Raw genomic sequence first — 112,402 nt, forward strand, 5'->3', positions numbered from 1 at the left:
TCCAGCGTTCCATCGGTCGAGCCCGAATCGAGGACGATGTGCTCGATGCGTGGATAGTCCTGCTGCTCGACACTTCTCAGGGTCTCCTCGATGAATGCGCCCGTGTTGTACGAAGGCGTGACGATCGAGACGAGCGGCACGTCCGGAAGAGGATTCACGGGGCGACTCCTGTTGAACCACGGGAGAGTTGAACCTGTCGGGCAACGCATGCCCCCTGTGGTCGCACGAAGTCTATGGAAACGCAGGGGCGTGCTGTATCGCTTCGATGTCCCTGGCCGACCGGGACAAAGGTCACTGTTTGCGGATCGCAGATGCGAGTCCAATGCAATCGACCTGATGCCGGGCTTTCACCCGCATCGCGGTGCACCGGAGCGAAGGAGCAAGGTTTGCGCCAGGGAATTGCGATCAACGAACGATTCCTGCCCCGGAAAACGACGGGTCTGCAATTGCTTTCCAACGTGGCCGCCCACCACACGGAACGGACACAAGCGTTGCGCGCCGCCCTGATGACCGGAATCACGCCATGACGATCCAGCATTTCTTTCTCGCCATTCGGTACCGCTTCCGCCAGGCGCTCGGGGTCTGGGCCGCGACCCTGTTGGTTGTCGTCCTGCTCGGGGCCGTCCTGATGCCTCAGCGTTACAAGGCGTCGGCCGAAATCCTGATCGAGGAGGAGAGCCGTGACCAGATCGCCGGCGTCGCGCTGCCAGGCGCGGGGTCGCCGAGCCGGCTGACCACCGAGGCAGACGTCCTTCGCAGTGAACGCGTGGTCCTGCGGGCGCTGCAGGCGCTGCGGCCGCAGGACGTGCAGGCACTGCGGGATCGCTGGCAGCACGCAACGGGTGGGAGGGGCGACTTCAACGACTGGGTCGTGACTTACCTGCAGAAGACAACGGACGTGCGCCCCACGCGCGACTCCAGGGTGCTGTACGTGGGCCACTCCGCCTCGAATCCGCAGTTCGCGGCAGCTTTCGTGAACGCCCTGGTGAATGCCTACATCGCGACGGCGGTCGACCTGCGCATCGAGCCGGCGCGGCAGTACAACTCCTTCTTCGAGGACCGCGCCAAGCTGCTGCGCGATCGGCTGCACGAGGCGCAGAGACGGTCGTCTGAGTTCCACCGAACCAACGGCATCACCACCACAGACGAGAAGCTTGACGTCGAGGACGCTCGCCTGGCCGAGCTCAACACGCAAGTGGTTGCCTTGCAAGCGAGGGCCGGCGAGGCACAGCGCAAGCGCAGCGAGGCGTCTGCGCACCCTGGTGGCATGGAAGACGTTCTCAGGGATCCGATGGTCGCGTCCCTGTCGAGCGCGCTCGCGCTCCAGCAGACCAAGCAGCAGGAACTCTCGGAACGGCTGGGAAGCCGGCATCCCCAGTTGATCGAGGCCCAGGCCGCCACGGCGGACCTGACCGCGCGGCTGAACGCTGCCAAGCAACGTGCCGCCGCCGCGTTCGAGGGTGGCAGCAAGGTGCTCACCAGCCAGTTGGCCGAGCGCACCAAGGCGCTGGAGGTCCAGCGCCAGGAGGTACTGAGGCGCAAGGCCCTGCGGGACGAAGCGCGCCTGCTGCAGAACGAGGTGGACGTCGCGCAGCGGGCGTTCGATGCCGTGATCGACCGGCTGAACAAGACGACGCTCGAGAAGAGCGCCCCGCAGGTCAACGTCTCCGTGCTCAAGTCCGCCGCCATTGCCTCGACCCCGGCGTCCGGCTCTCTCGAGGCGAGGTTGTCGATCGGCGCGGTCGCCGGGCTGCTGCTGGCCCTGCTGGCGGTGGTCGTGGCCGAGATCCGCGATCGCAGGCTGCGCAACGCCGACGACGTGCTGGTCACGCTCAAGCAGCCCCTGCTCACCGTCCTGCACCCGCGGCGGCCGCCTAGCGCGCGTTCTCCGGCCGCGCGCCGGCTGCTCGCGCATGCACGGCCGTCCCTGACCACCGAGTAGACCCATGCCGCAAACCACCCCCGTCCCTCTCAACTCGCACGTGGCCAGGCGCGACGAGCAAGTCGTCACGTTCAGGCGCGATCGGATGATCGGCCAGATCCTCTCCCGGTCCAGGGGACTTGCGCCTTCCGACATCGAAGGGATCCTCAAGCGGCAGGGCCGGCATGGCGGCAGGTTCGGCGAAGTGGCCATCGCCATGGGACTGGTCTCCGAAGAGGACGTCCTCGAAGCGCTGGCCGAGCAGTTCGACTACCCCTACGTGCGCAGCTTCGGCGACAGCGCCCTCGACGCCGAGCTCGTCTGCGCCTGCGACCCCCTGGGGGAGGAAGCGCAGTCCTTTCGTGAGCTTCGGACCGAACTGCTGACGGGCGTCCTCGACGACCCCGTCCGGCGCGCCATCGCGGTGGTGAGCCCGGAGCGGGGGGACGGTCGCAGCTACGTGGCGTCCAACCTTGCCGTTGCCTTCGCCCAGCTGGGGGCACGAACCCTGCTGGTTGACGCAGACCTGCGGACGCCGCGCCAGCACACGCTGTTCGGGATCGGCGATTCGCTGGGCCTGAGCCACCTCCTGTGCGGGCGTGCGGGGCCCGAAGCCATCCAGCAGCCCTCACCGGTGTCCGGCCTGTCCGTCATCGGCGCCGGCACCATTCCGCCCAATCCCTCGGAACTGCTGCACCGCGGCACCTTCGCCGCGCTGATGCAGGACTGGCTGGCCGAGTTCGACCACGTCGTGGTCGATACGCCTGCGGCCAACCACGGCACCGAAGCGCGGATTCTCGCGGCCACCGCGCGTGCGGCGCTGGTCGTCGGGCGACGGAACACCGCGCGCATGGACTCCTTGCAGCGTCTCGTCACTTCGATCGAGAGGGGCCCCACGGCGCTGGCGGGCGTCGTGATGAACGATCACTGAGGCTCGAACGGCATGGGCGATCCACTGGGCACCAGCGCAGCGCGGCCGGGTGGCGCATCCGCAGGGCCGCTGCATGCCATGCGACACGTCGATCATCGCGGCGTGCTCGAGACCGGATCGCGCGAACTGCCTTGGTGGACACGCCCTTGTACCGCCAACCTCCTGTTCGTGTTCCCGATGCTGCTCGTCGTCTTCTGGGCAGGGGACAGCGACCTCAGCGGGCTGACGGTGCGGTCGGACAGTTTCCTGACGGTGTCGTTCATGGCCCTGTGCCTCGGGCTGGTCCTGATGTCCGCGCTGGGCGCCTGGCTCGGCGAAAACATCCACCCGCGCGCCGTCCTGCAGGTCCCCGACGAACAGCTCGTGCGCGTGGCGCATGGCCTGGGCCTGGTCGTGCTGGCCATGTACCTGTTCTGGTATCGGTCGGTGATCTTCAATCCGCCGGTGTTGCTGGGCGTCCTGACGGGCGCGGTCATGCCTGATCGCAACGAGATTGGCACGGTGACTGGCGTCACCTCCCTTGTCAACCTGCAGCCACTTTTCTTCTCACTGGCGGGTTACCTGCTCTTCGTGCGCAAGACGAGAGGCAAGGCCTTGAAGGCGCTCACCGTCCTGCTCCTGGTTTTCACCTTGTTTCGCGCGTACATCTGGGCCGAGCGCCTGGCCGTTGCGGAAGCGCTCGTCACCCTGGCACTTGCCCTGCTGCTGGCCATGCCGGTGCCCAGGCCGGACCAGCACGTGCGCCGGCTGGTCGTCCGGCTGGGGCCGTATGCGGCGCTGCCGGGCCTCTTCCTGTTCTTCGCGCTGGCAGAGTTCTTCCGAAGCTGGTCCTACTACCAGGACCGCCTCTCGTTCTGGGAATTTGCCCTAGGCCGCTTCGTGAGCTACTACTACACCTCGCTCAACAACGGAGCCGGTCTTCTGGCGACGTTGGACTGGCCGACCGGAAAGTTCGAGAACGTGCTGAGCTGGCTGCACACGTTTCCCATGGGCATCGGCCCCCTCTTTCCGAAACGGTGGACCTGACCGAGGCCACGAACGAGATCTTCCTGCAGCGCTATGCAGATCCCGAATTCAATACTTCCACGAGCTTCGCAGGGGTCGTGATGGACCTTGGCGTACCTGGAGCGATCCTGTACTTCTTCGCTTCCATGTTCTGCGCCGGCATCCTGTACTCCCGTTATGTCAGGCGCGACCTGGTCGGACTGATGCTGTACCCGTCCGTCCTGGTCGCGCTGTTCGAAAGCTTCCGCTATTGCTACTGGGGCACGTCGCGGGCGGTCGTCTGGTTCCTGGGGGCCGTGCTGGTGCTGGCCGTGCTCTGGGGGTGCGGCGTGATCGGCGCGGGACGGCCGATCCCGAGAGTGGCCCGCTCTCGATGAGCCCCTTGCCAATTGGACCTTGTGCGCCGTGCGCTGTTGGCGAGCGGCGCTGGCTTGCTGCCTCGGCCATTCCGGCCCGGGCAATGAATCTGCCCCCGCGGAGGCTGGCGTAGTCCACTCGAATCGACGAGGTCGCGTCTGCGATGCGCGAAGGACAACTCGGCGGCTCTCGGACGTGCCCCTGCCCGAGCCAGCGCAATCGCGTCACAGGAGCCGCCCGATCCCTGGATGCTGCGCGACACGGCCGTGACAGTCCTCCCTTATTCCGGCGGACCTGTCGGCGCCACCATGCGTTGAGCAGCAGGGCGGCGCGGGCGGCGGTACTCGCACCGCGCGTGCTGCGACCTTGCGCGGCGAAGTCCTGTTCAGGTGTGTGTCCACTTGTGCGCCCGCGCGGGGCCTGCGCCCCCCAGACTCAGCCATTCGCTGGTTCTTTTGGGGGAGGGGCCCCCAGCGAAGCTGAGCTACTTGGACACAAAATCCGGCAGTCGCTTACAGGCTGCCCGGGTCCGCTCGTTACTGTCGAGGTTCCCTACCTCAACAGTGACGAGAAATGCAGTACACATCTCATTCGACTCCCCGCATCCACGCGCGCCATGGCCTTCTCCTTTCCGCACTCGCAGCAGCCGTCCTGGCCGGCTGTGGTGGAGGTGGGGGCGGCGACAGCAGCGCCGCGGCTGCAACTCCCGACGCAGCCACGACGACTGCAGCGGCGGACGGGGCCGTCGACAGCTCGTTGGCGTGGGGGGGTCGCTCGCGCTGGGGCCGCTCTTCAGCTCCCGCACCTGCTCCTGCACCTGCACCTGCACCTGCACCGGCTACGGCGCCTGCTCCTGCTCCCGCTGCGGGCCCGGCCCCGATCCCGGCTCCTGCTCCCGCTGCGGCAACGGCCAGTGCTCCCGCACCTGCTCCCGCGGGCATCAGCCTGACGAATTACGGTGGTGTCTGCGATGGCCGCACGGACAACAACGCAGCCATTGCGCGCGGCATCGCGGACACGCACGCCAAGGGCGTGGCGCTGCTGATCCCGGCGGGCCAGTGCAACTTCAGCCAGGTCATCCAGCTCGACAGTGCCAAGATCGCCGGCAGTGGCGCCACCTCGGTGCTGTACGCGACCAACTACCTGCAGTCCGCGATCATCATGTCCGGCGACGGCCCGAGCGTCACCAACGTGAAGCTCACCGGCAACACCCCGCCGAGCCGCCAGAATCCGTGGGAGAGCACGAAGATCACCGCCCTGGGTGCTACTAACTTCCTCATCGACAGCGTGACGATCGACAACGCCGCGGCCGCATCGATCGCGGCATCCAGGGCCGCGCACGGTCGCATCACCAACAACAAGATCAGCAATTCGCTGGCCGATTCGATCCACATGACCGATGGCTCGAGCTACATCACGGTGGAGGGCAACACGATCGACGGCAGCGGCGACGACGGGATCGCGGTGGTGAGTTACGCCGAGAACCCGTCACCGGTGAACAACATCACGGCGCGCAACAACGTCATCCGCAACAACAAGGATGGTCGTGGCATGAGCATCGTCGGCGGGCGAACCGTTCTCTACGAGAACAACTACGTCGAGGGCAACCCGCAGTGGGCCTGCATGTACGTGGCGCAGGAAAGCTCGTACAACACGTACAACGTCATCGGCGCAACCGTTCAACGCAACACGTTCAAGAACTGCGGCGGCCTGAATACCGGCCACGCTGCGGTGATGATCTTTAGCGATGGCGGCTCGACCAACGACAACATCCAGCTGATCTCCAACGACATCGTGCAGGACAACCGCACGGGCGTCTACTACTTCGGTCCGCAGACGCGCGTGGTGCTGAACAACAACCGCTACACCGGCTCGGGCCAAGCCTACGCAGACGGCGGCGGCTCGCAGGTCACCGTGACACCCTACAGCGGCGGGGCGGTGGGCTACGTGGCGCCCTGAGGCCCAGTCAGAGAAACAAGCCAACGGGCCGGACCTCGCTCCGGCCGGCCGAGTGGCCGCGAGGGGTCCGCGCGAGAGCTTGCACCCCCCTCGTGAGTGCAACCGGCGGGACCGCCGGCTCCTCACAATTTTGCGCGGTACGGCGGGTTCCTACTGCCGAGGACAAAGCTGTGATGTGCACCGGCGAGGCCGGTTCATCGACGGTCACGCTCGCTGCGCATACATCCAAGCTTGCATCCCCATCTCTCCCAGAGGTACCGACCCAGTCTCCTCAAGGAAGACCTTGCGCCAAGTCTTCATCCTCTGGCCGTCGCGCGCCCGCCAAACTGGCCTGACTCATCGCAATCGATCCTTTGCATTGCTCAACGCGCGGCAGTAGCAGCAAGATCGATCGACCCTTTCGGGTCCTCCCCTGAGCTTGTTGGTGTCGGCTAGTCATGCGGCCAATGACGAGCGCTGATCCATGTCAAGCAACGCCACGGCGTGACAAAGAAGGGCCGATCCTCCCAGCACCTGCAGGAAAGAACTCCCTTGCCGCCCGCGCAACGCAGCCTTGCAATACGCCTACGACTAAGCAGGACACCCACGCCGGATTGAGTGCAGATTCCCAAGCTACCGGCTCAGCCTTCGTGCGGCGCTGGCCGCACAGTGCTTCTCGGCTCCCTGCGCTAGCGAGGTCTTATGCAAAGGTTGCTTTCTCTCGAAATGCTGCGGGGCATAGCCGCGCTATTGGTCGTCATGTTTCATGCACAAAGCATCTTCGGCACGCGGACCGAAACTGTCCCATTTTTTGGTGCATTTGCGAACGGCGACAAAGGCGTCGACCTGTTCTTTGTATTGAGCGGATTCATCATCACTCACACGCACGCCCACGATATCGGTCGACCCGATCGGCTGGGCAACTACGCCTTCAACCGAATTAGTCGCATTTACCCGGCCGTCTGGATCATGACGATCTTGGCAGGCATCGTTTATTCACTGGGATTCGGAGGCGCTGACAAGACTGAGAAGATTGCTGCTTGGAACATTGCGGCCAGTGCGCTGCTCTTGCCGCAGCACGGAGACGCGCTGGTCAACGTTACATGGACCCTGAAATACGAGCTTTGCTTTTATGTGGTGTTCTCGATGCTCGTCCTGAACCGGAGCTTGGGCTTAGCCTTGCTGTTTCTATGGCAAGGCTCGGTGCTGGCGGTCTCTTTGCTCGGTCTCGAGACGAACACTCTGGCGACCTATTACCTCCAACCGATCTGCTTGGAGTTCTGCATCGGAATCGGCTGCGCCACGCTCGTCCTGCGTCGGGACGCGATACCCGCCTTGGCCTCGCAGACTTTGCAAAGACTAATGTTCGTCGTTGGAACGCTGGGTTTCCTTGGCGGCGCCCTGCTGCAGACCTACGGTCCTGAGAGCGCCAAGAGCCTGCCCAGAGTCGCAGTCTACGGTTGCAGCGCAGGGTTGATCATCTTGTCCCTCGTGCTCGCGGAATTGGACGGCCGGCTGCGCGTCGGGAAGCCACTCATTTATCTGGGCGGCGCCTCGTATGCTATTTACCTGGCCCATTACTCCGTCATGAGTCTGCTCGGCTCTGCTCTCGAGAAGGTCCAGATGCAGTTGACTGGGGCCCTCATCATCGTAGTGGTTCTGGCCGCCGTCGCAGCCTCGATTGCGTTCCACGAACTGGTCGATCGGCCGATTCAACGAATGCTGCGCCGGGCATGGCGCGAGCGTTTTGCCCGCGCCCAATCGCGGGTCGCCACAAGCAGCTGAGGGCGGGCCTCGGCACGCGCAGACTCAGCGTCACGCCTTGCCGCTGGCGCGACGAGACATCAGCGGCTCGATTCACAGAGCATCCCATCAATACCTCGGAGTCCGTCTCATGCTTTCTATCCTCGCCGCGGCAGTGCTCTTCGCTTGTAGCGCCGGTAGCAACAGAGCCGCTGCCGTTGCCGGCACATCAGCACCGACGAATGCGATCGCATCAGAAGTCGCCACGCCCAAGCCGCCCATCAGTCTGAAGTCCTCTGCTCCAGCTCTGAGTCTCATTGTGGCTGCGGCTTCTGTTCGTGCTCCTGGCCCGGCTCCTTCGCATGCAGGTATCAGCCTGACGAATTACGGCGGTGTCTGCGATGGCCGCACGGACAACAACGCAGCCATTGCGCGCGGCATCGCAGACACGCACGCCAAGGGCGTGGCGTTGCTGATCCCAGCGGGCCAGTGCAACTTCAGCCAGGTCATCCACCTGGACGCTGGCAAGATCACCGGCAGCGGCCCCACCTCGGTGCTGTACGCGACGAACTACCTACAGTCCGCGATCATCATGTCCGGCGACGGCCCGAGCGTCACAAACCTGAAGCTCACCGGCAAGACCCCGCCGAGCCGCCAGAATCCGTGGGAGAGCACAAAGATCACCGCCTTGGGTGCCACTAATTTCGTCATCGACAGCGTGACGATCGACAACGCCGCGGCCGCAGCAATCGCGACGGGGCCGAACTCCTCGAAGGGCCGGATCACCAACAACAAGATCAGCAATTCTCTGGCCGATTCGATCCACATGACCGATGGCTCGAGCTACATCACCGTGGAGGGCAACACGATCGAGAACAGCGGTGACGACGGCATCGCCGTGGTGAGCTACGCCGAGAACCCGTCACCGGTGAACAACATCACGGCGCGCAACAACGTCATCCGCAACAACAAGGATGGTCGTGGCATGAGCGTCGTGGGCGGGCGAACCGTTCTGTACGAGAACAACTACATCGAAGGCAACCCGCAATGGGCCTGCATGTACATCGCGCAGGAAAGTTCGTACGACACCAAGAACGTCGTCGGCGTTACTGTCCAGCGCAACACGTTCAAGGATTGCGGCAGCCTGAACAGCCACGCGGCGGTGATGATCTTCAGCAACGGCCAAGCCACCAATGACAACATCAAGTTGATTTCCAACGACATCGTCCAGGACAGCCGCAACGGCATTCGCTACTTCGGCCCTCAGACTCGCGTGCTGCTCCAGAACAATCGCTACAGCGGCTCGGGAACACCCTATGTCGGTGATCCCAGCTCCAACGTGACGATCATCAAGTACACCATCGGGCCGGTAGGCTACGTGGCGCCTTGAGGTCCGGCCCAGACTGAAAGTGCAAACCGACTGGACCCCCTCCGGCCGGCCGAATGCCCTGCCCCGCAGACAACCGGACGCTTGCATCCGAATCATGAGTGCAGCCGGTTGGACACGTCGGCTGCACTCATTTCTTTTGGTCACCCCATGAAGCCATGACAAATCTGCGATGTGCGCCGGCTAGGTGATCACCTAACATTGGCAGACCGGATTTGGTCACTGAGCGCTTCACGACCTGTACTGCCCCGAGTCCTCTTATGCAGTACTCCTCGCACCAGAAGTCCTCATTTCCGAACAGGGTCGCGCTTTCCGCGCTCATGTCCACCGTCCTGGTCGCTTGTGGCGGCGGTGGTGGTAGCGCAGTAGCCCCCGTCGGGGCTCCCCTTTCCGCAGCCGCGCCCGCACCTGCTGGGGGCCCAGCGGTCGCAGACGTCAGCCTGACCACCTACGGGGGCGTCTGCGACGGCCGCACGGACAACAACGCAGCCATCGCGCGCGGCATTGCGGACACACAGGCCAAAGGCGTGGCGCTGCTGATCCCGGCGGGCCAGTGCAACTTCAGCCAGGTCATCCATCTGGACAGCGGCAAGATTTCCGGCAGCGGACCCGACTCGGTGCTCTACGCGACGGACTGGCAGCAAGCCTCGATCTTCATGTCCGGTGACGGCCCGAGCGTGACCAAGGTGAAGCTGACGGGTGCGGCATCGCCAGGTCGCCAGGAGAATTGGGAGAACACGAAGATCACAACCATGGGTGCCACCAACTTCGTCATCGACAGCGTGACGATCGAAGGCGCCCCCGCGGCATCGATCGCGACGGCGCGGAACACCTCGCACGGCCGTATCACCAATAACACGATCCGCAACTCCCTGGCTGACTCGATCCACATGACCGAGGGCGCGAGCTACATCACCGTCGAAGGCAACACGATCGAGAACAGTGGCGACGACGCCATCGCCGTGGTGAGCTACAGTGAGAACCCGACGGCGGTGAACAACATCACGGCTCGTAATAACGTCATCCGCAACAACAAGGATGGTCGTGGCATGAGCATCGTAGGCGGGAGAACTGTTCTGTACGAGAACAACTACATCGAAGGCAACCCGAAATGGGCTTGCATGTACTTCGCGCAGGAAAGCTCGTTCGCTACCTGGAACGTCATCGGCGTCACTGCCCAGCGCAACACGCTCAAGAACTGCGGGGGCCTGGAAACCGGTCAGGGCGCGGTGATGGTCTTCAGCGACGGTCTTGCCAATGACGACATCCAGCTGGTCTCGAACGACATCATCCAGGACAGCCGCAACGGCATTCGCTACTTCGGCCCGCAGACCCGCGTGCTGCTCCAGAACAACCGCTACAGCGGCTCGGGGGCAGCCTATGACGGCGCCCCTAGCCTCGACGTGACGATCGTCCCGTACACCAGCGGGCCGGTGGGTTACGTGGCGCCCTGAGGCCGGTTCCGACTGGAGCGCGCCCGCCCCTCATCGGCTCATGGAGCCAGCTTCCACCCGACCGCCTGCGGCAGGTCGGGATGGCTCACCCAGAGGTGCCCGTCGTGGACGAAGAGCTGCGTGAGCCATGGCCTATTCACGTCCACGGTGCCGAACGGCACGACGTGCTGGCCTTGCACCTCGACTTGCAGGACGCCGCGGCGCAGCTCGTTTGAGCCATGCAGCAGGGCGAGCACTCCCTGGGGCGCGTCCATCCTGAGGCCAACGACAGCGCCATCGCGAGCCGACTCGAGCATGGGTGCCACGATCTGCGTTGACGGGTGGTCCATCGCGTCCGCAGTGCGCCAAGGCTCGCCGTCGATGCGCAGCGTGCCCCGATAACAGGCGCGCCCCGTGCACAGGTGCAGCGCGTCGACGGGGGCGGCCTCCGGCGCAGACCTCGCCATCTGTACGTATTCAAACCGGCCATTCTGGGTGACGCACAGCTGCCAGAACGTACCGTCGGGCGAGCGGTAGGGCCAGCCCATCTCAAAGACGGGCTCGAGCCGCTCCGGCCAAGCGATCCAGTCGCACAGCCTGCTGCCGTGCGCGTCAAGCCGCAGCACGAGCTGTCCTTCGGCACAAGGCCAGTTCACGTGCAAGTCATCGAAGACCGGCGCTTCGAAGCCGTGTTGCGGCACCGGAGCGCGCGTCGGGAGCGCGGTGTGCCCGCTTGCCCCGTGTTGTTTGCCCACCAGCTGGACCGAGTCACCCATTCCTTGAACGGCCCCCCAGATGGCGCCTCGCCAAGCGACGGGGCCGCCGATCGCCGCACCTTCTCCGACGTGCTCGATGGCGTAACACAGCCCGATCGCATTCGGCGTGATCAGAGCAAGACCGGTGGCCGACGGGCAATAGGCGATCGCCTGGCCGTGCGCATGGACAAGTTCCATGCGCCAGCCCCGCGGGTTTCGCAGTCGCTGCCCCCAGTTCCCAGACGTCCGGCGTTCAAGTGCTGTCCAGCTGTTCGATTCCGGCAAGAGCACGTGGAGGTCGCCGCGCTCTGGCTCGACTGCGACCAGGGTCGGACACGCCAGGCCGAAGCCGTCGACGACGAACCGGTACTGCCCCTGCGGCAGCGCTGGCAAGCTGCGGTCAGGCCGGGCGTCTGCCGCTCGCTCGTTCGCGCGATCCAACGCCAGGGCGCGGGGCGTCAGCCTCAAGCCGCCGACGATCTGGCTCAGGCGGGGCAGCAACGAGGGTGCGCCGAACGGCGGCACCCATGAGAAGTCCAGCGTGGGGATGGTCACGCGGAGCGGCGCGCCGGTCTGCGGCGAGTAGCTGATCTCCGGAGGGAACCACTCACCGCTGGCCGGCTCGCGGCTCGCCCCGATCAGGCGGGCGAGGTCCTGCGCAGAAAGCCTGGGGCTGACCTCCGTTCCGTCTGCTGTAGTAGCCATGCGCCAGCTTTCGGACGCCGGGTGACGCAGCCACGTTCCGGAGCGCAGTTGCCATTGCTCGACCTGTCCTTCCACCAGTTGCCTCCTCGGGGTCGGCCGCGATCTCTCGCCCCCAAGTCGAGGCGGGCAAGTCTCAAGGGCGATTTGACTTGTCGCAGGCGAATTTCGAATGGGACAAACGTCCTGTCCTTGTCCCTAGACGCAGGCATCGTGATGCGCCGACATAGTCTTGGACAACGGACGGCCTGGTGTCGCAGAACTGGCTTGCGAATGAACTGCTAGCGGCTAGCAGTGCCGCCCACAGAACACTCAGTTTGGGTGCGGGTTGGGACCACCAGCAGCCGACTGCACGGCCTCAGATCGCCACCAGCGCCCGGATCCCCCTGGCCTCCATCTCGCTGCCCTTCGCGCGCGCGACGATCTCGCCGCGCTGCATCACGCACACGGTGTCGGCGAGATCGCGGGCGAATTCGTAGTACTGCTCCACCAGCAGCACGGCCATGTCGCCCCGGTCGGCCAGCATGCGGATCACGCGGCCGATGTCATTGATGATGCTGGGCTGGATGCCCTCCGTGGGTTCGTCCAGCACCAGCACCTTGGGCGACGCGGCGAGGGCCCGCGCGATCGCCAGCTGCTGCTGCTGGCCACCGGAGAGGTCGCCGCCGCGCCGGTGCAGCATCTGCCTGAGCACCGGGAACAGCTCGAACAGCTCGCGCGGGATCGCGGTGCCGCCCGGTTTCGAAGCCAGCCCCATGCGCAGGTTCTCCTCCACCGTGAGCCGCGCGAAGATCTCGCGGCCCTGCGGCACGAAGCCGATGCCGGCCCGCGCACGCTGGTAAGGCGTCCACTGGTGGACGGGTCGGCCCTCCAGCTCGATCGCGCCCGACTTGATCGGCACCAGCCCCATGATGGACTTCAGCAGCGTGGTCTTGCCCACGCCGTTGCGCCCCAGGATCACGGTGACCTGCCCGCGCACGGCCTCGAGGCTGACGTCCCGCAGGATGTGCGAGCCGCCGTAGTACTGGTGGACGTTCTTGATGGTCAGCATGGTGGAGTGGGAGCGGACTTCCAAACGCAGAAGACGCAGAAGTTGCGCAGAAGACGCAGAAGGAGAGAAGCAAGGAACATGGATTCCTTCTTCTTGAAGAGATTGTTTCTGCGACTTCTGCGCACTTCTGCGTCTTCTGCGTTTGGAAGTTCAAGGTTCAACGACCGAGGTACACCTCGATGACACGTTCGTCGTTCTGCACCTGCGCCAGCGATCCCTCGGCCAGCACGCTGCCTTCGTGCAGCACGGTCACCTTCTCGGAGATCGACTGGATGAAGGCCATGTCGTGCTCCACCACGACCAGCGAATGGTTGCCCTTCAGGGACAGGAACAGTTCGGCCGTGCGTTCGGTCTCCGCGTCGGTCATGCCGGCCACCGGTTCGTCCAGCAGCAGCAGCCTCGGGTCCTGCATCAGCAGCATGCCGATCTCCAGCCACTGCTTCTGGCCATGGCTCAGCGTGCCGGCCAGGCGGTCGACGGCGGCTTCGAGCTGGATCGTGCGCAGCACGTGCGCCAGGCGGTCGGCCTGTTCGCCGTCCAGGCGGAACCGCATCGACGCGCGAACGCCCTTGTCGGCCTTGAGCGCCAGCTCCAGGTTCTCGAACACCGTGAGCTGCTCGAAGACCGTGGGCTTCTGGAACTTGCGGCCGATGCCCAGCTCCGCGATCTCCGCCTCCTTGTAGCGCAGGAGATCGATCGTGCTGCCGAAAAAGACGGTGCCGCTGTCCGGGCGCGTCTTGCCGGTGATGATGTCCATCATCGTGGTCTTGCCCGCGCCGTTGGGGCCGATGATGCAGCGCAGTTCGCCGGGCGCGATGTCCAGCGACAGCCCATTGATCGCGCGGAAGCCGTCGAAGCTCACGCACACGTCGTCGAGGTACAGGATGCGGCCGTGGCTCACGTCCACCTCGCCTTCCGCCACCGGGCGCGCGAACCCCGCGGCGCGCCCGCCGGATGCGGTCTGTGCTGCGGGTGCAGCGTGGGCGGCGGCGCGGCGCGCGCCCTCGTCCAACAGGTCCGGTGTCATCGCTTCCTCCAGGCCTTGCGCGCCAGGCCGGCCACGCCCTCGGGCAGGAACAGCGTGACGCCGATGAACAGCGCGCCGAGCACGTAGAGCCAGAACTCCGGCGCGACCACCGTGAGCCAGCTCTTGGCGCCATTGACCAGGAACGCGCCGGCGATCGGTCCCACCAGCGTGCCCCGGCCGCCGACCGCCGCCCAGACGGCGATCTCGATCGAGTTGGCAGGGCTCATCTCGCCGGGGTTGATGATGCCCACCTGCGGCACGTACAGCGCGCCGGCCACGCCGCACATCACCGCCGAGAGCGTCCACACCGCGAGCTTGTAGCGCACGGGGTTGTAGCCGCAGAACATGGTGCGCGACTCGGCGTCGCGGATCGCCAGCAGCACGCGGCCGAACTTGGAGCGCACCAGCCAGCGGGCGCCCAGAAAGCAGCCGACCAGCACCAGCCCGGTGACCACGAACAGGGCCATGCGCATCTGCGCCGTCTGCAGCGGAATGCCCAGAAGGCGCTTGAAGTCGGTGAAGCCGTTGTTGCCGCCGAAGCCGGTCTCGTTGCGGAAGAGCAGCAGCATCGCCGCGTAGGTCAGCGCCTGCGTGATGATCGAGAAGTACACGCCCTTGATGCGCGAGCGGAAGGCGAAGAAGCCGAACACGAACGCCACCAGCGCGGGCAATGCCACCACCAGCAGGCAGGTGGCGACGAAGCTGTCGGAGAGCGCCCAGTGCCAGGGCAGCTGCTTCCAGTCGAGGAACACCATGAAGTCGGGCAGGTCGCTGTGGTAGCTGCCGTCGCGGCCGATCTGCCGCATCAGGTACATGCCCATCACGTAGCCGCCCAGCGCGAAGAACAAGCCATGGCCGAGCGAGAGGATGCCGGTGCAGCCCCAGATCAGGTCCATTGCCAGCGCGCAGATGGCGTAGCACATGATCCGGGCGAGCAGGGCGACGGCGTACTCGCCGAGGTGGAACGCGCTGTCGGCGGGCACCAGGAGGTTCAGTGCGGGGACCACGGCGCAGACGAGCACCAGGGCCACGAGCACGGCGGTCCAGCCGGCGAAGGAGAACAGCGGCCTGGGCGCCGGCAGCAAGGTCGGGGTGCGTGTGATCGCCTCGGGTGCGCGGTCCATCTCAGGCCTCCGCACTGCGGCCACGCACCGCGAACAGCCCCTGCGGCCGCTTCTGGATGAACACCACGATCAGCACCAGCACGGCGATCTTCGCCAGCACCGCGCCGGCCCAGCCCTCGATGAACTTGTTCAGGATGCCCAGCCCGAGCGCCGCATACACGGTGCCCGCCAGCTGGCCCACGCCGCCCAGCACCACCACCATGAAGGCATCCACGATGTACGCCTGCCCGAGGTCGGGCCCCACGTTGCCGACCTGGCTGAGTGCGCAACCTGCCAGGCCCGCGATGCCGGAGCCGAGCGCGAACGCGTACGTGTCCACGCGCGCCGTGTTCACGCCCATGCACGAGGCGATGGAACGGTTCTGCGTGACGCCACGCACGAACAACCCGAGGCGCGTGCGCGCGACCAGGAAGCCCATGGCCAGCAGCACGGCGATCGCGAAGCCGACGATCACAAGGCGGTTCAGCGGCAGCTGCAGGTTCGGCATCACGGCGATGCCGCCGCTCATCCAGCTGGGGTTCTCGACCGCGACGTTCTGCGCGCCGAACAGCGTTCGCACCAGCTGCATCAGCACCAGGCTGATGCCCCAGGTCGCCAGCAGCGTCTCGAGCGGGCGGCCATACAGGAAACGGATCACGCCACGTTCGAGCACCGCGCCGACCAGGGCTGCCGCGAGGAAGGACGCCGGCACGGCCGCGACGAGGTACCAGTCGAAGAACCCCGGCGCCCAGTGGCGGAACAGCCCCTGCACGACGTACGTCGCATAGGCGCCCACCATCATCAGCTCGCCGTGCGCCATGTTGATCACGCCCATCAGGCCGTAGGTGATAGCCAGGCCGAGCGACACGAGCAGCAGGATCGAACCCAGGCTGATGCCGGTGAACACCTGGCCGAGGCGATCGGCCCATGCAAGCGAGGCTTGCACCTGCCGCAGCGAGGCTTGCAGTGCGGCCTTCACCGCGGGATCGCTTTCCTGCCGGACGCGGCTGGCCAGCAGGGTCTGCGTCGCAGGCGTTCGGCTGCTCGCGAGCAGGCGCGCGGCCTCGAGCCGTCGAGCCGTGTCGCTGCTGCCCAGCAGGGCTGCTGCGCGGACGAGCGCGAGTTGCTCCTTGATGCCTGCGTCCTTCTCGGCGACCAGCGCCTTTTCGATCAGCGGCAGCCGCGATTCATCCGGCTCCTGCTGCAGTGCGCGCACCGCAGCGGCGCGCTGTCGCACGTCCTCCGAGAACAGCTGCAGTGCCGCCAGCGCACCGTCGATCTCGCCGCGCATGCGGTTGTTGTTGACGACGTCCTCGGCGTCGGCAGGCAGTTGCACGCCAGCGCCAGTGACCGGGTCGGTGGCCTTGTCGTCGCGCACCACGAAGACCTTGTCGCCGGCCGTCTTCACCGCGTCGTCGGCCAGCGCCTGCAGGAAGGCGGCAGTCCGCGCATCGGCCCTGGGCATGGCCTGGTTGATCGCGGCGATGCGCGCATCGCTCTCGCCGATGGCCATGCCGCGCGCCTCGGCGTCGGTGAGGGCGTGGGCCTGGGTGGACCAGGCGAATGCGAGAAGCAGGAGGAGTCGTTGCATGCAGGAGCCTGTGGGATGCGCGGCACGCCGCGCATCGCAGAGGGTCCGGTAAGGACGCCTTGGGCTGGCTGTCATTGCGGGCTCGACCCGCAATCCAGGCGGCACCAGTCCAGGCAACCGTCGCTGGATGCGGGCCGGGCCCGGCATGACACCGTCACAACTTCGACTTGCCGTCCGGCTCGTCCTTCTTCTTGTCGTTCCCTTCGATGTACGGCGACCACGGCCTGGCCTTCACCGGGCCCGGCGTCTTCCACACCACGTTGAACTGGCCATCCGCCTTCACTTCGCCAATGAACACCGACTTGTGCAGGTGGTGGTTCTTCTCGTCCATCTTCGACACGATGCCCGACGGCGCCTGGAAGGTCTGGCCGCCCATCGCGGCGATCACCTTGTCGACGTCGGTCGACCTGGCCTTCTCCACCGCCTGCTTCCACATGTTGATGCCGATGTAGGTGGCCTCCATCGGGTCGTTGGTCAGCGGCTTGTCCTTGTGGCCGGCGATGTTCTTGGCCTTGGCGTACGCGCTCCACTTCCTGATGAACTCGATGTTGGCCGGGCTCTTGATCGACATGAAGTAGTTCCACGCGGCCAGGTGGCCCACCAGCGGCTTGGTGTCGACGCCGCGCAGTTCCTCCTCGCCCACCGAGAAGGCCACCACCGGCACGTCCTTGGCCTTGAGGCCGGCGTTGCCCAGCTCCTTGTAGAACGGCACGTTGGAATCGCCGTTGATGGTGGAGATCACCGCGGTCTTGCCGCCCGCCGAGAACTTGCGGATGTCGGCGACGATGGTCTGGTAGTCGCTGTGGCCGAACGGCGTGTACTTCTCGTCGATGTCGCTGTCCTTCACGCCCTTGGACTTCAGGAACGCGCGCAGGATCTTGTTGGTGGTGCGCGGGTACACGTAGTCGGTGCCCAGCAGCACGAAGCGCTTGGCGCCGCCGCCTTCCTTGCTCATGAGGTATTCGACGGCGGGAATCGCCTGCTGGTTGGGCGCTGCGCCTGTATAGAACACGTTGCGCGACAGCTCCTCGCCCTCGTACTGCACGGGATAGAACAGCAGGCCGTTCATTTCCTCCACGACGGGCAGCACCGACTTGCGGCTCACGCTGGTCCAGCAGCCGAAGATCACGGCCACCTTGTCCTGGCCGAGCAGCTGCTTCGTCTTCTCGGCGAACAGCGGCCAGTTCGATGCAGGGTCGACCACCACCGGCTCGAGCTTCTTGCCCAGCACGCCGCCCTTGGCGTTGATCTCGTCGATCGCCATCAGCACGGTGTCCTTGAGCACCGTCTCGGAGATCGCCATCGTGCCGGACAGGCTGTGCAGCACGCCGACCTTGATGGTGTCGCTGCCCTGCGCATGCGACACGCCCGTGAGGCCCAGGCCCAGGGCGATGGAGGCGGTGAGGAGTTTGAGATTCCCTCGACGATTCATGTTGGCAGCTCCGTGTGAGTAGGTGGTTGACCGACAGCAGTCGGGAACCTCCTACGCAAGCGGTGTGCCAGCATCGAATGCGTGCATCGCGCGCGTGGCGCGGGCTCGCAGTGCACCAGCAGATGGCGGGGCACCGGTGCGGGCCACGCACGCGCACCAACACGGGGTTGGCGCGCGTGCCCGCCGGATCGATGCGGTGCGAACGTCCCGAGGCTGCCGCCGCGCCTACTGCGCGCGGTTGCCGCTGGACAGGTACAGCGGCCCGGCTTCCCTGGTGAGATAGAAGCCCGCTGCCACGGCCAGCCGGTCGGCGTCGGATGACATGGCGATGGCGCGCCAGTCCGTCGTGCCCGCCGGCATCGTCAGCGGCTGGAACGTTGCACCAGCGTCGATCGATCGCACCACCTGCCCCGGCGTGGTGAGGGTGGTGTTGTTGGGATTGGGATTGGAGATCGTCGCGGCGATCGTGGCGCCGTCATCGGACATCGCGATCGCCGTGTAGTCGCCCCTGCGGTCCAGCCCCTTGGTCCAGGTCGTGCCGCCGTCGCGCGAGACGTAGATGCCGGTGCCGCCGGTCCCGGTGGTCTCGATCGAGTTTGCGGCGACAGCGATGGTCTTGCCGTCCGCGGACGTCTTGACCCGGTACCAGTTCTCGGATGTCGCCACGGCCGGAGTGCCCACCACCACCGGCACCAGCGTGAACGTGGCGCCGGCATCGGCGGAGCGGAACACGTCGCCGCCCTGCGAGACAGCGACGATCACCTGTCCGTCGGCCGAGCTGTCGACGGCGCGCATGACCTTGGGCTGCGTCGTGGCCGGCAAGGTCGCCCTGGTCCACGTCGTGCCGCCATCGTTGCTCAGCACCAGGTACCCGTCGCCGACAGCGGGACCCGGTTGCGTGTCGGAGGAGTCCCGAACCGTCGCGGCGAGCCGCATGCCATCGCGCGACATGGTGACCGATTCGAACTTGAAACCACCCGTCCGCTCGACCTGCGCAGCGGTGACTTGCTTCCACGTCGCGCCGCGGTCCGTCGACAGGTACATGCCACCCTGGAACTGCACGGCCACGATGCGGCTGCCGTCCGCCGACAGGTCGCTCGAAATCCAGACACCCGCGGGCAAGTCCGCCGGGGTCGTCCAGGTCTTGCCGGCGTCCGTGGACAGGCGAAGCCGCCCCGGCTGCGTGCCCTCGGCCGTCTCGCCCGCCACGAGCACGTCGCCCGTCGCATTGGACGAGAGCCAGTGCCACACCTGGGACCCGACGCTTGCCACCGCGGTCCAGACAGGCGCGTTGGTGGGTGCCGCAGGCCCGGATGCCGAAGGTGCGGGAGCGGGTGTCGCAGGCCCGGATGCCGAAGGTGCCGGTGTGGGTGCCGCAGGACCGGACGTCGACGGTGCGGGTGCGGGTGCCACAGGCCCGGATGCTGACGGTGCTGGTCCGGGCGCCACAGGCCCGGATGCCGAAGGTGCGGGAGCGGGCGCGGCCGGTCCTGATGCCGACGGTGCGTCGCTGGGCGCGGTCGCGACCGGCGTGGGCGCGGGCGTGTCGCCGCCTCCTCCGCCGCCGCAGGCCGCCAGCGCCAGCGCGCTGAACTGAACGAGAACCGAGAGCCGTCGAACGCGGGTGATCGCACGCATGGGTTGTCTCCAGTGATCGGGTCTGCGGGTTCTACGACTCGCACTCCGGCCCAGCAGTGACAAACCTTGAAGAGTTGTTTGCGTCGGTGAGTTCGTGGCGAACGGCCCACGGCCGCGCAGGCCTGCCTCAGCGTTGGCTGGCGATCCACGCGTCGATGCGCGCCTCCAGCATCTGCAGCGGCATCACGCCCTCGCCGAGCACCTGCGTGTGGAAGGCGCGGATGTCGAAGCGCGATCCCAGTGCCGCGCGGGCGCGCTCGCGCAACTCGAGGATCTTCAACTCGCCGACCTTGTACGACAGCGCCTGGCCCGGCCAGGCCATGTAGCGCTCGATCGCACGGCGCGCCGAATCCTCGTCGCGGCCTTCCTGCTCGCGCACGTACGCGATCGCCTTCTCGCGCGGCCAGCCCTTGTCATGCAGGCCCGTGTCCACCACCAGCCGCACGGCGCGGTGAAGTTCCATCAACAGCCGGCCGAGGTATTGCGCGGGATCGTCGTACAGGCCCATGTCGCTGCCCAGGCCTTCTGCATAGAGCGCCCAGCCTTCGCCATGCGCGTCGTACCAGCCGGTGCGGCGGAAGCGCGGCAGCGGCAGTTCCTGCTGCAGCGCGATGTGGTAGTGGTGGCCGGGCTGCCCCTCGTGCAGGAACAGCGCGGTCATGCGCATGGCGTTGTACTGCGCCGGGTCGGTCACCACCGTGTAGAACACGCCGGGCCGCGAGCCGTCGGGCGCCGGCGGCACGTAGTGGTCGGACGCCGTGTCGCGCCGGATCGGTTCCACCGCGCGGATGTCGAGGCCCGCCTTCGGCGCGCGCTCGAACAGCAGCGGCAGTTTCGCCTTCACCCGCTCGTTGATCTTGCGGTACGCCTCGATCACCTCGGCCTCGCTGCGGAACGGGTTCTGCTCGGGCGCTTTGTCCATGCGCACCAGGAAGGCATCGAGCGGACCGTCGTCGCCCAGGCGCTTCTGCACGCGCACCATCTCGCCGCGGATGCGGTCCACCTCGCGCAGGCCCAGCGCGTGGATCGCTGCGGGCTCCATCGACGTCGTGGTACTCGATCGCACCTGCAGGCGATACCAGCCATCGCCGCCGGGCAACGCGCCGAAGCCGGAGCTGGTGCGCGCGGCGGGCAGGTAGCGCTCGCGCATGTAAACGTGCAACCGGTGCACGGCGGGCGCGACGTTGCGCGTGACGACGGCGCGGTAGGCAGCACCCAGGCGCGCGCGATCCGCCGACGGCACCGTGTCCGGGAACCTGCGAATGCCGGCGAGGTACGGGCTCTGCTCGACGTCGGCGGTGTCCACCATCTGCAGCTGCGGCAGCGTGCGTTCCACGAGCACGCGCGGCAGCGTGATGCCCTTCGCGATGCCTTCGTCCATGTTGCGCATCGCCTGCTCGATCCATCCCGGCAGGCCTTCCAGCCGCCGCAGGAAATGGTCGTAGTTAGCCGTGGTCTTCATCGGCTGCGCGCCGGTGCCGCCGGCCCACTGCGCGAACTTCACCGGCAGGCTGTCGGCATGGCCGACTGGCATCAGGTGCCAGGGCACCGCCATGGTGTCGAGCCGGTCCTGCGCTTCGTACGCCAGGAGGTCCCACGTGGTGCGATCGGCCGGGGACAGCGACGTCGCATCGATTCGCCGCAGCTGCGCGAGGATGCTGCGATAGAAGCGCTCCTGCCGCCGGCGGTGCGCCGGCGCGATGTCGATCTCGAACGCGGCCTCGTAGGCCGGATCGCCGGCGGCCTCGGTGGCATCGACCGGGAACAGCGCCCACTTGCCGCGGTAGTAGGTCTCCGCCAATGCAGCGAGCGCGGCCGATCCGGCCTTCGCGCTGGAAGCCGGTGCGTTGGCCCACGCCGGAATCACGGAAGCGAGCACGGTGGTGGCTGCGAGGCGATGCACGCCGCGGCGGGTGAGCGCGAGTGGGTTCATGGCGCGCGATGCTACCGGCAGAGCGGACAAAGCAAACCGAAAGTTCCGCGCACTCAGGCTGCAGTCAGCGGGGCGTGACTGTTCGCAACCCGGCGTCCCGGGAGAAACCCGCGCAGAGGTGCAGTGTTTGCGGACCCACTCCTACGATGGTCGTGCCCGGCTTGGGCGAAGCAACAAGGAGAGGTCGATGAAACACCATCTGGGTCTGCTCGCAATCACGGCTGCGGCCGCACTGCTCTATGCATGCGGAGGCGGTGGCGGGACTCCCGTCAGCGCGAGGGCCACCGGCGCGCAGCTGCTTGCCACCACCCCGGTCCAGGGCGTGGGCGCCGGCACCAACTTCGGCTTCGACATCGGCCTCGTGTCAGGCAACCGCTACTACGTGACGGACCGCAACAACGCCGCCGTCGACGTCTTCGACACGGGCAACAGCCGGCAGGTCGCGCAGATCAAGGGCACCGGCGCGCTGGCCTTCGCGGGCACGGCGAAGACGGCCACCGGCGCCACGGACAACTCGCGGTCCGGTCCCAACGGCATCGACCTCGTGGGCAACCTGCTGTACGTCGGCGATGTCGACTCGGTGAAGGTCGTCGACCCTGCCGCGCAGCAGGTGGTCAAGTCGATCTCCATCCCGGCCGGCGGCCACCGCAACGACGAGTCGTGCGTGGACAGCGCGCACCACCTGTACATGATTGCCGCGCCGGAGGCCGACGTGCCCTTCGTCACGCTGATCGACACCAACACGCAGACCGTGGTGGCGCAGGTGGCCTTCACCGACAGCAGCGGCGCCCCTTCCGCCGGGCTCGAAGCGTGCGCGTACGACCCGACGACGGACGCCTTCTACATCAACAACGACGGCACCACCGCCAACCCGCACGGCGAACTCGACGTGCTGCCGGGCCCCGCCATCCGCGCCATCGCGGCCGGCGGCTCGGTGAACTACACCACGCTGGCCGGCTTGCGCACCTACAACGAAGGCAACTGCGATCCCACCGGCCTGGCGCTTGGCCCCGGCACCGACATCGCGGTCGGATGCCGCGAGGGAACGACGGGCGCGCCGCTGCTGGTGCAGATCATGGACAGGACCAACGGCGCCCTCCTGGCCAGCCTCAACGCCGGCGGCGGCGACCAGATGCAGTACGACCAGGGCAACAACCGCTACTACGTGGCCGCGAGCCGCTGGACGGCGTCGGGCACGGCCGCCGCGGGCGGCAACTGCAGCGCCGCCTCTCCGTGCACGCCCGTGCTGGCGGTGATCGACGCGGCGCAGCGCACGCTGGTCGCCCAGGTCCGCACCGGGAACAACGCGCACTCGATCGCCGTCGATCCGGCCACCGGCAAGGCGTTCCTGCCGGTCTCGTCGGCGACGTCGCCGGCCGGATGCAGCACCTGCGCCACCGAAGAGCCTGCGGAGCTGATGACGTTCGCGACGCGGTAGCGGGCAACCCAGCCGGTCCTCCGGCTGGGTTCATCTGGCCGCGACACCTCCCAATGGATGCTGACAGAGGGGCAGGCAACCGCAACAATTTGCCTCCCCTTCTTCACTTCGCAGGAGTCGAACATGCCACGCACGTCCAGAACCTTCCTGGCCATCGGCGCAGCGGCCGCGGTGTCGCTGGTCCAGGCCCAGACGCTGGGCGGCGGTGGCGGTCCGGCCGGCGACCCCGGCCAGGTGGAGCGATGCGACGCGCCCAAGGGCACGCTCGCCGTCGTCGAGCCGCAGGGCCAGGTGCTGCACGCGTTGCAGTCGGTGGGACTGGGTTCGCCCACCAGCATGATCCGCCTCATCATCCAGCAGTCCAACTGCTTCCAGGTCGTGGAGCGTGGCACGGGCATGCGCACCCTGATGCAGGAAAGGCAGCTGGCGGCCGGCGGCGAGCTGCAGTCGGGGCAGAACCTCGGCAAGGGACAGATGGTGGCCGCGGACTTCGTGGTGACGCCCTCGGTGGTGTTCTCCAACCAGAACGCCGGCGGCGCCGGCGGCGCACTCGGCGGCCTGCTGGGTGGCCGCGCGGCCGCCATCGGCGCGATCGCCGGCGGCCTCAAGTTCAAGGAAGCGCAGACGTCGATGCTGGTGGCCGACACCCGCTCGGGCATGCAGGTGGCGGCGGCCGAAGGCAGCGCGCAGAAGACCGACTTCAACCTCGGTGGCGCGCTGTTCGGCGGCGGCGCGGCCGGTGCGCTGGGCGGCTACACGAACACCGTGGAAGGCAAGATCGTCGCCGCCTCGTTCCTGGACAACTGGAACAAGATCGTCCTCTCGATCCGCAACAACCCGTCGCTGATCCAGGCCAGGGGCAGCGCGGCATCGCAGGCCAACGCAGCCGGCAGCGTGAAGTCCGGCTTCGCCGGCAACGCCGGTGACGTCTACGTCCCGAAGATCGCGGGCGTGAAGGTGTTTCGCGGCGTCAACGAAGACGGCCAGCTGGCGGTGCTGGGGCGCAGCGACGAGGTGGTCTTCGAAGGCGAGGAACAGAACGGCTTCATGAAGGTCGCCACGCCGAACGGCAGCGGCTGGGTGAAGGCCATCATGATGCGCAAGCGCTGACGCCGCGGCGCAACGCGAGGCTCGCCGACGTCGCGGGTGTCGCGGCACGGGCCCTCCACGCCGCAGTGCGCGACGGCGAATCCCCGACAATGCGCGGGTGAAGTTTCGCCCCCGAGCCCCGGATTTCAAGGGACTGAAGCACCTGGACCTGGGGCTGGTGCCGCTGGCGGTGCTGCTGCTCGGGGTCCTGCTCACCGCAGGCGCCATCTGGGGCTGGATGTCGGCCCTCGATGCGCAGGAGCGCGGCCGGTTCACGCGCGAGGCGGAAACGCTGCAATCGCTGATCGACCGGCACATGACGCAGGTGGCGAACAGCCTCGGCGACATCGCGGCCATGCACGCGGTGACCGGCCGGCTCGACGCCAGTGACCTGCGCCTGTACTGGGCCCGGCGGGGGCTGGGCGGCGACGATTCGGGCCTGCGCGGATTCGGGGTCATCGAGCATCTGCGCCGCGACCAGGTCGCGGCCTTCGAGGCCAGCCAGCGCCGGGCCGGCGTTCCGGCCTTCGCGGTTCGCGCCAGGGCGAACGATGCCCCCGACCTGTTCGTGGTGCGCAGCCTCGAGCCTTCCGCGCAGAACAACGGCGCCCTCGGCTTCGACGTCGGCTCGATCCCTGCCGCGCGTGCGGCGCTGGAGCATGCCGTCGACACCGGCGAGGCCACCTTCACCGAGCCCCTCACCCTGCTGCAGGACGAGCGCAAGGGGCTGGGCATGGTGCTGTACCTGCCGATCTACCGGGGCTCCCCGCGCACGGCGCAGGACAGGCGCAATGCGCTGGAACTGGTCGTCTTCGCGCCCATCGTCGCGCGCGAGATGCTGGGAAGCGCGGTGAACCAGCTGGGCGTCGACCTGAACGTCTGGCTCTATGACGAAACCGATGGCGGACGGCAGCTGGTCCACTCCCAGCTGCTCGGCGGCGCCTGGACCTACCTGAGTTCGCGGCCGATCGTGGCCGGCGGGCGCGCCTACATCGTGGACGTCGCGGCCGGCCCGCGCCTGCGGCCCGTGGTGGACAGCCTCGTCCCCTGGGCCATGGCGATCCTCGGCCTGGGCCTCACGCTGGCGCTGGCGCTGCTGACGCGGCTGGTCGATCGCGGACGGACCAAGGCCCTGGTGCAGGTCGACTCGCGCGAGCAGTTCCTGCGCACCATCACCGACCACATGCCGGCGCGCATCTCCTACTGGGACCGGGAGGGGCGATGCCTGTTCGCCAACCTGCGGTTCCGGGAGGTGTTCGGGATCCACGACCTGGAGCTGTCGTCCATCCAGGCCGCGCTGGCCGGCCGGCTGGACGAATCCAGCCAGCATGAACAGCTGGTGCTCCAGGGCATGCCGCAGCAGTTCGAGCAGGACCTGGTCGAGGCCAGCGGTCGCCGCTCGACCTGGCAGGTCCACTACATCCCCGACTTCGCCGGTGACGTGGTGCAGGGCTACTTCGCCCTCGCCACCGAAGTCACCGAGCTCAAGAAGGCGCGCGACCTCGCACTGCGGGCGAGCAATGCCAAGACGCAGTTCCTGGCCACCATGAGCCACGAGATCCGCACCCCGATGACCGGCGTGCTGGGCATGGTGGACCTGCTGGAGCAGGAGGACCTGCCGCCGCACGTGCGCAAGTTCGTCGACTCGATCCGCGTGTCGGGACGGCACCTCCTGCACATCATCAACGACATCCTCGACTTCTCGCGCCTGCAGTCGGGCCGGCTGCAGCTGGAGGAGGTGACGTTCTCGATGCCCGACGTGATCGAGCAGGTGCGCTCGATCGTGGCCCCGCTCGCCTCCGAGCGGCAGCTGGCGTTCTCCTGCGACATCGACCCCGCGGTCCCGCAGCACCTGCGCGGCGATCCCACGCGGCTGCGGCAGGTGCTGCTGAACATCGTCGGCAACGCGGTCAAGTTCACCGAGCGCGGCTCCGTCTCCACCTCCGTCGCCGCCGTCGCTGCGCCCGACGCGCAGGGTTCGGCGCGCCTGCGATTCCAGGTGCAGGACACCGGCATCGGCATCGCGCCGGAGTACCTGCGCCACGTGTTCGAGGCCTTCGACCAGGCCGACAACTCCATCGCGCGCCGCTATGGCGGCTCGGGCCTGGGGCTGGCCATCAGCCAGCAGCTCGTGCGCGCCATGGAGGGAGAGATCACGGTCGAGAGCCAGCCCGGACAGGGCAGCAGGTTCTGGTTCGAGATCCCGTTCCAGGTGGCGCAGGCGCCGGAAACCAGCAAGGCCTCGGCCGCCGATGCAGCCCTGCCCCCGGCCCGCTGGCCCTGCTGGTGGTCGAGGACGTGGAAGTGAACCGCGAGATCCTGGGCATCGCGCTTCGCCGTGCGGGCCATTCGGTGGAGTTCGCGCACAACGGCCAGGAGGCGATCGAGCGTGTGCGAGGCCGGCGTTTCGACGTGGTGCTGATGGACGTGCAGATGCCGGTGATGGATGGCGTGCAGGCCACGCGGCGCATCCGCAGCCTTGGCGGCGAGTTCGCGAGCCTGCCCATCCTCGGACTGACCGCGAGCGTGATGGCGCACGAGCGCGAAAGCTATCTGGCCGCGGGCATGGATGCCTGCCTGCGCAAGCCGATCGTGTGGGATGAACTCTGGTCCGCGCTGGGCCGGTTCGCCGGGGCGCGCCCGTCACCGCCATCGGCGGGCACGGCCAACACGGATGCCACCGAGCCGGTGCTCGTCGACGGCGTTGCGATCGACAAGCTGCGCAAGCTGGCGGGGTCGCCGGCCCTGGCCCGGATGCTGGCGTCCACGCTGGAGACCGCGCAGCAGTGTTGCGAGGGCCTGCAGCGGCAGGACGAGCCCGCCGATGTCGTGGCCCAGGCCCACAGGCTCAAGGGAACGGCCGGCACGTTCGGCCTCGATCGGCTGTCCGCGCTGGCGCGGCGGATCGAGGCGCTGGCCGCCGCGCACGAGGACTTCGGCCCGTCGGTGGAGGCCCTGCGGCGCACGTTGCAGGACACCCGCCTGGAGTTGCAGCGGCTGGCGCTGATCGCGGCCGAACCAGCGGGGTGAGTGGCCGCGGGAGCGGCCACTGTCCGCTGGCTCAGCGGATCTCGATCGGTCCCGACGAGGAACGGACCTTCCATGTATCAGAGCCGACGTATTCCAGGTCGACGAACGAACCCTGCCCGCCCACGAGGGAGCCGACGCCGTAGGTGGTCCGGTTGCCCAGCGACGTGTACAGCTGGCCCGTGGTCATCGTGAACGTGCCTGCGGCAACGGCCATGAAGTTCGCATCGGAGGACATGGCCACCGCGCGCCAGTTGGTGTCCGTGCCGGGCATGGTCGCGGGCGAGAAGGTCGCGCCGCCGTCACGCGACAACTGCACGCTGCCGTTTCCGCTCGTGCCGTTGGTCATGGTGGCAGCGATGGTGCGGCCATCGCCCGAGACCGAGACGGCGGTGTAGTCACCCGTGGGCGTCGGCGCCCTCGACCAGGTCAGCCCCTGGTCGTGCGAGACGTACAGGCCCGAGTTGAAGCGGCCCGCGACAGCGATGGTGTTGCCATCCGCCGAGAAGCCCACGCGGTACCAGCCCTCGGCGACGACGCTGCCCGCGATGGTCACGGGACGCGGCACCCAGGTGTGGGCCGCGTCGGTCGAGACGAAGACGCCCCCATCCTCGCTGACCGCGACGGTGGTGGCGCCGCCGCCCGCGTTGGCCATCGCACGCCACGGCCGCACCAGCGGAACGCTGGAGCCGACCAGGGTAGCCTGTTGCCATGGCACGTTCGCGGCGATCGTGCCCACCGTGTAGTAGATGGGACCGTTGAGCACCGCGGCCGCTCCGCCGCCGCCCAGGTTCGCGACCACGGCCTCCCATTCGCGGTTGCTGAAGTCGATCGCCGGGTCCTTGGACGAGACCGCCTGCCAGCTCGCGCCGCCGTAGCTGACATACAGACCGCCGCCATAGGCCGCCGCCAGCATCGTCTGGTTCGTGTACCCGATGGAATCGCCGCAGCAGGGCGAGTTGGCCACGGCGACCGAAACCCAGTTCAGGCCGCCCGGGGCATTGCCCGTCACCCAGGTCTGACCGCCGTCGCTCGACACCCGAAGCTGGCCGGGATTGTCCGCAGCCAGCACGATGCGACCGAGGTTGTCGGTCGCGACTGCGTGCCACATGGCCGGTGCCAGGCGCGGCGACCAGTTCACGCCAGCCGGAGCATTGCCGGCCAGCTGCGTGGTGTCGATCACGTAAGGGGCCAACGATCCCGATGCGGGCGCCCCGGCGTACCTGGTGCCGGTGAGGATCCTCCACGGCGTGGTGCCCGTTCCCCTCACGCTGACGCGATCCCCGTTGGCCGGCAACACGTTGTGCGCTCCCGGCGCGATGCTGTAGTCCTGGCTCAGCCGCAACGTGATCTGCGCGCCGCCGCTGCTGCGGACCTCGTAGTCGGTGTTCATCGCCGCCACCGTGTCGGCGGACAGCTCCACCGCGTTGCTGGCGGGCACAGGCGTGGCGGCCGGAGCCGCACTGCCGCCGGACGAAGGCGCAGGCGCGGGCGATGCACCAGGTGCGGGGGCCGGCACCGGCGAGGCAACTGGCCCGGCCGAAGGCGACGCTGCCGACCCGCTCCCGGGCGCCGGCGCCACCGGCCCGGAGGCGGCCGGCCCCGGCGCGGCGGTCGCCGGCGTCGGAGACGGTGTTGGCGCCGGTGACGGCGAGCCGGCGGCTGATGGTTGCGTCGACGGTGCTGCTGCGACCGTCTCGCCGCCACCACCACCGCCACACGCGCTCAACCACAGCGATGTGAACGCGACAAGTGCAAGCCGCTTCCTGGCCGCACTGCTGATTGTTGTTTGCATGAACCTGGTCTCCACCCCGGCGAACCACTCGCTGGGTCAGCCATGCTGTCGGTGGCATGCCAGCCTTTCCCGTCGGACTTCGACCTACGCGCCGTAGGACGAATGTGCTGTTGCGAATGGATGCCTCGCCGAAGCGTTGAGGTGCACACTTTCGAAGTCGCGGTGCAGGCGAAAAGGCTAGTCCTTCGGTGCACGACAGGCTCTCGGAACGTGACGCGCCCCGCGTCGCACGACACCAACGCGAGGGGATCGCTGCGGGTGGCTAAGCTGCCGGGTTGCTGATGACCAGTTCACCCCTCCTGAACATCCTCCACCGCGACGCCGACCTCGTGGCGATCGACAAGCCCCCGGGCCTGCTGGTGCATCCGACTGGCCTCGATGCGCACGCAGGGCAAAGCGCGCTGGAGCTGCTGCGCGACCAGCTGGGTGAACGCCTCCATCCCCTGCACCGCCTCGACAAGGGCACCAGCGGCGTGCTGCTGTTCGCGCGCACGCCGCAGGCTGCGCGACACTGGGGCCTGGCGTTCGAGGCGGCCGAAGTCCGCAAGCGCTATGTCGCGCTCGTGCGCGGCTGGCCGCAGCAGGAAGGCGAGATCGACTATGCCCTCGCCCGTGATCCCGAGCTGCCCTCGGCCGGCCAGCCACGCGTGCAGGCGGTGACGCGCTACCGCCGCCTCGCCTGCTTCGAGTGGCCCTTCAGCGTCGACGGGCGCCATCCCGCCAGTCGCTATGCGCTGATGGAGGTCGTGCCGCTCACCGGCCGGCGTCACCAGATCCGCCGGCACTTCAAGCACATCGCGCATCCGCTGGTGGGCGACACCACGCATGGCAAGGGCGCGCACAACCGCGCGGTGGCGCACTGGCTCGGCGTGCAGCGGTTGTGGCTGCATGCGTCCGCGATCGAGTTGCCAGGCGGGCTGCGCGTCGAAGCGGCGTGCGGGCCGGAGTGGAGCGGGCCGCGCTGGGCGGCCTGCTAAGCTGCCCGGTTCGACAGCCTTCACACAAGACATGACTGAGCCTGCGCCCGAGGGGGCACGACAAGCACTGGCCACCGGATCGTCCACCCTGCTGGTGGTCACCGTGGCATTCGCCGCCTGGTGGACCTTCGCCACCGATGCCGACGCCGGCCTCGTGGTGAGCCTCGCCGGCCTCGCCGTCCTGGCACTGGCCGCCGTGCCCGTGCTGGCCGCCCATGCCTCCGGATCGCTGCGTCTGGCGCGGCTCGCGTACATCGCGGGCGCGGTGCTCGCGCTCGGCGCGATCGTCGCCGGCTTCTCGCAGGCCTTCGAGGCCGATGCGCCGGAAGGCTCGAACGCCGAAGTCTCCGTGCGGCTCGATGCGCACGCCATCGTCGGCAAGGCCGCCCTGGTCCCGCATCGCGCCTGACCTGCGCGATGGACGATCCCAACCAGATCGAGGTGCCGCCGTCCTTCGTGGCGCTGTTCACCACGCCCGGCGGACACCGCCTGACCGAGCCGATGTCGCACGTGCGCGTGCGCTACGAGCTGTGCGAGGACATGGCGCAGATGCTCACCGAGCAGGCCGGCACGCTGCTGTTCAAGACCGGCGGCAGCGAACGTGACGTGCTGTCGGCGCTTCGCGTGGCGCTGTCCGGCCCCGAATCCGCACTCCAGGAGGACGAGCTGTCCTGGGTGCTGACGCGGCTGGCCGAGCTGCTCGGGTGGGAGCCGCCGGAGGCTCCTGCTCATCCCCTCCCCCGCTGAACCCACAGCCGCACGCCGACGGCCAGCATCGTCGCGACGAACGAGCAGCGCTGCCGCAGCGACTCCTCGCGGGCCATCGCCCAGTCCGTGTGCGACACGGCACTGAAGGCGAGCACCACCACGGCGGAGATCACCGCGCCCCAGCCGGCCGGCACGAGGCGGATGGCACCGGCCCGCTCCGGCAGGCGGACCGGCCCGATGGGAGCGGGCGACATGGCATTCATTCCGCGTGGGCCAGCTCGGTGCGGCGGGGCATCGGCGCATGCATGCGCGCCAGGTAGCTCGAGCCGCTGTCTTCGCCGGAGAAGGCGGCGGCCGAGTCGCGCGAGGCCATGTAGTCGGCCTTGACGCCGGACCGGCTCAGGCTGCTGCGAAAGTGCGCCACGGGGTTGTATTGGTCGGCCCACGGATTGACGCCGGCCTGGCGGAACTGGCGCAGTTCCTCCTGCACTTGCGCGCGCGAGGCGACCGAGACGAAGGGCTCGGGGTCGACGGTGATTTCGCCGGCACAGGCATATCCCGCGGCAGCGAGCACGGCCATGGTGATGGGAGCGAGGTAGGTGCGGTTCATGACGATCTCCAGTAGTGGTTGACTGCCGCCGCGCGCATCACGCGACGACGGAGTCCATGCTGGAGATCCCACGCTGTTTCCGATGTGCGCCAGCGCACCGGATCCGCGAGGTCGCAGCGCGCGGTGCTAGTGCGCCACCTGCCGGCTGGCCATGTGCTTCAGGCGGTCCAGGTCGCGCACCACCAGGGCGCCATCCTGGCGGGCGAGCACGCCGGCCTTCGCCAATGCCGACAGCTCGCGCGTGACCTGCTCGCGGTAGCTGCTCACCAGGTGTGCGAGGTCCGCATGCTTCGGCGCAGGCGCGATGCGCACCTCGTTGCCCGCCCCTCCGGCGCCCTGCGCCAGGCGAACGAGTTCGAGGCACACACGCTGCTGCACGCTCAACGTGCTCAGGTCGACGACGCGGTCGATCAGGCCGCGGGCCAGCTCCGTCAGTTGCAGCAGCACGCGCTCGTTCACCGTCCACTCCTGCTGCAGCAAGGTGCGGAAGTTCGCAGGCGACAGCGACGCCAGCAGGCCCGGGCGCAGCGCGATGACATCTGCGGAGCGCGGGCGACCATCGATCGCGGCCATCTCCCCGAACGACGTCCCTGCCTGCAGTTCGCGGAAGCTGGTCTCGCGTCCGCCCGGCGAGTAGCTCGTGACGCGCACGGCGCCCGCGACGATCATGTGCAGGTCGCGATCGCCCTGCTCGCGCGCGATCAGCGTCTGCCCCGCCTCGAAGCGGCGCCATGCGCACTGGCGCGAGATGTCGTCCAGGCGTTGCGGCGACAGGCCGCGCAGCAGCAGCACGCTTCGCAGCCCCAGGCTGGATGGTTGCGTCGGCTTGGGCATGGTGGTCCTCTCAGGGCGTCGCCACCGTCCGCACCATGGCTGAGGCAGGCGCGCGTGGCGTTCGCGCAAGTGCCGTTGTACTCCGCTGCCGATCGCAGGGATGGTCCGTCAGTGGCCCGCTGAGCTGCGATCTCGTCGATTCGCCGCACCCGCCAATCATTTCGTCGGAGTTCGCGCGTCCGGGATTGACACGCCCGCGCCACGCGCCAAGGATGCGTCCCACGGTCGACAAGCTCTCGTCCCATGGCTCCCCGCGCAACCAACACCGCGGAAGGCACGCCGATGTACCTCACGGTGCTCGCGCAGCCGGGCGGTCTGGCAGCAGCCCTCACCGATCTCGGGTCGATGGCGAGGATGGAGACGATCCCAACGGCTGAGACAGGACTCGCCGGCTTGCAGCGCGAGTGCGAAGGCCGCATCGCCGACGCCGCACTCGGACGTTCCGACGACGACACCGGCCGCCCCATCCGCGAGCTCGGCAGCCGCCTGCTGGGCCAGCTGCTGCCAGCGGGGATCGCGGCCTTGCTGCGAACTGCGGCACCCGCTCCGCTCACGCTGCAGCTCGATGCGTCGCTTGCATGGGCACCATGGGAACTGCTCTGGGACGGCGAGCAGTTCCTGGGCGAGCGATTCCCCCTCACGCGCCGCATCCTTGCCGCCGACACGGGCCTGCGTGCGGCCCGCCACGCCCCCGGCCGGGGCGCGCTGAAAGTGCTGGTGATCGCCGGCGGCAAGTCGGCGCCGCCGGCGGTGTCGCGCCTGAACGCGGGACTTCGCAGCATGGCGGGCCTGGCGGTCAGCATGGTGTCGGCGGGCGACCTGCCCCGCTCCGAACTGCTGCGCCTGATGGCCGCGAGCGACGTGGCGCATTACGTCGGCCGCGTGGACGGCAGGCCCGGCCCCGGCGCTTCGGCGCTCTGGTGGTGGGAGGGCGAGCCGCTGGACATCGGCGCCATCGCCTCGCTCGAATCGCCGCCGCGCCTGCTGCTGTCGCAGGACGAATCGCTGGCCGACGGCGCGCAGGGCGCTGCGAATCGCGCCGTCGCGATCAGCGCCTGCCGTTGCGGCCTGAACATCCTCGCGTGCGAGTCCAGCGGGCATCCGCAGGCCCACGAGTTCATGCTGCCGCTGTATGCGGCACTGGTGCGCGGCGCCACGCTGGCCGGGGCCGTGCGGTCGGCGCGCGTGGCGTTCCGGCGCGAGGCCGGCATCGCCGCGCTGGCTGCACTGCGCCCCGAGCTGTCCGGCGACGGGTCAATCGTGATCAGCGAATCCCGCACGCCGGTCGACGACAGCCTGCGGCAGCTGACGATCCTGTCGATCGACCTGGTCGGCTCGACACGCCTGATCGCCGAGCTGGGCGCCGAGGCCTACAGCGAGGTGCTGGCGCAGTACCACCGGCAATGCGCGGAGATCGTGCGCGCGCACGGCGGCACGCCCGACGATTTCCAGGGCGACGACGGTGCAATGTGCTACTTCGGCACGCCGGTGGCCCGCGAGGACGCGGCGGCGCAGGCGCTGCAGGCCAGCCTCGAGGTGGTCGACGCGGTGCGCGGGCTGGGGCTGCACGTGCGCATCGGCGTGTGCACCGGGCAGGTGGTGGTCCGCGACGGGCAGCCGGTCGGCGCCGCCATCCACCTGGCCGCGCGGCTGCAGGCGATGGCCGAGGCAGGCACGGTGCTCGTGGGCGACACGACACGGCGCATCGTCAAGGACCGCTTCCGGTTCGAGCCGCTCCCACAGGCGCTGCGGCTGAAGGGATTCGACACCGAGCAGGTGTGCCACTGGCTGGTCGGGCCCGCGCTGCCCGCTTCGGCGGCAGGCCAGGCGGCCTCCGAACTGCCGGCGCTGACGCCCTTCGTGAATCGCAACGACGAGCTGCACAAGCTGCAGGCGCACTGGGACGCAGCGCGGGCTGGGTCGCTGCGCATCGTGCGGATCCTCGGCGAGGCGGGCATCGGCAAGTCACGCCTGGTGCGCGAGTTCAGGCGCATCCTGGTGGACGCCGGCCATGCGGTGTTCGAATGCCGCTGCTCGCCCGAGCACGTGAACAGCGCCTTCCATCCGCTGATCCGGACGCTGCGCAGCGAACTGCGTTTGCGGCCCGACGAGCCCGCCGAAGGAGTGCTCGCGCGGTTGCGCGCCATGGTGTCGCGCGCCGGGCCCATCGACGAGGGCGCGATGGCCCTGCTGGCCGACCTGCTCTCGCTGCCCATGCCGGCGACGCATCCCATCCTCGACCAGGGGCCTCAGCGCCGTCGCCAGCTGACGGTGGACCTGCTCGTGCACCTGGCGCAGCTGCGCCTGCGGCAGCGGCCCGGCTGCCTGTTCATCGAGGACACGCACTGGCTCGATCCGTCGACGGCGGAGTTCCTGGACCGGCTGGCCACTGCGACGCGCGCCGAGGCGCTCCTCATCCTCGCGACGGTCCGCTCGGACGGCGAGAACCGCTGGCATCCCCGCTTCGCCGTGTACGAGACCGAACTGCAGGGCCTGTCCCCGGCGCTGGCGCGCGCGATGGTGACGGGAACCTGCGGCGACCGGCGCTTGCCGCCGGAACTGGTGCAGCTGATCGCGGCACGCACCGACGGCATCCCGCTCTTCATCGAGGAGACCGCACGCATGGCGATCGACCTGGGGGCGGACCAGGCGATGCCCAGTCCAGCCCCGATGCCGGTGCCCGCAACGGTGCTGGACCTGCTGGCCGCGCGGCTCGATCGCCTCGGCACCGCCAAGCAGGTCGCGCAGGTGGGCGGAACGATCGGCCGCGAGTTCCCGCTCGCGCTGCTGCGCGCGGTGGTGCAGCACGCGCGCTCGCCCGACATCGCCGAGGCGCTCGATGCGCAGCTGGCCGAGCTCGTGCGCGCGGGCATGCTGGTGGCCAGGGACGACGGCGATGGCGATGGCGAGCGCTACATGTTCCGGCATGCGCTGATGCGCGATGCGGCCTACGGCTCGCTGCTGGATCGCGACCGGCTGCGCCTGCACCAGGTCATCGCCAGCGTCATCGCCGAACGCTTCCCGGACCTGGCGCAGCGGCAGCCCGAGCTGCTGGCCTTCCATTACACCGAGGCCGGCATGGACGCCGAGGCCTTGCGCTTCTGGGAAGCGGCCGCGCGCAAGGCGGCCTCGCGCTCGGCCAACGCGGAAGCGATCGGCCATGCCAACCATGCGCTGGCCGTGCTGGCGCGCAACCCGGCCGGCATCGAGCGCGACCGCGCCGAACTGCGGCTGCAGCTGCTGCTGGCCGCGCGGCTGATCGCCACCCGCGGCTATGGCGCCGAACGCGTCGAGCGCGCCTACGCCCGGGCCATGGAGCTGGCGCGGGTGCTCGGCGACCAGACCGCGGCGATGCGCGTCCTGCTGGGGCTAGAGGGCTACCACTTCATGCGCGCCGATTTCGACAAGGCGCGCGCCTGCGCGCTGGAGGCAGGCGCGCGCGCCGACAGCGCCACCGCCGCCATCCAGCGCGTGCAGACGCTCTGGGCGCTGGCCAACATCCGCATGCACCAGGGCGACATGGCGCAGGCCGTCAAGGACATGGACGCGTGCCGGGCCGAGTCCACGCGCCTGGCGCACCGGCCCGAAGCGGTGCAGGACCCGGGCGTGATGTGCCTGTGCTACTCGGCCTGGTCGCTGTGGCAGCTGGGCATGCCCGACGAGGCGCGCGATCGCGTCGTCGCCGTGGTCGCGCACGCCGAGCGCATCAGGCACCAGTTCAGCATCGGCGAGGCCTACGGCTTCCACGCCGCGGTGCTGCACTTCCGCGGCGAGAACCGCGAGGCGCTGGCCTCGGCCGAGCGCGCGGTGCGCGTGTGCGAGGACCACGGCTTTGCCGTGTGGCTGGCGCATGCGCGCGTGATGCGCGGCCGCATCGCCGCCGACCTGGGCGACGTGGCCGCGGGCGGGGAGGAGATGCGGCAGGGCTTCGAGGCCTGGGCCGACTCCGGCGCGGTCGTGACCACGCCTTTCTATCTCACGATGCGCGCCGAGGGCCACGCGCTGGGCGGCCGGCCCGAGGACGGGCTCGCGCTGCTGGAACAGGCGCTGGCCATCGTGGACCGTACCGGCGAGCGCTACTACGAGGCCGAGATCCGTCGCCTGACCGGCGTGCTCACCCTGCAGAGCGCGCGGCGCGCCGGGCTGGATCGCAGCGCCGAGGCCCAGGGCTGGATGCAGCAGGCGCTCGATTGCGCACGCGCGCGCAGCCTCGGCTCGCTGGCGCTGCGCGCGGCGATGGACCTGGCCGGCCTCTGGCAGTCGCAGGGCCGCACGCAGGACGCGCAGGCGGTGCTGGCACCGGCTTGCGACGCGATCGTGGGCGGCGCGGGCACGCGCGACGTGGTGCAGGCACGGGCGCGCCTCGCCGCGCTGCGCGGGCCGGTGGGGGTGGTCTGAACGGCCGCGGGCCACAGGGAAGGACGACGATGGGACTCACCAGGCTCGACCGGATCCAGGGGGAAACGCGTCCGCTCGTGCAGAACCGGCTGCTGTTCGAGACCCTGCGCAACGACCACAAGCGGACCGTGCTGTACCGCGCGTTGGCGGACCGGGGGTTCCCGCCGCTGAGGTTCAAGAGCGTGATGCGCACCGACGGCAATGGGCCGTGGCCGAGCCAGGACGTCTTCCTGCTGTCCGCGCGCACGCATGTCGAAACGGCGCTGCAGGCCGGCAGCGTGGCGCCTTACGCGGCCCTCGACAGCGGCGGCCGTTTCCTGCTCGGGCAGGACGAGTTCGGGCAGCAACCCGCCTGCCCGCATGCGAAGCAGAGAGCGATCGCCCTCGACGCACTCAAGGTGGACCAGGCCACCATCGAGCGCTGCGTCGAAGCCGCGCTGCATCGCGCGATGGTGCTGCCGCAGAAGGGCCACACCTTCGACCTGGTCACCGACGTCGCGCGGCAGGCGGCGCTGCGGATGGTCGCGGTGGTCTTCGGCATGCCCGCGAAGTCGCACGTGCTGCTGGAACTGGCCATGCATGCGACCTACGTGCGGCTCACCTTCCAGATCATCGGCCGCCACTTCGCGCCCGACGACGGGCAGGCGCCGCCGGACTCCGAAGGTGCCAGGGACATCAAGGCGAGGCTGGAGGAGGAGGTGGACCGCGCCGTCCGCCTCGAGGACCCGCAGGAGTGGTGGGACGTGGACGTGATCGACCGCGCTGCGGCAGTGGGCCCGCGCCTGGCCAGGGTTCCCGGCGCCACCGACGAGGACACCCGCACCATGGTGCTGGGACTGATGGCGGGCACCGTGGGCAATGTCACCTCCGCGATCGCCAACACCATCGACCATTTCTTCCACGCCACGGACGAGAACGACGCGCCGCTCATCGACCGTGCGATGGACGCCGCCCGGCACGGCCACGTCGACACGCTGCGCCGCATGACGGCCGACGCGATGCGCGCGCGGCCGCCGGCGCCCTTCCTGGCGCGCACGGCCGTGGCCGAAATGCGGCTGTCCGGTGCGGCTGGCGGCGCGGAGACCGTCGTTCCCCGCGGTTCGCACCTGCTGCTGGCGATGGGTGCGGACACGCCGTCCGACCCGGCCTTCCTCTTCGGCGGCGCCGTGGGCGACCCGATGTTTCCGCACGCCTGCGTCGGCCGCCACCTCGCGCTGCCCCTGGTCCACGAGACCGTGCGCCAGGTGCTGCGCTTGCCGGGGCTGGCGCGCGACATCGACCCGGCGACCCGTCGGCCCAGGCCGCTGGCCAAGCGCTGGGGTGCGATCTGCGAGCACTTTCCGCTGCGCTACCAGCGCGACCGCCGCCTGAACCAGCAGCCGCTGTGCGTGGTGCTTCCGATCAAGGAACCGGTGGCCGAGAACGCGCAGAAGCTCGAGCTGCTGACGCGCGCCGGCGCGCCGGTCGTCGAGCAGGCGCTGATGGACGCGCAGAACGTGCACTTCGCCTGGTTCGGCCTGGTCGAGAACAGGACCCACCTGGCCATGTACACGGTCTACGACGGCGACTTCGATGCCTACGTGGAGCACTTCGCCCTGCGCGTGCCGTTGTTCGACGAGCAGTTCAAGTACCTCGAGGGCGCGCCGCGGACGCCGATCCGGCTGCACCCGAAGGAGTTCGTGGACATGATCCGCAAGTACAACCGCGCTCCCCTGGGCGGCTACTTCTACAGCGCCTATCCGCAGGTCGGCGTGGCCACGATCCTGCACGAAGGCCTGGAGCGGCAATGACCCGGCCACTGGACGACCTGGAGCTGGACACGCAGGTGCAGGGCCTCGCCCTGACGGGCTACAAGGCGATGCGCATGCGCACGGTGCTTCTCGCCGTCGCCGACGCGACCGTGCGCGCGAGTTCCTCGCCAGCCTGCTGCGTGAAGACCTGCTGTCCTTCGGCCGCGGCAGGCAGCCGGCGAGGCATGACTGCACGATCGACATCGGGTTCACCTTCGCCGGACTGCGTGCGCTCGGTGCACCCGCGCGCTGGCTCTCGGTGCTGCGGGACAGGTCGCCGGCATTCGCCGACGGTGCCTGGGTCCGTGCCGCGCGCTACCTGGGCGACGCCGGCGAGAGCGCGGCCGAGCGCTGGGACGCGGCATTCCATCCCGACCGCGCCCAGGTCTGGATCGCCCTCCACGGGCCCGATGCAGCAGCGCTCGACGCCGCGGTGACCACGCTGCGAGGGCTTCGGGGAGCGCAAGGGCTCTCCGGCTGGGACCAGCGCGACGGCCTGCCGGACGGGCAGCAGCTGCTCGACGCGAACGACGCCGCGGTCAGGCGCGTGCACTTCGGGTTCCGCGACAACCTCACCAAGCCGAGCATCCTCGATCGCCACCGCCGGCTGGTGGAACATGGCCACGACGGCGGCACGTTCATGCCGCGGCCGGGGGAGTTGCTGCTCGGCCATGCGAACAACGACGGCGCGGACCTGTGGACCAGCGAGGCCACGCCGGACGATGTCGCCGACCTCCTGCGCAACGGCAGCTTCGGCGTCCTGCGCAAGATCGAGCAGCACGTCGACCGCTTCCACAAGTACCTGGATGCAGAGGCCGCGCGCCTGCAAGCCCAGGGGCACACCTTCGCGACCCGGGAGTGGCTGAAGGCCAAGATGTGCGGCCGCTGGGCCAATGGCGCGCCGGTGCTGCCCGGCGAAACCCGGGAGCCGGTCTCCCCGAGCGCGCAGCGCATCGCGCATGTGGACTTCGAACACGATGCCGATGGCCAGGGCTGCCCGTTCGGGGCGCACATCCGCCGCGCCAATCCGCGCACCGACCCGCTCAGGCCGCCACGCAACGGCACCCTGTTCCGGCGCGGCATTCCGTATGGCGCGCCGGGTGATGGCGAGGTCGGCCTGTTCGGCCTGTTCTTCTGCGCCCGCATCGAGGACCAGTTCGAGCACCTGGTGTCGGAGTGGCTGGAGAAGAACCCGATGGGGCCGCCCAATCGCGGGCGCGCCAAGGATCCGCTCTCGGGCCAGCATGACGATCCTGACGCGCAGTTCCACATTCCGCTGCCCCACGGCAAGAGGATCACGCTGGACGGGATGCGGCCCTTCGTGCGCACGCGGGGAACGCTGTATGCGCTGTTCCCCAGCCGGACGGCCCTCGAGGCCATCGCGATCGTGAGGCAGCAAGCGGCAGCGCCACCGCTCCAGCAGAAGGCCGCTGCAAGGTCGCCTGGCGCGCAGCCGCGCGCCGACGTCGCACCCGACGCGCTCGACGCGCCGGTCGACCGCTTCTGCGACGTCGTCATGGAAGGCGGCATCACCAGCGGGATCATCTACGCGTCGGCGATCTCGGAACTGGCGGGCCGCTATCGCTTCGCGCGCATCGGCGGCAGCTCGATCGGCGCCTTCGCCGCCGCATTGGCCGCGGCTGCGGAATACCGGCGGCGGCAGGGCTCGGGCGACGGCTTCGCGCGCCTGGCCAGGTTGCCGGGCAAGCTGGCGCAAGTGGTCGACGGGCGCACCCTGCTCGAGCGCCTGTTCGTGCCGCAGCAGCGCACGCGCCGGCTGTTCCACATCTTCCTCGCGACGCTGGAACACCGCAGCGTGCTGGCGGCGGTCCTGTCGGGATTGGCCGCCGCGCTGTGGCAGTACCGCTGGCCGGTGGCAGTCACCACGCTGGCACTGGCCGCCATCGTCCTTGCGGGACCGGTGCAGACGGCGTCGCTGTGCTGGGGTGCGCAGGCCGACGCGAGTTGCGTGTGGCCACTGGTGTCCTGGACCACGGCCTTGCTGCTGACCGTGGGCGTCGGCGTCGTCGCCGCGCTGGTCGCCGGCATCGGCTGGGACTCGCGGGCACTGGTGGCCAATGGGTTCGGCCTGTGCCGGGGCTGCGACCCGAAGGCAGCGCCCGATGCGATCGACCTCGCGGGGTTCCTGCATGAGGCGATCCAGGAACTGGCCGGGCGCGATGTCGCCGGCAAGCCGCTGACCTTCAGGGACCTGTGGGATGCGCCGGGATCGGCGGCCCAGGCGCTCGGCATCACGCCGCGAGGCACGGCGCCGTCGCGGTCGATCAACCTCGAGGTGTATTCCAGCAACCTCGCCCACAACCGGCCCTACCGCTTCCCGCTGGACGAGGCAGAGGACATGGGCCGCCTGTTCTTCCGCACCGAGGAACTCGAGGACTACTTCCCGAAGGGGCTGGTGCAGTACCTGGCGACGGTCTCGTCGCCGTACGCGAGGCGCAGCGAAGACGATCCGCACGCCGACAAGGTCGGCCCGGGCTACCTGGAGTTGCCGGTCGCGGAGCTGCCGATCGTGGTGGCGGCACGGCTGGCGATGAGTTTTCCCTTGCTGATCTCGGCCGTTCCGCTGCACGCGGTGAACTACCGCACCCAGGCCATGACCCGGTGCTGGATGTCCGACGGCGGCCTGTGCTCGAACTTCCCGATCCACCTGTTCGACAGCTTCCTGCCCATGTGGCCGACGTTCGGCATCTCGCTCGGTTCGCGCGCGAACACCGACGAGATCGCGGTGGAGCTTCCCAGGTACCACACCGGCGGCCGCGCCGACACGTGGGACCTCGCGACCGGCGCCGGGCACCGGACGCCGTTCAGCTTCGTGAGCAGCGTGTGGCGCACGACCTGGCGCTGGAACGACAGCACGATGATGCGCATGCCGGGCGTGCGCGACCGCGTCGTGCGGCTGTACCTGCTGAAGGAAGAGGGCGGCGTCAACATCCGCATGCCGCCCAGACGGATCGAGCGGCTCGGATGCCGGTACGGCACTCCCGCGGCGAGGGCGTTCATCGCGAAGTTCCAGGCCCCGGATAGCCCCGGGTGGCACGAGCACCGGTGGGTGCGGCTCAACTGCCTGCTGATCTCGATGCGCGACCGCATCTGCAACTTCGGCAACGCGGTCGAACTGGATCGCCACACGATCCCGCTGAAGGACCAGCTCCAGGCCGCGCTCTCGGCGGCGCCGCTCACCAGGCCACAGCACCGATGCAAGCCGTGGCCGTCCGAAGACGCGCTGAGCACAGCGGCAGTCGACGAACTCCGCGCGCTCGTCGACGCCTTGTGCCAGCTCGAGAAAGCCTTCCTGGGCGCCGGCACGACCGAACCCTATCGCGCCATCCCGCGATCCAGCCTCCGCATGCGGCACCCCACGTGAGGTCGGGTAGAAAGGCGGCATGACCGATCCGCAGCACGCCCGCCACTGGCTCACCGTCGAATCGCTGGAGGCGCGAGCCTTTGAGCCCTTCGGCGACGTCATCGAAGCCGGCAACCACGCGCGGCGCCGCGCCATCAACGAAGGCTTCGCCGAGCGCTTCGACGCGCTCGCGCGCCTGGACACGGGCCGGCAGGGCGGCCATCCGGTGCTGAGCATCTTCCGCGCGCGCCCGCGCGCACTGCCCTTCCAGCTGCGGCTGGTCGAACGGCACCGGCTCGGAAGCCAGGCGTTCATGCCGCTGCTGGCGCAGCGCTTCCTGGTGGTCGTCGCGCCCGCGGGACCGCGCCGTCCGCAGCGCAACTGCGCTGCTTCATGGCCGGTCCGGGGCAAGGCGTGAACTACGCCGCCGGCACCTGGCACCACCCGCTGATTGCGCTCGATGCGGGCGGCGATTTCCTCGTCCTCGATCGGGGCGGTCCCGAGGCCGCCGACGACTGCGAGGAGCACTCGCTGCTGGATGCAGGGGTGTGGGTGCGCGGCTGACGCCCGACCTTTCCGGAACGCGCAGCGCACCGGCAGTCGCCAGTGCCCGCTGAGCTTGCCGCGGAGCGGAACGCGGGTGTACAAGCCAGATGCCGGCCTCGTGCACCGAGGCTTGACCCCGTGTCGATCGGGCGGTCGTGCGGGCATGCAAACGCGCGCTGTGCAACGCGCGCGAGGGAGGTCACATGGACACTCTCCTGGGTTTGCGGCAATGGAAGTGGCACGCGACGGACTGGATCGCGGCGGCGGTGTCCGGCTTCGCGGCGGGCGCGGTGCTGATGGTGCTGGACCTCGTGTGGTCCGCCTTCTTCAACCCCGCCGGGCCCTGGCGCATCTCGCACATGATCGCGCCGATCTTCCTCGGTGGGGGCGGCGCGTCGCAGGGCTATCCCTTCAGCGTCATGGTGGTCGGCATCGCGCTGGCCACGCACTACGCCGTGGGCATCCTGTTCGGGCTGGCGGTGGCGTGGATCATGTCGCACCTGGAGCTCGATGGCCTGCCAGCCACCGCGATGGCGACGGGCGCGGCGCTGGGCGTGCTGCTGTACCTGCTCAACTTCCACGTGCTCACGCGGCTGTTCTTCCCGTGGCTGGCCGACCTGCGCGGCGTCGCCACGCTGGCCGCGCACGTGGTGTTCGGCGCGGTGGCGGCCTTGCTGTACGAGAGGCTCAAGAGAATTCCTCCCGACGCGGGTTGAGCCATGGCCATTGCCATCGCCCTCATCCTGCTCGCGCTGGGCTCGGTGCTGTTCCACTTCCTGAGCCCGTGGTACTTCACGCCGATCGCGTCCAACTGGAGCGCGATCGACACCACGATCGGCATCACCTTCTGGGTGACCGGCGTCGTGTTCGTCGCCGTCGCGGGCTTCACGGCCTGGGCGGTGATCCGCTACCGCCATCGCAGCGACGCGCGCGCCGCCTACGAACCGGAGAACAAGAAGCTCGAGTGGCGGCTGCTGCTCATCACCGCGCTCGGCGTGGCCGCGATGCTGGCGCCCGGTCTCGTGGTGTGGGCGAAGTTCGTGCAGGTGCCGCAGGGCGCCGACGTCATCGAGGTCGTGGCGCAGCAGTGGAGCTGGAGCTACCGGCTGCCGGGGCGGGACGGCAAGCTGGGCACGGTCAATGCACGATTCGTGAGCGACACCAACCCCTTCGGCCTGAACCCGGACGACCCGAATGGGCGCGACGACGTGCTGGTGGCCAGCCCGGAACTGCACCTTCCGCTGGGACGGCCCGTCAAGCTGCTGCTGCGGTCCAAGGACGTGCTGCACGACTTCGCGGTGGCGCAGCTGCGGGTGAAGATGGACATGGTGCCGGGCCTGGTGTCGTACGTGTGGTTCACGCCGACGCGCACCGGCTCGTTCGACATCCTGTGCCAGGAACTGTGCGGCACCGCGCACTTCGCCATGCGCGGCAAGGTCGTCGTCGAGGATGCCGGCACCTTCCAGGCGTGGGAGAGCCGGCAGCCCACGTTCGCGCAGGCGCAGGCGCGGCCCGCCGCCGACGTCGCGGTCGGCAAGACGCTGTATGCGACGTGCGCGGCCTGCCACGGCGCGCAGGCCGAAGGCAACATCGCGACCAACGCGCCGCGGCTGAACGGGCAGGCCGCCTGGTACCTCGAGCGGCAACTGCGGCAGTTCAAGGCCGGCGTGCGCGGCGCCCACGAGAAGGACCAGTACGGAAAGCTGATGGCGCCGATGGCCGCGACGCTGGTCGACGATGCCGCGATCGCCGACGTCGCCGCCTACATCGCGGCGCTGCCGGCGGCGCCACGGCCCGCGGCCACCGTGCACGGCGATGCCGAGCGCGGGCGCAGCCACTTCGCCACCTGCGCCGCCTGCCACGGCGCCGACGCACGCGGCAACTTCGCGACCAACGCACCGCGGCTGCAGGGCGCCAGCGACTGGTACCTGGCGCGGCAGCTGCGCAACTTCAGGGACGGCGTGCGCGGTGCGCACCCGCAGGACGAGTACGGCGGGCAGATGGCGCTGATGGCCGGGATGCTCGTCGACGACGCCGAGATCGGCGACATGGTCGCCTACCTGAACACGCGTTGAGCCGCAGGAGCCGCGATGACCACCTACGTTGCGCACGACGAATCGGAGTTCGCACCGCCTGCCGAGACCGGCGAGCCGGAGCTCTACCACCCCAAGACCTTCATCGGCAAGTACGTCTGGAGCCAGGATGCCAAGGTGATCGCCGTGCAGTACGCGGTGACGGCCATCGGCATCGGGCTGGTGGCGCTGGTGCTCTCGTGGCTGATGCGGCTGCAGCTCGGGTTCCCCAACCGGTTCGCGTTCATCGCGCCGGCCAACTACCTGCAGTTCGTGAGCATGCACGGGATGATCATGGTGGTGTACCTGCTCACCGCCCTCTTCCTGGGCGGCTTCGGCAACTACCTGATCCCGCTGATGGTCGGCGCGCGCGACATGGTGTTCCCGTACGTCAACATGCTCAGCTACTGGGTGTACCTGCTGGCGGTGCTGCTGCTGGCGGCCAGCTTCTTCGTGCCGGGCGGGCCCACCGGGGCGGGCTGGACGCTCTATCCGCCGCAGGCGATCCTCGACGGCACGCCGGGGTCGCAGGGCGGCATCGTGCTGATGCTGCTGTCGCTCGTCGTGTTCATCATCGGCTTCACCATGGGGGGCCTGAACTACGTGGTGACGGTGCTGCAGGCGCGCACGCGCGGCATGACGATGATGCGGCTGCCGCTGACGGTGTGGGGCATCTTCATGGCCACGGTGCTCGCGCTGCTGGCGTTCCCGGCGCTGTTCGTCAGCGCCGTCATGATGCTGCTGGACATGCTGCTGGGCACCAGCTTCTTCATGCCGGCCCTGGTGGATCGCGGCCGGCAGCTGCAGTACTCGGGCGGCAACCCGCTGCTGTTCCAGCACCTGTTCTGGTTCTTCGGCCACCCCGAGGTCTACATCGTGGCGCTGCCGGCGTTCGGCATCGTGTCGGACCTGATCAGCACGCACGCGCGCAAGAACATCTTCGGCTACCGGATGATGGTGTGGGCCATCCTGATCATCGGCGGCCTGAGCTTCGTCGTGTGGGCGCACCACATGTACGTGAGCGGGATGAACCCGTACTTCGGCTTCTTCTTCGCCACCACCACGCTGCTGATCGCGATCCCGACGGCGATCAAGGTCTACAACTGGGTGCTCACCCTCTGGCGCGGCAACATCCACCTGACGCTGCCGATGCTGTTCGCCATCGCGTTCATCTTCACGTTCGTGAACGGCGGCCTCACGGGCCTGTTCCTGGGCAACGTGGTGGTGGACCTGCCGCTGTCGGACACGATGTTCGTGGTGGCGCATTTCCACATGGTCATGGGCATCGCGCCGATCCTGGTGATCTTCGGTGCCATCTACCACTGGTACCCCAAGGTCACCGGCCGCATGCTGGACGAGACGCTGGGCAAGATCCACTTCTGGGTGACCTTCATCGGCACCTACGCGATCTTCTACCCGATGCACTACCTCGGGTTCATGGGCGTGCCGCGGCGCTACTACGCCATCGCGGGCACCAACTTCATCCCGCACTCGGCGCAGGAGCTGAACGCCGCGATCTCCATCGCGGCCTTCATCGTCGGCGCCGCGCAGCTCGTGTTCCTCTACAACCTGGCAACCAGCTGGTTCCGCGGCCGGCCTGCAGGCAGCAATCCCTGGCACGCCACCACGCTCGAATGGCAGACCGCGGACACGCCGCCGAAGCACGGCAACTTCGGCAAGACGCTGCCGGCGGTCTATCGCTGGGCCTATGACTACGGCGTGCCCGGCCTGAAGACCGACTACATCCCGCAGAACGTGCCGCCGTCCGAAGTGGCGGCCGAAGCCTGGGCCAGGAACCCGGCGCAGGGAGCTGCGGCATGACCATCGGCCTGGTGTTCCTCTCGCTGCTGATGGGCGCCATCGTCTGGTGGCTGTTCCGGCAGACGATCCACGTGCAGCCCTGGCAGGCGCAGGCCGCGGCGCCGGGCCTGCCGGGCGTGGCCGCGACCTCCTGGCCGCCGGCCAGGATGGCGCTGTGGGTGTTCCTCGCGGTGGCGAGTTCGCTGTTCGTCCTCTTCATCAGCGCCTATGCGATGCGCCTGAGCCTGGCCGACTGGAGCCCGCTGCCGCGCCCGCAGCTTTTGATGGTGAACACCGGCGTGCTGGTCCTCGCGAGCCTGGCGATGGAGTGGACCGCGCATGCGACGCGCCGTCCCGATCGCCAGGCGGTGCAGCGCGGCCTGTGGGCCAGCGGCGCCCTGACGGCTGCCTTCGTCGTCGGCCAGCTGGTCGTGTGGCGCCAGTTCCATGCTAGCGGATTCGTCGTCGCGTCGAGCGCCGCCAGCGCGTTCTTCTACCTGCTGACCGGCGTGCATGGCGTGCACGTGCTCGGCGGGCTGGTGGCGTGGGGACGCGCGTTCCACAGGGTGCGCACCGGCGCGGATGCCGCGAAGGTGCGGCTCGTCGTCGACCTGTGCGCCACCTACTGGCACTTCCTGCTGGCCGTCTGGGTGGTGCTGTACGCGCTGCTGGTGTCCGACAGCCTGGGCCTGGCCATCTGCTCGGCCTCCAACGCGCCCTGAGAGGAGCCGCCCCATGACGCCCCCCGACGCCGCCATCGCGGTCCCCACCACCGCGGAACCGCCGACCCGCGCCACCGGCTGGCAGAGCATCGTCGCCGACCTGTCCTCGGACCAGCGCGTCTTCAAGGACGTGCCATGGGGCAAGCCGATGATGTGGATCTTCCTGCTGAGCGACACCTTCATCTTCGGCAGCTTCCTGATCTCGTACATGACGGTTCGCGCGTCGACCACCGCGCCGTGGCCGAATCCCAGCGAGGTGTTCGGGCTCACGCTGTTCGGGCAGAGCGTGCCCCTGCTGCTGATCGCGATCATGACCTTCGTCCTGATCAGCAGCAGCGGCACGATGGCGCTGGCGGTGAACTACGCGTACCGGCGCGATCGCAAGACGACGTTCTGGCTGCTGCTGGTCACCGCGCTGCTCGGCGCCACCTTCGTCGGCATGCAGGCGCTGGAGTGGACCAAGCTGATCCTCGAAGGCGTGCGGCCCTGGGGCAACCCGTGGGGCGCGGCGCAGTTCGGCTCGGCGTTCTTCATGATCACCGGCTTCCACGGCACGCACGTGACCATCGGCGTGATCTTCCTGGCCATCGTCGCGACCAAGGTGCGCCGCGGCGATCTCGAACGCCAGCGCCCCGGCTTCCTCACCGGCCGCAGGGGCAACTACGAGATCGTCGAGACCCTGGGCCTGTACTGGCACTTCGTGGACCTGGTCTGGGTCTTCATCTTCGCGTTCTTCTATCTCTGGTAGGAGCGGTACATGGACCACGTGCAAGAGACGCATGGCGGCGCGGCCAACGAGCCCGCGGGCGCGCATGGCCAGCAGCATCCGCTGGGCATCTACTTCAAGATCTGGGGCCTGCTGTTCGTGCTGAGCACGGCGTCGTACCTGGTGGACTACTTCCACCTGCAGGGAACGCTGCGCTGGACGCTGATCGTGGCCTTCATGCTGCTGAAGGCCGGGCTGATCGTCTCGGTGTTCATGCACATGGTGTGGGAGCGGCTCGCGCTGCTGTACGCCATCCTCGTCCCGCCGCTGCTGCTGCTGGTGCTGCTGGGCATCGGCGCGCTCGAGGCCGACTACACCTTCCTCACGCGCGGGACCTTCTTTTCCACCGGGAGTTGACCATGCTCAGACGCATCTACTGGATGTTGCCCGACTGCGAGAGCGCGCGGGCCACGATGGACGACCTGCTGCTGGCGCGCATCCCGTACCGGCGGATCCATTTCGTCGGCCGCGAGGACTGCGACATGCGCGGGCTGCACGCCGCCAGCGTCCTGCAGACCTCGGACGTGATCCGGTCGGCGGAGATGGGCATGGTGCTGGGGGCGTCGGTGGGGGGCATCGCGGGCGCCATCGTCGCCTTCACGTACCCGGTGTTCGGCCCGGGCCCGGAATGGGGCTGGATCGCGGTGCTGGCCCTGGCGGGCGTGCTGTTCGGGGTGTGGGTGTCCACGATGATCGGCGTGTCGACGCCGAGCAAGCGGCTGCAACGCTTCGCGGCCCAGATCGAGGCGGGCAAGGTCCTGCTGATCGTCGACGTGCACATGTGGCACGTCGAGGCCGTCGAGGCGCGCCTGCAGGCCCGGCATCCGGAGGCGCACCTGGAAGGCGTGGAGCCGGACGTCCCCGCGTTCCCCTGAGGGACGTGCAGCGGCCTAGGCCTTTCCCATTCGCAGGACGCCGACGGGACGCAATTCGGCCAGCGCCGCCATCACGATCGCGGCGTGCTCGCGGCGGGCGAGGTGCAGCTCCTGCGCGTGGTTGTCGAGGTCGTAGCGGGCGTCCCGCAGTTCACGCAAGGCGAGCACCACCCGGCGATGCGCCGCGGCGAGCTGCTTCACCGGCGCTCGCCCGCCCGGCACGACCCGCCGGTACTCGTCGTGGAAATCGCCCAGCGCCGGGCAGCTGGCCACCTTGCGGCTGCCGGCCAGCACCGAGATCGCCATCAGCTCCATCGCGGCCGAATAGCCCGCCAGCCAGTCCAGCAGTTCCTCGCGGTTGAACGTCGCATTCATGGGGTGAATGCTGGGCCGCTTCCCGGCCGCGCCGCGTCAGACAACCGGCTGAGTTGTGTGCGGCGGCGGACGACTCGGACGGATGGCAGCGCCGAGCTCAGCCTTTCGCGTCGGCCACGCACTTCTTCACGAAGCTGGTCTTTGCCGCGCCGGCCAGCTTCTTGTCGGCGGCCTGCGTCTCGCACGCGGTGGCCGCCGCGGCGCCCTTGGTGTCGGCGTCGCACTTCTTCATGAAGCTGGTTTTCGCGGCGCCGGCCAGCTTCTTGGTCGTCGCCTGGTCTTCGCAGCTGGGTGCCGCGGCCTTGGCGTCGGCCTCGCACTTCTTCGTGAACGACGCCTTGGCCGCGCCGGACAGCTTCTTCGCCTGCGCCTGCGCATCGCAGGATTCCGCGGCCTGCGCCACGCCCACCAGCATCACCGACGACACGAACGCCACGATCAGGTTTCTCATCAGAGGTCTCCTTGGAACAAACGTTGGTACCTTACTCGTCCTTCAGCTTGAACTGCCCAGCCAGCTGCGTCTGCACGGTGGCGGGCACCGGCTCGTAGTGGCTGAAGGCCATGGTGCAGCTGCCCTGCCCGCCCGTCAGCGCCTTCAGCCGCGAGGGATAGGCCACCACCTCGGACAACGGCGCGCGCGCGAGCACGGTGATCGAGCCATTGGCGCCCGACTCGGTGCCGCTGACCTGCGCGCGGCGCGAGGCCAGGTCGCCGGTGATGTCGCCCAGCGCCTGCGACGGCGCATCGATTTCCATCTGCACGATCGGCTCCAGCACCCAGGGCCGCGCCGCCTGCACCGCGGCCACCAGCGCCTTGCGGCCGGCCGTGACGAAGGCGATCTCCTTGCTGTCGACGGTGTGGTGCTTGCCGTCGTACACGGTCACCTTGATGTCGACCACGGGATAGCCCGCCAGCACGCCCTGCTCCATCGCCTGGCGCACGCCCTTCTCCACCGCGGGCATGAAGTTGTTGGGGATGGCGCCGCCGCGCACCTCGTCCACGAACTGGAAACCCGCGCCGCGCGGCAGCGGCTCGATGCGCAGGAACACCTCGCCGAACTGGCCCGCGCCGCCCGTCTGCTTCTTGTGCCGGTGGTGGCCCTCGGCCGGCGCGGTGACGGTCTCGCGGTACGCGATGCGCGGCGGCCGCGTCTCGACCTGGCAGCCGTGCACCTCGGTCAGGCGATCCAGCAGCGTGCGCAGGTGGAGCTCGCCCAGCCCGTACACCACCGTTTCGTTGGTGCCCGCCGCGTGTTCGAGCCGCAGGCACGGGTCCTCGCTTACCAGCTTCAGCAGGATCTCGTGCAGGCGCTGCTCGTCGGCGCGCCGCTTCGGCTCGATCGCCAGCGCATGCACCGGCACCGGGAAGGGCGGCGACTCCATGTGGATGCTGGCGTCCTCGGCCGCGTCGTGCAGCACCACGCCGAACTGCAGGTCCTCGACCTTCGCGATGCCGCACAGGTCGCCCGGCACCGCCTCGGGCACCTCGGTGAGCTTGTTGCCCTGCAGCCGGTACAGGTGGCTCACCTTGAACGGCCGGCGGCCATCGCCCACGAACAGCTGGCTGTCGCGCGCGATGGTGCCCTGGTGCACGCGCAGCAGGCCCAGCTTGCCGACGTAGGGGTCCTGCATGACCTTGAACACGTGGGCGAGCACGTGCTTGCCGGCATCGACTTGCGCGTGCAGCACGCGCGCGTTGTCGCCCACGCCGTCGATGAAGCGCGGCGGATTGCTCTCGGTGGGATCGGGCAGCAGCCGCTCGATGGCATCGAGCAGTTCGGTGACGCCGGCGCCGCTGCGGGCGGAGACGAAGCACACCGGGATGAGATGCCCTTCACGCAGCGCCTGCTCCAGCGGTGCATGCAGTTCCCCCGGATCGATGTCGCCGTCCTCGAGGTAGCGATCGACGAACGCCGGGTCGACTTCCACCACCTGCTCCACCAGCGCGCGGTGCGCCTGCTCCACCGACGAGAACGCCGGTGCCGTGCCACTGCCCTCGCGCTGCCAGAAGCAGTCCAGCACCTTCTCGCCATCGGGCGACGGCAGGTTCAGCGGCAGGCATTCCTTGCCGAACACCGAGCGGATCTGCTCCAGCAGCGCCTCCAGGCGCGCGCCCTGCGTGTCGATGCGGTTGACGACGATCAGCGGGTCGCGGCCGCGGCTGCGTGCCCACTCCATCATGCGCACGGCCATCGGCTCGATGCCGGTGGCCGCGTGCAGGACGATCGCGACGGAGTCAACCGCATCGAGCGCCGGCAGCGACTGGCCGAGGAAGTCGGGCGCCCCGGGCGTGTCGATCAGGTGCAGCGTCAGGCCGCGGTGCTGCACGTGCAGCAAGCTGCTGTTGAGGGATCGGAGCGCGCGTTTCTCCAGAGGATCCCAGTCGGAGACGGTGGTGCCCCTCTCCACGCTGCCCGGCGCACCGATGGCGCCGGCCTTCCACAGGAGGGCCTCGACGAGGCTGGTCTTGCCGGCGCCGCTGGGGCCGACGAACGCGACGGTGCGGCGCGCGGCAATGTCACGATGAGCAGCCACGGGTCCCTCCTTTCGGGTGGAGGAACCATCCTACGGAGAACGGGCCCGCGACGGAAGCACGCGGACCCGCAGTCGAAACTCAGCGCTTGAACTTCCCGTCGCTGCCGACGATGGAGAGGTCGGCGAAGTCCAGCCCGCTGTGGTCGGTGGGGCTGTAGCTGACCGTCAGGCCGCCGATGTCGTAGTGGTCCATCTTCTCGAGCGCGCCGATGAGCTTCGCCCGGGTGGGATTCGGCGAAGCGCGGCGCAGCCCTTCGACCAGCACCTTGGCCGACGCGTAGCCCTCGACCATGGCCGGCGACAGCTCGACGTTCTGCTGCTTCGCCAGGTCCATCGCCTCCTTCACGAAGGCATAGCTGATGGAGCGCTCGTACGGGAACACCTGGGTGACGATGACGCCGCGGCTCTGCTCGCCCAGCGCCTTGACGAAGCCCTCGGAGGCGTTGTTCGACAGCGTGACCACCTGCGCCGTCGAGCCGGCGGCGCGCAGGGCCTTGATGCCATCGGTGACCGCGGTGCCGGAGCCGATCCACACGACGGCTTGCGCGTCGGCGGCCATGACAGGCGATACGACCTTGGCGTAGTCGGGTTTGATCCGGTCGAACGCGGCAACGGCCGCCGGCTTCAGCTTCGCCCGGGTGAGGCCCTTGGTGGCGCCGTCCAGGCCGTCGCGGCCGAACGAGTCATCGGCGTGCACGACGGCGATGCGCGTCATGCCCAGCGTGCTGAGGTGCTCGATGGCCTTCTCGGCCTCGCGCTGGTAGGACGAGCGGACGTTGAAGATCTGGCGCTTGACCGGATTGCGCAGCACCATCGCGCCGGTCGAAGGCCCGATCAGCGCCACGTCGCTCTTCTCCAGCAACGGCATCATGGCCTCGGTATGGGGCGTGCCGCGGTTCATGAACAGGGCGATCACGCCCTTGTCCTCGATCAGGGTGCGCGTGTTCGCCACGGTGCGCTTGACGTCGAACCCGTCGTCCAGGGTCAGGATGGTGAGCTTCTCGCCCTTGATGCCGCCATGCGCGTTCACCGAGTCGATGTACAGCTGGGCGCCCAGCATGGATTCCTTGACGGTGGCGGCCACCGCGCCGGTGACGCCGACGGTCTGGCCGACGAGGATGTCGGCGCGCGCGCCGGTGACCACTGCGAGTGCCACGGCGGCACCCAGCATGGCTTTCAATTTCATGACAACGCTCCACGGGCGTACAGCGACCCGCAGCTCATCATCATCGGGCACGGCGCGCCGCTGCGCATGTGGGAAACCACATGCGCGCGAGGCGGCTTCTGCCCTAAGGCACGGTGCCGTAGATCGCGTTGGCGCGCCCGCTGCAGGTGATGGCGCCACTCGCATCCGGGGCCACGCTGGCCCGCAGCCGCTGCCGGGCCTCTTCGCGCTGCGCAGGCGTCATGCCGGCGATGCGGGCGCGCGCCGAGGCACTGAGGATGCTGGTGGACCACAGGTGCTCGAAGTCGTCGAAGCGGCGCTGCACGGTGATCTCGCGCGTGGCGATGTCGCGCAGGCCGGCGGCGGACCACAGCGATTGCAAGGCCTCCATGCGTGATGCCTCGACGCTAGGCGGCAGGGGCGCGGGCATGCCCATGTCCTTGAGCACGCGGCCCAGCGGCGCGAGCGGAAAGCCGCCGCCCAGCATGTCCCAGGCATAGGTGCACACCAGGCCGCCGGAGCGCACCACGCGGCGCATCTCCGCGATGGCGCCGGCAGGATCCGGCACGAAGAAGATCACCAGCGCCATCGCGGCGACGTCGAACGAGGCATCGGGGAACGGCAGCGCCATCGCATCGCCGACCTGGAATCGCGCGACGCGGCCTGCGGGACGCGCACGTGCGAAGTCGATCTGGGCGGCCGAGGGATCGATGCCGTCGACGGCCGCCGGCGCGCAGCGATCGACCACCAGTTCGGTGAAAGCGCCGTTGCCGCAGCCCACGTCGAGCCAGCGCTGCGCAGGCGGCGGCGCCAGCCAGTCGAGGAACACCTGGCCGGCCAGGCGGCTCCAGAGGCCCATCATCTGCTCGTAGCCGGCGCCGTCCTCGAACACGATCTGCTCTGCCATGCGCACTCCCTTCCAGCTGGGTTCCGGTGGTCCCGCATCTTAGGAGCCGCCACGGCCCCAACCATTCACGGTTCATTCAGGGACCCGGGCGCACAGTGTGTCCATCGAAGGAGAAACCACCATGCAACGCCCGATGCCCACCCGATTCGCCGTCACCGCCCTGGTGCTGGCCGCCGCCGCCCTGACCGCGGCCGGCCCGGCATCGGCTGGCGCCATCAACGAGAGCATGCGCGCGGTCACGGAAGCTGGCCACCCGCACCCGGCTGCGCGTCCGGCGCCGGCACCTGCGCCCGCCGCCCAACCTGCGCATGAGATGCACCGCCAGGCGCCTGCCCCCACCGTCGCGCCCGTGCGCGAAGTGCGTCGCGTGGCGGCGCCCGCGATGGTGCCGCCGCACGAGTTCCATCATGAGCGTGACGGCGGCCGGGGCTATGGCCGTGACCATGATCGTGACGACGGCCGGGGCTATGGACGTGACCATGAGCGCGGCTACGGGCGGGGCTACGGCGCGCCGCGCGTGGTGGTGACGCAAGTGCCGGTGTACGTGCAGGCGCCGCCCCAACCGCAGTACGTGCAGGCCGGCTGGAACACCTGCGGCGCGCCGCAGTGGGACCCGAACGTGCGCTACATGCCGGGCCAGGTGGTGGTGCGCCAGGGCAACCTGTACATCGCGACGGACGAGTCCGCCGCGGTGTGGAACGTGAACAGCCCGCCGGAATGGACGCCGAACTACTGGGTGCAGGCGGTGTGTTCGCAGTGAGGTGAGGCTGGACAGGCGAAGCGTTCCCCGGGTTTGTCATTCCCGCGAAGGCGGGAATCCAAGGCTTCCGCCTCTGCCCCAGGGATGAAAGCCTTGGGTCCCCGCCTTCGCGGGGACGACACATTGGGTCGCCTACTGCACGCGGAGCACCCGCGAGGTCACCGGCGGCTGCAGCGCCCCCTGCGCCGCGATGTAGCTCTCCAGCGCGTCCAGGTCCAGCCCGCCCCCGGTCGGTGACGTGCCTTCCGTGAACACCGTGTACCCATCGCCCGCCGCCGCCAGGAAACTGTTCATCGCCACCCGGTAGCTGCGCGCCGGATCGACGGGAACGCCATCCAGCCTCATCGCGACCACGCGCGAGCCCTTCGGACCTCGCGCGTCGTACGTGTAGCTGAAGTTCGCCGACGGCTGCAACACGCGCGGCGCCGATTGCACCGTGACGAGGTTCTGTTCGAGCACGGCCTTGATCTGCGCGCCCGTCATCGTCTTCACGACCAGCGTGTTGCCGAACGGCTGGGCCGCGTACAGCTGGCCATAGGTGACCGGCCCGCCACCAGCGGGCACGAGCAGGTCCGCACGCACGCCGCCCGGATTGGTGAACGCGAGTTGCGCCCCACCCTTCTGCGGTGCCTGCATCGCCGCCAGCTGCGCGTCGGCCACCAGGTCGCCCAGCGCCATCTCGCCAGACGGCGCGGCGGCACGCGTGATGGACGCGGCCAGCCGGCCCACCACGCGCTCTGCCAGCGGTGCCGCAGCAGCCACATAACGCTCGACGATCGCCGCGACATCGGGCGCCTTGTCAAAGCGCGGGTACTGCGGCGTGACCTCGATGCGCTGGCCGGCCGCGCCGACGAAACCCTCGCCCTGCACGATCACGTTGTCCGCCGTCTTCGCCACGACGCGGCGCGTGCGCGGATCGAACGTGAGGGCGATGCTGGTGAGCAGGGTGCCGTACTGGCCGGCGCTGGTGAGCAAGAACGGCCGCTTCGGGTCGATGCGGCCGTGGTCGCAGATGTAGGCGCGGTGCGTGTGGCCCGACACCACGACGTCGATGGCCGGGTCGAGCTTCGCCAGGATCGGGACGATGTCGCCGGTCAGGCCGGGGCATGACTTGTCGTCGTAGCCGCCCGTGGTGGCGCCGCCCTGGTGGATCAGCACCACGATCACGTCGGCACCTTGCGCCTTCAACGTCGGCACCAGCGCATTGGCGGTCGACGCCTCGTCGGCGAACGTCAGGCCGGCGACGCCGCTGGGACTCACCAGCACCGGCGTCTCGCGCAGCGTCATGCCGATGAAGCCGACGCGCACGGGGCCGGCCGGCGTGCGGAACTCCTTGACGCCGGTGGCGGGCAGCAGCGTGCCGCCGTCCGCGCGCAGCACGTTGGCCGCGAGGTACTGGAAGCGCGCGCCGGGGAACGGCTTGTCGAGCGCGCAAGGTTCGCGCTGCGTGTAGCGCTCGCAGCCGCCGTTCTGGAGGCGCAGCAACTCCGCAGCGCCGCGGTCGAACTCGTGGTTGCCCACGGCGTTGAAGTCCAGCCCAATGGCGTTGGCCACGGCGACCGTGGGTTCGTCGAGGAACAGCGACGACGGCATCGGGCTGGCGCTGACCAGGTCGCCAGCTGCGACGACAGCGGTGTAGGGATTGCGGGAGCGCAGGTCGCGCACGGCGGAGGCGAGATAGGCGGCACCGCCTGCGGGAACCCTCACCGTGGTGGCGCCCGCTGCGGACGCATTGATCGCGAGGCGCGGCGGCTCGAGGTTGCCATGGAAGTCGTTGAAGGCGAGCAGTTGCAGGTGCACGGGCGCCGCGCTGTCGGCGGGGCCGGTGCGCGGCAGTTGCGAGCAGCCGGCCAGCAGCGCGCCGCCGAGCAGCAGCGCCGAGACCCGCGCTCGCCACTCGGGACTCATGCCGGCTCCAGCAGCCCCTTGTGCGCGAGCAGCGGCTCCAGCTTCGGTCCGCGGCCACGGAACGCCTCGTACGCGCGCGAGGGTTCCATCGTGTTGCCCGAGGCATAGATGCAGCGCTTGAGCCGCTCGGCCACGTCGGGCGCGAACGGGTCGCCGGCTTCGCGGAAGGCATCGAACGCGTCGCAGTCCAGCACCTCGGCCCACAGGTACACGTAGTAGCCCGCCGCATAGCCGCCGGCGAACAGGTGCTGGAAATGCGGCAGCCGGTGGTTCAGGCCCACGGCGGCCGGCAGCTCGCGCTCGCGCAGCACGCGCGCTTCGAATGCAGTCCAGTCCGTGACCTTGGCCGGCTCGGGATGCGCATGCACTTCCATGTCGACGATGGCGCTGGCGCAATAGCGCACCGTTTCGTAGGCCTGCCCGAAGGTCTGCGCGGCCTGGATGCGCTGGATCAGGGCATCGGGAATCGGTTCGCCCGTCGTCACGTGCCGTGCATGCCGGCGCAGCACCTCGGGCTCGGCCATCCAGTGCTCGAACAGCTGCGAGGGCAGTTCGACGAAATCGCGCAGCACGCTGGTGCCCGAAAGCTCCTCGTAGGTCACGTTCGACAGCAGGCCATGCAGCCCGTGGCCGAACTCGTGGAACAGCGTGCGCACGTCGTCGAAGGACAGCAGCGTGGGATCGCCCTTGGCGAAGTTGTTGTTGTTGATGATCAGCGGCTTGACGTCGCCGCCATTGCGGTTCTGCCAGTGGAAGCCGCTCATCCAGGCACCGCTGCGCTTGGAGGGACGAGCGAAGTTGTCGTGCAGGAACAGGCCGATCGGCTTGCCGCCCGCATCGACCACTTCATAGGCCTGCACGTCGGGGTGGTACAGCTCCAGGTCGGTGCGCGGCTGGAAACGCACGCCGAACAGGCGCTGCGCGCAATCGAACGCCGCGCGCACCATCGCGTCGAGCGGGAAGTAGGGCTTGACCTCGGCATCGTCGAGCGCGAACTGGCGCTGGCGCACCTGCTCGGCCCAGAAGCGCCAGTCCCAGGGCTCCAGCGCGCCGGTGTCGCCCGCGGCGCGGCGCACTTCGTCGAGCGCGGCGCGTTCGCGCGACAGGGCGCGCAGCGCGCGGTCATACACGTCGTCGAGCAACCGGTGCACGGCCACGGGCTCGCGCGCCATGCGATCGACGAGCGCGAAATCGGCGAAGGTCTTGTAGCCGAGCAACTGCGCCTGCTCGTGGCGCAGCTGCACGATCTGGCCGATCAGGGGACGGTTGTCGTGCGCGCCGTCATGCTCGCCGCGCGAGGTCCAGGCGCGCCACGCCGTCTCGCGCAGGTCGCGCCGCTGCGAGAAGGTGAGGAACGGCACGATGGACGAGCGCGAGAGCGTGATCGCATGGCCATCGGGCTGGCCGCGTTCGGCGGCCGCACGGCGCGCCGCGTCGACGACGAACTCGGGGAGGCCGGCCAGGTCGGCATCGCCTTGCAGCGGCAGGCTCCAGGTCGACTCGTCGTGCAGCACGTTCTGCCCGAAGGCGGTGCTCAGTTCCGCCAGGCGCTGCGCGATCTCGCCGAAGCGCTTCTGCGCCTCGCCCCGCAGCAGCGCACCGGATCGCACGAAGCCCAGGTGCAGGCGCTCGAGCAGGCGCGATTGCTCGCCGGTCAGTCCGAGCTCCGCGCGCTGCTGCATCAGCGCGTCGAGGCGACGGAACAGGCCCTCGTGCATCGCGACCGCATTGGCATGCGCGGCCAGCGGCACGGCCATGCGGCGCTGCACGGCCCGCAGTTCTTCCGAGCTCTCGGACGAACACAGGTTGTGGAACATCGCGCTGATGCGATTGAGCAGCCGGCCGCTGCGGTCGAACGCGGCCACCGTGTTGTCGAAGGTCGGCGGCTGCCGCTCGTTGCCGATGGCATCGACTTCGGCACGGTGGGCACGCATCGCCACCTCGAATGCGGGCTCGAAATGCTCGGGGCGCGTGGTGGCGAACGGCGGCAGCTGGAAGGGCGCGTCCCAGGGTTGCAGCAGGGGATTGGTGGTGTCGGTGGTGGCGGTCATGGCGCGCGGAGGGTGGCCGCGGTGGCGGCGAAGCCGGACATTCTAGGGAGCGTCACGGCTAAGATCGCCGCATGACCTTGCACCGCTCCTTCACCACCGCGCGCCTTCGCACGTGGCTGCTCGCCCTCGCCTGCTGCAGCCTCGCTGCCATCGCCCAGGCGCAGGCGCTGCCGGCGAAATTCGATCCGACGCGCGATGCCGCCGCGGACGTGCGCACGGCCGTCGACCAGGCGCGCGCGCAGGGCAAGCAGGTGCTGGTGGACGTGGGCGGCGAGTGGTGCATCTGGTGCCACATCCTCGACAAGTTCATCGGCACCCACGCGCCGGTCAAGCGCCTGGTCGACCAGAACTACGTGGTGGTCAAGGTGAACTTCTCGCCGCAGAACCGCAACGAGGCGGTGCTGTCGCAGTGGCCCAAGGTCAAGGGCTACCCGCACCTGTTCGTGCTCGATGCCGACGGCAAGCTGGTGCACTCGCAGGACACGAGCGAGCTCGAGTCCGGAAAGGACTACGACGAGGCGAGGGTGATCGCCTTCCTCGAGAAGCACCGGCGCGCGAAATAGGGGCAGCAGGCGCGATCACGCGCCGGCGTTCGATCCCGGGTCGAGCGTTCTCAGGCGATCGCGCCCATGGCGTAACGGCGGCAGTGGTCCAGGTAGGCGCGTTCGTGCTGCCCCACCAGCTCCACCACGCTGGTCCACAGCCACGAGGGCATGTCCAGCGACTTGGAGCGGTTGCGCCTGAGTTCGGCGCCCCAGCCCTTGCGCTGCGCGGCGTCGAGTTGGCGCGCATGCGCCTTGCCCACCACCTGCGCCAGGTAGCGCGCCACGCGCTCCGCCTCGTCGGCCGAGAGGCTCTCGATCTCCAGCTTCAGGTCCTGCGGCAGCAATTCGCGCAGCACCACGGAGCGGTCCATGAGTCGCGCCGCCAGCATGCGTTCACCGAGGAACGGTGACATCGCCGTCGCGCCCGTCACCACGCGCTCCGCGTTGTCGCGCGGCATGGGCCGATCCTCCTGCCGCGGTGCCAGCGCCTTGCTGGCCTCCTTGATGTCGATCAGGCACAGGTCGCGCCCCAGGCTCGCCTCGCCCGCGACGTCCAGCAGCACGGCATAGCGCAGGCGCCCGAGCGAGCTGCAGCCCTTCACCCAGTACGCGGCGTCGATCACCTGCACGCGCGCGTCGTCGTCGCGGTGGTGCAGCGACGTGGCGAGGTTGCGCACCGCATCGGTGTGCAGGAGCGCGTCGACCTCCTTGCGCTCGCGGTCGGAGAGCGGCCAGAAGCGCTTGCCCAGCGGCAGCTTCACGGTGTCGCCCCGCACGCGCTCCTTGGCCAGGTGGCGCCACGAGCGTCGGCGTGCATCGCGCAGGGCGTCCATTACGGCCTGCGGGCGCTCCAGCGCTTCGGCGTCGGTGGGGGTGAACACGTCGGCATACGCACTGACCATCTGCTCCAGCATGCGCGCGGTGGTCACGCCCGAGAGGTCCGAGCCGCGCGAAGCCATCGCGAGGGAGAGCGCCAGGCGGATCAGGTCGTGGGCCGGATTGCCGACCACGGTCTGGTCGAAGTCGCGCAGCAGGATGTCGATCCTGCCGCCGGCGTCGGCGACCGGGCCGATGTTGCTCACGTGCGCGTCGCCGCAGATCCAGATCGGCGGACCTTCGGGCAGGCTGCGCGGGGCGAGCGATTCCAGCCACTCGTAGAACCGCAGCGTGCTGCCGCGCACGTAGGCATGGGCCGATCCGGCCATCTTGGTGTTGCGGATCGCCAGCAGGTGCGACTGCCTGGCATCGGGCGGAGGAAGCTTGCGGTGTCGGTGCGGCATCAGGCGGAATGATCGCCACGCCTGCGCGGCTGTGCCGTGCCTTGGCTCCAACGGGCCATTGCGGGAGGCCATGCCGTGTCATGCCGGGATCCAGCCGCAACGGGCAGCGGCCAGTTTTCACGTCCCGGCCTGGATCACGGGTCGAGCCTGCAATGACAGTTGCCCCGCAGCGCTACAGTGCGGACACCATGCGCAGCAATCCCGCAACCGCCGTCCTCGCCTCCCTCTTGCTGGCTTCCGCCCTCGCGGCCTGCGGCGGCGGCAGCAGCAGCGGCGGCGGGGGCGCGGTCTACCTGGGCAACAACGGCGGCGTCGCGTTCTCGATCAACGGGTTTCTCGATGGCCGCCCGATCGGCGACCTGGGCACCGACGAAACCACGGTGGTGACGATCCAGCTCGGGCAGTCCGTCGACCTCGAGGCCAGCAGCGCCGCGACCTGGCGCTTCTCGGTCAATGGCGGCCCGGTCCTGGAGGCCGGCAACACGGCCACCGCGGACGGCACGTCGGTGACGGTGTTGCCGGTCAGCCCTTCGCGCGTCCGCGTGACGACTGCGCCGTCGGGCGCGGCGACCATGCCGGTCACCCTGACGTTGACCGCCATCTCGACGATCGACAGCCGCGAGATCCTGACCGTGAACATGCTGGTGCGCTGAGCGCACCGCCGCTCAGTGCGCGGCCTGCAGCCGCGCGCCCTCGACGCCGCGCGGGATGGCCGCCAGCAGCTGCCGCGTGTAGGGGTGCTGCGGGTTGGCGTAGATCGCTTCCGCGCTGCCCCGTTCGACCACCTCGCCGCGGTTCATCACCAGGATGTCGTCGGCCATGTACTTCACCACTGCCAGGTCGTGGCTGATGAAGACATAGGTGAGCCCGAACTCCTGCTGCAGGTCCAGCAGCAGGTTGAGCACGGTGGCCTGCACGCTGACGTCGAGTGCGCTGACGCTCTCGTCGCAGACGATGATCTCCGGCCGCATGGTGAGGCAGCGCGCAATGGCGATGCGCTGGCGCTGGCCACCCGAGAACTCGTGCGGGTACTTGCCGAAGGCGGCAGCGGGCAGGCCCACCTTCTCGAGCCAGCCGAGTGCAAGCCGGGCGCGCTCGTCGTCGTTGGCGCCGATGCCGTGGATGCGCATCGGCTCCATCAGGATCTGGCCGATGGTGAAGCGCGGGTTGAGGCTGGCGTAGGGGTTCTGGAAGATGATCTGGATGCGCCGGCGGTACGGGCGCATGTCGCCGGCCGCGAGCGCGGCCAGGTCCTGGCCTTCGAACAGGATGCGGCCACCGCTGGCATCGGTCAGGCGCGTGAGCATCATGCCGATGGTGGTCTTGCCCGAGCCCGACTCGCCCACCACGCCCAGCGTGCGGCCGCGGTGCAGCTCGAAATCGGCGCCGCGCACCGCGTCGATCACCTTGTGGCGGAACAGCCCGTCCTTCAGGCGGTAGGCCTTGCGCAGCCCCTCGACCTTGACCAGCGGCTCGCCAACCGGCGGCGAGGACACGCGCTGCTGCGTGGCGATGGGCCGGTTGTGCACGATGTCGTCGATCACCGGCAGGCGCAGCGGCCGCGTGGTGAGCGGCGGGCGGCAGGCCAGCAGCGCACGCGTGTACGCATCCTGCGGCGCGGTGAAGATGCGCTGCGCTTCACCGGCCTCGCGCACTGTGCCATGCCGCATCACCACGACCTGCTTCGCGATCTCGCCCACCAGCGCGAGGTCATGGCTGATGAACAGCATGCCCATGTGGTGGCGGTCCTGCAGTCGCGCGAGCAGATCGACGATCTGGCGCTGCACGGTGACGTCCAGCGCCGTCGTGGGCTCGTCGGCGATCAGCAGCTTGGGCTCGCAGGCGATCGCGATGGCGATCATCACGCGCTGCTGCTGCCCGCCCGAGAGTTCGTGCGGATAGGCGTCCAGGCGCGCACGCGGCTCGGGGATGCCGACTTCGTTCAACAGCTCCAGCGCGCGCTCGCGGGCCTGCCGCGCGGACAGCGGCAGGTGCATGCGGATCGCCTCGGCGATCTGGTCGCCCACCGTCATCACCGGGTTCAGCGAGCTCATGGGCTCCTGGAACACCACCGAGATGTCCTTGCCGCGCAGCCGCCGCATGTCCTCGGCGCCAGCCTGCAGCAGGTCGCGGCCCTCGAACAGGATGCGGCTGCTGTCGCCGATCACCGCGTTGTCCGGCAGCAGGCGGACGATGCTCATGGCGCTGACGCTCTTGCCGGAACCGGACTCGCCGACGAGGGCGACGGTGGTGTTGGTGGGGATGTCGAACGAGACGCCGCGCACGGCCTCGTGCGTCTGGCCGTCGACGCGGAAGCCGACCTTCAGGCCAGAGACCTGGATCAGGGGAGTGGAGCTCATCGCAGTTTCGGGTCCATGGCATCGCGGAGGGCATCGGTCAGCAGCGCGAACGCCGTGACGAACACCGCCATCACCGTGGTGGCCGCGGCCAGCTGCCACCACTTGCCGAGCACCAGCTCGGTCTGCGCCTCATTCAGCATCGTGCCCCAGCTCACCATGTCGATCGGCACGCCCATGCCCAGGAACGAGAGGATCACTTCGGCCTTGATGAAGGCCACGACGTTCAGGCTCAGCTGCACCAGCACCACGTGGCTGATGTTGGGAAGGATGTGGCCGAACATGCGGGCCGCATGGCCGGCGCCGATGGCTTCCGCCGCGCGCACGTACTCGCGCGAACGGTGCTTGATGTACTCGGCACGCACGAGGCGGTAGATGCCGGTCCAGCCGACGACGCCCAGGATGATGATCACCGGGGCGATGCCGCCCTCCAGCGCCCGGGCCACCGGGCCTGACTTGAATACCGCCGCGATGGCGAAGATCAGCAGGATGTACGGCACCGAGGTGAAGACGTTGTAGACCCACTCGAGCAAGTCGTCGAGCTTGCCGCCGAAGTAGCCGGCCAGGGCGCCGAGGACGGTGCCGATGACGGTGGCCAGCGCCGCCGCGAGCAGGCCCACGAGGATCGACACCTGCGAGCCCTTGATCGCCTTGGCCAGCACGTCGCGGCCGATGCGGTCGCCGCCGAACGGCAGCGTCGCCTGGCGCTCCTCGACCACGGTCTTGATCTCGGCGGCGCGGCGCTTCCACTCGGCGTAGTACGGCGCGAGCGGATCGACGTCGGAGATGTCGACGTTGGGCGCATGCGGCTTCTTCACCTCGGCCTGCTGCTGCGGGTCGGCGCCCATCAGCGTGGGCGGCGCGAACGGCAGGCCGACCTCCTTCTGCCAGCCACTGGCGACCACGCCGGTGAGCGACAGCAGCACGACGACAAAGAACACGGCGACGACGACCAGCGCGCCCATGCCGACGCGGTCGCGGCGCAGGCGCTTCCACGCTTCGAACCACACGCTCGGCGAGCGCGGCAGGTCGGCCTCGTGCATGGGCGTGCTCACCGCCGGCGACAGCGGCACGGCCAGGGATTCGGGTGCAGCGCTCACTTGAACACCACCCGGGGGTCGACGAGCTTGTACATCAGGTCCGTGACGAGGTTGATCACCATCGTGAGCACTGCGAGATAGATGGTCACCGCCTGGATGACGGGGTAGTCGCTGCGGTTGACCGCGACGTAGACCTCGCGACCGAGGCCGGGGATCGAGAAGAACACCTCGATCAGGAACGAGCCGATGAACACGCCCGGCAACTGGGTGGCGATGTTGGTGAGGATCGGGATCAGGGCGTTGCGCAGCACGTGCCTGAACAGGATGGTCTTCTCGGGGACGCCCTTGGCGCGTGCGGTGCGCACGTAGTCGTGCCCCATCTCGTCGAGGAAGAAGCTGCGGTACAGGCGCGTGTTGGGCGCCAGGCTCACCAGCACCGCCAGCAGCACCGGCAGCGGCGCGTACTGCACCAGGTTCTGCAGCGTGCTGTTGGTCCAGCCCTGCACCGGAAACCAGCCGAGGCGGAAGGCGAACAGGTACTGGCCCACGATCACGTAGACCAGGAAGCTGATGGACAGGGCGACGGTGGAAATCACCATCACCGCGCGATCGGTGAGGCTGCCGCGCACGTAGGCCACGGCCATGCCGCACACGATGGCCAGCACCACCTCCAGCACCAGGATCGGCAGCATCACCGTGAGCGTGGCGGGAAGCCGCGTCGAGAAGATGTGCGACACGCTTTCCTTGGTGGCCCAGCTCTGGCCCCAGTCGAACGTGAGCACCTGCCGCGTGAAGATCCAGAGCTGTTCCCAGACCGGCTTGTTCAGGCCCAGCTGGTTGCGGATCGACTCGATCTGCTTCGCCGACGCCTGCAGGCCGCCCATGATCTCCGCCGGGTCACCGCCGAAGAACTTGAACAGGAAGAAGATCAGCAGGATGACGCCCGCGAAGGTGGGGATCATCTGCAGCACGCGCCGGAATATGAAGGAAGCCATGGACTCGCGCGACGGCGCAGGGATGGCGCGCCGGGTTGGTGGAAACCTAGGGGAACCGCTCGTGGCGGCACTGATGGGCGCGCATTATGCTTGCGGGTTACCCCCGAGCGTATAGGTAATTCCAGCATGAACCTCCGGAACTGGGCATGGGCCACCAGCCTGTGCCTGGCCCTCTGCGGCGCCGACCTGGTGCACGCACAGCAACCGCCTCGTGAAAAAGTCCTGCGTTATGCGTTCGAAGCCGCGGAGACCGGCCTCGATCCCGCGCAACTGTCGGACCTCTACTCGCGCGTCATCACCTCCAACATGTTCGATGCCCTGTACGGGTACGACTATCTCGCGCGGCCGGCCAAGATCGTGCCGGTGCTTGCAGCCGCGATGCCGGAGATCTCGCCCGACTTCCGGACCTACACCATCCGCATGCGCAAGGGCATCCTGTTCGCACCCGATCCGGTGTTCCAGGGCAAGCCGCGCGAGGTGACGGCGTATGACGTCGTCTACACCTTCAAGCGGATCATGGATCCCAAGACCCGCAGCCAGATGGTGAGCGGGCTCGAGGAGGAAGGCATCGTCGGCCTGGACGCACTGCGCGAGAAGGCCGAAGCCGGCGGCAAGTTCGACTACGACACGGAGATCGAAGGCCTGCGTGCTCCCGACCGGTACACGGTGCAGTTCAAGCTGAAGGAACCGCGCCCGCGCTTCCTGTACACGATCGCCGACCCTGGCGTCCTGGGCACCGTCGCGCGCGAGGTCGTGGAAGCGTATGGCGAGTCGATCATGGAACACCCGGTGGGCACCGGCCCGTTCATGATCAGCGAGTGGAAGCGCTCGTCGAAGCTGACGTTCGTGCGCAACCCGAACTACCGCGAGGAATACTGGGATGCCGAGCCTCCTGCGGACGATGCACGCGCGCAGGAGATCTACCGGCAGATGAAGGGCAAGCGCATCCCGCTGGTCGACAAGGTGGTGATCTCCATCATCGAGGAACCGCAGCCACGTTGGCTCTCGTTCCTGAACAACGAGCAGGACTTCAACGAGAAGCTGAAGCAGAACTTCATCAACCAGGCCGTCCCCAACCACAAGCTGGCCCCCAGCCTGGCCAAGCGCGGCATCCAGATGGAGCAGGTGCCGCTGCCCGACTTCACGCTGCTGTGGTTCAACATGGAAGACCCGGTGGTCGGCGGGTACACCCCCGAGAAGGTGGCGCTGCGGCGTGCGTTCGGCCTGGCCATGAACAGCGAACAGGAAGTGCGGCTGCCGCGCCGCGGCCAAGCCGTGGTGGCGCAGAGTCTCGCTGTGCCGGGCACGCAGTACTACGACCCGGAGTTCCGGTCAGAACTTGGCACCTATGACCTGCCGCGCGCGAAGGCGCTGCTGGACATGTTCGGCTACGTCGACAAGGACGGCGACGGCTGGCGCGACCTGCCGGACGGGTCGCCGCTCGTGCTGACGCTGGACACGCTGGGCCAGGCCGACTACCGCGAGCTCGACGAAGTGCTGAAGAAGAACATCGATGCGCTCGGCGTTCGCCTGCGCTTCCGCATCGGCCAGTGGCCCGAGCAGTTGAAGGCAGCCAGGGCCGGCAAGCTGCAGATGTGGGGCCTTGGCAGCTCGGCCAGTTCGCCTGACAGCGGCAGCGCGCTGCAAATGGCCTACAGCAAGCAGGCCGGCGAGCAGAACCTGTCGCGGTTCAAGAACAAGCAGTTCGATGCGCTCTACGAGAAGCAGTCGCTGATGCCCGACGGCCCCGAGCGCGCCGCCGTCATTCGCGACGCCACTCGCATCATCGCCGCCTACATGCCCCTGAAGGTGCGCGTGCACCGCATTGGCACCGACCTCTGGCAACCCTGGCTGCTGGGCTACAAGCGACACCCGTTCGCCCGCGAGTTCTGGCGCTACGTCGACATCGACACCAGCAAGCTTCCCCAGTGATGGCCACGAGCCGTCTGTTTTCCCCGGAGAGTTCCATGACCCGTTTCCCCCGCGGCCAGTTGGCCGCCCTCGCGCTCGCACTGTCCGCCGCATTCCCGACGTTCGCGGCGGTGATCCCGCCCGGCGTGCAGCTGCACCCGACGCAGACGCTGATCCGCAACAACGGCTCCGAGCCCGAGTCGCTCGACCCGGCGCTCGCCGAGACCGTCGGCTCCAACAACATCACGCGCGACCTGTTCGAGGCCCTCACTGCGAATGACGCCGACGGCAAGATCGTCCCGGGCCTCGCCGAAAGCTGGCGGCAGACCAATGCCACCACCTGGGTGTTCAAGATGCGGCAGAACGCCAAGTGGTCCAACGGCGATCCGGTGACGGCGCAGGACGTGGTCTATGGCATCCGGCGCTTCCTCGACCCGAAGACAGCGTCCAAGTACGCGGCCACCTACGGCGTGTTCCTGCAGAACGGCAAGGAAGTCGCCGCCGGCAAGAAGCCGCCGGCCGACGTCGGCGTCAAGGCGGTGGACAAGTACACCGTCGAAATCAAGACCGCGTTCCCGGTCGCCTTCCTGCCGCAGCTGCTGTCCAACAACAACCTCGGCCCGGTGCACCAGGCTTCGGTCGAGAAGTTCGGCAAGGACTGGACCAAGCCGGGCAACATGGTGAGCAACGGCGCGTTCACGCTCAAGGAATGGGTCGTGAACCGCAGCGTGGTGCTGGAGAAGAACCCGCACTACTGGGACGCGAAGAACGTGCAGCTGACGCGCGTGACCTACCTGGGCGTGGAGGACGGCAACGCCGACGTCAAGCTGTTCGACGCCGGCCAGAACGAGATGGTCTACCAGCTGCCGCCCGGCACCTACGAGGACGCGAAGCGCAAGTACCCCAAGGACGTGAAGAACGCGCCGATGCTGGGCCTGCGCTACTACGACTTCCAGACCCAGAACCCCGCGTTCAAGGACGTGCGCGTGCGCAAGGCGCTGTCCATGGTGCTGGACCGCGACATCCTGGCCCAGAAGATCACCGCCGACGGCCAGGCGCCTGCGTACGGGCTGATCGTCAAGGGCATGGAAGGCGCCGACATGACCGACTACGAGTGGGCGAAGTGGCCCATGGCGCAGAAGGTGGCGGAGGCCAAGAAACTGCTGGAGCAGGCCGGCGTGAAGCCCGGCACGAAATTCGTGTTCTCGTACAACACCAGCGAGTACCACAAGAAGATGGCCATCTTCGCTCAGTCCGAGTGGAAGACCAAGCTGGGCATCAACCTCGAGCTGGAAGCGATGGAGTTCAAGGTGCTGGTGAAGAAGCGCCACGACGGCACCTTCGAGCTGGCGCGCGACGGCTTCATCGCCGACTACAACGACGCCACCAACTTCCTGGCCCTGGTGCGCTGCGACTCGGACCAGAACAACAACTTCAACTGCAACCGCAAGGCCGAAGACCTGATCGTGCAGGCCGAACAGAGCGACGACGGCAGCAAGCGCAAGCAGCTCCTGACGCAGGCCTCGAAGATGATCATGGACGACTATCCGATCATTCCGCTGGTGCAGTACTCGCTGCCCCGGCTGGTAAAATCGTACGTCGGCGGGTACTCGCTGCAGAACGCGCAGGATCGCTTCCGCAGCAAGGACCTGTACATCATCAAGCACTGAGCGCGCACGACGCGCTCGCCACGACGCCTCGCCGGTGACCCCGTCGAGGCGTCCTTGCAAGAGAGCCTGCCGCCATGTGGTCGTATACCCTGCGTCGCCTGCTGGTGACCATTCCCACGCTGCTGGCCGTCATCACGGTCTGCTACATCCTGGTCCATGCGGCGCCGGGCGGCCCGTTCGACGACGAGCGCAAGGTGTCCGAGGCGGTGCTGGCCAACCTGCAGGCCAAGTACCACCTCGACCAGCCGGCCTGGAAGCAGTATCTCTACTACCTGAACAACCTCGCGCACGGTGACCTGGGCGCCTCGTTCCGCTATGCCGACTGGTCGGTCAACGACCTGGTCGCGGCGGCCCTGCCCGTCTCGCTGACCATCGGCGGGCTGTCGATGCTGATCTCGCTGGTGCTCGGCATCGCGGCCGGCATCGCCGCGGCGCTGCGGCAGAACAGCCTCGTCGACTACGGCGTGATGCTGGTGGCCAACATCGGCAGCGTGGTCCCATCGTTCGTCATCGGCCCGGTGCTGGTGCTGGTGTTCGCCCTCTGGCTGCGATGGCTGCCGGCCGGGGGCTGGGACGGCTTCCAGTTCGCCTTCATGGCGCTGCCGATCGCGTTGCTCACCTTCATCAACGTGTCGACCATCGGGCGCGTGATGCGGGGCAGCCTGATCGAGGTGATGCACAGCAACTTCATCCGCACGGCCCGCGCCAAGGGGCTGCCCACGCGGGTCGTCGTGCTGCGGCATGCGCTCAAGCCCGCGCTGCTGCCGGTCGTGTCGGTGGTCGGTCCGCTGGCGATCTCCTCGATCACGGCGGCGCTGGTCACCGAGACCGTGTTCTCGCTGCCCGGCATCGGCCGCCTGATCGTCAACGGCGCGGCCAACCGTGACTACACCCTGGTGCTCGGCCTCGTCGTGCTGATCACCGTGATCGCGGTCACGCTCAACCTGCTGGTCGACCTGGCGTACGCCGCGCTCGACCCGAAGATCCGGTACTGACCATGGGCTTCAGCAGCAATCGCGAAGCCGTGGTCGGCGTCCTCGCCGCCACACCCGCACCCGCGCCCGGGCGCAGCCCCTGGAGCGACGCGCGCCGGCGCTTCATGCGCAACCGCGCGGCCGTCGTCTCGCTGGTCATCCTGGTGGTCATCTCGCTGGCGTGCCTGCTTGGGCCGCTGGTGCTGCCGCACGGGTTCGACACCACCGACTGGGATGCGATGAAGCTGCCGCCGACGTGGCAGAACATGCACTGGTGGGGCACCGACGAATCGGGCCGCGACCTGCTGGTGCGCTGCCTGATCGGCGGCCGTATCTCGCTGATGGTGGGCGTGCTGGCCACGCTGGCTTCGGTGGCCATCGGCATCGCCTGGGGCGCCACCGCCGGCTTCGTCGGCGGCCGCACCGACACGCTGCTGATGCGCATCGTGGACATGATGTACGCCATCCCCTACCTGCTGATCGCCATCCTGCTGGTGACGCTGCTCGGGCGCGAGTTCTACCTGGTGGTGCTGGCCATCACCGCGTTCTCGTGGATGGACATGGCGCGCGTGGTGCGCGGCCAGGCGCTGTCGCTGCGCACGCGCGAATTCGTCGAGGCCGCGCGGGCCATCGGCGTGCCAACCTGGCGCATCATCGCGTCGCACATCGTGCCGAACCTGCTGGGCATCGTGGTCATCTACACCACGGTGACCGTGCCCTCGGTGATCCTCACCGAGTCGGTGCTGTCGTTCCTGGGCCTGGGCATCCAGGAGCCCATGACCAGCTGGGGCGTGCTGATCCACGACGGCACCAACATCATGGAGACGGCGCCCTGGATGCTGCTGTTCCCGGCCGTGCTGCTGTCGGCCACCCTCTATTGCTTCAACTTCATCGGCGACGGCCTGCGTGACGCGCTCGATCCCAAGGAGCGCTGATCCCGTGGCCGCCACGAACGCTTCCACTCCCCTGCTCGACGTGCGCAACCTGGGCGTGCGCTTCGCCACGCCCGAGGGCGAGGTCTCGGCCGTCAACGGCCTGTCGTTCACGCTGGGCCGCGGCCAGACGCTGGGCATCGTTGGCGAGAGCGGCTCCGGCAAGAGCCAGAGCATGCTGGCCCTCATGGGCCTGCTGGCCGCCAACGGACGCGCGAGCGGGCAGGCGCTGTATCAGGGCGAAGACCTGCTGGCGATGACGCCGCAGCGCCTGAACCAGGTGCGCGGCGACCGCATCGCGATGATCTTCCAGGACCCGATGACGTCGCTCAATCCGTACCTGACGGTGGAGCGGCAGATGACCGAGGTGCTGGAACTGCACAAGGGGCTGACGCGCAAGAGCGCGCTGCAGTTGGCCATCCAGACGCTGGAGCAGGTGCGCATCCCGGACGCCGCGCGCCGCATCCGCATGTACCCGCACGAGTTTTCCGGTGGCATGCGCCAGCGCATCATGATTGCGATGGCGCTGCTGTGCCAGCCCGACCTGCTGATCGCGGACGAGCCGACCACGGCCCTCGACGTCACGGTGCAGGCACAGACCATGGCCTTGCTGCGCGACCTGCAGCGCGAATCAGGCACGGCCATCGTGCTGATCACGCACGACCTGGGCGTGGTCGCCGGCCTGTGCGACGAGGTGATGGTGCTCTATGGCGGCCGCGTGATGGAGCAAGGCAGCGCCGAGCAGATCTTCTACCGGCCCACGCACCCGTACACCATCGGCCTGCTCGGCGCCGCGCCGCGCCTGGAACACCAGGGCGAGCGGCTGGTCGCGATTCCTGGCATGCCACCCAGCATGGCGCGCCTGCCGGCCGGCTGCCCGTTCAGCGAGCGCTGTGCGCTGGCCGAGCCGCGCTGCGCGAGCGAGCGCCCGCCGCTCGTCGCTGTCAACGACGAACAGGTGCTGCGCGCCTGCCACCGCACGCCGGAAGACGCGCGCGCCCTGGGCTGGACTCCGCACTGATGGCCATCTCCGACCGTACCCCCCTGCTGTCCGTGCGCGACCTGCACGTGCACTTCGCCGTGCGCGGCGACAGCGCCCTGCCCTGGGCGCCACGGCGCGCGCTGAAGGCCGTCAACGGCGTGAGCCTGGACGTGTATCCCGGCGAGACGCTGGGCATCGTGGGCGAGTCAGGCTGCGGCAAGTCGACGCTCGCGCGCGCCCTCCTGAACCTGGTGCCCGCGCACAGCGGCGAGATCACCTGGATGGGAGAGCAGATGCGCGGCGCATCGCCCGCCGCCTGGCAGAACCTGCGCCGCGATGCGCAGATGATCTTCCAGGACCCGCTGGCGTCCCTGAACCCGCGCATGAACGTGGCGCAGATCGTCGCCGAGCCGCTGCGCACGCACGAGCCCCAGCTCTCGCGTGACGAAGTGACCGCTCGCGTGAAGGCGATGCTCGGACGCGTGGGCCTGTCCGAGGCGCAGATGTACCGCTATCCGCACGAGTTCTCGGGCGGGCAGTGCCAGCGCATCGGCATCGCCCGCGCGCTGATCCTGCGGCCCAGGCTGGTGGTGTGCGACGAGCCGGTGTCGGCGCTCGACGTGTCGATCCAGGCCCAGATCATCAACCTGCTGCAGGACCTGCAAAAGGAAATGCAGCTGTCGCTGATCTTCATCGCCCACGACCTGGCGGTGGTGCGCCACATCAGCCAGCGCGTGCTGGTGATGTACCTCGGGCGCACGATGGAGATCGCCGACAAGCACGCGCTGTACGCCAATCCGCGGCATCCCTACACGCAGGCGCTGCAGTCCGCGGTGCCGATTCCCGATCCGCGCCTGGAGCGCAGCAAGACCATCCAGCTGCTGCAGGGCGACATCCCCTCGCCCATCAGCCCGCCCTCGGGCTGCGTGTTCCGCACGCGGTGCCCCAAGGCGTTCGATCGCTGCCCGAAGGAAGTGCCGCCGCTGATCGACGTCGATCCGGAGAGCCGGGCCGCCTGCTGGCTGTACGCCTGAATGCAGGAGGTGCCCGACACGGTGGCGGGCGAGGACGGCGCCGCGACCGCCGTCGCGAGTGCCACGCCGTGGTGGCGATCGCCGCGCAGCTGGCTGCGCCCCGACGACCTGCTGCGTGAGCCCCTCTACCGGCGGCTCTGGTCCTCGGTCTTCATCAGCTCGTTCGGCAACCAGATCACGATGCTGGCGCTGCCGCTGGCCGCGGTGGTGCTGCTGCACGCGACACCCACGCAGATGGGCTGGCTCACCGCGATGGAGCTCGCGCCCTTCGCGCTGTTCTCGCTCCCCGCGGGCGTGTGGCTCGATCGCATGCGCAAGCTGCCGGTCTATGTCGCCGGGGAGGCTGTGGTGGCCTTCGCGCTGGCCAGCATTCCGGCCGCATGGGCGCTGGGCGTGCTGGGCATGCCCTTCCTGTACGGCACCGGGTTCCTGATCGGGTGCGTGAACGTGGTCGCGGGCAGTGCCGCGCAGATCGTGCTGACGCAGATCGTTCCGCGACCGCGCCTGGTGGAAGCGCATGCGAAGAACGCGCTGGCGGGGTCGTTCGCCGAGGTGACGGGTCCCGGCGCTGCCGGTGCCCTGATCCGCCTGGTGGGCGCGCCGATCGCGCTGCTGGTCAACGCCGGCATCCTGGCCGTGAGCGTGACCATCCTGCGCGGCCTGCGGGTCGACGAGCCTGCGCATGCGCTGGTGCGTGGCGCGTTCAAGGCCGCCCTGCAGGAAGGGCTGCAGTTCGTGGCGGGCACGCGGCTTCTGGGCGTGCTGGCCGCGGCCGTGGGCGGCTGGCAGCTGTGCAACCACATGGCCACGGTGGTGCAGATCCTGTTCGCCACGCGCGAGCTGGGCCTCGACGAACGCCAGCTGGGCCTGTGCTACGTGGGCCTGGGCATCGGCACGGTGAGCGCCGGCATCGTGGGACACCGGCTGTCCGCACGCATCGGCGTCGGCGCCTGCCTGCTCCTCGGGTTCGCCGTCACCGGCTTCGGCTGGCTGCAGCTCGCGCTGGCCCCCGTTGGCCGCTGGGGCGTGGCGAGCTTCGTGCTGATGCTGGTGTGTTTCGGCTCCGGTGCGGTGCTGATCTTCATCAACTTCCTCGCGCTGCGGCAGGCCGTGACGCCGCAGCACCTGCTCGGCCGCATGACCAGCACCATGCGCTGGCTGATCCTCCTGCCGGCGCCCGTTGGCGCACTGCTGGGAGGGTGGATCGGCGAGCACGCCGGGTTGCGATGGTCGCTGGGTGCCGCAGGAGCGTCATGCCTGCTGCTGGCGGCAGCAGCCTTGGCATTCAGCGGTTTGCGCAAGGTGCGCAAGCTGCCCACGGTGGCGCAGGACGGCGCCTGAGACGAGGCACGCAGCGGGCGCCTGGGACGAAGCCCGGAGCGTGCCCCTGGGACGAAGCCCGGAGCGTGCCTCCGGACCAACTGCCGCTGCATTCGCGACGACCCGATGTCTGTCATTGCGGGCTTGACCCGCAATCCATCCTGCGGCCATTGAAGGCGCCGTCGCTGGATGCCGGGTCGAGCCCGGCATGACAACGACCGTCGCTCCGGCGCGAAGAGCGCCCCAATGAAAAAAGCCCGCTGCGCGAGCAGCGGGCTTTTCAGGCTCCGGTTGGAAGGCTGCCGAAGCAGCCGTCCGATCACTGGAAGCGGTACTTCACGCCGACCTGGTAGTAGCGGCCGACCACGCCGGACAGGCTGTAGCTCGGGCTGTAGAAGGTCTGGCCATAGTTCGACTGCGGGTCGAAGGCGGCGACGCGGTCGAACACGTTCAGCACCGAGCCGGTGAGCTCGAGGTTCTTGTTCAGCTTGTAGGAGCCGAACAGATCGAACGTGACGAACGCAGGCACGCGGCACTTCGTGTTGAAGTCGTCGCCGTTGTTGTCGCTGGCCAGGCAGGTCGGATCTTCACGCGACTCGATCACGCGGATGCCGCTGGTGTAGTTCAGGCGACCCGTGACGGACCACGGACCCGCCGCAGCCGTCATGTCCACCGACCCACGGCCACGCGGCATGCCGGCCGAGCTGGAGAGCGCGGTCGGGCCGTACGTGCCGGCGTAGTTCAGGACCGTGCCATCCGGCAGCGTGCGGCGGAAGCGGTTCAGGAACGACAGCGTCATGCCACCGGTGAGGCGCACGCCATTCGGCATCGCATCCGGCTGGCGGACCCGCATGTCGATGTCGAAGCCGTTGGTGACCGTCTTGGGACCGTTCTCGTACGGAGCCGACACCGACAGCAGCGCGCCCGTGCCCGGGCCGGCGATCTCGGTGCCCGGATCACGCACGATCGTCGCACCGGGGTAGCCCGTCGGGTTGTTCAGGACGGCCTGCGCATCGGCGCCGACGATCTCGTTCTTGCGGGTGATCTGCCAGAAGTCGACGGCCACGTTGAAGTTGCGCGACGGCTCCAGCAGGAAACCGAGGTTCCAGCTCTGCGACTTCTCGGGCTTGATCGCCTTGTTGCCCACGCTGAACACCGAGGTGTTCGTGCCCGTGCCGCAGTCGGCCGGCGTCGCGCCAGGCAGCGGGTTGCCGCCAGGGCAGCGCACCGGGTCCACGGTCGACGTGAAGGCCGACACCGAGCTGTTGCCGCTTTCGGCGGCGCCCGGAGCGCGGAACCCTTCAGCGTACGAAGCACGCAGCAGCAGCGGGTTGAGCGCTTGCCACTTGATGCCCACCTTCGGGGTCACGACCGAGTCGGAATCCGAGTAACGGTCGTAGCGGGCTGCCGCGCTCAGTTCGACCGTCCTGGTGACGGGCGCCACCAGTTCGGCGAACACGGCGCTGACCTTGCGCGACTGCTTGAACGACGAGTAGCCCAGGCCCACGATGTCGCCCACGTTGGTGAACGGCACCGGCGGGCTGTTCAGCTTTTCCTGGCGCAGTTCGCCGCCGATCGCGAGGCCGAGGGCGCCGCCGGACAGCTTGCCGAGTTCCTTGGAGACACGCGCGTCGATCGACGTGACGGAGGTCTTGGTCTTGTTGTCCAGCTCAGGCGACAGGGCCGCCAGCAGGGCCGGCGAATTCAGGCCGGCGTTCGTGCCCAGGCGGTAGTAGCCGTAGGGGGTGCCGTCGTTGAGCGCAGACTGCAGGACGCTGTTGCGGATGTAGCCGGTCTGCTTCACCTTGGTGTCGCTCTCGGTGTACAGCAGGCCGGTGTCGTAGTCCCACGAGGCCACGGTGCCCTTCAGGCCGGCCAGGAAGCGCGAGGTCGTGGTGTTGTACTCGCTGTTGCGGCCGCCCAGGTCGGCGGTCACGTAGCGCAGGCGCGAGTAGCTGCCCGGATAGGGGTTGTCCGGATGGCCCGGGTCCATGGTGATGTTGGTGTTGCTCACCACGCCATTGGTGGCCGGGTTCACCCAGGTGCTGGACACCGACGACGGCGTGAACCGCGTGTTGACCTTCGAGTTGAAGACGCCCGCTTCGATGTAGGCCTCATGGTCGCCGTTCAGGCGCAGCGAGCCGCGGCCGAACAGGTTGACCTTGTCTTCCTTCGGGATGATGTCTTCGTAGTCGAAGAGGTTCCACAGGCAGCCGGCACGGCCGACGGAGGGCACCGGCGTACGTGCCGGAACGCAGTTTCCGCCATTGAGCTGGGCCCAGGGCACGCCCGCAGTGGCGGCACCGAACGGGCCGTCGGCTGCACGAGCCCAGCCGCTGGGGCTGGCGCTGGGAGTCGCAGTCGGGGATGAACCGGCGTAGCCGCGGGTTTGGGTCAGACCGGTGGTCAGCGGGTTGTAGCCCAGCGTGCTGCGCAGGTCGGCCTGGCCGATGAAGCTGCGCTTGCCGGTGCGATCGGTCTGGCGCAGTTCGTCCTGGTGGCTCAGTTCGAGGTTCAGGTAGCCGCTGAAATCACCGCGGGTGACACCGCCGGTGAGCGAGGCACGACGGGTCTTGTCGTCGCCGTAGCGCGAGACGCCGGCGGTGCCCGATGCAGCGAAGCCGTTGAACTCCTTGCGCAGGATGATGTTCACCACGCCGGCGAGTGCGTCGGAACCGTAGATGGCGGAGGCGCCGTCCTTCAGCACTTCGACGCGCTCGACCAGGTCCAGCGGAATGGAGCTGAGGTCGGCGAAGTTGCGCTGGCCGTCGTCGGCCAGGCCGTACGGGGCGATGCGGCGGCCGTTGATCAGGACCAGCGTGGCGTTGGCGCCGAGGCCACGCATGGACACGCCGGAGCCGCCGGCCGCGAAGCCGTTGGCGAACGTGAGGGGCACGCTGCCGTTGTTGCTGAACGGCAGCGACAGCAGGACGTCGGCGATGGTGGTCTTGCCGGTGCGCTCGATCTGGTCGCGCGTGATCACCTGGACCGGCGATGCCGTCTCGCTGTCGGACCGCTTGATGTTCGAGCCCGTGACCTCGACGCGTTGCAGGTTTTGTTGGTTCTGCGCAAGGGTTTCCTGCGCGATGAACAGGGATGCAGTGCCGCAAAGCGCCGTGATGACAGCGCGCGCAACCTGTGTCCGACGGAACACCGTGGTGTCGCTTCTCATGTTGACTCCAGACCGTTGACTGATTCGATTCGCCTGCGTGCTACAGGCGCTCGCCTTTTTTGGTGGGCCGAGTGCAGTTGTGCCGAACACTCCGCCTCCCACTCAAAACTGTGACACAGCTGTGTCAATCGGTCACTTGGGTTTTCACCCTTTCCTGCCCGTCGTGTTGTCCAAATACGTCAGGGGTTTTTCAGAGGGAAAAACCAGCGCGAACGCCCCTTGGAAGGGGCGTTCGAAAGGAAGCAAAGGCGCGCCCGCAAACGGGGCGCGCTCGATAGGTGCGGCGCCCCGTTGCGAGGCGCCGGAGTTCATTCCACCTTGAAGGCGAATTCCTGCGTCGCGAGCACGTCGCCAGGGCCGCTCACGCAGCGGTACTGCATCATCGCGGTGCGCACCGCGCTGTGGAACACCCGCGGTCCCGAGAGGATGGTGACCTCGCGCACCTGGCCATCGCGGATCAGCGCCTGCGCGACGACCACGCCTTCGGTGCCTTCGCGGAGCGCCTGGCGCGGCATCTCGGGCTTGGCCTGCTGCGGGCACACGACACCCATCTCGCCGCGCACCGGTCCCGGGGGAGCGGCAGGCGGCGGCGGGGGCGCGATCACGGGCGGGGCCGGCGGCGGTGCCGGCACCGACTCGATCACCGGCGCGCTCGTGGTGGGCGGAGCCACTTCGGGGGGCGGGATGAACGGTGGCGGCGGCGCCTTCGGCTGCTCGATCTGCTTGGGCTGCTCGATCTTCTTCGGCGGCGGCGGAGGCGGCGGCGGAGGAGGAATGTTCACCTCCTGGATCACCGCCGCTTCCATCGGCTTCTTGATCAACTCGAGGCCCTTGCGCGCGGTTCCCGTGATGAGGGCCCACGCGATCAGCACGTGCAGCAGGGCAACGATGATCCAGCCGATCGTGCGGCGCTTGGGGTCGGTGGCGCCATAGCGGCGCCGGTCGTGGACGGTGGCGGTGGTCATTGGACGAACTGCTCGCTTCCGATGACGGCCACCTTGTTCAGGCCCTTGCGCTTGGTGGTCGACAGCACATTGGCGAACACCGCGTACGAGCAGTCCTTGTTGGGACGCACGTGGATCTCCGGCGGCGCCGGCAGTGTCGAGAGCTCCTGCATCTTCTGGTCGAGCTCGGCCGCCGTGACGGGCAGGCCCTGCCAGTAGACGACGCTCTTGTCGTCGATGTCGATCTGCACCTTCTCCGGCTTGATGTTGCTGGTGGGCGGCGTGCCCACGGGCAGCTCCAGGTTCACCGCGTGCAGCTGGATCGGAATGGTGATGATCAGCATCACCAGGAGCACCAGCATCACGTCGATCAGCGGCGTGGTGTTGATGTCCATCATCGGTTCCGGATCGGCGTGCACCATGCGCAGGTTGCGCGAGGGCGATTTCTTGCGTTGCATGTCGTGCCCTCCGTCAGCCACCCAGCGGGGGAGGTTCGGTGATGAACGCCACCTTGGCGATGCCCGCGCGCTGGCACGCGTACAGCACCTTGCCGACGCCGTTGTACTTGCCGTCCTTGTCGCCGCGGATCTGCACCTCGGGTTGCGGCTTCATGGTGGACACCTTCTTCAGGCGCGCCACCAGGTTCTCCACGTCGCTCACGCGCGTGTCGTACCAGTACACGTTGCCCGCGGTATCGACCGAGATCACGATGTTTTCGGGCTTGGTCTCCCGGATCTCGACGCGCTCCTTGGGGAGCTGCACCGGGACGGAGGTCGTGACCACCGGGATCGTGATCAGGAAGATGATCAGCAGCACCAGCATCACGTCCACGAGGGGCGTGGTGTTGATGGCGGAAATGACTGCGTCCTCGCCCTCGTCGGACGAGCCAACTGCCATGGCCATGGGAATGCTCCCTTAGAGGCCGGCGGTCAGGCGCGGCCTGCGGAACCGACGATCACGGCGTTCAGCTCGCCGCCGAACTCGCGCACTTCGTCCATGATGGCCTTGTTGCGCCGTGCGAGCCAGTTGTAGGCCAGCACCGCGGGAATGGCCACAGCAAGGCCGATGGCGGTCATGATCAGCGCCTCGCCCACCGGGCCGGCCACCTTGTCGATGGACGCCTGGCCCGAGATGCCGATGGCGGTGAGCGCGTGATAGATGCCCCACACCGTGCCGAACAGGCCGACGAAGGGAGAGGTAGAACCCACGGTGGCCAGGAACGCCAGGCCCTTCTGGGTGCTGGCCTGGACGCGGTCGACGGCGCCCTGCACGTTCATGGAGATCCAGTCTTCCAGCGGGATGTGCTTCTTCAGGCCCGCATGATCGTCGGTGGCGCTCACGCCGGAATCGGCGATGAATCGGTAGGCGCTGTTCTTCTCCAGCGCGGCGACGCCGTCGCGCAGCGAGCCGGCCTGCCAGAAGCGGGCCTGCGCGGTGCGGGCCGCACGCGCCATCTTGGTCTGCTCGAGCAGCTTGACCACGAGGATGTACCAGCTGCCGGCGGACATGATGGCCAGCAGGATCAGCACCGAGCGGGCGATGACGTCCGAGCCCTTCCAGAGCGCTTCGATGCCGTAGGGATTGTCGAGGGCCTCACCGCTCTTGGCGGCGGCCGGGTGCGAGGCCGGAGCCACGGCGGCAGGTGCGGCGGCCGAGGCGCCGTCTGCGGCAGGCGCGGCGCTCGCGGCGGGGGCGGTGGGTGCCGTCTGCGCTTGCGCGTGAGCGATGGGGGCACCGAGGGTGGAGATAGCCAGCGTCGCGGCGGCTACGAGGATGCGCAGGGAAACGGACCGCAAAATGATTCCTTAGTGAACGCGAAGAGAGTGGCTCCGCCGGATAAAGCGAAGCTGGCCATCCAGTCACTGTCGTGCAGCGCAGGACAACCGACGAGTATAAAGTTTCAGGCACGTTAAACGTGCCACCAACCGTCGGCGCCGAGCCTTTGAAGCTCAGGGCAAACCCTAGGGCACCAAGTCCAGGCAAGCCGCCCCATCCAGGGGCGCGCTAGGCGAAGAAGTCGGCCCCCGGCCGCTCCTCCTCGTAGACCAAGTAGTGGGTGCGCGCCATCCCGAGGGATGCATACGTGGCCTGGGCCCGCTCGTTCGACGTCTCCACGTACAGCCGCAGCCCGCAGACGGTCGCATCTCTTTGCACCATCTCGGTCACATGGCGGTAGAGGGCGCGGAACACGCCGGTGCGCCGCGCCTCCGGCACCACGTACACGCTCTGGATCCACCAGAAATGGCCGTTGCGCCAGTCGCTCCATTCGTAGGTCACCATCAGGCTGCCCACCACGGCGCCGTCGCGTTCGGCCACGAGATAGAAGCCCAGCGCCGGATCGCGCAGCAGCCGCTGCGCGCCTGCGAGCGAGCGCTCGGGCTGCAGGCCGCGGCCCTCGGTCTCGAGCGCCATCGCGCGATTGAAGGCAGCGATCGTCTCGGCGTCGCGCAATTCACCGGGGCGCAGGATCAGGTCTTGGTCGGATGCAACGGGCATGGGAACTTGGGCTTCGAGGCGGGGCCGCGATTGTGCGGGAGGCCGCACACGGATTGTTGCGAGCGGATCTGCCGCCGCGCTTGAATCGGCGATGTTGCGCGCCACCTGAGCGCCTGCTGTCCTGGAGGATGTGTGATGCGACGACTTCTCGTGCTGCTGTGGCGGGTGAGCCGCAGCGACTTGCGGATCCTGTGGCTGGCGTTGCGTTCGCCGGCCCGGCCAGGCTGGCTGCTGCCGGCCACGCTGATGCTCGGGGTGTACGCGCTGTCGCCGTTCAACTTCGCGATTCCACCGCTGGGCCTGGTGGACGACTTCGTCCTGGTTCCGCTGGTGCTGCACTGGCTCGTGGGCAGGTTGCCACCGCGGTTCCACGCCGCGCCCTGAGCCCGCGCCGGGGCGGGCGCCTTGCGTCAGCCGTGGCGTGCGACGCGCTTCGCAGGCGCCGGCTCGCGGCGCGTGGGCGTCGCCGGCCGCACCTTCATCTCGCTGGCCTGCACGTAATCACGGATCAGGTGGCGCAACACCTGCGATGGCGTCATGTCGCCCTCGCGGCACGCACGCTCGAACGCCAGCTTCTTCGACGGGTCGAGAAGGACGGTCAGGCGGGCGGTCTTGAGCTGGATGGCCACGGGCACCTCGGATGTGCGTCCGATTCTAATCGGAGCACGATCTGTCGGACCGGGTGGCGCGCCTCAACCCTGCTTGACGGCGCGGCGCCGGGCCTGCGGCTGCAGCTGCCCGTGCGCCGCCAGATGTGCCTTGATCAACTGCCGCATCATCTGCGACGCGGTGATGTCCTGGGAGGCGCAGAGCTTCTCGAATGCCTGCTTCAGCTCGGGGTCCAGCAGGAAGGTGAAGCGGGCGGGCGGATTGGGCATGGCGTGGAAGGTCAGGGTAATAACATTGTAATGTCCAGCTCAGCCGTCGACTCTGCGAGTTGTGACGCTGCAACGGCCCAGCGCATGGTGCGCCGCGCGCTGCAAGGCGTCCAGCGCCAAGGCACACTCGTGCGCTCCATGGCACTGCGCGTCGACTGCACGCCGGGACACGCCGGCGATCCGGAGCCCTCCGCCCTGTGGTTCGGCGGGCGACGGGTCGGCGTCCTTGCCATCCTGGATCGCTGGTGGGGCACCGGCATGCGCTGGTGGAAGGTGGACACCGCCGAGGGACCCTACGTCGTGCGCCTCGACCAGCGCACCGGCGAATGGGACCTGGCCGCCATTCCGCGCCGCGAGCCGGGCTAGCACCGCCGGCTGCTCCTACACTCGCCGCTTCCACCGCAGGAGGCACCCGCATGGCGCAACGCAAGACCGCCCTCGTCACCGGCTCGGGCACCGGCGTCGGTGCCGCCACCGCGCTGCAGCTGGCCCAGCGCGGCTGGAACGTGGTGATCAACTATTCGCGCAGCGCCGACGAGGCCCAGCAGTCCGCCGCCGCCTGCCGCGACGCCGGTGCCGACGTGCTGCTGCAGCAGGCCGACGTGGCCGACGACGCGCAGTGCCGCGCGCTCGTCGATGCAACCGTGGCCCGCTGGGGCCGCCTCGACGCGTTGGTCAACAACGCGGGCGTGTCGGTGTTCGGCCAGGCGGCCAGCTGGGATGCACTCGATGCCACGGCATTCCAGAAGATCCTGGGCGTGAACACCGTCGGCACCTTCCAGATGGTCCGTGCCGCGGTGCCGCACCTGCAGGCGGTGCAGGGCTGCATCGTCAACGTCTCCTCCGTCGCAGGCTCGCTGGGCATCGGCTCGTCGGTGCCCTACATCGCCTCCAAGGGCGCGCTGAACGCCATGACGCTGCACCTGGCCCGCGCGCTCGCGCCGGACATTCGCGTGAATGCCGTCTGCCCGGGGCTCATCACCTCGCGCTGGTTCTCGCGCGGCATGGGCGAGGCGGCCTACGACAAGGTGCGCGCCGCCTACGAGGCCGACGTGCCGCTGGGCCGCGCCTGCACGCCGGAGGACGTGGCAGAGGCCATCGTGTGGCTGGTCGACGGCGCGCGCACCGTCACCGGTGAACTGCTGCTCCTCGACAGCGGCACGCACCTGGGCCGCGCGGCGCGACGCTGAACCGGGTTATCCCGAGCCCGCGCCGGTCACCGCGCGCCGACACTGGCCGCTTTCCTCCGGAGGTGCCCATGCCCGATTCGCGCTCCATCGACGGCTTCCGGCGGCGCCTGGTGGCAGCGGCGGGCCTCTCGGCCGCCGGCGCGGGTCTCATCCCGGCCCGCGCCCTGGCGCAGTCCGCGACGGTGGACCTGCCGATGGCCAACGGCCGCCGCAGCCTGGTGGCCTTCCCCGAGAAGCGGCCGCTCATCGTGCTGACCACGCGCCCGCCACAGCTGGAGACGCCGTTCGATGTCTTCGACCAGGGGCCGATCACGCCCAACGACGCGTTCTTCGTGCGCTACCACAACGCCGGCATCCCGACCACCATCGACGGCGACCGGCACACCATCGCGATCGGGGGCAACGCCTGCGCCAAGCCATTCACGCTGACCATGCAGGAGCTGCGCACGCAGTTCAGCCCGGTGGAGCTGGTGGCGGTCAACCAGTGTTCGGGCAACAGCCGGGGGCTGTTCAACCCGCGCGTCACCGGCGGCCAGCTCGCCAACGGCGCGATGGGCAACGCGCGCTGGACCGGCGTGCCGCTGAAGGACGTGCTCGCGCGGGCCGAGCTCAAGCCATCCGCGAAGCAGGTCACCTTCGACGGGCTCGACCAGGGCGTGTTCGGCGGCGGCGACTTCGTCAAGGCGCTCGAGGTGCGTCATGCGATGGATGGCGAGGTGATGCTCGCGTACCAGATGAACGGGACGGACCTGCCCGTGCTCAACGGCTTCCCGGTGCGGCTGGTCGTCCCCGGCTACTACGGCACCTATTGGGTCAAGCACCTGTCGGCCATCAACGTGATCGACACCACCTTCGATGGCTTCTGGATGAACCCGGCGTACCGCGTGCCGGACAACGACTGCGCGTGCATCGAGCCGGGCACCACGCCGGCCGCCACGCGGCCCATCGGCCGCTTCACGGTGCGCTCCTTCATCACGTCGGTCGCCGACGGTGCGCAGGTGCGGGCAGGCCAGCCGCTCGCGGTGCGGGGCATCGCCTTCGACGGCGGGCAGGGCATCCGGGAGGTGGCCTGGTCTGCCGACGGCGGGCAGACCTGGCGCGAAGCGACGCTGGGGCAGGACCTGGGGCGCTACTCGTTCCGTGAATTCACGTTCGGCCTGGTGCCCCCGCCGGGCATGCACGACCTGCGCGTGCGCGCCTGGAACCGCTCGGGGCAGAGCCAGCCGATGCAGGCTCTGTGGCAGCCGGCGGGCTACATGCGCAACGTCGTCGAGTCGGTCAGGATCACTGCCGCGTGAAGGAGCCCGCCATGCGCATCCACACACTGGTCCGGGTCGGACTGCTGGTCGCCTCGCTCGCAGCGGGCGGCGCGTCGCACGCGGTCGTCAAGACCATCGTCCTGCCGCCCGACCCCGTGCAGCTCAAGCCGAGCGCCCTCCCCGGCTACGCCAAGGCGCAGGCCCAGTGCGTCGCCTGCCATTCGGCCGAATACATGCAGTACCAGCCGCCCACGGCCGGGCGCCCGTACTGGGACGCCATGGTCAAGCGCATGAAGGCGGTCTTCCGGGCGCCGGTCAACGAGGCCGACATGCCGGACATCGTCGACTACCTGGCCAAGACCTACGGCAACGAGCAGCCGAAGTAGACAGCCCGCGCGGCATCGCCCTGCAACAATGGGCCGATGCTGCTGGACACTGCGCTGCGCGAAACCGTCGCCCGCCAACTCGCCCGCTGGCCCGTGCAGCGCGCGGTCCATGGCGAGCACCGCCATGCAGCCGTCGCGGTGGCCCTGTGCGAGGAAGGCACCGGCGCGCAACTCGCCGGTGTCGCGACGCCCGGCGAGTGGAGCGGCCAGGCCGCGCTGATCCTCACGCGGCGTGCGAAGACGCTGGGCAACCATCCCGGCCAATGGGCCCTGCCCGGCGGCCGCGTGGATGACGGCGAGTCACCACAGCAGGCCGCGCTTCGCGAACTGGCCGAGGAAGTCGGGCTGCTGCTGCCCTCCGACGCGGTGCTCGGCCTGCTGGACGACTACGCCACGCATTCGGGCTTCGTGATCACGCCGGTGGTCGTCTGGGCCGGCGAGGCCAGACAGCTGGCGCCCAACGCCGCCGAGGTCGCGAGCATCCACCGCATTCCGGTGTCCGAGTTCATGCGCGCCGATGCGCCGCTACTCGAGGCCTCGGAGGATCCGGCACGGCCCGTGCTGCGCATGCCGGTCGGCGACGGCTGGATCGCGGCACCCACGGCGGCGGTGCTGTACCAATTCCGCGAGGTGTGCATCGCGGGACGCGACACGCGCGTGGCGCACTTCGAGCAGCCGCTGTTCGCGCGGCGCTAGCGGAAGCGGATCAGCGCACCATGCGATCCAGCTCGGCCTGGTCGAGCCGCTGTTCCTCGTAGTGCTCGCGCGCCCGCTGCAGCTTGGTGAACACGTCCTCGTAGCCCGTGATGCGGTCACCGTCGAAGTACACGTAGCCGGCCGTGACGTGGAACCAGGTGACCATCTCCGGCACGTCGTCGGGCACCACCAGCGTGTGGGTCTCGCCCGGAGCCTCCATGACGAAGGAGTTCTCGGTCGCCACCCAGTCATGCTCCAGGTAGAACCAGCGACCCTTGATCACGTGCGCATGCACGGCGCCGAAGTGCCGATGGCAGGACAGGACGCCCGACTTGCGCACGCGCAGCAGGTTGACGTAGTAGCCCTGGGTCACGCCGAAACACAGCGGCAGGAACGCCACGTTGTCGGCCTGCGGCACCCAGCGCTGCTCGGGCACGGCGGAGATGTCCTGCAGGAAGACCTCCGGCCGGGCATCGGGCGGCAACGGCTGGCGCGCCGGCTGCACGCCGCCCGGATTGGAGAAGTTGCGGGAGAGATTGGGAACGGTCATGGCGCAAGGCTAACGCAGGCGAGACCTGCGCTCAGGGCTTGCGCAGTGCCGCTGCCTCGCGCGCGAGGGCGGTGATGCGCTCCCAGTCGCCGGCCTTCACGGCATCCGCCGGCGTGAGCCACGACCCGCCGACGCACACCACGTTGGGCAACGCCAGGTACTCGCGCGCATTCGCGGCGCTCACGCCGCCCGTGGGACAGAACCGCACGTCATGGAACGGGCCGTGGAAAGCCTTGAGCATGGCCGTGCCGCCGGCCTGCTGGGCCGGGAAGAACTTCAGCTCGGTGTAGCCGCCTTCCAGCGCGGCCATGACCTCGCTGCCGGTGGCCACGCCGGGCAGCAACGGCAATCCGCGATCGCTGCAGGCCTCGCCGACCGCGCGCGTGTAGCCCGGGCTGACGGCGAACCTCGCGCCGGCCTTGGCCGCGGCCTGCACGTCGGCCGCACTGCGCACCGTGCCGGCACCCGCGACGGCGCCGGGCACCTCGTTCGCGATGGCCTCGATGCACGCGAGCGCTGCGGGCGTGCGCAGCGTGACCTCCAGCATCCGGATGCCGCCCGCGACCAGCGCACGCGCCAATGGCACGGCGTGCCGCACGTCCTCGAGCACGATCACCGGAATGACCGCCGCATCGCGCATCACGTCCAGCGACGTGAGCTGCGCCCCCTGTTTCACTGCCATGTGACGGCTCCCTCCTCTGCCTCGGCCGCATTGCGGCGGAAGGCCGCGAACAGCTCGCGGCCCAGACCCATGCCATCGCTCTCGCGCTGCGCCGCGGGCATGCGCGCCGGCTCGCGCCGGATCCACTGGTCGTGCGGCACCAGCGCCTGCAGTCGACCCTCGACGGCGTCGAGGCGCACCACGTCGCCGTCCTGCAGCAGCGCGAGCGGTCCACCGGCCGCCGCTTCGGGCGACACGTGAATCGCGGCCGGCACCTTGCCCGACGCACCGCTCATGCGCCCGTCCGTGACCAGCGCCACGCGGTAGCCCTTGCCCTGCAGCACCGACAGCGACGGCGTCAGCTTGTGCAGCTCCGGCATGCCGTTGGCCTGCGGCCCCTGCCAGCGCACCACGCACACCAGGCCATTGGCGCCGTTGGTGCGGCAGGCCTCCTCCAGCTCGCCCGCCTGGAACGCCCTCTGCAGCGCCTCCTGGGTGTCGAAGATCCGCGCCGGCGCCTCGATCACGTGGCGGTCGTCGGGCACGGCCGACACCTTGATCACGCTGCGGCCGAGGTTGCCCGTCAGCAGCTTCAGGCCGCCCGTTCGGCTGAACGGCTCGGAAGCCGGCCGCACCACGCCGGAGTCCTTCGAGGCCCCGATCGGCGTCCAGTGCAGCCCGCCCTCGAACGTGGGCAGCCGCGTGTACTCGCGCAAGCCGCCCTCGCGCACCGTGAGCACGTCCTCGTGCATCAGCCCCGCATCGAGCAGCTCCCGGATGACGAAACCCGGGCCGCCCGCGGCCTGGAACTGGTTCACGTCGGCCTGCCCGTTCGGATACACGCGGGCCAGCAGCGGCACCACCGACGACAGCTCGGCGAAATCGTCCCAATCGATGGTGATGCCGGCCGAGCGCGCGACCGCCACCCAGTGGATCAGGTGGTTGGTCGAGCCGCCCGTGGCCAGCAGCGCCGCCATCGCGTTGACGATGCAGCGCTCATCGACCTGGCGGCCGATCGGCGTGAAGCGCCGCGCCTTGACGTTGCCCAGCAGCGTGCGCACAGCTTCCCGCGTGAGCTCCGCGCGCAGTTCGTTGCCCGGATTGATGAAGGCCGCGCCCGGCACGTGCAGGCCCATCGCCTCCATCAGCATCTGGTTGCTGTTGGCCGTTCCGTAGAAAGTGCAGGTGCCCGGCGAGTGGTAGGCCTTCTCCTCGGCCTCCAGCAGCTCGGCACGGCCGACCTTGCCCTGCGCCGCCAGCTCGCGCACCTTGGCCTTCTCGCTGTTCGACAGCCCGCTGGGCATCGGCCCGCCAGGGACGAACACGGTGGGCAGGTGGCCGAAGTGCAGCGCACCGATCAGCAGGCCCGGGACGATCTTGTCGCAGATGCCCAGCATCAGCGCGCCATCGAACACGTCGTGGCTCAGCGAGACGGCGGTGGCCATCGCGATCACATCGCGCGAGAACAGCGACAGGTCCATCGCCGGCGTGCCCTGGGTGACGCCGTCGCACATCGCGGGCACGCCGCCGGCCACCTGGGCCATGGCACCGTTCCGCTGCGCCTCGTCCTTGATCACGTCGGGATAGCGCGCGTACGGCGCATGGGCCGACAGCATGTCGTTGTAGGCATTGACGATGGCCAGGTTGGGCACCCGTTCGGCCACCACCTTGAACTTGTCGCTGGCGGGCAGCGCGGCGAATGCATGGGCCACATTGGCACATCCGAGCCGGTCGCTGCCGCGGTCGCGCGCCGCCATCTGGTCGACCAGCTGCAGGTAGCGGCTGCGGCCCGATGCACTGCGCTCGCGGATGCGGTCGGTGACGCGGGCCACCACGGAATTCAGGGGCATGGTGTTGCTGCGAAACGATGGGAATCGGGCATCCTACCCGGACGCGATGGCTGCGCTGGTGGCGCGGTCACGACCCGTGACGAGTGCCGGCCTTCGCGCCGCTACAGTTCATCCATGGACATGCCCCTCAAGCCCCTGCGCGATCCCGCAGCGATGCTGGAGAAGGCGTTCATCGAATGGGGCGGGCACCAGGACCTCTGGGTGTTCGGCTATGGCTCGCTGATCTGGCGCCCGGAGTTCGACTACGCCGAGCGCCGCCCGGCCAAGGTGCAGGGCTGGCACCGCGCACTGAAGATGTGGAGCCGCATCAACCGCGGCACGCCCGAGTGCCCCGGCCTCGTGTTCGGCCTGCTCTCGGGCGGCAGCTGCCACGGCATGGCATTCCGCATTCCCAGGGCCGAGGGCGCGGAGGTCCTCACCCGCCTGTGGGCGCGCGAGATGGCGATGGCCGTGTACGACCCGCGCTGGCTCACCTGCCAGACGCCGCACGGCAACGTCCAGGCGCTCGCCTTCACGCTCTCGCGCAAGAGCCCCAACCACACCGGCGTGCTCAGCGAGGAGCAGTACCGCCGCATCTTCAGCGATGCCTGCGGCAAGTACGGCACCACGCTCGACTACGCGGCGCGCACGCTGGAGGAACTGACGCGGCACAACATCCGCGATCGGCACCTCGAGCGGCTGCTGAAGATCGCGCGCGGCTGAGGAAGCCTGCGCCGCTCAGCGCGGCCCGCGCAACCAGCGTTCGGCGTCCGCCAAGGCGTCGACGGTGTCGATATCGACCACGATGCCGCGGTCCGCGACCGGCAGTTCCATCACCGGATGGGCGCGCACCACCGAAGCCGCGCCCTTGGGCCCCGTCAATGCAGCGAGTTCTCCGCCGCAGGCCGCAGAAAAGCCAACGGGGTGGCCGCGCTGGTTTTCGAATGTCGGCACGACGACCTCGTGCGTGGCCAATGCCTGCGCCACGAGCTGCAAGGTCTCCGGCCGCACCAGCGGCAGGTCGCCGGGCAGCACCAGCCAGCCCGCCGCGTCGCGCGTGGCACGCACGCCGGCCGCGATGGAATCGCCCATGCCCGGATGCCCCGCATCCTCGACATGCCAGCGCAGGCCGCTGGCACGAACGGCCTCGATGGTGTGCGTGAGCACCGGCTTGCCGTCCAGCAGGGCCTGCAGCTTGGAGCCGCTGCCGCCCGACGCGATGAAGCGCTCGCCCCGGCCCGAGGCGAGCACCAGCACCACGACATCCCCGCCCCTGGAGTTGGCCGGCGTCATGGTGCGGTGCTGCCCGGCTGCCGTCAGGCCGCGGCGGTGCGGATCGCGTCGGCCGTCATCGGCAGCTTGCGCAGCCGCTTGCCGGTGAGCGCGGCCACCGCATTGGCGATCGCGGGCACGACCACCGCTGTCGCGGGTTCGCCGATGCCGCCGGGCTTGTGGGTGCTGTCGACCAGCACGATGTCGATGCGCGGCGCCTGGTGCATGCGCACCACCGGGAACTGGTGGAAGTTGGTCTGCTGCACGCGCCCCTTCTCCAGCGTGATCTCCTGCATCAGCGCCGGTCCCATGCCGAACACGATGCCGGACTGGATCTGGGCTTCCACCGTGTCGGGGTTGACCATCCGGCCGAGGTCGGCAGCGACCGTGACGCGGTGCACCTGCACGGCGCCGTCCTTGTCGAGGCTGATCTCCGCGACCTGCGCCATGTAGGTGTCGTAGCCCTCCATCAGCGCGATGCCGCGCGCGCGGCCCGCGGGCAGCGGCTTGCCCCAGCCGGCCTTGTCGGCGGCCAGCCTCAGCACGTTGGCGAAGCGCGGCTTGTCGGCCACCAGCGCCATGCGGTACGCGTACGGGTCCTGGCCCGCTTCCTTCGCCAGTTCGTCGACGAAGCTTTCGTTCGCGAAGGCATTGAGCAGGTGGCTGACCGAGCGCCAGTAACCCACACGCAGGCCGGCATCGTGCTTGACCACGTCGTGCCGGAACGCGGGGATGCTGTAGGGCGCCAGGGCTGCCTCGGTCATCAGCGGATCCTGCACCTCGGCGGGCAGCCCGAACACGCGGCCGGTGATGGACTGCGAGGTCAGGCGGAACGTCATGGCGGTGGGCTTGCCGTCCGGTCCCAGCGCGGCGGCGAGGTTGTGCACCGCCATCGGCCGGTAGAAGTCGTGCGTCATGTCGTCCTCGCGCGACCAGACCAGCTTGACGGGCTTGTTCACCGCCTTCGAGATCTGCGCCGCCTGGACGATGAAGTCGCCGTCGATGCGCCGGCCGAAGCCGCCGCCCAGGAACGTGGTCTGCAGCGAGACGTCTTCCGGCTTGATGCCCAGCGCCTTGGCCACCGAACCCTGCGCGCCGTCTTGCCATTGCGTCGGGCCGATCAGCATCACCTTGCCGTCCTTCCACGACGCGGTGAAGTTCATCGGCTCCATCGGCGAGTGCGACAGCAGCTGGCTGACGTACTCGCGGCGCACCACGCGCTGCGAAGCGTTGATCACGGCGTCGGGATCGCCCGCCGACTTCAGCGGCAGCGGCTTGCCGCTCTTCGCGGCGGCGCGGATGCCTTCCACCATCGACGCGTTGTCGATGGCGGCGCCGGGGCCATCGTCCCACTGGATGGACAGCGCCTTGCGGGCCTGGTTGGCGCGCCACCAGCTGTCGGCCACGACGGCCACGCCGTCGGGGATCTGCACCACGTCGATGACGCCCGGCATCCCCTTGGCCTTGCCCGCGTCGAAGCTCTTGACGGTGCCGCCGATCACGGGCGACTGCTCCAGCGCGGCGTACACCATGCCGGGCAGCTTGACGTCGATGCCGAACTGCGCGGTGCCGTTCGTCTTGGCGGGCGTGTCGAGCCGGCGCGTGCGCTTGCCGACGATGCGGAAGTCCTTCGGGTCCTTCAGGGCCGGCTTCTCGGGCACCGGCATGGTGGACGCGGCCGCGGCGAGTTCGCCGAACGTCGCCTTGCGTCCGCCCGGCCCGGTGACGAAGCCATTCCCCGGCTTGACCTTGCTGCGATCCACGTTCCAGCGCGCGGCGGCGGCGGAGACGAGCATCTCGCGCACCTGGGCACCGGCGACGCGCAGCTTGTCCCAGCCGTCGCGCACCGAGGTGGAACCGCCCGTGAGCTGCGGGCCGCCCAGCAGCGCATTGCCGTAGGCCTTGGTGTCCGGCGGCGCGATGGCCACGCGGACCTTCTGCAGGTCGACACCGAGCTCCTCGGCGATGAGCATCGGCATCGAGGTATAGACACCCTGGCCCATCTCGGAGCGGGCGGAAATCAGGGTGATCGTGTTGTCGTCGGCGATGTGCACCCACGCATTCGGCGTGTGCATGGTGCCGGCCGCGTGCGCCGGCAGCAGGCCGGGCACGGACACGCCCAGCAGCAGCCCGCCGGAAGCGACGGCGGCGGTCTTGAGGAAGTCGCGGCGCGAGGTGTCGGTGGAGATGGTCATGGCGTTCCTCCGGTCAGGCGTTGCGCAGCATGCTGGCGGCGTCCTTGATGGCCGCCTTGATGCGCCCGTAGGTGCCGCAGCGGCAGATGTTGCCGCTCATGGCCGCGTCGATGTCGGCATCGCTCGGGTTCTTGTTGCTGGCCAGCAGGGCCGCGGCGCTCATCAGCTGGCCGGACTGGCAGTAGCCGCACTGCGGCACGTCGTGCTTGATCCAGGCAACCTGCAGCGGATGCGTGTTGTTCGCCGGCAGGCTCTCGATGGTGCTCACCCGCTGGCCCTGCACCGACGACAGGGGCGTCTGGCACGAACGGATCGCGTTGCCGTTCAGGTGAACGGTGCAGGCGCCGCACAGGGCCTGGCCGCAGCCGAACTTGGTGCCGGTCAGGCCCAGCTCGTCCCGGATCACCCACAGCAGCGGGGTGTCCGGTTCGGCGGTGGCCGACACGGCCTTGCCATTGAGGTTGAAGTCGACAGCCATTGGTTCTCCTTGATGTCGTGGTTCGTTCGGGGGACGCGACCGGCCAGATGCACCCGGATGCCCCGCCGCTGTCGAGCCTAGGGCGCGTGCGCCAAAAACTCAGCGGGTTAACCCTGAGCCATTGCAGAAGTTCTCAGCTTGAGACCGGACCCGTGGCCGCGAGCCCGCTGCGACAATCCGCGCGATGAGCACCACGTCCAGCCGGATCGCCGACCTGCGCAAGAGCTACGAGCGTGCCGAACTGAGCGAGGAAGCGAGCCACGCCGACCCGCTGCGGCAGTTCGACCAGTGGCTCACCGAGGCCATCGCCGCCGAGGTCCCCGAGCCGAACGCGATGACGCTGGCCACCGTGGCGAGCGACCTGCGGCCCAGCACGCGCATCGTGCTCGTCAAGGGCTACGACGAGCGCGGCATCGTCTGGTACACCAACTACGACAGCCGCAAGGGCCGCGAGCTGGCCGGCAATCCGTTCGCCGCGCTGCAGTTCCACTGGGTCGAGCTCGAGCGCGTGGTGCGCATCGAGGGCCGCGTCGAGAAGACCAGCGCCGCCGAGAGTGACGCCTACTTCGCCGGCCGCCCGCTCGACTCGCGCATCGGCGCCTGGGCCAGCCCGCAGAGCGAGGTGATCACCGGCCGCTCGGTGCTGGTGGCCAACGCTGCGAAGTACAGCGCCCAGTTCCTGCTGAACCCGCCGCGTCCGCCGCACTGGGGCGGCTATCGCCTGGTGCCGCACGAATGGCAGTTCTGGCAGGGCCGCAAGAGCCGGCTGCACGACCGGCTGCGCTACACGGCGCAAGGCACGGGATGGGTGCGCGAGAGGCTGGCGCCGTGAGACGCCGGGCCGCTCCCAAGTCGAACACCGCAGTGCACAGCACGGAGGTTGCCGAATGAGCGTGGTGGTGTTGCCGCTGCCGGGCGCTGAAGCGCAGGCTGCCTCGCTCGCCCAGTTGCTCGACGCAACCGCCGGCTCCCTGGAATTCCGCCGCTTCCCAGACGGCGAGTCGTACTACCGCATCGCGTCGGACGTCAGCGACTGCGACGTGGTCGTGGTCGGCGCGCTGCGCGATCCCGATCCGCTGGCCCTGGGCCTCTGGTACGTGGCCGACACGGCGCGCGAAATGGGCGCCCGCCGCATCGGCCTCGTCGCGCCCTACCTGCCCTACATGCGGCAGGACGCGCGCTTCCGCGACGGCGAGGCGGTCACCTCTCGCAGCTTCGGCCGCTTCGTCTCGCAGGCGTTCGACTGGCTGGTGACGGTGGACCCGCACCTGCACCGCTACCCGACGCTGGACATCGTCTACAGCATCCCCTCCGTGGTGGTGCCCAGCGCGCCGGCGATCGCGCGCTGGTTGCAGGCCAACGTGACGCGACCCGTCGTGATCGGACCCGACAGCGAGAGCGAGCAATGGGCCGGCGACGTCGCGCGGCGCGTGGGCTGCCCGTCGCAGGTGCTCACGAAGACGCGCCTGGGCGATCGGCACGTCGAGATCAGCCTCCCCGAGCCGGGACTGGCCGAAGGCCGGCAGCCGGTGCTGGTGGACGACATCATCTCCAGCGGCCACACCATGGCCGAGGCGGTGCGGCACGTGCGATCGGCTTTCGGTGCCGCGCCGCTTTGCGTCGGCGTCCATGCCCTGTTCGCGCCGGAGGCGCGGCGGCTGCTGCTGGACGCCGGTGCCAGCCAGGTGCTCACCTGCAACACCGTGCCGGACGCGAGCAACGCGGTGGACGTGCTGCCCGACATCGCAGCGGCCGTGCGGCCGCTGCTTCAGGCCGGCGCGTAGCCCGCTTCGGCCAGCGCGTCGGCGAACTTCTCGCGCGGCTGCGCCGACTCCACGCGCGCCTCCTTGCGCGCCAGATCGACCTCGACACGCGCCTGCGGATCGACTTCCTTCGCCGCTTCGGTCACGGCCTGGACGCAATGGCCGCAGCTCATCGCGGGCAGCTTGAATTCATGCATGGGAACCTCTCCTGTCTTGAACGGTGTGCATGGTCCACCTTGCCATCGCGGGAAGGTCAAGTCTCCCGCGTCGTCAGCCTTGCCGGCGCGGGACCATGCACTTGCGAGCTACGATAACCGCCCTCGCCATGCTCCGCAGCACGCTGCTCCACGTCGCCCGCCGCCACCTACGGTGGCTGCTGTGCTTCGCATTGCTGCTGCCCGTCGCGCAATGGGCCAGCGCAGCCCATGCGCTCACGCATGCGGCGGATGCCGCAGGCCGCTCGGAGCCAGCGAATCACCTGCAGCATTGCCCTGTGTGTCCCATCGCGGCCGCCGTCGCCACCGGCGGCGCGCCAAGCGGCCCCGCGGGCTGGCTGGCGGCGCTCGATGGCAGCGGCGCGTCGCCCGACGCCCCGCTCGCGCCCGATGCGCCTGCGGCTCCGCGTCGTCCCACGAGCCGCGGCCCTCCAGCGTCCTTCGCCTGACCGTTACATCGGCTCCGCGCGCAACCGCGTGCGGGGCGTCATCGACGTTTCGAGCAAGGAGCTTCCATGCCATTTCCGTTCCGTGCCGGGCTGGCCCTGCTGGCCGCGGTGCCCTGCCTGGCGTTCGCCGACGACGCCGCGGACCTGAAGGCGTTGCGCGACGAGATCGCCACGCTGCGCAGCAGCTATGAACAGCGCCTGCAGGCCCTCGAGGCGCGGCTGCAGGCCGCGGAGGCCAAGGCCGCCGCGCCCGCGCCGGGCGTGCAGCCAGCTCCGGCGCAGGCTGCGTTGCCCGCGCCGCCGATGCCGGTGGGCAGCGCGGCACCCGGCACCGCCACTGCAGGCACCGGCTTCAACCCGGCGGTCTCGCTGATCCTCTCGGGCCTGTACACGCGCACCTCGCGCGATCCGCAAGGCTTTCGCATCCGCAACGTGCCGCTGCCGCCCGACGCCGAGATCGGCCCGGGCCCGCGCGGCTTCAGCCTGGTCCAGTCCGAGCTCGGCCTCTCGGCCAACATCGATCCCTGGTTCAGCGGTGTCGCCAACATCGCCTTCCATCCGGACAACTCGGTGTCGGTCGAGGAGGCCTACGTGCAGACCACCTCGCTGGGCAGCGGCTTTACGCTGAAGGCCGGCCGCTTCCTCTCGGGCATCGGCTACCTCAACCCGCAGCATCCGCACACCTGGGACTTCGTCGATGCACCGCTCGCGTACCAGGCGATGCTGGGCAACCAGGTCGGCGACGACGGCGTGCAGGTGGCGTGGCTCGCGCCCACCGACCAGTTCTTCGAACTGCGCGGCGAGCTCGGCCGCGGCCGGTCCTATCCCGGCAACGGCGCCGGCGGCAATGGCGCCGGCTCCGGCGCGCTGATCGCGCACACCGGCGGCGACATCGGCGAGAGCCAGAGCTGGCGCGCCGGCCTGTCGCTGCTGCGCGCACGGGCGTCGGACCAGGCGCTGGATGCGCTCGATGCGGCAGGGACACCAGTCACCAACGCGTTCACCGGCACCACGCGCGTGTGGATCGCCGATGGCGTGTGGAAGTGGGCCCCCAATGGCAATGCCACGCGCACCAACTTCAAGCTGCAGGGCGAATACCTGCGGGGAACGCGCGAGGGCACGCTGGTGGCCGACGCCACGGGCGCCGCACTCGCCGGTGCTTACCGCGCCGTGCAGAGCGGCTGGTACCTGCAGGGCATCTACCAGTTCATGCCGCGCTGGCGCGTGGGCCTGCGCACCGAGCGGATGGATGGCGGCCTGCCCACGTTCGGCGGCAGCACCGCCTCCCTCGCGCCCGACGAAGGCGTCGCGCGCCGCAACAGCCTGATGCTGGACTGGAGCCCGAGCGAGTTCTCGCGCGTGCGGCTGCAACTCGCGCGCGACGCGTCGCGCCCTGGCGGCCCGGACAACCAGCTCTGGCTGCAATACCTCATGAGCCTCGGTGCGCACGGCGCACACAGCTTCTGACAGGAATCACTCATGTCCATTCGCAAACTTCTCCTCGTCGCCGCGCTGTCGTTCGCGGCCAGCGTTCCCGCGCAAGCGGCCCTGCGTGTCTTCGCCTGCGAGCCCGAATGGGGCGCGCTGGCGAAAGAGCTCGGCGGCAATCTCGTCGACGTCACGGTCGCAACCACCGCCGGGCAGGACCCGCACCAGATCCAGGCCCGACCCAGCCTGATCGCGCGCATGCGCAATGCCGACCTCGTTGCGTGCACCGGTGCCGAGCTGGAGATCGGCTGGCTGCCGGTGCTGCTGCAGCAATCCGGCAACGCGAAGATCCAGCCGGGGCAGCCCGGCAACTTCGCGGCCGCCGACCAGGTGCGCAAGCTGGAAGTGCCAACCACGCTCGATCGCGCCGCGGGCGACGTGCACGCCGCTGGCAATCCGCACATCCAGCTCGATCCGCGCAACATCGCCACCGTCGCGCCGGCGCTGGCTGCGCGCCTGCAGCAGCTCGATGCGGCGCACGGCGCGGAGTACGCGCAACGCTCGGCGGCCTTCACCCAGAAGTGGCAGCAGGCCATCGCGCGCTGGTCGACGCAGGCCGCGCCGCTTCGCGGGCTGCCGGTGGTGTCGCAGCACAAGGCCTATGCGTACCTGTACGACTGGCTGGGGCTGAAGGAAGTCGCGGTGCTCGAGCCCAAGCCCGGCGTGGAGCCGAGCGCCTCGCACCTGCAGGAAGTGCTGTCGCAGCTGAAGGCGACGCCGGCGCGGATGGTGCTGTACTCGTCCTACCAGGACAGCCGGCCTTCGGAATGGCTGGGGCGCAACGCCGGCATCCCGGTCGTGATGATCCCGTTCACCGTCGGCGGCAGCGACAAGGCTGGCGACCTGAACGGCCTGTTCGACGACATCGTCGGACGCCTGCTCGCGGCGGCGGCGCAGAAATGAGCTGGCACGCCCTCGACTGGACCATCCTCTGGCCGGCGCTGGTCGCCGGCCTGCTGGTGCTCCTCACGCACGTGCCGCTGGGCATGGACGTGCTCGATCGCGGCATCGTGTTCGTCGACCTCGCGATCGCGCAGGTGGCGGGCCTGGGCGTGATCCTGGCGCATGGCATGGGCATCGCCGAGCAAGGCTGGGGCGTGCAGCTCGCGGCCGTGACGTCCGCGCTCCTGGGCGCCGCGCTCCTCACCTGGACCGAGCGCCAGGCGGCGCAGCAGCACGAAGCCTTCATCGGCGTGCTGTTCGTGCTGGCCTCCAGCGTCGGCATCCTGGCGCTGGCCCGCAACCCGCATGGCGGCGAGCACCTGCAGGACCTGCTGGTGGGACAGATCCTGTGGGTCACGCCGCCGCAACTGGGCGTGCTCGCAGCAGTGACCGCGCTGCTGATGTTCTGGATGTGGGCCGGCGGCATGCGGCGGTTCGGCCGCTTCGGCTTCTACGGCGTGTTCGCCGTGGCCGTCACCGCGTCCGTGCAGCTGGTGGGCGTGTACCTGGTGTTCTCCAGCCTGATCGTGCCGGCTCTCGCGACGTCGGCGGTGCGTCCGCGCGGGCGCCGCATCGGCATCGCGCTGGCGCTGGGGGCCGTGAGCTATGCCGTCGGGCTGGCGCTGTCGGCGCTGTTCGACCTGCCTTCCGGCGCGGTCGTGGTCTGCACGATGGCCGTGCTGGGCCTGCTGGTGCGACGCTTCGCCGGACGGCAGGCGGTGGTCAGCCCTTCGACAGCGACGCGAACGTCTTCCTGAACTTGGCGACCTTGGGCGCGGCCACCGCCATGCAGTAGCCCTGGGTCGGGTTCTTGGCGAAGAAGTCCTGGTGGTACTCCTCGGCCGGGAAGTAGCTGCGCAGCGGCTGCACCTCGGTGACGATGGCCTTGCCGCCATACGTCTTGTCGTTGCCGAGCTCGCGCACGATGGCTTCGGCCTCGCGCTTCTGCTCGTCGGTCGTGTAGTAGATGCCGCTGCGGTACTGCGTGCCCACGTCGTTGCCTTGCCGGTTGAGCGTGGTGGGATCGTGGATCACGAAGAAGATCTCCAGGACCTGCCGCGTGCTGATCTGCGCCGGGTCGTAGGTGAGCTTCACCACTTCGTTGTGGCCCGTGCGGCCGGTGCACACCTGCTCGTAGCTGGGGTTGTCCAGCGTGCCGTTGGCATAGCCGGATTCGACATCGGTCACGCCGCGCACGTTGACGTAGACGGCTTCGGTGCACCAGAAGCAGCCGCCCCCCAGCACGATGGTCTGCAGTTCGCCCATGTTCGCTCCGCAAATCCGCCACTGTAGTCCCGCAGGTGGGCTCGACAGCGCTGGTTAGCATCGGACCATGTTGCCTGGCGTGTTGAAGCCGATCCTCTCCTCGCTGGCGTTGCCGCCCGCGATCCTGCTGATCCTCATCGGCCTTGGACTGGCGCTGGTCGTCTTGCGCCGGCGGATGGCGGGCGTGGTGCTGGCGGGCATCGGCACCTGCATGCTCTGGCTCCTCAGCTGCCACTGGGTGGCGACCGCACTCGCCGCGGCGTTGCTGCCGCAGGTTCCCGCTGTCACTCCCGAGCGGCTGGCGGGCGTGCAGGCGATCGTCGTGCTGGGAGGCGGCGTGCTGCGCGACGCGCCGGAGTACGGCGCGCCGCAGCCGAATTCCTACTCGGCGGCGCGACTGCGTTATGCAGCCTGGCTGGCGCGCCGCACCGGCAAGCCGCTGGCCTTCTCGGGCGGGGTCGGATGGGCGTCCGTGCGCGGCAGCATCCCGCCGGAAGACGAGGCCGCCCGCTGGCTGCTCGCGCAGGACTACGGGCTCGTGCCGCGCTGGGTGGACGCAGCCTCGCGCGACACGCACGAGAACGCGCAGCGCATGCGGGACCTGCTGGGCCGGGACGGTGTCCGGCGCATCGCGCTGGTCACGCACAGCTGGCACATGCCGCGGGCCGCCGACGAATTCGAACAGGCCGGGTTCCAGGTGGTCCCCGCGCCCACCGGCTTGCCGTCGCCCCAGGTGCGCCCGCTGCTCGAGTGGATGCCGTCCACCGATGGATTGACGCTCTCCCGCCTTGTGATCCGCGAAGCCGTTGCGCGCCTCGTCCAGCCCGGATGAGCGCCGCGTGCGCCGGCACCGGCCTTGACGTACGTCCCTCTGCGCCGCTACATTACTAACCAGTCAGTCATTAACCATCCACGCCCTCGATGTCGCTGTCCAGACTCATCGTCGGCAAGTCCCCCACGACCGAAGTGCAGACGGGCCGGCGCGAGCGGCGCAAGGAAGCCCGCCCGGGCCAGTTGCTCGACGCGGCGCTCGACCTGTTCGTGGAAAAGGGCTTTGCCGCCACCCGCTCGGAAGAAGTCGCCGCCCGCGCCGGCGTCTCCAAGGGCACCCTCTTCCTGTACTTCCCGACCAAGGAGGAGCTGTTCAAGGCCGTCGTGCGCGAGAACATCTCGGGCCGTTTCGCGGAGTGGAACAAGGAGTTCGACGCCTTCCAGGGCTCGTCGGCCGACATGGTGCGCCACTGCATGCGTGCTTGGCTGGAGCGCATAGCGCTGACGCGGGCTTCGGGCATCACCAAGCTGATGATCAGCGAGGCGCGCAATTTCCCCGAGCTGGCCGCCTTCTACCAGCAGGAGGTGATCCAGCCGGCGTCGGCGCTGATCCGCCGCATCCTCCAGCGTGGCGTGGACAGCGGCGAGTTCCGTCCGCTGGACATCGAGATCAGCACCTACTCGCTGGTGGCGCCGATGGTGTTCCTGATCATGATGAAGCACTCGCTGGGCGCCTGCTCGCCGCAGGACTACGTGCTCGATCCGGAGCGCTACGTCGACGTGCAGGTGGAGAACCTGCTCTCCGGCCTGTGCGCCCGCAGCACCCGGGAGGCGAAGCGATGACCCGCCGCCGCACCTGGATCGTCGTGGCGGTCGTGCTGCTTCTCGTGGCACTCATGGCAGGCCGCGTGGTGACGACGCGCAAGGCGCGCGGAGCGGCGCAGTCCACCGCCAAGGCCGAGGCTGTCGTGGAACTGGCCACGACCGACGTGTTGCGCGCCGCCAAGCGCGAACTCACCACCGGCGTGCCGGTCTCGGGCTCGCTGCGCGCGGTCAATAGCGCGGTGGTCAAGGCGCGCGTGGCCGGCGAACTGCAGGGACTCACCGTTCGCGAGGGTGACGTGGTCACCGCCGGCCAGGTCATCGCACGCATCGACCCGACCGAATCGCAGTCGCGGCTGCGCCAGGCGCAGCAGCAGGCCGAATCGGCCAGGGCGCAGATCGACATCGCCCAGCGGCAGTGGGAGAACAACAAGGCGCTGGTCGACCAGGGCTTCATCTCGAAGTCCGCGCTGGACACCTCGCTGAACAACCTGAACGCGGCCAAGGCCACGCACCAGGCTGCAGTCGCAGCCGCCGACGTGGCGCGCAAGACGGTGGACGACACCGTGCTGCGCGCGCCGATCGCCGGCGTGGTGTCCCAGCGCCTCGCGCAGCCAGGCGAACGCGTGTCCATCGACAGCAAGGTGGTCGAGATCGTGGACCTCGGCCGGCTCGAGCTGGAGGCCACGCTGAGCGCGGCCGATTCGGTGCAGGTGCGCGTGGGCCAGCAAGCGCAGCTGCAGGTGGAGGGGCTGCCCAAGCCCGTGTCCGCCCGCGTCGTGCGCATCAACCCGAGTGCCCAGGCAGGCAGCCGCAGCGTGCTGGCCTACCTGGCACTGTCCGATGCCGCCGGCTTGCGACAGGGCCTGTTCGCGCAGGGGCAGCTGGCCACCGGCAGCGGGACGGCCGTCGCCGTGCCGCTGAACGCCGTGCGCACCGACAAGCCCGCGCCGTACGTGCAGGTGGTTGAAGACGGCAAGGTCGTGCACAAGCCCGTGACGCCCGGCGCCCGCGGCGACGCCGACGCGGAGACCTGGGTCGGCGTCGATGGCATCGCCGAAGGCGCCACGGTGATCCGCGGCAACGTGGGCACGCTGCGCGAAGGCACGCCGGTCCGCTTCACCGGCACCGCATCCGGGCCGAGCTCGGCCCGCAGCTTCTGACCGGCACACCCGATGTGGTTCACCCGCGTCAGCCTGAAGAACCCGGTCTTCGCCACCATGGTGATGCTGGCCCTCGTCGTGCTGGGCCTGTTCTCGCTGCAGCGCCTGAACGTCGACCAGTTCCCCAACATCGACTTCCCGGTGGTCGTGGTGCAGACCGACTATCCCGGCGCGTCGCCCGAAGTGGTCGAGAGCGAGGTCACCAAGAAGGTCGAGGAAGGCGTCAACTCCATCGCCGGCATCGACTCGCTCACCTCGCGCAGCTACCAGGGCCAGTCGATCGTCATCATCCAGTTCCAGCTGCAGATCGACGGCCGCAAGGCGGCCGATGACGTGCGCGAGAAGGTGGCCGCGATCCGGCCGTCGTTCCGCACCGAGGTCAAGGAACCGCGCGTGCTGCGCTTCGACCCGTCCAGCCGCGCCATCTGGTCGCTGGCGGTGTTGCCGGACGCGAAGGCCGCGAAGCCGATGTCGGCCGTGGAGCTCACCAACTGGGCCGACCAGGTGCTCAAGAAGCGGCTGGAGAACGTGCGTGGCGTCGGTGCGGTGACGCTGGTGGGCGGCAGCAAGCGCGAGATCAACGTCTACCTGGATCCGCAGGCGATGGAATCGCTGGGCGTCACCGCCGACCAGGTGGCCAGCGCCGTGCGCAACGAGAGCCAGGACCTGCCCGTGGGCGCGGTGCGTTCGCTGACCCAGGAGCGGGTGGTGCAGATCGATGCCCGCATGCAGCGGCCCGAGGACTTCGGCCGGATCATCGTCGCGCGGCGCAACGGGTCGCCGGTGCGCGTGGACCAGGTCGCGCGCGTGGTCGACGGCCCGCAGGAGATCGAGAGCCTCGCCCTCTACAACGGGCAGCGCACCTTGCTGCTGGCGGTGCAGAAGGCGCAGGACGAGAACACCATCGCGGTCATCGACGGCCTGAAGAGCACCGTGGCCGAGATGCAGCCGCAGCTGCCGGCCGGCGTGCGCCTGGAGCCGATCCAGGATGGCTCGCGGCCGATCCGGGTGGCGGTGGAGAACGTGCGGCACACGCTGGTTGAAGGTGCGGCGCTCACCGTCCTCATCGTGTTCCTGTTCCTGAACTCGTGGCGCTCAACCGTCATCACCGGCCTGACGCTGCCGATCGCGCTGATCGGCACCTTCCTCGTGATGTACTGGTTCGGCTTCACCGTGAACATGGTGACGCTGATGGCGCTGTCGCTGTGCGTAGGCCTGCTGATCGACGATGCCATCGTGGTGCGCGAGAACATCGTGCGCCACGTGCAGATGGGCAAGTCGCCCTACCAGGCCTCGCTGGACGGCACGCAGGAGATCGGCCTGGCCGTGCTGGCCACGACGTTCTCCATCGTCGCGGTGTTCCTGCCGATCGGTTTCATGCAGGGCATCATCGGCAAGTTCTTCCACGAGTTCGGCATCACCATCGTCGCGGCGGTGATGATCTCGATGTTCGTGAGCTTCACGCTCGACCCGATGCTGTCGTCGGTGTGGCACGACCCCGAGATCGAGGCGCATGGCAAGCCGCGCGGCCGCGCCACCTTCTACGACCGCACCATCGGCCGCGTCACCGGCTGGTTCGACGCCACGACCGAACGCCTGGCCGAGGGTTACCAGTCGCTGCTGCGCTGGTCGCTGGCCCACAAGCTGGCCACCGTGTTCATCGCCATCGGCATCTTCGTCCTGAGCGTTGTGATGGTCCCGCTGCTCGGCACCGAGTTCGTGCCGAAGGCGGACTTCTCCGAAACCACGGTCAACTTCTACACGCCGGTGGGCTCGTCGCTGGAGGCGACCGAAGCCAAGGCGAAGCAGGTCGAGACCATCATCCGCGAGTTCCCCGAGGTGCGGTACACGCTGTCGACCATCAACACCGGCAACGCCATCGGCAAGATGTACGCGTCGGTGTACGTGCGCCTGGTCGATCGCAAGGATCGCGTGCGCAATGTCGACGAGATGTCGGACGTGCTGCGCCGCCGCCTGCAGCAGGTGCCGGGCATCACCGTCACGCACGTCGGCCTGCTCGACGCGGTCGGCGGCAACAAGCAGGTGGAGTTCTCGCTGCAGGGCCCCGACCAGAAGGAACTGGAACGGCTGGCCCGGCTCGTGATGGACCGCATCCGCAACATCCCCGGCCTGGTGGATCTCGACTCGAGCGTCAAGCCCGACCAGCCCACCGTGGAGGTGCAGTTGCGGCGCAATGTGGCCAGCGACCTCGGGCTCTCGGTCGGCCAGGTCGGCGCGGCGCTGCGCACCCTGGTCGCCGGCGACACCGTCGCGACGTGGCGTGCGCCCGACGACCAGACCTACGACGTCAACGTGCGCCTCTCGCCTGAGGCGCGCGTGTCGCCGCAGCAGCTGGACCGCGTGCCGTTCGCGACCGGGACCAATGCGGACGGCAGCATGCGCGTCGTCCGCCTGAACCAGGTGGCCGACGTGCGCGAGGGCACCGGCCCCAACCAGATCAACCGCCGCGACCTCACGCGCGAGGTGGCGATCAACGCCAACACCTCCGGGCGAGCATCCGGCGAGGTGTCGGCGGAGATCAGGAAGCAGGTGGAGTCGATCGGGCTGCCCCCGGGCTACCGCTGGCAGTTCAGCGGCTCGGCCAAGAACATGGCCGAGTCATTCGGCTATGCGGTCTCCGCGCTCGCGATGGCGGTGATCTTCATCTACATGATCCTGGCCAGCCAGTTCAAGAGCTTCCTGCAGCCGCTGGCGCTGATGACGGCGCTGCCGCTCACGCTGATCGGCGTGGTGCTGGCGCTGATGGCGTTCGGCTCCACGCTGTCGATGTTCTCCATCATCGGCATCGTGATGCTCATGGGCCTGGTGACCAAGAACGCCATCCTGCTGGTGGACTTCGCGATCCGCGCCCGCGAGGACGGCATGGAGCGCGCCGAGGCGCTGCTGCTGGCCGCGCGCGTGCGGCTGCGCCCGATCCTGATGACGACGCTGGCGATGATCTTCGGCATGGTGCCGCTGGCGTTCGCCATCAGCGAGGGTTCGGAGCAGCGCGCCCCCATGGGACAGGCGGTGATCGGCGGCGTGATCACCTCGTCCCTCCTCACCCTTGTGGTGGTGCCGGTGGTGTATTGCTACCTGGACGACCTGGCGGCCTGGGCGCGGCGCAAGTGGCGCCGCGAGCCCGTGCGCAGTTCGGCGGGCGGCGGTTCGGCGCAGCCCGTGGCAGCTTCTAAAATCGACCGGTTGACCTAGTCCCAGTCCCCAGTACCTAGCCCCTCGCCTTCCATGAGCCCCCAGCCTTCCCTCGACCAGCTTCGCTTCAACATGATCGAGCAGCAGATCCGCCCCTGGGACGTGCTCGATCCCCAGGTCCTGGACCTGCTCTCCGTGATGCGCCGCGAGGAGTTCGTTCCCGCCGCCCACCGCGCCCTGGCCTTCGCCGACATGATGGTTCCCTTGCGTGGCACGCCGGAAGAGGCCATGCGCCTCGGCCAGGTGATGCTGGAGCCCAAGATGGAGGCGCGCCTGCTGCAGGAGCTGGACCCGAAGCCGCACGAGAAGGTGCTGGAGGTGGGCACCGGCTCCGGCTACATGGCCGCCCTGCTGGCCGGCCGCGCGCAGCGCGTGATCTCGCTGGAGATCGAGCCGGACCTGGTGCGCCTGGCGCGCGGGAACCTGCAGAAGGCCGGCGTGCACAACGTCGACGTGCGCGAAGCCGATGGCGCCCACGGCCTGCCCGCCGAGGGCCCGTTCGACGGCATCGTGCTGTCCGGGTCGGTCGCCGAGGTGCCGTCCGCGCTGCTGCAGCAACTGAAGGTGGGCGGCCGGCTGGTTGCCATCGTGGGCGAGGACCCCGTGATGCGCGCGACCCTGATCACCCGCACCGGGGATGCCAGCTACACGACGGCGCAGCGCTGGGACACGCTGGCCCCGCGCCTCCTGCACTTCCCCGAACCCTCCCGATTCAAGTTCTGATGATCGACCAGGTCCGCCCCGCCGATCTGGACGCCTGGTTCGCCGACCACGGGGGCGATGGCGTGGTGCTGGACGTGCGCGAGGCGCCGGAGCTGCGCGCCGCCAGCGTGCAGCCTGGCCCCTTCCAGCTGCAGTCCATCCCGATGAACGACGTTCCGTCGCAACTCGGGCGACTCGATCCGGACAAGCCCATAGCATGCCTCTGCCATCACGGTGCCCGCAGCATGCGGGTGGCGATGTTCCTGGCGCACAACGGATTCGGCACTGTCGCCAACATCGCGGGCGGCATCGATGCGTGGTCGCAGGAACGCGACCCGTCCGTGCCACGCTACTGAGAGTTCCAGAACGACGAAGACCGGAGAGGAGACGGAGATCATGAGACCCACGCGGCTAGTCCCCCTGGCGGCAGCACTCGCGGCCGCGCTCGGCGCCTCCGGCGCTTCGGCCCAGAGCCTGCTGGCCATGTACGAGGCGGCGCGGGCGCAGGATGCCGCGTGGCAGTCGGCCCGCGCGCAGTACGAGGCCAACCTCGCCCGGGCGGACCAGTCGCGTGCCGGCCTGCTGCCGACAGCCAACCTGTCCTCCAGTTACTCGCGCACCCAGGCCGACATCGTCGGCGTGCCGCCGACGCCGGGGATCTCCAACCCGAACTACTTCGGCACCCAGAACACCACCCTCAGCGCATCGCAGCCGCTGTACCGGCCGGCCAACTGGGCCACGTTCCAGCAAGGCAAGCGGCAGGCCGACCTGGCGCAGGCGCAGCTGATGGTCGCCGAGCAGGACCTCATCATCCGCGTGAGCCAGGCCTACTTCGACGTGCTGGCCGCGCAGGACACGCTCGCGTTCGTGCGCGCGCAGAAGGCGGCCGTCGGCGAGCAGCTGGCCAGCGCCAAGCGCAACTTCGAGGTCGGCACCTCCACCATCACCGACACGCGCGAGGCGCAGGCCCGCTACGACCTGGTGCTGGCGCAGGAGATCGCGGCCGAGAACGACCTGCGCGTCAAGAAGCTCGCGCTCGACACGCTGGTCGGCCAGAAGAACACCGACCCGGTCCCGGTGGCCACGGCCATCGATCTGGGACCTCCGCAGCCCGCCGACGTGGAGTCGTGGGTGACGCAGTCCGAAGACGCCAGCCCCGCCGTGCAGCAGGCGCGCCTCAACCTCGACGTCGCGAAGCTCGAGACCGAGAAGGCGCGCGCGGGCCACAAGCCCACGCTGGACCTGCAGGCCAGCTACTCGGTGATCCGCAACATCAACGGCACCTCCACCAACCCGCTCGCACCCAGCAGCACCCGTCCGGCCATCGCGCAGGCGGGCGTCGTGCTCAACGTGCCGATCTTTGCCGGCTTCGCCACCCAGAACCGGGTGCGGGAGACCGTGTCGCTGGAGGACAAGGCGCAGGCCGACCTGGAGAACGCGCGCCGCACGGTGGCGCAGAACACGCGCGCCGCCTACTTCGGCCTGGTCTCCGGCCAGGGGCAGGTGCGCGCGCTGGAAGCGGCCGAGGCGTCGAGCCAGAGCGCGCTGGATGCCAACCGCCTGGGCTACCAGGTGGGCGTGCGCATCAACATCGACGTGCTCAACGCCCAGAGCCAGCTGTTCCAGACCAAGCGCGACCTGGCGCAGGCCCGCTACAACGTGCTGCTCGGCCAGCTGAAGCTGCGGCAGGCCAACGGCACGCTGGTGCCGGACGATCTGGCGCGGCTGAATGCGCTGGTGGTGAAGTAACAGCCAAGCGCCGAAGGCGCGGGAGTCACGCAGAAGGCGCGGCGGCGCTCAACCGCCCTTTGCAGCCTTCACCAGGCACGACGACAACCGGTCGAAGTGCAGCATCGCGGCCTGAGTCAGGTCGACCTGCTTCCGGCGCGCGTCGTCGGTATCGCTCAGCATGATCCAGCCCTTGGCGCGCATGGATTTCAGGCGCGCGTGGATCGTCGTGGGGGCACCCAGTTCCGAACGCGCCATCAGGTCGCGCACACACAGCCGCTCCTGCTTCTGTCGCGCCGACGCCACCAGCGCGAGCACGCGCTCCTCCAGCGGATCGAGTGGCGGCAGCGACGGCAGCCCGCGGATCGCCTCGGCGAGCTGCAGGAACCGGAAATAGACGTCGGCGGGACGGGTACGTGGTGCCATGGGATGGGTGGGCCCCCTTGCGCGGGGACTGGCTTGTCTCTAGGCTGCGGCGAGCGCTCCAGAACCGAGAACGATCTTACAGCCCCGACGAGCGCCCGTGCGCCACCTGAAACTCCAACTTGCCATGGTGGCGGTCACGGTCGCCCTGTTCGCACTCGCGTTGGCCATCAACCACTGGCTGTTCGCCCGGCTCGAATTCGCGGCCGGCATCAACTGGATCTACCTGCCGGCCGGCGTGCGGCTGCTGGCCACGCTGCTGTTCGCCGAAGCCGGGGCGGTCGGCCTGCTGCTGGTGTCGTGGCCGGTCAACTTCCTCTGGTTCTTCCCCGACGACCCCGAGCGCGCCTTCGTGGGCGGCGTCATCGCGTCCGCCGTGCCCTACCTGCTCTACCTGGCGGCGCGACGCGTCGACGGCCTGCACGCCTCGCTGGCCAATCTCACGCCGGGGCGGCTGCTCCTGCTGGCGGTCGCCAACGCGGTGGCAGGGCCGCTGCTGCAGCACCTGTACCTCGCGTCGCGCGGACAGGCGCACCTGCTGCCGGGTTTCGTCGCGATGGCCACCGGCGACCTGGCGGGCACGCTGATCGTGCTCTATGGATGCCGTGCGGCCCTGCACGCCATCGCGCGGCCGCGTTGAATCCGCCTTGACTCGCCGGCGGCCAGCCAGTAGTCTCGGGCGGCTTCGTTCCAGAAATCAGATCGTTTTTCAAGCAGTCATGACGGAATTCGACAGCTGGCGCCTGGCCCGGCAGGAAGCCGAGCAGCTCCTGCAGAGCCTGACCGCGGTCCCTGCCACCCGCCCCGTGCCGGCCCCCCAGTTTCTCCCCAGCATCCCCTGGGAGCGTCCCGCCCGGGCCGCCCGCGCGGCCTTGCGCTGGTTGCGTGCTGGCGGGCGCTGAGGCGAACGCTTCGCCGATCAGGCGTGCGGCTCGCGCCGCGGATCGTGCACGAGCGCGAGGATCGCATCGGCCGTGCGCCCCGCCGCGCCCCGGTGCGCCTGCGCGAAGCGCGCGGCGAGCTCGGCGCGCTGCGCCCGGCGCGGCGCATCGCCCGCCAGCAGCGCGGCCTGTCGGACCCCATCCTCCAGCGTCTGCACGCGCAACGCCGCTCCGGCCGCTTCGGCCCGCTCGGACGCCTCCGCGAAGTTGAAGGTGTGCGGCCCCATCACCACCGGGCAACCGCAGGCAGCAGCCTCGATCAGGTTCTGCCCGCCGAGGGGCAGGAAGCTGCCGCCGAGCAGCGCGACGTCGGCCAGGCCGTAGTACTGCGCCATCTCGCCCAGCGAGTCGCCGATCCAGACGTCCGCGTCCGCAGGACCTTCGCCGTCGCTCCACGCACTGCGGCGGGACACCGACAGGCCCGCTTCCCGCGCCAGCGCCGCCACCTCGTCGAAGCGCTGCGGATGGCGCGGGACGACCAGCCAGCGCAGGGCGGCCATCGCCTTGTCCGAGGAGCGCCGCGCCCAGCCTGCGTGCTCGAGATCGCGCCACCCGGCCAGCACGCGGAAGAACGCGGCTTCCTCGCCTTCACGCGAACTGGCGAACATCACCACCGGCGTGTCGATGCGCTCTCGCCAGCGGCGCCCGCGCGCGATCAGTTCCTCGTCGGGGCGGGCGTCGAACTTCAGGTTGCCGAACACGCCGCTCACCTGCGCACCGACGGTGGCGAGGCGCTGCGCATCGGCATCGGTCTGGGCCCAGACAGCCGCCAGCGATCCATAAGCGGGCCGCGACAGCCGCTGCAAACGCAGCGCCTGTTGCAGCGACTTGTCCGAGAGCCGCGCGTTCGCCAGCGCCAGCGGCACGCCGGCGCGGCGGCAGGCATGGGCCAGGTTGGGCCAGACCTCGGTCTCCATCAGCACCCCGGCGCTGGGGCGGAAGTGGGCCAGGAACCGCTGCACGGCCCTGGGCGTGTCCCAGGGCAGCCAGGCCTGCACGTCGCCTTCGCGCAGCAGGCGCGAGCCCTCGGCCCGGCCGGTGGCGGTGCCGTGCGTCAACAGCAGGCGAAGTCCCGGGTCGCGCTCGCGCAGCGCCTGCACCAGGATCGCCGCCGCCCGCGTCTCGCCGAGCGACACGGCGTGGATCCACACCGCCCCGGGATGCGCGGGCTGCGCATAGCGGCCGAAGCGCTCGTCCACCGCCTCCAGGTACCCGGGTTCGGCCGCGCCGCGCCGGCGCAGCTTGCGCCGCAGCAGCGGCTGGGCGCCGTGCATCACCAGCGAATACAGGCGCCGGATCACCGGTCCGCCCTCGCCTGCTCCCACGCGTCCCACACCATGGCAAGCGGCGGCGTCGGCGCCGCGAACACGCTGCGCTGGCGGGCGGTCGAGGGGCCGGTGCGCCAGGCCGTGTCGAAGTTGTAGATCTGCACGTGCGGCAGGTCGAGGGCCACCGCGATGTGGGACAGGCCGCTGTCCACGCCGATCACGCCGGCGCAGCCGGCCAGCCGGTCGGCCAGCGCGCCCAGGTCCAGCCGCGGCCACACCTGTGCCGCCGGTCCGATCGCATCGGCCAGCGCCTCGCTGCGCGCGCGCTCGATGTCGGAGCCATGCGGCAGGCCGATGCCGTAGCCCTGCGCCACCAGCAGCCGGCCGAGCGCGATCCAGTGCGACTGCGGCCAGCACTTGTCCTCGCGCGAGGTGCCATGCACGAGGACGACGGTGGGACGATCGCCCGCGGGCGCCTGCCCCGCGCGCGCAGCCCGTACTGCAGCGTGGCCGGCACCTGGTAGCCCAGGGCGGCGGCACACAGCTGGCGCGAGCGCTGCACGGCGTCGATGCGCACCGGCATGCGCACCGCCACATCGGCCACCCAGCGCGTCGGCCGCTCGTAGCCAGCGCCCTCGGTGCGGTTGCCGAGCGCATACCGCTTGCCCTGCGCGCTCAGGCGAGCAGCGCGAGCAACCAATGCGGACTTGGTGAGCCCCTGCAGGTCCAGCACGGCGTCGTAGCGGCGCTCGCGCAGTCCGTGGCGGAACTCGCGCCACTCGCTGCGCGTGGCCGAGGACAGCGGCGTCTTGCTCCAGCGCCGCAGGTCGCAGGGGATGACATCGCGCACGCCCTCGCAGCGCTGCACCAGCGGCGCGAAGCCGCGCTCCACCACCCAGTCCACCTTCGCGCCCGGCGCGCAGGCCAGCACGTCGTGCACGGCCGGCATGGCGTGCACGACGTCCCCCAACGACGAGAGCTTGACGATCAGGATGTCCACTGCGCGGATTGTCGCCGGGGGAGAAAGTCGGACTACCGAACGCGAAAGACGCAAAAGCTACGCAAAAGAACGCAAAAGGGAGAGGAATCCTGAAGGGAGGACCTTCAGACGTCTCCTTGGCGTCTTTCGCGAACTCTTGCGTGTCTTGCGTTCAAGAGTCCGCTCCTGCGTTCTCAGTGAGCCGCTTCCGCGAACTGGGCGTCGGGCTTGACGCTGCGCAGCAGCGCCAGCATCTCGCCCTCGATGCGATGCAGTGCCTCCTGGGTCTGTCCTTCGAACCGCAGCACCAGCACCGGCGTGGTGTTGGAGGCGCGCACGAGCCCGAACCCATCGGGCCAGTCGACGCGCACGCCGTCGATGGTGGAGATCTCGGCCGGGGGCGCGAACTTCGCCTTGGCCATCAGCTCCGCGACGATGCGGTGCGGCTCGCCCTCGGCGCACTTCACGTTCAGCTCGGGCGTCGAAAAGCTGGTGGGCAGCCCATCGAGCACGGCGCTGGGGTCCTTCTCGCGCGACAGGATCTCGAGCAGCCGGCACCCGGCGTAGGTGCCGTCGTCGAAGCCATACCAGCGTTCCTTGAAGAAGATGTGGCCGCTCATCTCGCCACCCAGCGGCGAGCCGATTTCCTTCATCTTCGCCTTGATCAGCGAGTGGCCGGTCTTGTACATCAGCGGCGTGCCGCCGGCCTCGCGGATGGCGGGCGCCAGGCGCTGCGTGCACTTGACGTCGAACAGGATGGTGCCGCCCGGCACGCGCGAGAGCACGTCGCGCGCGAACAGCATGATCTGGCGGTCGGGATAGATCGTGTTGCCGCCGCGGGTGACGATGCCCAGCCGGTCGCCGTCGCCGTCGAACGCCAGGCCCAGTTCGGCGCCGCTGGTCTCGAGCGCCTTCACCAGGTCGCGCAGGTTCTCGGGCTTGCTCGGGTCGGGATGGTGGTTGGGGAAGTTGCCGTCGACCTCGCTGAACAGCTCGATCACCTCGCAGCCGATCGCGCGGAAGATGCCGGGCGCCGACGCACCGGCGACGCCGTTGCCCGAGTCGACGACGATCTTCATCGGCCGCGCCAGCTTGATGTCGCCGGCGATGCGATCGCGGTACGGCGCGAGGATGTTGACGTTGCGCACCGTGCCGCCGCCGTCCTTTCGCCAGCTCTCCTGCTCCATGGTGCGGCGCAGTTCCTGGATCTCCTCGCCGTAGATCGCGCGCCCGGCCAGGACCATCTTGAAGCCGTTGTAGTCCTTCGGGTTGTGGCTGCCCGTGACCTGGATGCCGCTGTGGCACAGCGTGCTGGCCGCGAAGTAGAGCATCGGCGTCGTGCAGACGCCGACGTCGATGACGTTGACGCCGGCGGAGGTGAGGCCGCGCACGAGCGCCGCCGACAGCGACGGGCCCGAGAGGCGGCCGTCGCGGCCGACCGCGACAGTGGTCTCGCCCTCTTTCAGCGCGGCCGTGCCGAAGGCGCGGCCCAGCCCTTCGGCCACCTGTTCCGTGAGGGTGGACGGCACGATGCCGCGGACGTCGTAGGCCTTGAAGATCGAGGACGCAACTTGCATGTCGTTCGGTTCCCTGGGGTGCTGGAAATGAGCCGGTGATTCTAGTGGGCGCACCCCGCAGGGACATGTCCGGAAACGGCCAGTCCGCACCGATGCGCTCCTTATCATGGCCGCATGTCCAGCGAGCCCGAGACCCTGCAGCCCGACGCCTGCTACCTGGCGCTGAAGGCCCGCGACGCGCGCTTCGACGGCAGCTTCTTCACCGGCGTCACCTCCACCGGCATCTACTGCCGGCCGGTGTGCCGCGTGCGCACGCCCAAGCGCGAGAACTGCCGCTTCTTCGGGCATGCCGCGCAGGCCGAGAGCGCGGGATTCCGGCCGTGCCTGCGCTGCCGTCCCGAACTGGCGCCGCATGCGCCGCGCTGGTCGATCCAGGACGCGAGCGACATGCTGGCCCAGCAGGCCGCGCAACTGCTCGACGAGCCGGAAGCGTGGCACGACGCGCCGCCCTCGGTCGAGCTGCTGGCGCGCCGCCTCGGCGTGAGCGACCGACACCTGCGCCGCATCTTCGAAGCGAGCCTGGGCGTCTCGCCGCTGCAGTACCTGCAGACGCGGCGCCTGCTCACGGCCAAGCAGTTGCTAGCCGACACCGACCTGCCGATCACGCAGCTGGCGCTGGTCAGCGGCTTCGCCAGCGTGCGCCGTTTCAATGCCGCCTTCCTGCAGCACTACGGCCTGAGCCCGGGGCAGCTGCGCCGGGAAGGCGGCCGCGCCGGCGAGGCCGTCGTGCGTCTCGGCTACCGGCCGCCCTACGACGTGCAGGCAATGCTCGCGTTCTTCGGGAAGCGGTGCGTCGCGGGCATCGAGTTCGTCGGCGAGCGCGAACTCGGCCGCACGCTCGCGCTCGAAGCCGGCGGCCAGGTGCATGCAGGCTGGCTTGTGGCCACGTTCGACGAGGAGCGCCACCAGGTGGAGCTGCGCACCAGCGACACGCTGCGGCAGGTCTTGCCGCTGGTGATCCGCCGGGTGCGCGCCTTGCTGGACCTCGATGCCGACCCGCTGGCGATCGGCTCCGTGCTGCACGCCAGCTTCCCGGACAGCGACGGCCTGCGCGTGCCGGGCACCACCAGCGGCTACGAACTCGCGGTGCGTGCGGTGCTCGGGCAGCAGATCACGGTCGCCGCCGCGCGCACGCTGGCGCAGCGCCTGCTGCAACGGTTCGGCACGCCGCTCGACACGCCCTGGCCA

The 112,402-nt window shown here is 69.1% G+C and carries 102 protein-coding genes and 2 pseudogenes (2 of these 104 cut by a window edge); 59 read left to right on the plus strand and 45 right to left on the minus strand.

All coding sequences use genetic code 11. The features are described 5' to 3' along the window. A protein-coding gene (locus ACPWT1_RS21255) for a glycosyltransferase family 2 protein (protein WP_427913117.1) crosses the window boundary here: on the minus strand, positions 1 to 158 show its 5' end (the start). It extends 685 nt beyond the left edge of the window; only the first 158 of its 843 coding nucleotides appear in the window; the start codon lies at positions 156 to 158; its stop codon lies beyond the left edge, outside the window. Between the two features lie 365 nt (positions 159 to 523). Between ACPWT1_RS21255 and ACPWT1_RS21260 the strand changes: the two genes are divergently transcribed. The 8 genes from ACPWT1_RS21260 (at position 524) to ACPWT1_RS21295 (ending at position 10,736) form a co-directional block, all read left to right on the plus strand. Next, complete coding sequence (locus tag ACPWT1_RS21260) at positions 524 to 1,942, plus strand: hypothetical protein (protein ID WP_427913118.1); 1,419 nt, start codon at positions 524 to 526, stop codon at positions 1,940 to 1,942. A gap of 4 nt (positions 1,943 to 1,946) precedes the next feature. Further along, on the plus strand, positions 1,947 to 2,852 hold the full coding sequence (locus ACPWT1_RS21265; protein WP_427913119.1) for a polysaccharide biosynthesis tyrosine autokinase: 906 nt from the start codon (positions 1,947 to 1,949) through the stop codon (positions 2,850 to 2,852). A gap of 12 nt (positions 2,853 to 2,864) precedes the next feature. After that, complete coding sequence (locus tag ACPWT1_RS21270; protein WP_427913120.1) at positions 2,865 to 3,878, plus strand: hypothetical protein; 1,014 nt, start codon at positions 2,865 to 2,867, stop codon at positions 3,876 to 3,878. Beyond that, positions 3,869 to 4,234 (plus strand): hypothetical protein, encoded by a 366-nt coding sequence (locus tag ACPWT1_RS21275; protein ID WP_427913121.1) that lies wholly within the window; start codon positions 3,869 to 3,871, stop codon positions 4,232 to 4,234. Before ACPWT1_RS21270 ends, ACPWT1_RS21275 begins: the two co-directional genes overlap by 10 nt. A gap of 553 nt (positions 4,235 to 4,787) precedes the next feature. Beyond that, a complete protein-coding gene (locus ACPWT1_RS21280) occupies positions 4,788 to 6,173 on the plus strand; it encodes a right-handed parallel beta-helix repeat-containing protein (protein ID WP_427913122.1) in 1,386 nt (461 codons plus the stop codon). Positions 6,174 to 6,854: 681 nt separating this feature from the next. Continuing rightward, positions 6,855 to 7,937, plus strand: a complete 1,083-nt coding sequence (locus tag ACPWT1_RS21285) for an acyltransferase family protein (protein ID WP_427913123.1) — start codon at positions 6,855 to 6,857, stop codon at positions 7,935 to 7,937. A gap of 109 nt (positions 7,938 to 8,046) precedes the next feature. Then, complete coding sequence (locus ACPWT1_RS21290) at positions 8,047 to 9,285, plus strand: right-handed parallel beta-helix repeat-containing protein (protein ID WP_427913124.1); 1,239 nt, start codon at positions 8,047 to 8,049, stop codon at positions 9,283 to 9,285. Positions 9,286 to 9,602: 317 nt separating this feature from the next. Beyond that, positions 9,603 to 10,736 carry a right-handed parallel beta-helix repeat-containing protein gene (locus tag ACPWT1_RS21295; protein ID WP_427913125.1) on the plus strand — a complete coding sequence of 378 codons (1,134 nt, stop codon included), beginning with the start codon at positions 9,603 to 9,605 and terminating at the stop codon, positions 10,734 to 10,736. Positions 10,737 to 10,774: 38 nt separating this feature from the next. Here the strand turns inward: ACPWT1_RS21295 and ACPWT1_RS21300 are convergent, their stop codons facing one another. The 8 genes from ACPWT1_RS21300 to ACPWT1_RS21335 all read right to left on the minus strand — a co-directional run bounded on the left by ACPWT1_RS21300 (position 10,775) and on the right by ACPWT1_RS21335 (position 21,947). Beyond that, a complete protein-coding gene (locus ACPWT1_RS21300) occupies positions 10,775 to 12,250 on the minus strand; it encodes a hypothetical protein (RefSeq protein ID WP_427913126.1) in 1,476 nt (491 codons plus the stop codon). Positions 12,251 to 12,530: 280 nt separating this feature from the next. Next, positions 12,531 to 13,223, minus strand: coding sequence for an urea ABC transporter ATP-binding subunit UrtE (gene urtE, locus ACPWT1_RS21305; RefSeq protein WP_427913127.1), 693 nt, complete (start codon positions 13,221 to 13,223; stop codon positions 12,531 to 12,533). A 157-nt stretch (positions 13,224 to 13,380) separates the two neighbouring features. After that, positions 13,381 to 14,250, minus strand: a complete 870-nt coding sequence (gene urtD / locus ACPWT1_RS21310; protein WP_427913128.1) for an urea ABC transporter ATP-binding protein UrtD — start codon at positions 14,248 to 14,250, stop codon at positions 13,381 to 13,383. Continuing rightward, complete coding sequence (urtC, locus tag ACPWT1_RS21315) at positions 14,247 to 15,374, minus strand: urea ABC transporter permease subunit UrtC (RefSeq protein WP_427913129.1); 1,128 nt, start codon at positions 15,372 to 15,374, stop codon at positions 14,247 to 14,249. Before urtC ends, urtD begins: the two co-directional genes overlap by 4 nt. A gap of 1 nt (position 15,375) precedes the next feature. Beyond that, entirely contained in the window at positions 15,376 to 16,944 is a 1,569-nt protein-coding gene (urtB, locus tag ACPWT1_RS21320) for an urea ABC transporter permease subunit UrtB (protein WP_427913130.1), read from the minus strand. Positions 16,945 to 17,098: 154 nt separating this feature from the next. After that, a complete protein-coding gene (gene urtA, locus ACPWT1_RS21325) occupies positions 17,099 to 18,376 on the minus strand; it encodes an urea ABC transporter substrate-binding protein (protein WP_427913131.1) in 1,278 nt (425 codons plus the stop codon). Between the two features lie 225 nt (positions 18,377 to 18,601). After that, the gene (locus ACPWT1_RS21330) at positions 18,602 to 19,648 is read right to left on the minus strand and encodes a WD40/YVTN/BNR-like repeat-containing protein (RefSeq protein ID WP_427913132.1); all 1,047 of its coding nucleotides are present in this window, start codon (positions 19,646 to 19,648) and stop codon (positions 18,602 to 18,604) included. A 493-nt stretch (positions 19,649 to 20,141) separates the two neighbouring features. After that, positions 20,142 to 21,947: a DUF885 domain-containing protein gene (locus tag ACPWT1_RS21335; protein WP_427913133.1), complete on the minus strand. Its 1,806-nt coding sequence runs from the start codon at positions 21,945 to 21,947 to the stop codon at positions 20,142 to 20,144. Between the two features lie 187 nt (positions 21,948 to 22,134). Between ACPWT1_RS21335 and ACPWT1_RS21340 the strand changes: the two genes are divergently transcribed. The 4 genes from ACPWT1_RS21340 (at position 22,135) to ACPWT1_RS21355 (ending at position 27,504) form a co-directional block, all read left to right on the plus strand. Continuing rightward, positions 22,135 to 23,385 (plus strand): hypothetical protein, encoded by a 1,251-nt coding sequence (locus ACPWT1_RS21340; protein WP_427913134.1) that lies wholly within the window; start codon positions 22,135 to 22,137, stop codon positions 23,383 to 23,385. A gap of 123 nt (positions 23,386 to 23,508) precedes the next feature. Beyond that, on the plus strand, positions 23,509 to 24,495 hold the full coding sequence (locus ACPWT1_RS21345; protein WP_427913135.1) for a CsgG/HfaB family protein: 987 nt from the start codon (positions 23,509 to 23,511) through the stop codon (positions 24,493 to 24,495). Positions 24,496 to 24,592: 97 nt separating this feature from the next. Beyond that, a complete protein-coding gene (locus ACPWT1_RS21350; protein ID WP_427913136.1) occupies positions 24,593 to 26,782 on the plus strand; it encodes a CHASE domain-containing protein in 2,190 nt (729 codons plus the stop codon). Beyond that, a complete protein-coding gene (locus ACPWT1_RS21355; protein ID WP_427913137.1) occupies positions 26,779 to 27,504 on the plus strand; it encodes a response regulator in 726 nt (241 codons plus the stop codon). Before ACPWT1_RS21350 ends, ACPWT1_RS21355 begins: the two co-directional genes overlap by 4 nt. Positions 27,505 to 27,535: 31 nt before the next feature. Here the strand turns inward: ACPWT1_RS21355 and ACPWT1_RS21360 are convergent, their stop codons facing one another. Continuing rightward, the gene (locus tag ACPWT1_RS21360; RefSeq protein WP_427913138.1) at positions 27,536 to 28,894 is read right to left on the minus strand and encodes a hypothetical protein; all 1,359 of its coding nucleotides are present in this window, start codon (positions 28,892 to 28,894) and stop codon (positions 27,536 to 27,538) included. On the opposite strand from ACPWT1_RS21360, the gene ACPWT1_RS21365 reads away from it, so the two are divergent. The 4 genes from ACPWT1_RS21365 (at position 28,887) to ACPWT1_RS21380 (ending at position 31,020) form a co-directional block, all read left to right on the plus strand. Further along, a complete protein-coding gene (locus ACPWT1_RS21365) occupies positions 28,887 to 29,393 on the plus strand; it encodes a hypothetical protein (RefSeq protein WP_427913139.1) in 507 nt (168 codons plus the stop codon). The two genes, ACPWT1_RS21360 and ACPWT1_RS21365, sit on opposite strands and share 8 nt — an antisense overlap. Before the next feature lie 184 nt (positions 29,394 to 29,577). Continuing rightward, a complete protein-coding gene (locus ACPWT1_RS21370) occupies positions 29,578 to 30,273 on the plus strand; it encodes a pseudouridine synthase (RefSeq protein ID WP_427913140.1) in 696 nt (231 codons plus the stop codon). Between the two features lie 31 nt (positions 30,274 to 30,304). Beyond that, positions 30,305 to 30,682 carry a hypothetical protein gene (locus tag ACPWT1_RS21375; RefSeq protein WP_427913141.1) on the plus strand — a complete coding sequence of 126 codons (378 nt, stop codon included), beginning with the start codon at positions 30,305 to 30,307 and terminating at the stop codon, positions 30,680 to 30,682. A gap of 8 nt (positions 30,683 to 30,690) precedes the next feature. Further along, complete coding sequence (locus ACPWT1_RS21380; protein ID WP_427913142.1) at positions 30,691 to 31,020, plus strand: hypothetical protein; 330 nt, start codon at positions 30,691 to 30,693, stop codon at positions 31,018 to 31,020. Here the strand turns inward: ACPWT1_RS21380 and ACPWT1_RS21385 are convergent. From ACPWT1_RS21385 to ACPWT1_RS21395, 3 genes are all read right to left on the minus strand, one after another. Next, positions 31,002 to 31,235 carry a hypothetical protein gene (locus ACPWT1_RS21385; protein ID WP_427913143.1) on the minus strand — a complete coding sequence of 78 codons (234 nt, stop codon included), beginning with the start codon at positions 31,233 to 31,235 and terminating at the stop codon, positions 31,002 to 31,004. The two genes, ACPWT1_RS21380 and ACPWT1_RS21385, sit on opposite strands and share 19 nt — an antisense overlap. Before the next feature lie 5 nt (positions 31,236 to 31,240). Next, positions 31,241 to 31,591, minus strand: coding sequence for a DUF4148 domain-containing protein (locus ACPWT1_RS21390; RefSeq protein ID WP_427913144.1), 351 nt, complete (start codon positions 31,589 to 31,591; stop codon positions 31,241 to 31,243). 126 nt (positions 31,592 to 31,717) lie between these two features. Next, a complete protein-coding gene (locus ACPWT1_RS21395) occupies positions 31,718 to 32,425 on the minus strand; it encodes a Crp/Fnr family transcriptional regulator (RefSeq protein ID WP_427913145.1) in 708 nt (235 codons plus the stop codon). Positions 32,426 to 32,668: 243 nt separating this feature from the next. On the opposite strand from ACPWT1_RS21395, the gene ACPWT1_RS21400 reads away from it, so the two are divergent. Both ACPWT1_RS21400 and ACPWT1_RS21405 read left to right on the plus strand, forming a co-directional pair. After that, entirely contained in the window at positions 32,669 to 36,823 is a 4,155-nt protein-coding gene (locus ACPWT1_RS21400; RefSeq protein ID WP_427913146.1) for an ATP-binding protein, read from the plus strand. A 29-nt stretch (positions 36,824 to 36,852) separates the two neighbouring features. After that, positions 36,853 to 38,613 carry a hypothetical protein gene (locus ACPWT1_RS21405; RefSeq protein WP_427913147.1) on the plus strand — a complete coding sequence of 587 codons (1,761 nt, stop codon included), beginning with the start codon at positions 36,853 to 36,855 and terminating at the stop codon, positions 38,611 to 38,613. 58 nt (positions 38,614 to 38,671) lie between these two features. Here ACPWT1_RS21405 and ACPWT1_RS21410 read toward each other — a convergent pair whose 3' ends face one another. After that, on the minus strand, positions 38,672 to 38,800 hold the full coding sequence (locus tag ACPWT1_RS21410; RefSeq protein WP_427913148.1) for a hypothetical protein: 129 nt from the start codon (positions 38,798 to 38,800) through the stop codon (positions 38,672 to 38,674). A gap of 72 nt (positions 38,801 to 38,872) precedes the next feature. Here ACPWT1_RS21410 and ACPWT1_RS21415 point away from each other — a divergent pair, with 72 nt between their 5' ends. From ACPWT1_RS21415 to ACPWT1_RS21455, 9 genes and pseudogenes are all read left to right on the plus strand, one after another. Then, positions 38,873 to 41,998, plus strand: a complete 3,126-nt coding sequence (locus tag ACPWT1_RS21415) for a hypothetical protein (RefSeq protein WP_427913149.1) — start codon at positions 38,873 to 38,875, stop codon at positions 41,996 to 41,998. A 19-nt stretch (positions 41,999 to 42,017) separates the two neighbouring features. After that, positions 42,018 to 42,541 (plus strand): annotated as a pseudogene (locus tag ACPWT1_RS21420) (ureidoglycolate lyase). A 185-nt stretch (positions 42,542 to 42,726) separates the two neighbouring features. Further along, complete coding sequence (locus tag ACPWT1_RS21425) at positions 42,727 to 43,239, plus strand: hypothetical protein (protein ID WP_427913150.1); 513 nt, start codon at positions 42,727 to 42,729, stop codon at positions 43,237 to 43,239. Positions 43,240 to 43,242: 3 nt separating this feature from the next. Further along, the gene (locus ACPWT1_RS21430) at positions 43,243 to 44,598 is read left to right on the plus strand and encodes a c-type cytochrome (RefSeq protein ID WP_427913151.1); all 1,356 of its coding nucleotides are present in this window, start codon (positions 43,243 to 43,245) and stop codon (positions 44,596 to 44,598) included. 15 nt (positions 44,599 to 44,613) lie between these two features. After that, positions 44,614 to 46,416 carry a cbb3-type cytochrome c oxidase subunit I gene (locus ACPWT1_RS21435; RefSeq protein WP_427913152.1) on the plus strand — a complete coding sequence of 601 codons (1,803 nt, stop codon included), beginning with the start codon at positions 44,614 to 44,616 and terminating at the stop codon, positions 46,414 to 46,416. Next, the gene (locus ACPWT1_RS21440) at positions 46,413 to 47,117 is read left to right on the plus strand and encodes a cytochrome c oxidase subunit 3 (RefSeq protein WP_427913153.1); all 705 of its coding nucleotides are present in this window, start codon (positions 46,413 to 46,415) and stop codon (positions 47,115 to 47,117) included. The genes ACPWT1_RS21435 and ACPWT1_RS21440 overlap by 4 nt, the downstream gene beginning before the upstream one ends. A gap of 13 nt (positions 47,118 to 47,130) precedes the next feature. Beyond that, positions 47,131 to 47,865, plus strand: coding sequence for a heme-copper oxidase subunit III family protein (locus ACPWT1_RS21445; RefSeq protein ID WP_427913154.1), 735 nt, complete (start codon positions 47,131 to 47,133; stop codon positions 47,863 to 47,865). Positions 47,866 to 47,874: 9 nt separating this feature from the next. After that, positions 47,875 to 48,240 carry a cytochrome C oxidase subunit IV family protein gene (locus ACPWT1_RS21450; RefSeq protein ID WP_427913155.1) on the plus strand — a complete coding sequence of 122 codons (366 nt, stop codon included), beginning with the start codon at positions 47,875 to 47,877 and terminating at the stop codon, positions 48,238 to 48,240. A gap of 2 nt (positions 48,241 to 48,242) precedes the next feature. Beyond that, positions 48,243 to 48,758: a DUF1269 domain-containing protein gene (locus tag ACPWT1_RS21455; protein WP_427913156.1), complete on the plus strand. Its 516-nt coding sequence runs from the start codon at positions 48,243 to 48,245 to the stop codon at positions 48,756 to 48,758. Positions 48,759 to 48,773: 15 nt separating this feature from the next. Here the strand turns inward: ACPWT1_RS21455 and ACPWT1_RS21460 are convergent, their stop codons facing one another. From ACPWT1_RS21460 to ACPWT1_RS21480, 5 genes are all read right to left on the minus strand, one after another. Beyond that, positions 48,774 to 49,133 carry a hypothetical protein gene (locus ACPWT1_RS21460; RefSeq protein WP_427913157.1) on the minus strand — a complete coding sequence of 120 codons (360 nt, stop codon included), beginning with the start codon at positions 49,131 to 49,133 and terminating at the stop codon, positions 48,774 to 48,776. 97 nt (positions 49,134 to 49,230) lie between these two features. After that, a complete protein-coding gene (locus tag ACPWT1_RS21465) occupies positions 49,231 to 49,584 on the minus strand; it encodes a PsiF family protein (RefSeq protein WP_427913158.1) in 354 nt (117 codons plus the stop codon). 31 nt (positions 49,585 to 49,615) lie between these two features. Next, positions 49,616 to 51,667, minus strand: coding sequence for an elongation factor G (gene fusA / locus ACPWT1_RS21470; protein WP_427913159.1), 2,052 nt, complete (start codon positions 51,665 to 51,667; stop codon positions 49,616 to 49,618). A 79-nt stretch (positions 51,668 to 51,746) separates the two neighbouring features. Further along, the gene (locus ACPWT1_RS21475; protein WP_427913160.1) at positions 51,747 to 52,853 is read right to left on the minus strand and encodes an ABC transporter substrate-binding protein; all 1,107 of its coding nucleotides are present in this window, start codon (positions 52,851 to 52,853) and stop codon (positions 51,747 to 51,749) included. A gap of 103 nt (positions 52,854 to 52,956) precedes the next feature. Further along, positions 52,957 to 53,739 carry a class I SAM-dependent methyltransferase gene (locus ACPWT1_RS21480; RefSeq protein WP_427913161.1) on the minus strand — a complete coding sequence of 261 codons (783 nt, stop codon included), beginning with the start codon at positions 53,737 to 53,739 and terminating at the stop codon, positions 52,957 to 52,959. Positions 53,740 to 53,860: 121 nt separating this feature from the next. On the opposite strand from ACPWT1_RS21480, the gene ACPWT1_RS21485 reads away from it, so the two are divergent. After that, complete coding sequence (locus ACPWT1_RS21485; RefSeq protein WP_427913162.1) at positions 53,861 to 54,499, plus strand: hypothetical protein; 639 nt, start codon at positions 53,861 to 53,863, stop codon at positions 54,497 to 54,499. A gap of 132 nt (positions 54,500 to 54,631) precedes the next feature. On the opposite strand, the gene ACPWT1_RS21490 is transcribed toward ACPWT1_RS21485, so the two are convergent. Then, positions 54,632 to 56,407 carry a bifunctional metallophosphatase/5'-nucleotidase gene (locus tag ACPWT1_RS21490; protein ID WP_427913163.1) on the minus strand — a complete coding sequence of 592 codons (1,776 nt, stop codon included), beginning with the start codon at positions 56,405 to 56,407 and terminating at the stop codon, positions 54,632 to 54,634. Next, positions 56,404 to 58,458: a M3 family metallopeptidase gene (locus ACPWT1_RS21495; RefSeq protein WP_427913164.1), complete on the minus strand. Its 2,055-nt coding sequence runs from the start codon at positions 58,456 to 58,458 to the stop codon at positions 56,404 to 56,406. Before ACPWT1_RS21495 ends, ACPWT1_RS21490 begins: the two co-directional genes overlap by 4 nt. Before the next feature lie 71 nt (positions 58,459 to 58,529). Between ACPWT1_RS21495 and ACPWT1_RS21500 the strand changes: the two genes are divergently transcribed. Then, entirely contained in the window at positions 58,530 to 59,021 is a 492-nt protein-coding gene (locus ACPWT1_RS21500) for a thioredoxin family protein (protein ID WP_427913165.1), read from the plus strand. A 50-nt stretch (positions 59,022 to 59,071) separates the two neighbouring features. Here the strand turns inward: ACPWT1_RS21500 and ACPWT1_RS21505 are convergent, their stop codons facing one another. Beyond that, positions 59,072 to 60,283 (minus strand): DUF2252 family protein, encoded by a 1,212-nt coding sequence (locus ACPWT1_RS21505; protein WP_427913166.1) that lies wholly within the window; start codon positions 60,281 to 60,283, stop codon positions 59,072 to 59,074. 152 nt (positions 60,284 to 60,435) lie between these two features. On the opposite strand from ACPWT1_RS21505, the gene ACPWT1_RS21510 reads away from it, so the two are divergent. Continuing rightward, positions 60,436 to 60,936, plus strand: coding sequence for a hypothetical protein (locus tag ACPWT1_RS21510; RefSeq protein ID WP_427913167.1), 501 nt, complete (start codon positions 60,436 to 60,438; stop codon positions 60,934 to 60,936). Positions 60,937 to 60,948: 12 nt separating this feature from the next. On the opposite strand, the gene ACPWT1_RS21515 is transcribed toward ACPWT1_RS21510, so the two are convergent. The 3 genes from ACPWT1_RS21515 to ACPWT1_RS21525 are packed head-to-tail and all read right to left on the minus strand — an operon-like array spanning position 60,949 to position 64,675. Then, positions 60,949 to 62,643 (minus strand): ABC transporter ATP-binding protein, encoded by a 1,695-nt coding sequence (locus ACPWT1_RS21515; RefSeq protein WP_427913168.1) that lies wholly within the window; start codon positions 62,641 to 62,643, stop codon positions 60,949 to 60,951. After that, on the minus strand, positions 62,640 to 63,683 hold the full coding sequence (locus tag ACPWT1_RS21520) for an ABC transporter permease (RefSeq protein ID WP_427915609.1): 1,044 nt from the start codon (positions 63,681 to 63,683) through the stop codon (positions 62,640 to 62,642). Before ACPWT1_RS21520 ends, ACPWT1_RS21515 begins: the two co-directional genes overlap by 4 nt. Positions 63,684 to 63,736: 53 nt before the next feature. Further along, complete coding sequence (locus ACPWT1_RS21525; protein WP_427913169.1) at positions 63,737 to 64,675, minus strand: ABC transporter permease; 939 nt, start codon at positions 64,673 to 64,675, stop codon at positions 63,737 to 63,739. Positions 64,676 to 64,801: 126 nt separating this feature from the next. Here ACPWT1_RS21525 and ACPWT1_RS21530 point away from each other — a divergent pair, with 126 nt between their 5' ends. The 7 genes from ACPWT1_RS21530 (at position 64,802) to ACPWT1_RS21560 (ending at position 73,519) form a co-directional block, all read left to right on the plus strand. Continuing rightward, entirely contained in the window at positions 64,802 to 66,607 is a 1,806-nt protein-coding gene (locus ACPWT1_RS21530) for an ABC transporter substrate-binding protein (RefSeq protein WP_427913170.1), read from the plus strand. A gap of 35 nt (positions 66,608 to 66,642) precedes the next feature. Then, positions 66,643 to 68,256, plus strand: a complete 1,614-nt coding sequence (locus ACPWT1_RS21535; protein WP_427913171.1) for a peptide ABC transporter substrate-binding protein — start codon at positions 66,643 to 66,645, stop codon at positions 68,254 to 68,256. A gap of 74 nt (positions 68,257 to 68,330) precedes the next feature. After that, complete coding sequence (gene oppB, locus ACPWT1_RS21540) at positions 68,331 to 69,251, plus strand: oligopeptide ABC transporter permease OppB (protein ID WP_427913172.1); 921 nt, start codon at positions 68,331 to 68,333, stop codon at positions 69,249 to 69,251. 2 nt (positions 69,252 to 69,253) lie between these two features. Then, entirely contained in the window at positions 69,254 to 70,165 is a 912-nt protein-coding gene (locus ACPWT1_RS21545; protein WP_427913173.1) for an ABC transporter permease, read from the plus strand. 4 nt (positions 70,166 to 70,169) lie between these two features. Further along, positions 70,170 to 71,183 carry an ABC transporter ATP-binding protein gene (locus ACPWT1_RS21550; RefSeq protein ID WP_427913174.1) on the plus strand — a complete coding sequence of 338 codons (1,014 nt, stop codon included), beginning with the start codon at positions 70,170 to 70,172 and terminating at the stop codon, positions 71,181 to 71,183. 5 nt (positions 71,184 to 71,188) lie between these two features. Next, positions 71,189 to 72,178, plus strand: coding sequence for an oligopeptide/dipeptide ABC transporter ATP-binding protein (locus tag ACPWT1_RS21555; protein ID WP_427915610.1), 990 nt, complete (start codon positions 71,189 to 71,191; stop codon positions 72,176 to 72,178). Between the two features lie 9 nt (positions 72,179 to 72,187). Next, entirely contained in the window at positions 72,188 to 73,519 is a 1,332-nt protein-coding gene (locus ACPWT1_RS21560) for an MFS transporter (RefSeq protein ID WP_427913175.1), read from the plus strand. A gap of 298 nt (positions 73,520 to 73,817) precedes the next feature. On the opposite strand, the gene ACPWT1_RS21565 is transcribed toward ACPWT1_RS21560, so the two are convergent. The 6 genes from ACPWT1_RS21565 to ACPWT1_RS21590 all read right to left on the minus strand — a co-directional run bounded on the left by ACPWT1_RS21565 (position 73,818) and on the right by ACPWT1_RS21590 (position 80,110). Beyond that, entirely contained in the window at positions 73,818 to 76,670 is a 2,853-nt protein-coding gene (locus ACPWT1_RS21565) for a TonB-dependent receptor (RefSeq protein WP_427913176.1), read from the minus strand. Positions 76,671 to 76,978: 308 nt separating this feature from the next. Then, positions 76,979 to 77,635 (minus strand): energy transducer TonB, encoded by a 657-nt coding sequence (locus ACPWT1_RS21570; protein WP_427913177.1) that lies wholly within the window; start codon positions 77,633 to 77,635, stop codon positions 76,979 to 76,981. Then, positions 77,632 to 78,072 carry an ExbD/TolR family protein gene (locus ACPWT1_RS21575; protein ID WP_427913178.1) on the minus strand — a complete coding sequence of 147 codons (441 nt, stop codon included), beginning with the start codon at positions 78,070 to 78,072 and terminating at the stop codon, positions 77,632 to 77,634. Before ACPWT1_RS21575 ends, ACPWT1_RS21570 begins: the two co-directional genes overlap by 4 nt. 13 nt (positions 78,073 to 78,085) lie before the next feature. Next, positions 78,086 to 78,517: an ExbD/TolR family protein gene (locus ACPWT1_RS21580; protein WP_427913179.1), complete on the minus strand. Its 432-nt coding sequence runs from the start codon at positions 78,515 to 78,517 to the stop codon at positions 78,086 to 78,088. Positions 78,518 to 78,543: 26 nt separating this feature from the next. Then, entirely contained in the window at positions 78,544 to 79,413 is an 870-nt protein-coding gene (locus tag ACPWT1_RS21585; RefSeq protein ID WP_427915611.1) for a MotA/TolQ/ExbB proton channel family protein, read from the minus strand. A gap of 205 nt (positions 79,414 to 79,618) precedes the next feature. After that, the gene (locus tag ACPWT1_RS21590) at positions 79,619 to 80,110 is read right to left on the minus strand and encodes an N-acetyltransferase family protein (RefSeq protein WP_427913180.1); all 492 of its coding nucleotides are present in this window, start codon (positions 80,108 to 80,110) and stop codon (positions 79,619 to 79,621) included. Positions 80,111 to 80,245: 135 nt separating this feature from the next. Between ACPWT1_RS21590 and ACPWT1_RS21595 the strand changes: the two genes are divergently transcribed. Next, complete coding sequence (locus tag ACPWT1_RS21595) at positions 80,246 to 80,494, plus strand: hypothetical protein (protein ID WP_427913181.1); 249 nt, start codon at positions 80,246 to 80,248, stop codon at positions 80,492 to 80,494. Between the two features lie 26 nt (positions 80,495 to 80,520). Here the strand turns inward: ACPWT1_RS21595 and ACPWT1_RS21600 are convergent, their stop codons facing one another. Beyond that, positions 80,521 to 80,739, minus strand: a complete 219-nt coding sequence (locus ACPWT1_RS21600) for a CopG family transcriptional regulator (protein WP_427913182.1) — start codon at positions 80,737 to 80,739, stop codon at positions 80,521 to 80,523. A 63-nt stretch (positions 80,740 to 80,802) separates the two neighbouring features. After that, positions 80,803 to 80,988 carry a ribbon-helix-helix protein, CopG family gene (locus ACPWT1_RS21605; protein WP_427913183.1) on the minus strand — a complete coding sequence of 62 codons (186 nt, stop codon included), beginning with the start codon at positions 80,986 to 80,988 and terminating at the stop codon, positions 80,803 to 80,805. Between the two features lie 138 nt (positions 80,989 to 81,126). On the opposite strand from ACPWT1_RS21605, the gene ACPWT1_RS21610 reads away from it, so the two are divergent. From ACPWT1_RS21610 to ACPWT1_RS21630, 5 genes are all read left to right on the plus strand, one after another. Next, positions 81,127 to 81,354 (plus strand): hypothetical protein, encoded by a 228-nt coding sequence (locus tag ACPWT1_RS21610; protein WP_427913184.1) that lies wholly within the window; start codon positions 81,127 to 81,129, stop codon positions 81,352 to 81,354. A 50-nt stretch (positions 81,355 to 81,404) separates the two neighbouring features. After that, complete coding sequence (locus tag ACPWT1_RS21615) at positions 81,405 to 82,178, plus strand: SDR family NAD(P)-dependent oxidoreductase (RefSeq protein ID WP_427913185.1); 774 nt, start codon at positions 81,405 to 81,407, stop codon at positions 82,176 to 82,178. 68 nt (positions 82,179 to 82,246) lie between these two features. After that, positions 82,247 to 83,476: a molybdopterin-dependent oxidoreductase gene (locus ACPWT1_RS21620; protein ID WP_427913186.1), complete on the plus strand. Its 1,230-nt coding sequence runs from the start codon at positions 82,247 to 82,249 to the stop codon at positions 83,474 to 83,476. Between the two features lie 11 nt (positions 83,477 to 83,487). Continuing rightward, positions 83,488 to 83,823 (plus strand): cytochrome c, encoded by a 336-nt coding sequence (locus ACPWT1_RS21625; protein ID WP_427913187.1) that lies wholly within the window; start codon positions 83,488 to 83,490, stop codon positions 83,821 to 83,823. 36 nt (positions 83,824 to 83,859) lie between these two features. Further along, positions 83,860 to 84,519: an NUDIX hydrolase gene (locus tag ACPWT1_RS21630; protein WP_427913188.1), complete on the plus strand. Its 660-nt coding sequence runs from the start codon at positions 83,860 to 83,862 to the stop codon at positions 84,517 to 84,519. Between the two features lie 10 nt (positions 84,520 to 84,529). Here ACPWT1_RS21630 and ACPWT1_RS21635 read toward each other — a convergent pair whose 3' ends face one another. From ACPWT1_RS21635 to edd, 3 genes are read right to left on the minus strand one after another with little or no spacing between them, the layout of a single operon-like run. Continuing rightward, positions 84,530 to 85,069, minus strand: coding sequence for a 2,4'-dihydroxyacetophenone dioxygenase family protein (locus ACPWT1_RS21635; RefSeq protein ID WP_427913189.1), 540 nt, complete (start codon positions 85,067 to 85,069; stop codon positions 84,530 to 84,532). A gap of 31 nt (positions 85,070 to 85,100) precedes the next feature. Continuing rightward, positions 85,101 to 85,751, minus strand: coding sequence for a bifunctional 4-hydroxy-2-oxoglutarate aldolase/2-dehydro-3-deoxy-phosphogluconate aldolase (gene eda, locus ACPWT1_RS21640; protein WP_427913190.1), 651 nt, complete (start codon positions 85,749 to 85,751; stop codon positions 85,101 to 85,103). Continuing rightward, positions 85,742 to 87,580 (minus strand): phosphogluconate dehydratase, encoded by a 1,839-nt coding sequence (gene edd / locus ACPWT1_RS21645; protein ID WP_427913191.1) that lies wholly within the window; start codon positions 87,578 to 87,580, stop codon positions 85,742 to 85,744. The genes eda and edd overlap by 10 nt, the downstream gene beginning before the upstream one ends. Positions 87,581 to 87,694: 114 nt before the next feature. Between edd and ACPWT1_RS21650 the strand changes: the two genes are divergently transcribed. Further along, a complete protein-coding gene (locus tag ACPWT1_RS21650) occupies positions 87,695 to 88,282 on the plus strand; it encodes a gamma-glutamylcyclotransferase (protein WP_427913192.1) in 588 nt (195 codons plus the stop codon). A gap of 15 nt (positions 88,283 to 88,297) precedes the next feature. Here the strand turns inward: ACPWT1_RS21650 and ACPWT1_RS21655 are convergent, their stop codons facing one another. The 3 genes from ACPWT1_RS21655 to ACPWT1_RS21665 are packed head-to-tail and all read right to left on the minus strand — an operon-like array spanning position 88,298 to position 91,504. Beyond that, positions 88,298 to 88,852, minus strand: a complete 555-nt coding sequence (locus ACPWT1_RS21655) for a nucleotidyltransferase family protein (RefSeq protein WP_427913193.1) — start codon at positions 88,850 to 88,852, stop codon at positions 88,298 to 88,300. A 23-nt stretch (positions 88,853 to 88,875) separates the two neighbouring features. Then, entirely contained in the window at positions 88,876 to 91,026 is a 2,151-nt protein-coding gene (locus ACPWT1_RS21660; protein ID WP_427913194.1) for a molybdopterin cofactor-binding domain-containing protein, read from the minus strand. A 13-nt stretch (positions 91,027 to 91,039) separates the two neighbouring features. After that, positions 91,040 to 91,504, minus strand: a complete 465-nt coding sequence (locus ACPWT1_RS21665) for a (2Fe-2S)-binding protein (RefSeq protein WP_427913195.1) — start codon at positions 91,502 to 91,504, stop codon at positions 91,040 to 91,042. 184 nt (positions 91,505 to 91,688) lie between these two features. Here ACPWT1_RS21665 and pdxH point away from each other — a divergent pair, with 184 nt between their 5' ends. Further along, positions 91,689 to 92,336, plus strand: a complete 648-nt coding sequence (pdxH, locus tag ACPWT1_RS21670; protein ID WP_427913196.1) for a pyridoxamine 5'-phosphate oxidase — start codon at positions 91,689 to 91,691, stop codon at positions 92,334 to 92,336. Positions 92,337 to 92,391: 55 nt separating this feature from the next. Next, positions 92,392 to 93,288, plus strand: a complete 897-nt coding sequence (locus ACPWT1_RS21675; RefSeq protein WP_427913197.1) for a ribose-phosphate diphosphokinase — start codon at positions 92,392 to 92,394, stop codon at positions 93,286 to 93,288. On the opposite strand, the gene ACPWT1_RS21680 is transcribed toward ACPWT1_RS21675, so the two are convergent. Then, positions 93,273 to 93,464 (minus strand): heavy-metal-associated domain-containing protein, encoded by a 192-nt coding sequence (locus ACPWT1_RS21680; RefSeq protein ID WP_427913198.1) that lies wholly within the window; start codon positions 93,462 to 93,464, stop codon positions 93,273 to 93,275. The genes ACPWT1_RS21675 and ACPWT1_RS21680 overlap by 16 nt on opposite strands. Before the next feature lie 128 nt (positions 93,465 to 93,592). Between ACPWT1_RS21680 and ACPWT1_RS21685 the strand changes: the two genes are divergently transcribed. The 4 genes from ACPWT1_RS21685 (at position 93,593) to ACPWT1_RS21700 (ending at position 97,119) form a co-directional block, all read left to right on the plus strand. Further along, a complete protein-coding gene (locus ACPWT1_RS21685; protein WP_427913199.1) occupies positions 93,593 to 93,931 on the plus strand; it encodes a hypothetical protein in 339 nt (112 codons plus the stop codon). A 66-nt stretch (positions 93,932 to 93,997) separates the two neighbouring features. Next, positions 93,998 to 95,398, plus strand: a complete 1,401-nt coding sequence (locus ACPWT1_RS21690; protein WP_427913200.1) for a hypothetical protein — start codon at positions 93,998 to 94,000, stop codon at positions 95,396 to 95,398. A gap of 12 nt (positions 95,399 to 95,410) precedes the next feature. Beyond that, positions 95,411 to 96,322 carry a metal ABC transporter substrate-binding protein gene (locus ACPWT1_RS21695; protein WP_427913201.1) on the plus strand — a complete coding sequence of 304 codons (912 nt, stop codon included), beginning with the start codon at positions 95,411 to 95,413 and terminating at the stop codon, positions 96,320 to 96,322. Then, positions 96,319 to 97,119, plus strand: coding sequence for a metal ABC transporter permease (locus ACPWT1_RS21700; RefSeq protein WP_427913202.1), 801 nt, complete (start codon positions 96,319 to 96,321; stop codon positions 97,117 to 97,119). The genes ACPWT1_RS21695 and ACPWT1_RS21700 overlap by 4 nt, the downstream gene beginning before the upstream one ends. Here ACPWT1_RS21700 and msrA read toward each other — a convergent pair. Next, a complete protein-coding gene (msrA, locus tag ACPWT1_RS21705) occupies positions 97,085 to 97,627 on the minus strand; it encodes a peptide-methionine (S)-S-oxide reductase MsrA (protein ID WP_427913203.1) in 543 nt (180 codons plus the stop codon). The two genes, ACPWT1_RS21700 and msrA, sit on opposite strands and share 35 nt — an antisense overlap. Before the next feature lie 67 nt (positions 97,628 to 97,694). On the opposite strand from msrA, the gene ACPWT1_RS21710 reads away from it, so the two are divergent. The 7 genes from ACPWT1_RS21710 to ACPWT1_RS21740 all read left to right on the plus strand — a co-directional run bounded on the left by ACPWT1_RS21710 (position 97,695) and on the right by ACPWT1_RS21740 (position 106,047). Beyond that, positions 97,695 to 98,459 (plus strand): YdcF family protein, encoded by a 765-nt coding sequence (locus ACPWT1_RS21710; RefSeq protein ID WP_427913204.1) that lies wholly within the window; start codon positions 97,695 to 97,697, stop codon positions 98,457 to 98,459. Between the two features lie 89 nt (positions 98,460 to 98,548). Next, positions 98,549 to 99,241 (plus strand): TetR/AcrR family transcriptional regulator, encoded by a 693-nt coding sequence (locus tag ACPWT1_RS21715; RefSeq protein WP_427913205.1) that lies wholly within the window; start codon positions 98,549 to 98,551, stop codon positions 99,239 to 99,241. Then, entirely contained in the window at positions 99,238 to 100,383 is a 1,146-nt protein-coding gene (locus tag ACPWT1_RS21720; protein WP_427913206.1) for an efflux RND transporter periplasmic adaptor subunit, read from the plus strand. The genes ACPWT1_RS21715 and ACPWT1_RS21720 overlap by 4 nt, the downstream gene beginning before the upstream one ends. Positions 100,384 to 100,395: 12 nt before the next feature. Then, a complete protein-coding gene (locus tag ACPWT1_RS21725; RefSeq protein WP_427913207.1) occupies positions 100,396 to 103,596 on the plus strand; it encodes an efflux RND transporter permease subunit in 3,201 nt (1,066 codons plus the stop codon). 33 nt (positions 103,597 to 103,629) lie between these two features. Continuing rightward, on the plus strand, positions 103,630 to 104,319 hold the full coding sequence (locus ACPWT1_RS21730) for a protein-L-isoaspartate O-methyltransferase family protein (RefSeq protein ID WP_427913208.1): 690 nt from the start codon (positions 103,630 to 103,632) through the stop codon (positions 104,317 to 104,319). Further along, entirely contained in the window at positions 104,319 to 104,654 is a 336-nt protein-coding gene (locus ACPWT1_RS21735; RefSeq protein WP_427913209.1) for a rhodanese-like domain-containing protein, read from the plus strand. The genes ACPWT1_RS21730 and ACPWT1_RS21735 overlap by 1 nt, the downstream gene beginning before the upstream one ends. A 40-nt stretch (positions 104,655 to 104,694) precedes the next feature. After that, positions 104,695 to 106,047, plus strand: a complete 1,353-nt coding sequence (locus ACPWT1_RS21740) for a TolC family outer membrane protein (protein WP_427913210.1) — start codon at positions 104,695 to 104,697, stop codon at positions 106,045 to 106,047. Between the two features lie 48 nt (positions 106,048 to 106,095). Here the strand turns inward: ACPWT1_RS21740 and ACPWT1_RS21745 are convergent, their stop codons facing one another. Next, positions 106,096 to 106,452 carry a winged helix-turn-helix domain-containing protein gene (locus ACPWT1_RS21745; RefSeq protein WP_427913211.1) on the minus strand — a complete coding sequence of 119 codons (357 nt, stop codon included), beginning with the start codon at positions 106,450 to 106,452 and terminating at the stop codon, positions 106,096 to 106,098. A gap of 97 nt (positions 106,453 to 106,549) precedes the next feature. On the opposite strand from ACPWT1_RS21745, the gene ACPWT1_RS21750 reads away from it, so the two are divergent. Beyond that, positions 106,550 to 107,089, plus strand: a complete 540-nt coding sequence (locus tag ACPWT1_RS21750) for a hypothetical protein (protein WP_427913212.1) — start codon at positions 106,550 to 106,552, stop codon at positions 107,087 to 107,089. 279 nt (positions 107,090 to 107,368) lie between these two features. On the opposite strand, the gene ACPWT1_RS21755 is transcribed toward ACPWT1_RS21750, so the two are convergent. The 3 genes and pseudogenes from ACPWT1_RS21755 to ACPWT1_RS21765 all read right to left on the minus strand — a co-directional run bounded on the left by ACPWT1_RS21755 (position 107,369) and on the right by ACPWT1_RS21765 (position 111,214). Further along, the gene (locus tag ACPWT1_RS21755) at positions 107,369 to 108,664 is read right to left on the minus strand and encodes a 3-deoxy-D-manno-octulosonic acid transferase (protein ID WP_427915612.1); all 1,296 of its coding nucleotides are present in this window, start codon (positions 108,662 to 108,664) and stop codon (positions 107,369 to 107,371) included. 23 nt (positions 108,665 to 108,687) lie between these two features. After that, positions 108,688 to 109,607 (minus strand): annotated as a pseudogene (gene waaC, locus ACPWT1_RS21760) (lipopolysaccharide heptosyltransferase I). Positions 109,608 to 109,831: 224 nt separating this feature from the next. Further along, positions 109,832 to 111,214 (minus strand): phosphomannomutase/phosphoglucomutase, encoded by a 1,383-nt coding sequence (locus ACPWT1_RS21765; protein ID WP_427913213.1) that lies wholly within the window; start codon positions 111,212 to 111,214, stop codon positions 109,832 to 109,834. 114 nt (positions 111,215 to 111,328) lie between these two features. Here ACPWT1_RS21765 and ACPWT1_RS21770 point away from each other — a divergent pair, with 114 nt between their 5' ends. Beyond that, a protein-coding gene (locus ACPWT1_RS21770) for a DNA-3-methyladenine glycosylase 2 family protein (RefSeq protein WP_427913214.1) crosses the window boundary here: on the plus strand, positions 111,329 to 112,402 show its 5' portion. It continues 423 nt past the right edge of the window; the window shows 1,074 of its 1,497 coding nt (coding positions 1–1,074); the start codon lies at positions 111,329 to 111,331; its stop codon lies off the right edge, out of view.

Origin of the sequence: Ramlibacter sp. MMS24-I3-19 (assembly GCF_050320135.1) — a bacterium.
Classification (GTDB): Bacteria; Pseudomonadota; Gammaproteobacteria; order Burkholderiales; family Burkholderiaceae_C; genus Ramlibacter.

Bases quoted from the DNA above. Each gene is read 5' to 3' on its own strand.
- ACPWT1_RS21445 (WP_427913154.1), top strand. From the start codon at position 47,131: ATGACGCCCCCCGACGCCGCCATCGCGGTCCCCACCACCGCGGAACCG.
- ACPWT1_RS21295 (WP_427913125.1), top strand. From the start codon at position 9,603: ATGTCCACCGTCCTGGTCGCTTGTGGCGGCGGTGGTGGTAGCGCAGTA.
- ACPWT1_RS21505 (WP_427913166.1), bottom strand. From the start codon at position 60,283: ATGCCGCACCGACACCGCAAGCTTCCTCCGCCCGATGCCAGGCAGTCG.
- ACPWT1_RS21720 (WP_427913206.1), top strand. From the start codon at position 99,238: ATGACCCGCCGCCGCACCTGGATCGTCGTGGCGGTCGTGCTGCTTCTC.
- ACPWT1_RS21595 (WP_427913181.1), top strand. From the start codon at position 80,246: ATGCGACGACTTCTCGTGCTGCTGTGGCGGGTGAGCCGCAGCGACTTG.
- ACPWT1_RS21440 (WP_427913153.1), top strand. From the start codon at position 46,413: ATGACCATCGGCCTGGTGTTCCTCTCGCTGCTGATGGGCGCCATCGTC.
- ACPWT1_RS21520 (WP_427915609.1), bottom strand. From the start codon at position 63,683: ATGCACGAGGCCGACCTGCCGCGCTCGCCGAGCGTGTGGTTCGAAGCG.
- ACPWT1_RS21455 (WP_427913156.1), top strand. From the start codon at position 48,243: ATGCTCAGACGCATCTACTGGATGTTGCCCGACTGCGAGAGCGCGCGG.
- ACPWT1_RS21690 (WP_427913200.1), top strand. From the start codon at position 93,998: ATGCCATTTCCGTTCCGTGCCGGGCTGGCCCTGCTGGCCGCGGTGCCC.
- ACPWT1_RS21510 (WP_427913167.1), top strand. From the start codon at position 60,436: ATGACAGTTGCCCCGCAGCGCTACAGTGCGGACACCATGCGCAGCAAT.
- urtD (WP_427913128.1), bottom strand. From the start codon at position 14,250: ATGACACCGGACCTGTTGGACGAGGGCGCGCGCCGCGCCGCCGCCCAC.
- ACPWT1_RS21515 (WP_427913168.1), bottom strand. From the start codon at position 62,643: ATGAGCTCCACTCCCCTGATCCAGGTCTCTGGCCTGAAGGTCGGCTTC.
- ACPWT1_RS21655 (WP_427913193.1), bottom strand. From the start codon at position 88,852: ATGACGCCGGCCAACTCCAGGGGCGGGGATGTCGTGGTGCTGGTGCTC.
- eda (WP_427913190.1), bottom strand. From the start codon at position 85,751: ATGGCAGTGAAACAGGGGGCGCAGCTCACGTCGCTGGACGTGATGCGC.
- ACPWT1_RS21695 (WP_427913201.1), top strand. From the start codon at position 95,411: ATGTCCATTCGCAAACTTCTCCTCGTCGCCGCGCTGTCGTTCGCGGCC.
- ACPWT1_RS21400 (WP_427913146.1), top strand. From the start codon at position 32,669: ATGGCTCCCCGCGCAACCAACACCGCGGAAGGCACGCCGATGTACCTC.
- ACPWT1_RS21650 (WP_427913192.1), top strand. From the start codon at position 87,695: ATGGACATGCCCCTCAAGCCCCTGCGCGATCCCGCAGCGATGCTGGAG.
- ACPWT1_RS21530 (WP_427913170.1), top strand. From the start codon at position 64,802: ATGAACCTCCGGAACTGGGCATGGGCCACCAGCCTGTGCCTGGCCCTC.
- ACPWT1_RS21620 (WP_427913186.1), top strand. From the start codon at position 82,247: ATGCCCGATTCGCGCTCCATCGACGGCTTCCGGCGGCGCCTGGTGGCA.
- ACPWT1_RS21580 (WP_427913179.1), bottom strand. From the start codon at position 78,517: ATGGCCATGGCAGTTGGCTCGTCCGACGAGGGCGAGGACGCAGTCATT.
- ACPWT1_RS21665 (WP_427913195.1), bottom strand. From the start codon at position 91,504: ATGGCTGTCGACTTCAACCTCAATGGCAAGGCCGTGTCGGCCACCGCC.
- ACPWT1_RS21285 (WP_427913123.1), top strand. From the start codon at position 6,855: ATGCAAAGGTTGCTTTCTCTCGAAATGCTGCGGGGCATAGCCGCGCTA.
- ACPWT1_RS21700 (WP_427913202.1), top strand. From the start codon at position 96,319: ATGAGCTGGCACGCCCTCGACTGGACCATCCTCTGGCCGGCGCTGGTC.
- ACPWT1_RS21380 (WP_427913142.1), top strand. From the start codon at position 30,691: ATGGACGATCCCAACCAGATCGAGGTGCCGCCGTCCTTCGTGGCGCTG.
- urtA (WP_427913131.1), bottom strand. From the start codon at position 18,376: ATGAATCGTCGAGGGAATCTCAAACTCCTCACCGCCTCCATCGCCCTG.
- ACPWT1_RS21265 (WP_427913119.1), top strand. From the start codon at position 1,947: ATGCCGCAAACCACCCCCGTCCCTCTCAACTCGCACGTGGCCAGGCGC.
- ACPWT1_RS21715 (WP_427913205.1), top strand. From the start codon at position 98,549: ATGTCGCTGTCCAGACTCATCGTCGGCAAGTCCCCCACGACCGAAGTG.
- ACPWT1_RS21630 (WP_427913188.1), top strand. From the start codon at position 83,860: ATGCTGCTGGACACTGCGCTGCGCGAAACCGTCGCCCGCCAACTCGCC.
- ACPWT1_RS21480 (WP_427913161.1), bottom strand. From the start codon at position 53,739: ATGGCAGAGCAGATCGTGTTCGAGGACGGCGCCGGCTACGAGCAGATG.
- ACPWT1_RS21745 (WP_427913211.1), bottom strand. From the start codon at position 106,452: ATGGCACCACGTACCCGTCCCGCCGACGTCTATTTCCGGTTCCTGCAG.
- ACPWT1_RS21710 (WP_427913204.1), top strand. From the start codon at position 97,695: ATGTTGCCTGGCGTGTTGAAGCCGATCCTCTCCTCGCTGGCGTTGCCG.
- ACPWT1_RS21660 (WP_427913194.1), bottom strand. From the start codon at position 91,026: ATGACCATCTCCACCGACACCTCGCGCCGCGACTTCCTCAAGACCGCC.
- oppB (WP_427913172.1), top strand. From the start codon at position 68,331: ATGTGGTCGTATACCCTGCGTCGCCTGCTGGTGACCATTCCCACGCTG.
- ACPWT1_RS21565 (WP_427913176.1), bottom strand. From the start codon at position 76,670: ATGAGAAGCGACACCACGGTGTTCCGTCGGACACAGGTTGCGCGCGCT.
- urtE (WP_427913127.1), bottom strand. From the start codon at position 13,223: ATGCTGACCATCAAGAACGTCCACCAGTACTACGGCGGCTCGCACATC.
- ACPWT1_RS21390 (WP_427913144.1), bottom strand. From the start codon at position 31,591: ATGAACCGCACCTACCTCGCTCCCATCACCATGGCCGTGCTCGCTGCC.
- urtC (WP_427913129.1), bottom strand. From the start codon at position 15,374: ATGGACCGCGCACCCGAGGCGATCACACGCACCCCGACCTTGCTGCCG.
- urtB (WP_427913130.1), bottom strand. From the start codon at position 16,944: ATGCAACGACTCCTCCTGCTTCTCGCATTCGCCTGGTCCACCCAGGCC.
- ACPWT1_RS21450 (WP_427913155.1), top strand. From the start codon at position 47,875: ATGGACCACGTGCAAGAGACGCATGGCGGCGCGGCCAACGAGCCCGCG.
- ACPWT1_RS21410 (WP_427913148.1), bottom strand. From the start codon at position 38,800: ATGCCTCGCCGGCTGCCTGCCGCGGCCGAAGGACAGCAGGTCTTCACG.
- ACPWT1_RS21270 (WP_427913120.1), top strand. From the start codon at position 2,865: ATGGGCGATCCACTGGGCACCAGCGCAGCGCGGCCGGGTGGCGCATCC.
- ACPWT1_RS21485 (WP_427913162.1), top strand. From the start codon at position 53,861: ATGCAACGCCCGATGCCCACCCGATTCGCCGTCACCGCCCTGGTGCTG.
- ACPWT1_RS21765 (WP_427913213.1), bottom strand. From the start codon at position 111,214: ATGCAAGTTGCGTCCTCGATCTTCAAGGCCTACGACGTCCGCGGCATC.
- ACPWT1_RS21340 (WP_427913134.1), top strand. From the start codon at position 22,135: ATGAAACACCATCTGGGTCTGCTCGCAATCACGGCTGCGGCCGCACTG.
- ACPWT1_RS21735 (WP_427913209.1), top strand. From the start codon at position 104,319: ATGATCGACCAGGTCCGCCCCGCCGATCTGGACGCCTGGTTCGCCGAC.
- msrA (WP_427913203.1), bottom strand. From the start codon at position 97,627: ATGGGCGAACTGCAGACCATCGTGCTGGGGGGCGGCTGCTTCTGGTGC.
- ACPWT1_RS21360 (WP_427913138.1), bottom strand. From the start codon at position 28,894: ATGAACACCGACTACGAGGTCCGCAGCAGCGGCGGCGCGCAGATCACG.
- ACPWT1_RS21575 (WP_427913178.1), bottom strand. From the start codon at position 78,072: ATGCAACGCAAGAAATCGCCCTCGCGCAACCTGCGCATGGTGCACGCC.
- ACPWT1_RS21290 (WP_427913124.1), top strand. From the start codon at position 8,047: ATGCTTTCTATCCTCGCCGCGGCAGTGCTCTTCGCTTGTAGCGCCGGT.
- ACPWT1_RS21465 (WP_427913158.1), bottom strand. From the start codon at position 49,584: ATGAGAAACCTGATCGTGGCGTTCGTGTCGTCGGTGATGCTGGTGGGC.
- ACPWT1_RS21495 (WP_427913164.1), bottom strand. From the start codon at position 58,458: ATGACCGCCACCACCGACACCACCAATCCCCTGCTGCAACCCTGGGAC.
- ACPWT1_RS21345 (WP_427913135.1), top strand. From the start codon at position 23,509: ATGCCACGCACGTCCAGAACCTTCCTGGCCATCGGCGCAGCGGCCGCG.
- ACPWT1_RS21395 (WP_427913145.1), bottom strand. From the start codon at position 32,425: ATGCCCAAGCCGACGCAACCATCCAGCCTGGGGCTGCGAAGCGTGCTG.
- ACPWT1_RS21430 (WP_427913151.1), top strand. From the start codon at position 43,243: ATGGCCATTGCCATCGCCCTCATCCTGCTCGCGCTGGGCTCGGTGCTG.
- ACPWT1_RS21385 (WP_427913143.1), bottom strand. From the start codon at position 31,235: ATGTCGCCCGCTCCCATCGGGCCGGTCCGCCTGCCGGAGCGGGCCGGT.
- ACPWT1_RS21685 (WP_427913199.1), top strand. From the start codon at position 93,593: ATGCTCCGCAGCACGCTGCTCCACGTCGCCCGCCGCCACCTACGGTGG.
- ACPWT1_RS21525 (WP_427913169.1), bottom strand. From the start codon at position 64,675: ATGGCTTCCTTCATATTCCGGCGCGTGCTGCAGATGATCCCCACCTTC.
- ACPWT1_RS21755 (WP_427915612.1), bottom strand. From the start codon at position 108,664: ATGCACGGCGCCCAGCCGCTGCTGCGGCGCAAGCTGCGCCGGCGCGGC.
- ACPWT1_RS21425 (WP_427913150.1), top strand. From the start codon at position 42,727: ATGGACACTCTCCTGGGTTTGCGGCAATGGAAGTGGCACGCGACGGAC.
- ACPWT1_RS21370 (WP_427913140.1), top strand. From the start codon at position 29,578: ATGACCAGTTCACCCCTCCTGAACATCCTCCACCGCGACGCCGACCTC.
- ACPWT1_RS21490 (WP_427913163.1), bottom strand. From the start codon at position 56,407: ATGAGTCCCGAGTGGCGAGCGCGGGTCTCGGCGCTGCTGCTCGGCGGC.
- ACPWT1_RS21375 (WP_427913141.1), top strand. From the start codon at position 30,305: ATGACTGAGCCTGCGCCCGAGGGGGCACGACAAGCACTGGCCACCGGA.
- edd (WP_427913191.1), bottom strand. From the start codon at position 87,580: ATGCCCCTGAATTCCGTGGTGGCCCGCGTCACCGACCGCATCCGCGAG.
- ACPWT1_RS21535 (WP_427913171.1), top strand. From the start codon at position 66,643: ATGACCCGTTTCCCCCGCGGCCAGTTGGCCGCCCTCGCGCTCGCACTG.
- ACPWT1_RS21475 (WP_427913160.1), bottom strand. From the start codon at position 52,853: ATGAAATTGAAAGCCATGCTGGGTGCCGCCGTGGCACTCGCAGTGGTC.
- ACPWT1_RS21730 (WP_427913208.1), top strand. From the start codon at position 103,630: ATGAGCCCCCAGCCTTCCCTCGACCAGCTTCGCTTCAACATGATCGAG.
- ACPWT1_RS21260 (WP_427913118.1), top strand. From the start codon at position 524: ATGACGATCCAGCATTTCTTTCTCGCCATTCGGTACCGCTTCCGCCAG.
- ACPWT1_RS21725 (WP_427913207.1), top strand. From the start codon at position 100,396: ATGTGGTTCACCCGCGTCAGCCTGAAGAACCCGGTCTTCGCCACCATG.
- ACPWT1_RS21545 (WP_427913173.1), top strand. From the start codon at position 69,254: ATGGGCTTCAGCAGCAATCGCGAAGCCGTGGTCGGCGTCCTCGCCGCC.
- ACPWT1_RS21610 (WP_427913184.1), top strand. From the start codon at position 81,127: ATGGCACTGCGCGTCGACTGCACGCCGGGACACGCCGGCGATCCGGAG.
- ACPWT1_RS21500 (WP_427913165.1), top strand. From the start codon at position 58,530: ATGACCTTGCACCGCTCCTTCACCACCGCGCGCCTTCGCACGTGGCTG.
- ACPWT1_RS21625 (WP_427913187.1), top strand. From the start codon at position 83,488: ATGCGCATCCACACACTGGTCCGGGTCGGACTGCTGGTCGCCTCGCTC.
- ACPWT1_RS21635 (WP_427913189.1), bottom strand. From the start codon at position 85,069: ATGACCGTTCCCAATCTCTCCCGCAACTTCTCCAATCCGGGCGGCGTG.
- pdxH (WP_427913196.1), top strand. From the start codon at position 91,689: ATGAGCACCACGTCCAGCCGGATCGCCGACCTGCGCAAGAGCTACGAG.
- ACPWT1_RS21605 (WP_427913183.1), bottom strand. From the start codon at position 80,988: ATGCCCAATCCGCCCGCCCGCTTCACCTTCCTGCTGGACCCCGAGCTG.
- ACPWT1_RS21740 (WP_427913210.1), top strand. From the start codon at position 104,695: ATGAGACCCACGCGGCTAGTCCCCCTGGCGGCAGCACTCGCGGCCGCG.
- ACPWT1_RS21335 (WP_427913133.1), bottom strand. From the start codon at position 21,947: ATGAACCCACTCGCGCTCACCCGCCGCGGCGTGCATCGCCTCGCAGCC.
- ACPWT1_RS21280 (WP_427913122.1), top strand. From the start codon at position 4,788: ATGCAGTACACATCTCATTCGACTCCCCGCATCCACGCGCGCCATGGC.
- ACPWT1_RS21435 (WP_427913152.1), top strand. From the start codon at position 44,614: ATGACCACCTACGTTGCGCACGACGAATCGGAGTTCGCACCGCCTGCC.
- ACPWT1_RS21675 (WP_427913197.1), top strand. From the start codon at position 92,392: ATGAGCGTGGTGGTGTTGCCGCTGCCGGGCGCTGAAGCGCAGGCTGCC.
- ACPWT1_RS21405 (WP_427913147.1), top strand. From the start codon at position 36,853: ATGGGACTCACCAGGCTCGACCGGATCCAGGGGGAAACGCGTCCGCTC.
- ACPWT1_RS21615 (WP_427913185.1), top strand. From the start codon at position 81,405: ATGGCGCAACGCAAGACCGCCCTCGTCACCGGCTCGGGCACCGGCGTC.
- ACPWT1_RS21570 (WP_427913177.1), bottom strand. From the start codon at position 77,635: ATGACCACCGCCACCGTCCACGACCGGCGCCGCTATGGCGCCACCGAC.
- ACPWT1_RS21460 (WP_427913157.1), bottom strand. From the start codon at position 49,133: ATGAATGCGACGTTCAACCGCGAGGAACTGCTGGACTGGCTGGCGGGC.
- ACPWT1_RS21680 (WP_427913198.1), bottom strand. From the start codon at position 93,464: ATGCATGAATTCAAGCTGCCCGCGATGAGCTGCGGCCATTGCGTCCAG.
- ACPWT1_RS21590 (WP_427913180.1), bottom strand. From the start codon at position 80,110: ATGCCCGTTGCATCCGACCAAGACCTGATCCTGCGCCCCGGTGAATTG.